116 protein-coding genes, 3 tRNA genes and 2 riboswitches (1 of these 121 only partly in view) are annotated in these 113461 nt (G+C 56.3%); of the genes, 57 read left to right on the plus strand and 62 right to left on the minus strand.

Translation table 11 applies throughout. The features are described from left to right. The first annotated feature begins 16 nt into the window (after positions 1 to 16). The 10 genes from GS630_RS22570 (at position 17) to GS630_RS03545 (ending at position 5214) form a co-directional block, all read left to right on the plus strand. Positions 17 to 1321 carry an integrase family protein gene (locus tag GS630_RS22570; protein WP_171620288.1) on the plus strand — a complete coding sequence of 435 codons (1305 nt, stop codon included), beginning with the start codon at positions 17 to 19 and terminating at the stop codon, positions 1319 to 1321. Continuing rightward, positions 1318 to 2025, plus strand: coding sequence for a hypothetical protein (locus GS630_RS03505; protein WP_171620290.1), 708 nt, complete (start codon positions 1318 to 1320; stop codon positions 2023 to 2025). The genes GS630_RS22570 and GS630_RS03505 overlap by 4 nt, the downstream gene beginning before the upstream one ends. A 99-nt stretch (positions 2026 to 2124) precedes the next feature. Then, positions 2125 to 2325 carry an AlpA family transcriptional regulator gene (locus GS630_RS03510; protein ID WP_171620292.1) on the plus strand — a complete coding sequence of 67 codons (201 nt, stop codon included), beginning with the start codon at positions 2125 to 2127 and terminating at the stop codon, positions 2323 to 2325. 104 nt (positions 2326 to 2429) lie between these two features. After that, positions 2430 to 2804: a hypothetical protein gene (locus GS630_RS03515; protein ID WP_171620294.1), complete on the plus strand. Its 375-nt coding sequence runs from the start codon at positions 2430 to 2432 to the stop codon at positions 2802 to 2804. Positions 2805 to 2904: 100 nt separating this feature from the next. Beyond that, positions 2905 to 3111: a transcriptional coactivator p15/PC4 family protein gene (locus tag GS630_RS03520; protein WP_171620296.1), complete on the plus strand. Its 207-nt coding sequence runs from the start codon at positions 2905 to 2907 to the stop codon at positions 3109 to 3111. Then, positions 3112 to 3636, plus strand: a complete 525-nt coding sequence (locus tag GS630_RS03525; RefSeq protein WP_171620297.1) for a hypothetical protein — start codon at positions 3112 to 3114, stop codon at positions 3634 to 3636. A 149-nt stretch (positions 3637 to 3785) separates the two neighbouring features. Beyond that, positions 3786 to 4232: a DUF5681 domain-containing protein gene (locus GS630_RS03530; RefSeq protein WP_253285893.1), complete on the plus strand. Its 447-nt coding sequence runs from the start codon at positions 3786 to 3788 to the stop codon at positions 4230 to 4232. Then, positions 4229 to 4546 carry a hypothetical protein gene (locus GS630_RS03535; RefSeq protein WP_171620299.1) on the plus strand — a complete coding sequence of 106 codons (318 nt, stop codon included), beginning with the start codon at positions 4229 to 4231 and terminating at the stop codon, positions 4544 to 4546. The genes GS630_RS03530 and GS630_RS03535 overlap by 4 nt, the downstream gene beginning before the upstream one ends. 1 nt (position 4547) lies before the next feature. Further along, a complete protein-coding gene (locus GS630_RS03540) occupies positions 4548 to 4877 on the plus strand; it encodes a hypothetical protein (RefSeq protein WP_171620301.1) in 330 nt (109 codons plus the stop codon). Next, positions 4867 to 5214 carry a hypothetical protein gene (locus tag GS630_RS03545; protein ID WP_171620303.1) on the plus strand — a complete coding sequence of 116 codons (348 nt, stop codon included), beginning with the start codon at positions 4867 to 4869 and terminating at the stop codon, positions 5212 to 5214. The genes GS630_RS03540 and GS630_RS03545 overlap by 11 nt, the downstream gene beginning before the upstream one ends. 887 nt (positions 5215 to 6101) lie before the next feature. Here the strand turns inward: GS630_RS03545 and GS630_RS03550 are convergent. After that, complete coding sequence (locus GS630_RS03550; protein WP_171620305.1) at positions 6102 to 6452, minus strand: hypothetical protein; 351 nt, start codon at positions 6450 to 6452, stop codon at positions 6102 to 6104. 234 nt (positions 6453 to 6686) lie between these two features. Next, the gene (locus tag GS630_RS03555; protein ID WP_171620307.1) at positions 6687 to 8114 is read right to left on the minus strand and encodes a site-specific integrase; all 1428 of its coding nucleotides are present in this window, start codon (positions 8112 to 8114) and stop codon (positions 6687 to 6689) included. A gap of 882 nt (positions 8115 to 8996) precedes the next feature. Here GS630_RS03555 and GS630_RS03560 point away from each other — a divergent pair. Further along, entirely contained in the window at positions 8997 to 9674 is a 678-nt protein-coding gene (locus tag GS630_RS03560; RefSeq protein ID WP_171620309.1) for an SOS response-associated peptidase, read from the plus strand. Between the two features lie 2 nt (positions 9675 to 9676). Continuing rightward, complete coding sequence (locus GS630_RS03565; protein ID WP_171620311.1) at positions 9677 to 10147, plus strand: putative molybdenum carrier protein; 471 nt, start codon at positions 9677 to 9679, stop codon at positions 10145 to 10147. A gap of 2 nt (positions 10148 to 10149) precedes the next feature. On the opposite strand, the gene GS630_RS03570 is transcribed toward GS630_RS03565, so the two are convergent. From GS630_RS03570 to GS630_RS03580, 4 genes are all read right to left on the minus strand, one after another. Then, positions 10150 to 10440 carry a thermonuclease family protein gene (locus tag GS630_RS03570; protein ID WP_371809134.1) on the minus strand — a complete coding sequence of 97 codons (291 nt, stop codon included), beginning with the start codon at positions 10438 to 10440 and terminating at the stop codon, positions 10150 to 10152. A gap of 1214 nt (positions 10441 to 11654) precedes the next feature. Then, positions 11655 to 12206, minus strand: a complete 552-nt coding sequence (locus GS630_RS22575) for an SH3 domain-containing protein (protein WP_171620313.1) — start codon at positions 12204 to 12206, stop codon at positions 11655 to 11657. A gap of 83 nt (positions 12207 to 12289) precedes the next feature. Continuing rightward, a complete protein-coding gene (locus GS630_RS22495; RefSeq protein ID WP_256368699.1) occupies positions 12290 to 12412 on the minus strand; it encodes a hypothetical protein in 123 nt (40 codons plus the stop codon). 50 nt (positions 12413 to 12462) lie between these two features. After that, positions 12463 to 12636: a hypothetical protein gene (locus tag GS630_RS03580; RefSeq protein ID WP_171620315.1), complete on the minus strand. Its 174-nt coding sequence runs from the start codon at positions 12634 to 12636 to the stop codon at positions 12463 to 12465. Positions 12637 to 13313: 677 nt separating this feature from the next. On the opposite strand from GS630_RS03580, the gene GS630_RS03585 reads away from it, so the two are divergent. Both GS630_RS03585 and GS630_RS03590 read left to right on the plus strand, forming a co-directional pair. Continuing rightward, positions 13314 to 13664 carry a hypothetical protein gene (locus GS630_RS03585; protein ID WP_171620317.1) on the plus strand — a complete coding sequence of 117 codons (351 nt, stop codon included), beginning with the start codon at positions 13314 to 13316 and terminating at the stop codon, positions 13662 to 13664. Between the two features lie 146 nt (positions 13665 to 13810). Further along, entirely contained in the window at positions 13811 to 14950 is a 1140-nt protein-coding gene (locus tag GS630_RS03590) for a Fic family protein (protein ID WP_171620319.1), read from the plus strand. 153 nt (positions 14951 to 15103) lie between these two features. Here GS630_RS03590 and GS630_RS03595 read toward each other — a convergent pair. Further along, positions 15104 to 15179: transfer RNA gene (locus GS630_RS03595), tRNA-Lys, on the minus strand. Between the two features lie 220 nt (positions 15180 to 15399). Here GS630_RS03595 and dapF point away from each other — a divergent pair. Continuing rightward, entirely contained in the window at positions 15400 to 16233 is an 834-nt protein-coding gene (gene dapF / locus GS630_RS03600; RefSeq protein WP_171620321.1) for a diaminopimelate epimerase, read from the plus strand. After that, the gene (gene mtaB / locus GS630_RS03605) at positions 16230 to 17486 is read left to right on the plus strand and encodes a tRNA (N(6)-L-threonylcarbamoyladenosine(37)-C(2))-methylthiotransferase MtaB (RefSeq protein WP_171620323.1); all 1257 of its coding nucleotides are present in this window, start codon (positions 16230 to 16232) and stop codon (positions 17484 to 17486) included. Before dapF ends, mtaB begins: the two co-directional genes overlap by 4 nt. 144 nt (positions 17487 to 17630) lie before the next feature. On the opposite strand, the gene GS630_RS03610 is transcribed toward mtaB, so the two are convergent. The 3 genes from GS630_RS03610 to petA are packed head-to-tail and all read right to left on the minus strand — an operon-like array spanning position 17631 to position 20371. Beyond that, positions 17631 to 18422, minus strand: a complete 792-nt coding sequence (locus GS630_RS03610; RefSeq protein WP_171178435.1) for a cytochrome c1 — start codon at positions 18420 to 18422, stop codon at positions 17631 to 17633. A gap of 18 nt (positions 18423 to 18440) precedes the next feature. Next, positions 18441 to 19772 carry a cytochrome b gene (petB, locus tag GS630_RS03615; RefSeq protein ID WP_171093028.1) on the minus strand — a complete coding sequence of 444 codons (1332 nt, stop codon included), beginning with the start codon at positions 19770 to 19772 and terminating at the stop codon, positions 18441 to 18443. Between the two features lie 14 nt (positions 19773 to 19786). Continuing rightward, on the minus strand, positions 19787 to 20371 hold the full coding sequence (gene petA, locus GS630_RS03620) for a ubiquinol-cytochrome c reductase iron-sulfur subunit (RefSeq protein ID WP_171178437.1): 585 nt from the start codon (positions 20369 to 20371) through the stop codon (positions 19787 to 19789). Positions 20372 to 20835: 464 nt separating this feature from the next. Here petA and GS630_RS03625 point away from each other — a divergent pair, with 464 nt between their 5' ends. Next, complete coding sequence (locus GS630_RS03625) at positions 20836 to 21279, plus strand: cytochrome c family protein (RefSeq protein ID WP_171178439.1); 444 nt, start codon at positions 20836 to 20838, stop codon at positions 21277 to 21279. Between the two features lie 22 nt (positions 21280 to 21301). Here the strand turns inward: GS630_RS03625 and GS630_RS03630 are convergent, their stop codons facing one another. Further along, positions 21302 to 21910, minus strand: a complete 609-nt coding sequence (locus GS630_RS03630; protein ID WP_171178441.1) for a glutathione S-transferase — start codon at positions 21908 to 21910, stop codon at positions 21302 to 21304. Positions 21911 to 21980: 70 nt separating this feature from the next. Beyond that, positions 21981 to 22592 (minus strand): FMN-binding negative transcriptional regulator, encoded by a 612-nt coding sequence (locus tag GS630_RS03635; protein WP_171178443.1) that lies wholly within the window; start codon positions 22590 to 22592, stop codon positions 21981 to 21983. Positions 22593 to 22646: 54 nt separating this feature from the next. Further along, positions 22647 to 22847, plus strand: a riboswitch (FMN riboswitch). Between the two features lie 71 nt (positions 22848 to 22918). On the opposite strand from GS630_RS03635, the gene GS630_RS03640 reads away from it, so the two are divergent. From GS630_RS03640 to cobO, 5 genes are all read left to right on the plus strand, one after another. Next, the gene (locus GS630_RS03640) at positions 22919 to 23359 is read left to right on the plus strand and encodes a 6,7-dimethyl-8-ribityllumazine synthase (RefSeq protein ID WP_171178444.1); all 441 of its coding nucleotides are present in this window, start codon (positions 22919 to 22921) and stop codon (positions 23357 to 23359) included. A 148-nt stretch (positions 23360 to 23507) separates the two neighbouring features. Next, complete coding sequence (gene aroC, locus GS630_RS03645) at positions 23508 to 24608, plus strand: chorismate synthase (RefSeq protein ID WP_171234711.1); 1101 nt, start codon at positions 23508 to 23510, stop codon at positions 24606 to 24608. After that, positions 24592 to 25254 (plus strand): HD domain-containing protein, encoded by a 663-nt coding sequence (locus tag GS630_RS03650; RefSeq protein WP_171620327.1) that lies wholly within the window; start codon positions 24592 to 24594, stop codon positions 25252 to 25254. The genes aroC and GS630_RS03650 overlap by 17 nt, the downstream gene beginning before the upstream one ends. Before the next feature lie 45 nt (positions 25255 to 25299). Then, positions 25300 to 26235, plus strand: a complete 936-nt coding sequence (locus GS630_RS03655) for a DMT family transporter (protein ID WP_171178450.1) — start codon at positions 25300 to 25302, stop codon at positions 26233 to 26235. A 56-nt stretch (positions 26236 to 26291) separates the two neighbouring features. After that, positions 26292 to 26891: a cob(I)yrinic acid a,c-diamide adenosyltransferase gene (cobO, locus tag GS630_RS03660; protein WP_171620331.1), complete on the plus strand. Its 600-nt coding sequence runs from the start codon at positions 26292 to 26294 to the stop codon at positions 26889 to 26891. 35 nt (positions 26892 to 26926) lie between these two features. On the opposite strand, the gene GS630_RS03665 is transcribed toward cobO, so the two are convergent. From GS630_RS03665 to GS630_RS03685, 5 genes are all read right to left on the minus strand, one after another. Next, positions 26927 to 27145: a hypothetical protein gene (locus GS630_RS03665; RefSeq protein WP_171178454.1), complete on the minus strand. Its 219-nt coding sequence runs from the start codon at positions 27143 to 27145 to the stop codon at positions 26927 to 26929. Positions 27146 to 27353: 208 nt separating this feature from the next. Then, a complete protein-coding gene (locus GS630_RS03670; protein ID WP_171620333.1) occupies positions 27354 to 28922 on the minus strand; it encodes an alkaline phosphatase in 1569 nt (522 codons plus the stop codon). Positions 28923 to 29059: 137 nt separating this feature from the next. Beyond that, positions 29060 to 29425 (minus strand): hypothetical protein, encoded by a 366-nt coding sequence (locus GS630_RS03675; RefSeq protein ID WP_171620335.1) that lies wholly within the window; start codon positions 29423 to 29425, stop codon positions 29060 to 29062. Between the two features lie 111 nt (positions 29426 to 29536). Then, positions 29537 to 30487 (minus strand): AraC family transcriptional regulator, encoded by a 951-nt coding sequence (locus GS630_RS03680; RefSeq protein WP_171178460.1) that lies wholly within the window; start codon positions 30485 to 30487, stop codon positions 29537 to 29539. Positions 30488 to 30595: 108 nt separating this feature from the next. Continuing rightward, complete coding sequence (locus GS630_RS03685; RefSeq protein ID WP_171178461.1) at positions 30596 to 31462, minus strand: branched-chain amino acid aminotransferase; 867 nt, start codon at positions 31460 to 31462, stop codon at positions 30596 to 30598. A gap of 158 nt (positions 31463 to 31620) precedes the next feature. On the opposite strand from GS630_RS03685, the gene GS630_RS03690 reads away from it, so the two are divergent. From GS630_RS03690 to dxs, 6 genes are all read left to right on the plus strand, one after another. Beyond that, positions 31621 to 32133 carry a MarR family winged helix-turn-helix transcriptional regulator gene (locus GS630_RS03690; protein WP_171178463.1) on the plus strand — a complete coding sequence of 171 codons (513 nt, stop codon included), beginning with the start codon at positions 31621 to 31623 and terminating at the stop codon, positions 32131 to 32133. Then, a complete protein-coding gene (locus GS630_RS03695; protein WP_171178465.1) occupies positions 32130 to 32831 on the plus strand; it encodes a response regulator in 702 nt (233 codons plus the stop codon). Before GS630_RS03690 ends, GS630_RS03695 begins: the two co-directional genes overlap by 4 nt. Positions 32832 to 32900: 69 nt before the next feature. After that, positions 32901 to 33827 carry a histone deacetylase family protein gene (locus GS630_RS03700; protein WP_171620337.1) on the plus strand — a complete coding sequence of 309 codons (927 nt, stop codon included), beginning with the start codon at positions 32901 to 32903 and terminating at the stop codon, positions 33825 to 33827. After that, a complete protein-coding gene (locus GS630_RS03705) occupies positions 33824 to 34066 on the plus strand; it encodes an exodeoxyribonuclease VII small subunit (protein WP_171620339.1) in 243 nt (80 codons plus the stop codon). The genes GS630_RS03700 and GS630_RS03705 overlap by 4 nt, the downstream gene beginning before the upstream one ends. Further along, positions 34067 to 34933 carry a polyprenyl synthetase family protein gene (locus GS630_RS03710; protein WP_171234702.1) on the plus strand — a complete coding sequence of 289 codons (867 nt, stop codon included), beginning with the start codon at positions 34067 to 34069 and terminating at the stop codon, positions 34931 to 34933. A 13-nt stretch (positions 34934 to 34946) separates the two neighbouring features. Then, positions 34947 to 36875: a 1-deoxy-D-xylulose-5-phosphate synthase gene (gene dxs, locus GS630_RS03715; protein WP_171620341.1), complete on the plus strand. Its 1929-nt coding sequence runs from the start codon at positions 34947 to 34949 to the stop codon at positions 36873 to 36875. Between the two features lie 257 nt (positions 36876 to 37132). On the opposite strand, the gene GS630_RS03720 is transcribed toward dxs, so the two are convergent. Both GS630_RS03720 and GS630_RS03725 read right to left on the minus strand, forming a co-directional pair. After that, a complete protein-coding gene (locus GS630_RS03720; protein ID WP_171178477.1) occupies positions 37133 to 37951 on the minus strand; it encodes a DUF2189 domain-containing protein in 819 nt (272 codons plus the stop codon). A gap of 274 nt (positions 37952 to 38225) precedes the next feature. Continuing rightward, positions 38226 to 38301, minus strand: a tRNA-Thr gene (locus tag GS630_RS03725). A gap of 226 nt (positions 38302 to 38527) precedes the next feature. Between GS630_RS03725 and GS630_RS03730 the strand changes: the two genes are divergently transcribed. The 4 genes from GS630_RS03730 to arsB are packed head-to-tail and all read left to right on the plus strand — an operon-like array spanning position 38528 to position 42637. Continuing rightward, positions 38528 to 39361: a MarR family transcriptional regulator gene (locus GS630_RS03730; RefSeq protein ID WP_171620343.1), complete on the plus strand. Its 834-nt coding sequence runs from the start codon at positions 38528 to 38530 to the stop codon at positions 39359 to 39361. Beyond that, a complete protein-coding gene (locus tag GS630_RS03735; RefSeq protein WP_171178481.1) occupies positions 39358 to 40356 on the plus strand; it encodes an ArsJ-associated glyceraldehyde-3-phosphate dehydrogenase in 999 nt (332 codons plus the stop codon). Before GS630_RS03730 ends, GS630_RS03735 begins: the two co-directional genes overlap by 4 nt. Then, complete coding sequence (gene arsJ / locus GS630_RS03740; RefSeq protein ID WP_171178483.1) at positions 40353 to 41618, plus strand: organoarsenical effux MFS transporter ArsJ; 1266 nt, start codon at positions 40353 to 40355, stop codon at positions 41616 to 41618. The genes GS630_RS03735 and arsJ overlap by 4 nt, the downstream gene beginning before the upstream one ends. Continuing rightward, the gene (gene arsB, locus GS630_RS03745) at positions 41615 to 42637 is read left to right on the plus strand and encodes an ACR3 family arsenite efflux transporter (protein ID WP_171178485.1); all 1023 of its coding nucleotides are present in this window, start codon (positions 41615 to 41617) and stop codon (positions 42635 to 42637) included. The genes arsJ and arsB overlap by 4 nt, the downstream gene beginning before the upstream one ends. Before the next feature lie 28 nt (positions 42638 to 42665). Here the strand turns inward: arsB and GS630_RS03750 are convergent, their stop codons facing one another. From GS630_RS03750 to GS630_RS03765, 4 genes are all read right to left on the minus strand, one after another. Then, positions 42666 to 43175 (minus strand): nuclear transport factor 2 family protein, encoded by a 510-nt coding sequence (locus tag GS630_RS03750; RefSeq protein ID WP_171178487.1) that lies wholly within the window; start codon positions 43173 to 43175, stop codon positions 42666 to 42668. 59 nt (positions 43176 to 43234) lie between these two features. Further along, positions 43235 to 44188, minus strand: coding sequence for an alpha/beta hydrolase (locus GS630_RS03755; RefSeq protein WP_171234694.1), 954 nt, complete (start codon positions 44186 to 44188; stop codon positions 43235 to 43237). 113 nt (positions 44189 to 44301) lie between these two features. After that, a complete protein-coding gene (locus tag GS630_RS03760) occupies positions 44302 to 45105 on the minus strand; it encodes an AraC family transcriptional regulator (RefSeq protein ID WP_245222878.1) in 804 nt (267 codons plus the stop codon). Between the two features lie 216 nt (positions 45106 to 45321). After that, positions 45322 to 45398: transfer RNA gene (locus GS630_RS03765), tRNA-Arg, on the minus strand. A 115-nt stretch (positions 45399 to 45513) separates the two neighbouring features. Here GS630_RS03765 and GS630_RS03770 point away from each other — a divergent pair. Together GS630_RS03770 and GS630_RS03775 are read left to right on the plus strand one after the other, a co-directional pair. Continuing rightward, positions 45514 to 46539 (plus strand): LacI family DNA-binding transcriptional regulator, encoded by a 1026-nt coding sequence (locus GS630_RS03770; protein WP_171092978.1) that lies wholly within the window; start codon positions 45514 to 45516, stop codon positions 46537 to 46539. Beyond that, a complete protein-coding gene (locus tag GS630_RS03775; RefSeq protein WP_171620345.1) occupies positions 46536 to 47756 on the plus strand; it encodes a winged helix-turn-helix domain-containing protein in 1221 nt (406 codons plus the stop codon). The genes GS630_RS03770 and GS630_RS03775 overlap by 4 nt, the downstream gene beginning before the upstream one ends. 3 nt (positions 47757 to 47759) lie before the next feature. Here GS630_RS03775 and GS630_RS03780 read toward each other — a convergent pair whose 3' ends face one another. Together GS630_RS03780 and hpaR are read right to left on the minus strand one after the other, a co-directional pair. Continuing rightward, the gene (locus GS630_RS03780; RefSeq protein WP_171237910.1) at positions 47760 to 48458 is read right to left on the minus strand and encodes a fumarylacetoacetate hydrolase family protein; all 699 of its coding nucleotides are present in this window, start codon (positions 48456 to 48458) and stop codon (positions 47760 to 47762) included. Between the two features lie 589 nt (positions 48459 to 49047). Then, the gene (gene hpaR, locus GS630_RS03785) at positions 49048 to 49482 is read right to left on the minus strand and encodes a homoprotocatechuate degradation operon regulator HpaR (protein WP_171178497.1); all 435 of its coding nucleotides are present in this window, start codon (positions 49480 to 49482) and stop codon (positions 49048 to 49050) included. A 222-nt stretch (positions 49483 to 49704) separates the two neighbouring features. Here hpaR and GS630_RS03790 point away from each other — a divergent pair, with 222 nt between their 5' ends. Then, entirely contained in the window at positions 49705 to 50475 is a 771-nt protein-coding gene (locus GS630_RS03790; RefSeq protein ID WP_171178499.1) for an HpcH/HpaI aldolase/citrate lyase family protein, read from the plus strand. A 4-nt stretch (positions 50476 to 50479) separates the two neighbouring features. Here the strand turns inward: GS630_RS03790 and GS630_RS03795 are convergent, their stop codons facing one another. Next, positions 50480 to 51622 (minus strand): DUF3095 domain-containing protein, encoded by a 1143-nt coding sequence (locus tag GS630_RS03795; RefSeq protein ID WP_171620347.1) that lies wholly within the window; start codon positions 51620 to 51622, stop codon positions 50480 to 50482. A 141-nt stretch (positions 51623 to 51763) separates the two neighbouring features. Between GS630_RS03795 and GS630_RS03800 the strand changes: the two genes are divergently transcribed. The 5 genes from GS630_RS03800 (at position 51764) to GS630_RS03820 (ending at position 57636) form a co-directional block, all read left to right on the plus strand. Continuing rightward, entirely contained in the window at positions 51764 to 52936 is a 1173-nt protein-coding gene (locus GS630_RS03800) for an MFS transporter (protein ID WP_171620349.1), read from the plus strand. A 21-nt stretch (positions 52937 to 52957) separates the two neighbouring features. Next, on the plus strand, positions 52958 to 53989 hold the full coding sequence (locus GS630_RS03805; RefSeq protein ID WP_171620351.1) for a glycosyltransferase family 4 protein: 1032 nt from the start codon (positions 52958 to 52960) through the stop codon (positions 53987 to 53989). A gap of 103 nt (positions 53990 to 54092) precedes the next feature. Next, positions 54093 to 55115 (plus strand): aspartate-semialdehyde dehydrogenase, encoded by a 1023-nt coding sequence (locus tag GS630_RS03810; RefSeq protein ID WP_171178515.1) that lies wholly within the window; start codon positions 54093 to 54095, stop codon positions 55113 to 55115. 397 nt (positions 55116 to 55512) lie between these two features. Continuing rightward, complete coding sequence (locus GS630_RS03815; RefSeq protein ID WP_171711871.1) at positions 55513 to 56454, plus strand: hypothetical protein; 942 nt, start codon at positions 55513 to 55515, stop codon at positions 56452 to 56454. A 264-nt stretch (positions 56455 to 56718) separates the two neighbouring features. Continuing rightward, entirely contained in the window at positions 56719 to 57636 is a 918-nt protein-coding gene (locus GS630_RS03820; RefSeq protein ID WP_171620353.1) for an endonuclease/exonuclease/phosphatase family protein, read from the plus strand. A 92-nt stretch (positions 57637 to 57728) separates the two neighbouring features. Here the strand turns inward: GS630_RS03820 and GS630_RS03825 are convergent, their stop codons facing one another. Further along, a complete protein-coding gene (locus tag GS630_RS03825; protein ID WP_171620355.1) occupies positions 57729 to 58379 on the minus strand; it encodes a carbonic anhydrase in 651 nt (216 codons plus the stop codon). Positions 58380 to 58524: 145 nt separating this feature from the next. On the opposite strand from GS630_RS03825, the gene GS630_RS03830 reads away from it, so the two are divergent. The 3 genes from GS630_RS03830 to GS630_RS03840 all read left to right on the plus strand — a co-directional run bounded on the left by GS630_RS03830 (position 58525) and on the right by GS630_RS03840 (position 61094). After that, positions 58525 to 58914 (plus strand): hypothetical protein, encoded by a 390-nt coding sequence (locus GS630_RS03830; RefSeq protein WP_171178855.1) that lies wholly within the window; start codon positions 58525 to 58527, stop codon positions 58912 to 58914. 63 nt (positions 58915 to 58977) lie between these two features. Then, entirely contained in the window at positions 58978 to 60360 is a 1383-nt protein-coding gene (locus tag GS630_RS03835; protein WP_171620357.1) for a M17 family metallopeptidase, read from the plus strand. Beyond that, entirely contained in the window at positions 60357 to 61094 is a 738-nt protein-coding gene (locus tag GS630_RS03840) for a C40 family peptidase (protein WP_171178525.1), read from the plus strand. Before GS630_RS03835 ends, GS630_RS03840 begins: the two co-directional genes overlap by 4 nt. Here GS630_RS03840 and GS630_RS03845 read toward each other — a convergent pair. The 10 genes from GS630_RS03845 to GS630_RS03890 all read right to left on the minus strand — a co-directional run bounded on the left by GS630_RS03845 (position 61091) and on the right by GS630_RS03890 (position 72015). Next, positions 61091 to 61441, minus strand: coding sequence for a DUF2794 domain-containing protein (locus GS630_RS03845; RefSeq protein ID WP_171178528.1), 351 nt, complete (start codon positions 61439 to 61441; stop codon positions 61091 to 61093). The two genes, GS630_RS03840 and GS630_RS03845, sit on opposite strands and share 4 nt — an antisense overlap. A gap of 73 nt (positions 61442 to 61514) precedes the next feature. After that, a complete protein-coding gene (locus tag GS630_RS03850; RefSeq protein ID WP_171620359.1) occupies positions 61515 to 63179 on the minus strand; it encodes an iron ABC transporter permease in 1665 nt (554 codons plus the stop codon). Positions 63180 to 63301: 122 nt separating this feature from the next. Next, a complete protein-coding gene (locus GS630_RS03855; RefSeq protein ID WP_171237904.1) occupies positions 63302 to 64519 on the minus strand; it encodes a phenylacetate--CoA ligase family protein in 1218 nt (405 codons plus the stop codon). A gap of 19 nt (positions 64520 to 64538) precedes the next feature. Beyond that, positions 64539 to 65372: an ABC transporter ATP-binding protein gene (locus tag GS630_RS03860; protein WP_171620361.1), complete on the minus strand. Its 834-nt coding sequence runs from the start codon at positions 65370 to 65372 to the stop codon at positions 64539 to 64541. Positions 65373 to 65483: 111 nt separating this feature from the next. Further along, positions 65484 to 66767 (minus strand): ABC transporter substrate-binding protein, encoded by a 1284-nt coding sequence (locus GS630_RS03865; RefSeq protein WP_171178534.1) that lies wholly within the window; start codon positions 66765 to 66767, stop codon positions 65484 to 65486. Positions 66768 to 66843: 76 nt separating this feature from the next. Continuing rightward, positions 66844 to 67920 (minus strand): branched-chain amino acid ABC transporter permease, encoded by a 1077-nt coding sequence (locus GS630_RS03870; protein ID WP_171178536.1) that lies wholly within the window; start codon positions 67918 to 67920, stop codon positions 66844 to 66846. 3 nt (positions 67921 to 67923) lie between these two features. Then, complete coding sequence (locus GS630_RS03875; RefSeq protein ID WP_171178538.1) at positions 67924 to 68181, minus strand: hypothetical protein; 258 nt, start codon at positions 68179 to 68181, stop codon at positions 67924 to 67926. A 3-nt stretch (positions 68182 to 68184) separates the two neighbouring features. Continuing rightward, positions 68185 to 69171 carry a branched-chain amino acid ABC transporter permease gene (locus GS630_RS03880; RefSeq protein WP_171092928.1) on the minus strand — a complete coding sequence of 329 codons (987 nt, stop codon included), beginning with the start codon at positions 69169 to 69171 and terminating at the stop codon, positions 68185 to 68187. A 29-nt stretch (positions 69172 to 69200) separates the two neighbouring features. Continuing rightward, a complete protein-coding gene (locus tag GS630_RS03885) occupies positions 69201 to 70019 on the minus strand; it encodes an ABC transporter ATP-binding protein (protein WP_171620363.1) in 819 nt (272 codons plus the stop codon). 52 nt (positions 70020 to 70071) lie between these two features. After that, positions 70072 to 72015 carry an AMP-binding protein gene (locus GS630_RS03890; RefSeq protein WP_171178860.1) on the minus strand — a complete coding sequence of 648 codons (1944 nt, stop codon included), beginning with the start codon at positions 72013 to 72015 and terminating at the stop codon, positions 70072 to 70074. Positions 72016 to 72309: 294 nt separating this feature from the next. On the opposite strand from GS630_RS03890, the gene GS630_RS03895 reads away from it, so the two are divergent. After that, a complete protein-coding gene (locus GS630_RS03895; protein ID WP_171178542.1) occupies positions 72310 to 72708 on the plus strand; it encodes a hypothetical protein in 399 nt (132 codons plus the stop codon). A gap of 21 nt (positions 72709 to 72729) precedes the next feature. Here GS630_RS03895 and mutT read toward each other — a convergent pair whose 3' ends face one another. Genes mutT through GS630_RS03910 form a run of 3 tightly spaced genes read right to left on the minus strand, consistent with a single transcriptional unit; the run spans position 72730 to position 75206 of the window. Beyond that, the gene (mutT, locus tag GS630_RS03900; RefSeq protein WP_171620365.1) at positions 72730 to 73128 is read right to left on the minus strand and encodes an 8-oxo-dGTP diphosphatase MutT; all 399 of its coding nucleotides are present in this window, start codon (positions 73126 to 73128) and stop codon (positions 72730 to 72732) included. After that, on the minus strand, positions 73125 to 74351 hold the full coding sequence (argJ, locus tag GS630_RS03905) for a bifunctional glutamate N-acetyltransferase/amino-acid acetyltransferase ArgJ (protein ID WP_171620367.1): 1227 nt from the start codon (positions 74349 to 74351) through the stop codon (positions 73125 to 73127). Before argJ ends, mutT begins: the two co-directional genes overlap by 4 nt. Before the next feature lie 6 nt (positions 74352 to 74357). After that, the gene (locus GS630_RS03910) at positions 74358 to 75206 is read right to left on the minus strand and encodes a peptidylprolyl isomerase (RefSeq protein ID WP_171711874.1); all 849 of its coding nucleotides are present in this window, start codon (positions 75204 to 75206) and stop codon (positions 74358 to 74360) included. Between the two features lie 176 nt (positions 75207 to 75382). Between GS630_RS03910 and secA the strand changes: the two genes are divergently transcribed. The 3 genes from secA (at position 75383) to GS630_RS03925 (ending at position 80693) form a co-directional block, all read left to right on the plus strand. After that, a complete protein-coding gene (secA, locus tag GS630_RS03915; RefSeq protein WP_171620369.1) occupies positions 75383 to 78100 on the plus strand; it encodes a preprotein translocase subunit SecA in 2718 nt (905 codons plus the stop codon). Between the two features lie 100 nt (positions 78101 to 78200). Then, positions 78201 to 79118: a hypothetical protein gene (locus tag GS630_RS03920; RefSeq protein WP_171620371.1), complete on the plus strand. Its 918-nt coding sequence runs from the start codon at positions 78201 to 78203 to the stop codon at positions 79116 to 79118. Positions 79119 to 79142: 24 nt separating this feature from the next. Next, positions 79143 to 80693: a phosphate ABC transporter substrate-binding/OmpA family protein gene (locus tag GS630_RS03925; protein WP_171620373.1), complete on the plus strand. Its 1551-nt coding sequence runs from the start codon at positions 79143 to 79145 to the stop codon at positions 80691 to 80693. 3 nt (positions 80694 to 80696) lie between these two features. Here the strand turns inward: GS630_RS03925 and radC are convergent, their stop codons facing one another. From radC to GS630_RS03995, 14 genes are all read right to left on the minus strand, one after another. Then, on the minus strand, positions 80697 to 81452 hold the full coding sequence (gene radC / locus GS630_RS03930; protein WP_171620375.1) for a DNA repair protein RadC: 756 nt from the start codon (positions 81450 to 81452) through the stop codon (positions 80697 to 80699). A gap of 35 nt (positions 81453 to 81487) precedes the next feature. Further along, the gene (locus GS630_RS03935) at positions 81488 to 82222 is read right to left on the minus strand and encodes an ABC transporter permease (protein WP_171620377.1); all 735 of its coding nucleotides are present in this window, start codon (positions 82220 to 82222) and stop codon (positions 81488 to 81490) included. Next, on the minus strand, positions 82219 to 82947 hold the full coding sequence (locus tag GS630_RS03940; RefSeq protein ID WP_171620379.1) for an ABC transporter ATP-binding protein: 729 nt from the start codon (positions 82945 to 82947) through the stop codon (positions 82219 to 82221). Before GS630_RS03940 ends, GS630_RS03935 begins: the two co-directional genes overlap by 4 nt. Continuing rightward, complete coding sequence (gene tenA / locus GS630_RS03945; RefSeq protein ID WP_171620381.1) at positions 82944 to 83618, minus strand: thiaminase II; 675 nt, start codon at positions 83616 to 83618, stop codon at positions 82944 to 82946. The genes GS630_RS03940 and tenA overlap by 4 nt, the downstream gene beginning before the upstream one ends. Continuing rightward, positions 83615 to 84550: an ABC transporter substrate-binding protein gene (locus GS630_RS03950; protein ID WP_171620383.1), complete on the minus strand. Its 936-nt coding sequence runs from the start codon at positions 84548 to 84550 to the stop codon at positions 83615 to 83617. Before GS630_RS03950 ends, tenA begins: the two co-directional genes overlap by 4 nt. Positions 84551 to 84570: 20 nt before the next feature. Further along, a complete protein-coding gene (locus GS630_RS03955; RefSeq protein ID WP_171620385.1) occupies positions 84571 to 85536 on the minus strand; it encodes a HesA/MoeB/ThiF family protein in 966 nt (321 codons plus the stop codon). Further along, a complete protein-coding gene (locus tag GS630_RS03960; RefSeq protein WP_171620387.1) occupies positions 85533 to 86129 on the minus strand; it encodes a thiamine phosphate synthase in 597 nt (198 codons plus the stop codon). The genes GS630_RS03955 and GS630_RS03960 overlap by 4 nt, the downstream gene beginning before the upstream one ends. Next, positions 86126 to 86890 carry a thiazole synthase gene (locus GS630_RS03965; protein WP_171178575.1) on the minus strand — a complete coding sequence of 255 codons (765 nt, stop codon included), beginning with the start codon at positions 86888 to 86890 and terminating at the stop codon, positions 86126 to 86128. The genes GS630_RS03960 and GS630_RS03965 overlap by 4 nt, the downstream gene beginning before the upstream one ends. 2 nt (positions 86891 to 86892) lie before the next feature. Further along, positions 86893 to 87087 carry a sulfur carrier protein ThiS gene (gene thiS, locus GS630_RS03970; protein WP_171178577.1) on the minus strand — a complete coding sequence of 65 codons (195 nt, stop codon included), beginning with the start codon at positions 87085 to 87087 and terminating at the stop codon, positions 86893 to 86895. Beyond that, positions 87071 to 88048: a glycine oxidase ThiO gene (thiO, locus tag GS630_RS03975; RefSeq protein ID WP_171178579.1), complete on the minus strand. Its 978-nt coding sequence runs from the start codon at positions 88046 to 88048 to the stop codon at positions 87071 to 87073. The genes thiS and thiO overlap by 17 nt, the downstream gene beginning before the upstream one ends. Further along, the gene (gene thiD / locus GS630_RS03980; RefSeq protein WP_171178581.1) at positions 88045 to 88848 is read right to left on the minus strand and encodes a bifunctional hydroxymethylpyrimidine kinase/phosphomethylpyrimidine kinase; all 804 of its coding nucleotides are present in this window, start codon (positions 88846 to 88848) and stop codon (positions 88045 to 88047) included. Before thiD ends, thiO begins: the two co-directional genes overlap by 4 nt. Positions 88849 to 88892: 44 nt before the next feature. Continuing rightward, a riboswitch (TPP riboswitch) is annotated at positions 88893 to 88999 on the minus strand. 208 nt (positions 89000 to 89207) lie between these two features. After that, entirely contained in the window at positions 89208 to 90476 is a 1269-nt protein-coding gene (locus GS630_RS03985) for an ABC transporter permease subunit (protein ID WP_171178583.1), read from the minus strand. After that, positions 90473 to 91279, minus strand: a complete 807-nt coding sequence (locus GS630_RS03990; RefSeq protein WP_171092888.1) for a taurine ABC transporter ATP-binding protein — start codon at positions 91277 to 91279, stop codon at positions 90473 to 90475. The genes GS630_RS03985 and GS630_RS03990 overlap by 4 nt, the downstream gene beginning before the upstream one ends. A 102-nt stretch (positions 91280 to 91381) precedes the next feature. After that, entirely contained in the window at positions 91382 to 92383 is a 1002-nt protein-coding gene (locus GS630_RS03995) for an ABC transporter substrate-binding protein (RefSeq protein WP_171178586.1), read from the minus strand. A gap of 293 nt (positions 92384 to 92676) precedes the next feature. Here GS630_RS03995 and GS630_RS04000 point away from each other — a divergent pair, with 293 nt between their 5' ends. Next, the gene (locus GS630_RS04000; protein WP_245222876.1) at positions 92677 to 93465 is read left to right on the plus strand and encodes an IclR family transcriptional regulator; all 789 of its coding nucleotides are present in this window, start codon (positions 92677 to 92679) and stop codon (positions 93463 to 93465) included. Positions 93466 to 93513: 48 nt separating this feature from the next. Next, positions 93514 to 94818 (plus strand): FAD-binding oxidoreductase, encoded by a 1305-nt coding sequence (locus tag GS630_RS04005; RefSeq protein ID WP_171711876.1) that lies wholly within the window; start codon positions 93514 to 93516, stop codon positions 94816 to 94818. A gap of 75 nt (positions 94819 to 94893) precedes the next feature. Here the strand turns inward: GS630_RS04005 and dnaJ are convergent, their stop codons facing one another. Both dnaJ and dnaK read right to left on the minus strand, forming a co-directional pair. Continuing rightward, positions 94894 to 96042 carry a molecular chaperone DnaJ gene (dnaJ, locus tag GS630_RS04010; RefSeq protein ID WP_171178591.1) on the minus strand — a complete coding sequence of 383 codons (1149 nt, stop codon included), beginning with the start codon at positions 96040 to 96042 and terminating at the stop codon, positions 94894 to 94896. Between the two features lie 74 nt (positions 96043 to 96116). Next, entirely contained in the window at positions 96117 to 98024 is a 1908-nt protein-coding gene (dnaK, locus tag GS630_RS04015) for a molecular chaperone DnaK (protein ID WP_171178593.1), read from the minus strand. A gap of 212 nt (positions 98025 to 98236) precedes the next feature. Here dnaK and GS630_RS04020 point away from each other — a divergent pair, with 212 nt between their 5' ends. Next, positions 98237 to 98839 carry an alpha-ketoglutarate-dependent dioxygenase AlkB gene (locus GS630_RS04020; RefSeq protein WP_171178596.1) on the plus strand — a complete coding sequence of 201 codons (603 nt, stop codon included), beginning with the start codon at positions 98237 to 98239 and terminating at the stop codon, positions 98837 to 98839. Here GS630_RS04020 and GS630_RS04025 read toward each other — a convergent pair. Next, the gene (locus GS630_RS04025; RefSeq protein WP_171620389.1) at positions 98836 to 99660 is read right to left on the minus strand and encodes an ABC transporter permease; all 825 of its coding nucleotides are present in this window, start codon (positions 99658 to 99660) and stop codon (positions 98836 to 98838) included. The two genes, GS630_RS04020 and GS630_RS04025, sit on opposite strands and share 4 nt — an antisense overlap. Before the next feature lie 121 nt (positions 99661 to 99781). On the opposite strand from GS630_RS04025, the gene cysQ reads away from it, so the two are divergent. The 7 genes from cysQ (at position 99782) to GS630_RS04060 (ending at position 107810) form a co-directional block, all read left to right on the plus strand. After that, positions 99782 to 100579, plus strand: coding sequence for a 3'(2'),5'-bisphosphate nucleotidase CysQ (gene cysQ / locus GS630_RS04030; protein ID WP_171234663.1), 798 nt, complete (start codon positions 99782 to 99784; stop codon positions 100577 to 100579). Next, positions 100579 to 101379, plus strand: coding sequence for a manno-octulosonate cytidylyltransferase (locus GS630_RS04035; RefSeq protein ID WP_171178601.1), 801 nt, complete (start codon positions 100579 to 100581; stop codon positions 101377 to 101379). Before cysQ ends, GS630_RS04035 begins: the two co-directional genes overlap by 1 nt. Before the next feature lie 70 nt (positions 101380 to 101449). Next, a complete protein-coding gene (gene galE, locus GS630_RS04040; protein WP_171178603.1) occupies positions 101450 to 102433 on the plus strand; it encodes a UDP-glucose 4-epimerase GalE in 984 nt (327 codons plus the stop codon). Between the two features lie 7 nt (positions 102434 to 102440). After that, a complete protein-coding gene (locus GS630_RS04045) occupies positions 102441 to 103490 on the plus strand; it encodes a glycosyltransferase family 2 protein (protein ID WP_253285894.1) in 1050 nt (349 codons plus the stop codon). A gap of 178 nt (positions 103491 to 103668) precedes the next feature. Continuing rightward, a complete protein-coding gene (locus GS630_RS04050) occupies positions 103669 to 104655 on the plus strand; it encodes a glycosyltransferase family 2 protein (RefSeq protein WP_171620481.1) in 987 nt (328 codons plus the stop codon). Beyond that, positions 104652 to 106352, plus strand: a complete 1701-nt coding sequence (locus tag GS630_RS04055; protein ID WP_171620393.1) for a beta-1,6-N-acetylglucosaminyltransferase — start codon at positions 104652 to 104654, stop codon at positions 106350 to 106352. Before GS630_RS04050 ends, GS630_RS04055 begins: the two co-directional genes overlap by 4 nt. Positions 106353 to 106358: 6 nt before the next feature. Beyond that, entirely contained in the window at positions 106359 to 107810 is a 1452-nt protein-coding gene (locus GS630_RS04060) for a sulfotransferase family 2 domain-containing protein (RefSeq protein WP_171620395.1), read from the plus strand. Here the strand turns inward: GS630_RS04060 and GS630_RS04065 are convergent. The 5 genes in view from GS630_RS04065 to GS630_RS04085 are tightly spaced (at most 60 nt apart) and all read right to left on the minus strand, a layout consistent with a single transcriptional unit that may run on beyond the window. Then, the gene (locus GS630_RS04065; RefSeq protein WP_171178610.1) at positions 107794 to 108312 is read right to left on the minus strand and encodes a murein L,D-transpeptidase family protein; all 519 of its coding nucleotides are present in this window, start codon (positions 108310 to 108312) and stop codon (positions 107794 to 107796) included. The two genes, GS630_RS04060 and GS630_RS04065, sit on opposite strands and share 17 nt — an antisense overlap. Before the next feature lie 60 nt (positions 108313 to 108372). Next, on the minus strand, positions 108373 to 109158 hold the full coding sequence (locus GS630_RS04070) for an ion transporter (protein WP_171178613.1): 786 nt from the start codon (positions 109156 to 109158) through the stop codon (positions 108373 to 108375). Between the two features lie 21 nt (positions 109159 to 109179). Further along, the gene (locus tag GS630_RS04075) at positions 109180 to 110409 is read right to left on the minus strand and encodes a class I SAM-dependent RNA methyltransferase (protein ID WP_171620397.1); all 1230 of its coding nucleotides are present in this window, start codon (positions 110407 to 110409) and stop codon (positions 109180 to 109182) included. A gap of 39 nt (positions 110410 to 110448) precedes the next feature. After that, entirely contained in the window at positions 110449 to 112281 is a 1833-nt protein-coding gene (locus GS630_RS04080) for an ABC transporter ATP-binding protein (protein WP_171620399.1), read from the minus strand. Then, positions 112278 to 113461, minus strand: the 3' portion of a protein-coding gene (locus GS630_RS04085; protein ID WP_171620401.1) for an ABC transporter ATP-binding protein. The gene runs 655 nt beyond the window's last position; 1184 of the gene's 1839 nt are visible here — the last part of the coding sequence; the start codon falls outside the window, past its right edge; the stop codon is at positions 112278 to 112280. The genes GS630_RS04080 and GS630_RS04085 overlap by 4 nt, the downstream gene beginning before the upstream one ends.

Here is a 113461-nt window from a genome sequence, read left to right on the forward strand (position 1 = left end):
CCCCAAAGGCGATACTGTGAAGAAAGAGCTTACCAACGCATACCTTATGAAGCTCAAGCCCCCGACCGATGGGCGAGAAGAGATATCGGACACCAAGCGCACCGGGTTGCGGCTGAGAGTTTATCCCGCTCGAGCTGTCTGGATGTATGAAAAGCGCGTAAAGGGCGGGGCCAAGCGCAAACACACTTTCGGCACCTATTGCACATGGTCCTCCACAGGTAGGCGCGAGGATGGGGCGCTTGGGTTGGCTGAGGCGCGTGCGCTGGCTCTTGAGATAGAGGCTGAGGCCGCGCGGGGCTTTGACCGCGTGTTGGAGGCAAAGCAGACGCGCAGGGAACAAGAGAGAGCCGCCGCAACGGCGCAAACGCTGCAAGACGTGCTGGATGCCTACGACGAACTGCACCTATCCAATTTAAAGCGCCAAGGCGAGAGAAAGCGCCAGCTTGAGGATGCATTGGGAAAGCACCTTGCCCTGCCTATCGGGGATCTGACGCGCGCCAGCCTGCAAAGGCCGATAGATGACAAGGCCAAAGAGGGTAAGCTGTTCATGGCTAACCGGATCAGGGCGGCACTTAAACATTTCGCGCGGTGGGCGTGGCGTCGTGAATATCTGGATCAGGATATCGGGGACCGCCTTGAGCGCGCGACCAAAGAGCAAATCCGGGAGCGTGTTCTCAGCTTGGATGAAATCCGAGCCATTTGGAGGAAAACCCACGAACTTGGTGATTTGTGGGGTCCGCCAGTTCGACTCTTGATCCTGACGGTTCAACGGCGCACGTCGATCAACAACTTGCGCAAAAGCGAACTGGAACTTTCAAACGCCCGCTTCAAAAAGGCAATTTCACAAGAAAAGAACGACCGGGGTCACATTACCCACCTTTCACCCCGTGCGCTGTCTGAGATTGAGGCCGTTCTGTCCCGTCAGGAACAAGCAAAGACCGAGGCCAGAAAAAGCAAGGAATTGGGTAGCACCCCTGTTAAAGCCGCTACATCCGACCTCTTGTTCACGACTACGGGACGCACCCCAATTTCCGGGTGGAGCAAGATGAAAGCACGCCTTGATGAACTTCTTGGCGAAGACTTTGAGCCGTGGCGGCTTCACGATTTCAGGACTGCATTCGCAACCCACATGGCCGAGCGCGGTATATCGGAATCTGTAGTGGATCGAGTTCTAAACCACGCCGCCTCAGCGTCAAAAGCCAGCGCTGTTGCCCGTGTTTACAATCAAGCTGAGTTGCTGTCACAGCGCGCTAAAGCGCTAGATCAGTGGGCGGATTTGGTAACGGAAACATCCAGTTCCAAGAGGGTTTCAAGGACATGACTTCTGATTTCAAAGCAGCGGTCAAGTGGCTAGATAAGCAACTTGACCATGTCGTAGTTGATGGTCGGTTAGACTTCCCGTCTACCACCTTTGCTGACATAGCTGTTTCTTGGGTTACTAACGCGAAAACAGCGACAGGCCCTGGCGGCGCTATCCGCTACGAGATTTCCGAGGAGGTCGCAGAAGTACTCCTTTCGCTGTCCAGAGAACACTATCAGTTTTTCGACACATGCATTCAAATCTGCGCCTTGCACGTTTCAAAGGGCTACCCGCTTCCCCATGCGTTACGCTTATTCGCTGGAGCAGCTTTGGCTGGCAAAACTCTCCGTCCTACGCCACCTCATCGAGAGCGGAAACGGAATTGGCTGGAACAAAAGTACCTTCACACTCTGTGCCACCAAACTTCCAAGGATTTTGGCCTATTTTTAACCAACAATGATTTCACAGCCAGAGAGGGAGCCTGTGATGCTGTAGTGTTGGCCTTGCGTCAAAAAGGGGTGAAAAAAAACTCCAAAGAACTGAGAGATTTACTGACCCACAAAAGCAAAGAACGACTACGTTCTGAATTTGAGGCTGCAGATAGATTATTTTCTCTGTCATCGCCCAAAATTTTGAATGCCCTCAATCCAGGATTTTTGGATGAGCAAGAGCGCTACGCTGACAAGGTCGAAGCACTTATTCTAAGTACAATTCCAAACGGATGAAAACAAAAGGTGGGGACTTCTTACGAACCACATTTCTTGGAACTTATTGTTTTCGAGGGGTAATATCAACACGTCGCAACCAAACGCGAGGTGTTGAAAATGAACGCTGCCACAGTAGACCGCCTACTTTCGGTGAAAGATACCGCAGCCATTCTTGGTTGCAGCGTAGCCACCGTTTGGCGCAGGGCCGCAGCAGGCAAAGTCCCACAGCCGGTCAAGATGGAAGGGACCACACGTTGGTCCGAATCTGAAATCAACAGTTTTGTTGAGGAAGCCAAGGCGAAACGCTTCACCGCCTAAAAGAAACCCCCACCCGAGGCACGGGCGGAGGCAATTTCTTTAGGTTAGCAACTTGAGAATAGCCAGAAACCCGATGCCTTTCAACAATAGAAAGGTAATACAGGATGATTTTCGAGCAACCCCGAACAATCGATGCGGATCTTCCACCAGCAAACGCATTGCGCGTGTACCGCTGGGCAGACCTACCCAACCTAACGGCCCCTGCCCTCTACCGGGTTACTGATCCAGGTCAGGAACCCCGTGAAGTCTATGCCTCCAAGCACAAGCGCCAAGTCCTTGAGGGGCTGATGCGGTCGCCTCTCTACGCGGCCAGCTACTGCCGTCTTTCGGACCAGGTGCTACCACTGCGCCGAGATGACGGCGTGAACATCGAATGCAAGATGTACCGAGGCGATGCAGACACCGGGCGCCAGAAGTACGGCATCTATGTCTTGGTTTCACAGGTTGAGCTGATTGAAGAGCGCGGAGTTGCTGCATGAGAACCCGCGACCTCCAGATTCATGCCCTTCGTCGCAAGCACGGCCTCTCAGAGGCCGCTGCTCGCATTGTCGCAACGCTGTACTACGGGGAGGGCCGCTAATGGCCCTCATCACCCAGATCCCCAAGAACAACCGCGAGGAATTCCGTGTCAGCCGGGATGACTTTCAAGGGCATGACCTCATCAATATCCGCGTGTTCTTCATCTCGAAAGACGGAGAGATGCTACCGGGCAAGCAAGGTGTCGCCTTCAAGGCTGAATTGCTGCCTGAGTTCATAGACGCGCTCAACAAAGCGGAGGCTGCGTAGATGGGGCGCGACAAGAAAAACGAGAAGCGCGTTGAGCATTGGACCAAGCTTGTTCGCAACATGATGGAGGAGCCCGCTTGGCGGGCCCTCTCATCAACCGCGCAGGCACTGTATCCATGGCTAAGGCTAGAATGGCGCGGGGCGGGCAACAACAACAACGGCAAGATTAGCTTGAGCGTCAGACAAGCCGCTGACCGGTTAGGCGTGTCGTACAACACAGCCGCCAAAGGGTTTCGCGAGTTACAGGCAAAGGGCTTCATTGCTGTGACACGCCCGCCCAAACTTGGCACCAGTGGCGTCGCATCATCTCCGATGTTCGAACTAACCGAAATTTCGTTGCCTACCGCGCACGGAGAGGCTGGCCGCAGGCTCTACAAGCAGTGGTCAAAAGGTTCAGATTTCCCGGTTGTGAAAGCCCCGGTTCACAACCCGACTGGCAAAAGCGGAAAAACAAAACCCTGTCTGAAAAACTGCGACGAGACAGTCGTAGATTTTGCGACGAGAATGACGGAGGCGACGCAATAAATGCGACGGGCCGTATCAATTTTTGCGACGAATACACCCGATTCCGGCAAGTCCCCCGTCGCAATATTTAAGACATCCTTAATCTACCAGGGGGTCTGGGGGAAACCGACCCCTTCTGCACCAACAATCCAGCAAGCGAGGCAAGAACAATGATGGATGAACCTAGCCGTAATAACGGCACGACAACGGACGAACGGAACCCGGATGGCACTTTTGCGCCCGGAAATTCAGGCAGGCCCAGAGGCGCACGGCACCGTATCACAAGGGCAGTTGAGGAACTGCTGGAAGGCCAATCTGAGCAAATAACCCAAAAGGCTGTTGAGCTGGCGCTCGAAGGCGACAGCACGGCCCTGCGTCTATGCTTGGAACGACTGGCGCCCACCAGAAAGGACGCACCAGTCAGTTTCGACCTTCCAACTATCAAATCCGCCGAGGACGCCTCAGAGGCCGCACAGGCGGTGCTACAGGCAGTTTCTCAGGGTGAAGTAACGCCACTGGAAGGTGCAACTGTCATGGGTCTGGTGGAGCAGTACAGGCGTGTCCTTGAAACCACCGAATTGGAGCGCAGGATCACTGCACTGGAGGCCGCGAAATGAGCATTAGGAATAGACTGGCGGCTTTGGAAAGCAGGAAAGCTGTAAGCGCCATATCGAACTCGGGCGCGCCGGATCAATTAACCAGGCAACTGCAAAACACCGCAGAGCGGATGCGAGACATTCCACTGGACCAATTGACGGCCAAGGCGTCACCTGTCGAGGTAGCCGCCCTTATTCTGGATGGCCGCGTGGATGAGAAAGTAGCTCGTAACTGCATCGAGCTTTCTAAGCAATCAGCCCCGAGCGCAAATCTGTTCCAATGCTTCTTGGACGCAGCCGGGTGCACCCAAGCAAGCCTGGCGGAGGAAGGTTGATATGAGCATCAAAAGCCGATTGACCAAACTGGAAGCGAGTTCGCCAAACGCGCTCGAACTTCCCATCGTGTTTTATCAAATCTACGGGATCAAGAAAGGTACTGAGGGAACCAGTCGAGTAGTCGAAAGAGAGCATGGCCCAGCGACAATTCCGGGCCTCGGTCTTGGCCGGATCTTTCCACATGAAAGTGAAAGCCAAAGCGAATTCGAACGGCGTGTTTTTGCCATCAAGGCAGGTGGAAAGCACATTGAGGACATGACCAAAGAAGAACGAGAGACGGCATTTGCCGTTGCAGACCGAGTAATGGGGGGCAGAAACAATGACGATTAAGAACCGGCTGAAGAAGCTTGAAACTGCAAGTTCAACTGACTGTCTTGTTTTGCCGCCGAAATTTGTTGTCTTTGAAGGTATGGATACGCAATGGGCGATTGTCCCCGGGCTTGACGGCGGGTTTCAAAGGGAAGAAGGCGAAAACCTTGGCGAGTTCTGTCAAAGAGTGTTCAAGGCTTACGTGACTTCCAAAGGTTTAGAAAAATGCCGCTCCAACGAGCTAAGCGACAAGGATCTTCAATTCATAATCGCAGCTGATAAGCCGGAATTGGCACTCAAGCTTTATCGTGGAGAGGAATTATCGGACGCTGACGCTAAGTCACTTGCCAGAAAGTAAGACTTCGATGTGGGGTACGACGCGCCGAACTCGTACCCCCTCATTGAAAATCGTTAACCCCCTCAAGGCGCGCCGCGTGTTATGTCTAGCTTGGCGACATGAAGCAAATGAGACCCTCTGGAGGAAAATTACATCGGATTTGGGCGCACAAAACGCGCATTTTGCCAACTCTAAGTGACTGGTGTGGGTGACACACCCAACTCGTGACCCCCTCTTTTAAAAGGTCAAAAACCAGTACGTGCTAAAATAAAGACGTGCCACCCACGATGAAAAATATCGCATTGAGACAATTTTGTGTCCACGATTCTCCCGGAACTAACCGTTCAGACATTGGAAACAGACTGTTTCGCCTCTTTTTCGTTCATTACGGGGTTTCCCGAATACCCGCATTCTGGTTTGTGTGGCACGCTCAAATCACTGACACATACTACCACTTGCTCTTCGTTAAGGGACTGGCGTCTACCCCCTCTGCCAGTCCCTTATTGCTTTACGAGCCTTGTTCAGGCCACCACGGCAAATCGTCAGGCACCGGAACGTCGTTGCGCTCTAGCCATTCCTTAATTGCGGCCCCGTCTAAGTCACTAGGCAAGTTTGAATTGATGCAGTTAATATCTCTCGCTAGTTCTCGAATTGCCTTGGCGGTAGCAATCATGCCTTCTGCCTCAAGCCGCAATCTAGTGCCCTCAGCTCGCTGCAAAAATTCTTCATCCATATCAACAGGTCTAATCAAGTTACGTTGATGCTAACTAAGCCGATTTTCTTAACGAAGAGTAAACAGCCTCTTGGGTGATTGTTCACAGTCGCATGGTGGGGAGGAGCAATTAGTTTTTTGCGAGCCGCCCATTGCGCAAGCGCGACCCACGTTTGTCAGATATCTGGCCGGATCGTTAACCCCAAGCCACTTGTGCGGGAGACGAGCCGCACGTCTCCAATTTTCCTGCTAGAGCAATCAGTTTACCCTTTGTAGCCGCAATCTCACCCTCCAAATCGCCTCCGGATAGGCTAGACATCGGAACGCCAATCAAAAATACGCCAATAGCGTCACCGGTAACGGCTTGCTTTTGAGCCGCCACGAGGCTTGGCACTTTTGCTGCTTCTTGCTTGTATAGCTCGGCGGCCTTTGTACAAGATATGTTGCTGTACGTATTACCCATAGAAACGGGAGAAATAGACGCAGGTTGTTGCGCGCAAGCCGACACAATCGACAGCGCACAAAAGGTGGCACAGATTTTCTTCATTCACTCTTCCTGTAGTTCAAGAAGCCAACTAACAAGTTGACCTTAAATGGCCGATGCTTTGGTCATTGCTTAAGGAAACGACTTTAGTTAGTGGCAACGGTGTTGTGTTGCAGGCTGTTTGTGTCCCAAATTTGGTGTCATTTTGATACTTTTTGGGCAGCTTGAGGAGCCTCACAATCCTATGAGATTTAAACCGAAACTGCGAAACCTCGCCACGACCGCACCAATTTCGGTCTACCTAAGCCGCAATTCTTCCTCTTTTGCCCTAAGTCTGCTGACGACATCACCAGAAGCCTTACTTCGGTTTTTTCGAGGCCAGGACCAAATAGGCTCTGCTTTTCCCTGAAGTGTCTTTCTTAGGTCTAGGAGGCGCGGGTCGCTACCAGTCTTCTGCAAAGGTGAAAACCTGCGAGAAATCTCAGCTTCAATTGTATCGCAGCAAAGGTGTCCATAGGTCCTGCTGACGGTATCTGTATTGGTGTGGCCCAGCTGTTTCGCCACAACTGCTAGAGGCGTCCCTGCTTGAACCAATTGACTGGCATAGGTGTGCCTGAGGCCGTGAAAAACAAAAGGGGCAGGCAGGCCCGCACGTCGAACGGCCTCTTTAAACAGGTGCTTGTGGCATCCAGACCAAGCCTTTCCAGAAGACATCCTGAAGACCAATTCTTCGTCATCCAACTCGCTAATTTGATCCAAAAAGAAGGACATCCCCTCGTCAGGTAGAACCACATATCGGCCTCGGTAGCTTTTTAGAGGCGCAACAAAAATGCCGAACACATGCCCGCCGACGTCACGCGCCTTGAGTTGTGCAAGCTCCGAAACTCTGCATCCAGTGTAAAGTGCACCCTGAACCAGCAAAGCCAAATCTGGCCGACAAGAGGCAATCAATCGTTTGGCTTGTGCCCGTGTCAAAAAGAACTGCCGAGGCGTATCGGCGTGGGGTATTCGCCGTAATCGTCGCCATAAACGCTCGCTTTCGACGTCGCCATTTTCCCAAGACATCTCGATTGCAGTTCGAAGAATGCCAATAACAGTGTTGAGTGTCTTTTTCCGCTTTCGAAGTTGTTCATGATCCAGGTCTTCGATCCGGGTTCTGTCACCTTGGGTTTGATTTCCTCGTTTGGGTGCTGTCTCCAGAACATCAGTGCAAAACTCAAGGAAAACGGATTGACTGAGCTCTCTTACAGGAAGGTCGCCCAATCTCGGAATTATGTGGTGATTTATGAGCGAAAGCGTTGTTTCGAAGTAGGTTTTTGCTGCAGCAATACGTTTCCATTCTACAAACCCGTTCATTGCGTCACCGACCGTAAAAGACTTGCTGGTCTTTTCATACTTCAGCACTGAATTCACGCCCACCGCATAGGGTTGCGAAGCGATTGCCTTGATATCAGGCTGGTCAAACCAAGCCTTGGCAAGGGTTAGCGCTTGGCCGTAGTCAAGCCCGTTCCTATGAATCTGGGCGACTTCTCCAATTCGCTTTTCGCTGTATTTACCGTCAATTCGACGAATACGGGCCATCCAATGACACTTTGCCGAGGAGAGTTTTTTAACGCCGATATGGCGGCAGTATTCTAGAATGTTCCAGTATGGACTGCGTCGAACCGGTAATTCGAAGATGCTCTCTAAGCATGATAAATCGGGGGTGTGGATTGCTTTGGTCATGACCAATCTCCTTAGGAAATCAATTTTGGAGATACTGGATGCCACACAACTATTTCAGCGAGTTGAAATGATGTCTGAGAGTGTTCCGCTTTCTAGCGACTGAGCCCTAACACCCCGTCAGTCCGGATAGGATGAGTGCGACGCGCCAAACTCATCCCCCTAATGGGAATCGTTACGCCCCCTCAAAACGCACCGCACATACCGACTACAAAGGACGCGTGTTCGAAATGTGTCCGTTTGACTAAGTATGCACGTATTGCGGGGAACCCCAATTTCCACAGCATGATAGTTTGAGCACGCAATTAAACGGACCACCAAACCAATCCGCAGCACCCCCTCCAAATGAGGGGCTGGTTAAGACCCCCTCGCCCAGCCCCTCACACCACCCATCACTTTCTATTCATTTGGGACAGGCAGTTTAGTTATTTGGAGCGGTATTGTGACAGTTCACTCCAGCAACTGTTCCACGTACACTCGCTAAATATGGGGAGGTCCGACTAGACAGGAAGACCGGTGCTTGGTTGAGCTAGGGAACTGTCGTCACTTTTGTTCCGGCCACACCGGAAGCCTTTCAGGGGCTGGCACGTCATACTCTTCCAGCCATTCTTTAACGGCTGCCCAATGGTCTTGCGGCCCGGGTATGTATCGCCGTGAATTTAGGTCGACCATCTGACGTTCAAGCCGAGACCACCATTGTAGTTTGAGCTTTAGCCCGTGTGCCTTCGCCCAGACACGCAACGCCGTCTTCCAGTCTCCAGTCTGTCGAGCTTCAAATTCTTCATACAGGTCAAAAGGGATTCTATTCGGCCATTCACTCATGTGGAACAAGTAGCGAACATCGAGTGCTTGTCCAAATGAAATTTCGTACTTACCGTAAGTCGCATGTGTAATCTCTACTCCAACACAATACCTGCCGACGCGATGCGCCAGTTATTCGATGTGGCTGTCGAGCGCGATAGGCTTGGAAATGCTGAGCCACTGCCCGCCATTTTTCCAAAGCAGAAGGCACCGGTTGTTAGGAAGGCTGAGGATGGCGAGCGAGAGTTGGTTTCGCTGAGCTGGGGTTTTCGCACCACCAAAAAATCAAAGAAGACCGGCGCCATCATCCAGCCCAATGCTTGGAACAATGCCCGAGACGACAAGGTGCGGATTAACGGGCTATGGAAGGGCAGTTTTGAGCATCGGCGCTGCCTAGTGCCTGCCAGCTCGTTCTGCGAAGCAAAAGGACGAAATCCTGCCACCTACTACTGGTTTGCGTTGACGGGTGATGAAGACCGCCCACCGTTTGCGTTTGCTGGCATGTGGCAGGAGTCACGATACGAGGGCAAGGAAGGCACCGAGTCCGTCGAGGCATACACCGTGATTACGACAACCGCGAATGAGATTGTGAAGCCGATACACCCTCAGAGAATGCCGGTGATCCTTGAGCCCGAAGACTACGAGCAGTGGATAAACGGCAGCGCAGATGACGCGTTCGAACTGCTGAAGCCGTTCGATTCAGAACAAATGCGCATTGTCCAAGAAGGTGAGCTCAAGAAATCGGACCCGGCAGGACGGTGATAATGAAAATCATTTCGGGTGGGCAAACAGGTGTAGACTTGGCAGCACTTGAATTCGCTATGCAACTTGGATTGATCTATGGTGGCTGGATCCCAAAAGGGCGTACTAACGAAGCAGGCGGCATTCCGGAACATTACTCGGGGTTGGTTGAAGCTTTTTCTTCTGAACCAGACGTAAGAACGCGACTGAATGTCAGTTCGAGTGATGCAACGCTCATTATCACCGACGGATCAGAAAGCCCCGGTACGAACTACACTCAGCAAGTCGCATTGGAATCGGCAAAGCCCCTAATGCTGGTTAATCTTTCAGGTGGCACCCAGTCTCAAATTGAACAGGTTCAGCGGTGGATCGCGTCCAATAAGCCGTTAGCTTTGAACATCGCAGGACCACGGGAATCTGAGGCACCTGGGATAAACGTAAAGGCACTAACTTTTCTTATTGAGGTACTTCCTTGGCCTGATTGCGAAACATAGGGTCAGCGGCAATATCCTGCCCGTTTTAGACGTGACTTAGCTGCTGGGGTCTCTAAATGCCTGTATCGGCCCCCCGAATACCTCGCACAGTCCAAGGCGTGTCCGGCAGCGATTACGGCAGCGCCAATGTCTTGCCCGTCTGCATAGCAAACGCCAACCCATCGGTCGTGGGTTCGTTCGCCGTTCAAGTCACAAGATATGGATTTGCCGCGCAGATAGTTAACCATCCAGCGCTTAGCGTCCTGACCGGATCGCGTTCCAAGCTCTGGAGCATCCACGCCGTTCAAGCGCACAGGCGTTCCATCGACAACTATTGTGTCGGCATCTCTTACATGAAGGGTGCCAGCATAAGCGGGTATGGTGGTAAGCAAGGCAGTTACAACAAGGCGTTTTATCAATCTGGAAGTCTCTCAAAAATAAGTGCTGCTATATCCCTTAGCCCGTCTTAGGTCTGACTTTGCTGCTGGTGTCTTCAGATGTCCATATCGGTCACATCAACCGCAATAGGCCTAGAACGCGTTGCAGTCCTCCTGATTGATCCGCCTTGGGTTGGAGGGCGAATAGCTGGCAGTGAGCTTTCTTGCTTTTTCGCCTACCCAAAAGAGCAGTTCAAATGACCGAAATCAATACGCTTGCCGCTCCTACAAACCCCGCCGCCGCAACTGAGCTGGCAAGTAGTATGCAAAAGATTTCCAATCCGCTGAGTTTCATTTTGTTTAACGCTCCCAGATTGGCTCGACATAGAGCAATTTAGGTCGCTCGCAAATCGGGTGCAGATTTGGGCGCAAAAACCCGCTGTGTCGGCAGCACAAACCCGCTGAAGTAAAGCACCAAACATCTTACCCCGTGTTTGCCGATAGCACTTGGAACTTGACCTGTAGCCAAGCTGCATCACTCTAATGGGCTTTTACCTTGGCAAGTTACAAAGGAGGCTTCGGCAGTTCTCTGCCCTTCTCCACAAACTCATTGTGAAACAGAGACTGTATCGCTTCTTTCTTCAGTCTTGAGCTATCCTTTTCTCCGTCCGGGCGCTGCTTGCGTTCACCATCGTTGAGATGAGCAATACGACTTTCTTCGGAGTGAATCCTCCGAAGGGCAGTTAATAAATTCAGCACCAAATTCTTCCGCTCCCAATAGACATTCAAATCTTGTCGCTGCGGGCCCGATCCGAGCCATGCAGGTGGCTAGGCTCAAGGATCACCTTCCGTGAGTGCCAACCCGCAGCGACACGGCGGATGTAAGAGTTTCGTTTTGAGACGTAAGGGGGAACAAAGTGGGGTTTTCCGTCATCGTTTTGACTAGCTGGTCAAAAAATCTTTACGTCACTAACCTTTGCGTCGACTTCTTAATGGCTGTGATTTCTAAAGTGACGCCACGTCGCAGTAGGTGCACCCATGTGTCGGGATTAGAAAACGGACCTGCACTAATGGAAGCACGATGACAAGTGAGCGGATACCGAACACATCAGCCCCAAGGCGGGGCTTGCCAGGACGCCGTAGCGTTACAGTTAGTTTGATGCTCCCCTTCGCCTTGCAAGGTAGGACTTCAACCTTTGTTCTGACACGTCACTGTCGTAGCATATCGGACTGTATCCACCCGGCTTAGACCAAGCGCTTCGCTTGCCACAACGTCGACCTGCCCTGTCTATGTTGTAGGGACATGGGCAAGAACCGGGATAAGCAGCGATGCTCTGGCTAATGATTGCCTTGCGGGCGGCTTGAATCTCACGTGTTGTCGGCGCTGCTATAGTCCTGCTTGTTGCCTTTGAGGGCTTCTTCTCTACCGGTGGGCTGCTTCGAGACAGATACTCGGATGACATCCAACCGCTTCCCAAAGACGACACAATCTCAGTCCAACCGCTTGCGTCAGAAACGTGACGAACACGAGCGCCCCGGTTCAATTGTCCAAGCTTTCGATGGTTGGTGCCGGGGCCAGCCCGTTGATTGACCCGATTACCGGTGACATAAAGGTAAACCGCTTGGTCGGCCTGTACAGATGCAGAGGGTTGCGAGCGTGGCGGCGAACTTTCCTTTTGGGAATTCCCAAGCCATGCAATCAAGCCTACGGCGGCAACGATCCAAATGAAGTGTTTGATTTGTCGACCCTCTTACGGCGAGCGATGTGGGGCGCGTCCAGATTTGACTAATCCGTGGCTGTGGTGGGGGCAAGTCCACCGGTTCCAGCAACATCGCCTGACCGCATCAAGGACAGAGCCAGCACAACAATAAGCGCAACAGCCGCAATGATGATAAGCGTCCTATTCATCTCTATCCACCCTTGCAGAGAGGTGTCCTATAGCCATCGCCGCGCGGGGTTTAAGCAACCCCCTGCGTATCTGATGTTGAGTTGGGTAGCTGTTCGAATTGCTCCACTGCCGACAGGTACTCCGCCAGTTGCCGACCTTCTTCGGTATCCGGTTCAGAACCCCACAGGTACTCGATTTCCCGGAGCGCGGCGCGGTACTCGGTCGGGGTGCGAACGATTGGCATAGTAGAACCTCAAGGCATAAATCAATGTGAGACTTCATACCTGAACGAGCGCGATTCTGACAGGCTTTTCGCAGTCAATTAGCCATCTGCGCTACCAACAGTGCAGGTAGTCGTTTTGCCACACGGTGTAGAAAACCGCCAGATGTAGTCGGCCAACCACAAATTGAGGACGACCTATATGTGGGTGCGCTAATAGTATCCAGCTTTGGAGGGACCCTTGTATAGCAGGTGTAGCAGATGTAGCAGGGGGTTTCGCTCAAAATTGAGATTTTCGGATCGATCCGACAATTCATGCCTGAATGCATGCATCAAAAGCGCCGGATTCATGCCAACCCCCAAAGGCCGATGAATACGACGCTGCGCAGGAGCGGGGTGACGTGCAAAAGGCTGGTCGGGACCGAATGAGTATCAAATCGGTATCTTTCCATAGAGCGCATTGGACCTGTGCGTCCCCTCGGAGGGAAACTAAATTTTCTCAGAACCCACCAGGCAGATGAAAAGGACGCGCTTACCACAAGCGCGCCCAGTCCACAGGGAGGAAAATAAAAAACCGCGCTCTAAACCGAACATGTGCGCTGTCTCATCTAACTGTATGTATCTACAGATTTGGCGTGCGTGTCAGTGAACTCGGTCACAACTCTGTATGGTATGGCCGTCATGTTCAGGAGGTAAAACAGATGACCAAGCTTCTGACCATCGAAGGGGCTGGCGAAGTGCTGAATGCCCCCTACCCGAACCAATTCACCATCCGGGCCAAGCTGCCTACAGGTGCAGAGACTGAGCTATCCAAGATTGTGAATGGCCACGGAGACTGGATGGTCTACGGCCATGCATGTCCAGACGGGCAGGTAATAGATAGTTGGTGGCTGATTGACTTACGGGCGTTCAGAGCGGCGCTGATAAGGCACAGGACGACCGGCACACACCTGCTCATGGGCAACAAGCGCAACGCTGATGGCACGTGCTTCAAATGGTTCGATATTAGGTCGTTTCCGACCGATCCGCCGTTGGTGGTGGCACGGAGGTAAAGCACCACATTCTTATTTCAGTTGAGATTCACATGGCACCAATCTGCGCTCCATACTCAAGTGGCACTTGATTATAGGCATCAATGCTGGCAGCTAGTGAATCCAAACTTGATTAAAACAATCTTGCTAAGAAAGAACCGTCGAAGATGTCGCGACAATCTGGGCGTTATATACAACAAATTGAAGGTTACTCAGCATTTGTACCATTTGACCTACCTCCTGAACCACCAGTTGAATTCGATGATGAGATGCAGGGGCTGCTCTCTCGAGCAGATAGGGCGTTAGGAAGACTTGACGGTTCAATTCAATCACTGCCGAATCCAGATTTGTTTGTTTTTATGTATGTCCGAAAGGAGGCTGTGCTTTCATCCCAGATTGAAGGCACCCAGGCGTCCTTGGGGGACATTCTAGAAGTAGAAGCAGAAATTTTTGACCCTACTAGGCCCAACGATACGGAGGAGATTCTAAACTACGTAAAGGCAATGAATTACGGTCTAAAGCGCCTTGACGAACTGCCAATGTCTCTCCGTCTCATACGAGAAATCCACGCGCGATTAATGCAAGGAGTGCGAGGGCAGCACGCTACGCCAGGGGACTTCAGAAAGACGCAGAATTGGATCGGCCCTGAAGGAGCGACGCTCAAAAACGCAACGTTTGTTCCTCCACCCCCCTCAGAACTCTCCCGACTACTCGGCAACTTGGAGACTTACTTCCACGAAAAAAGCTCTACTCCACTTCTAATCCGTGTTGGATTGATCCACGCTCATTTCGAAACTCTTCACCCCTTTCTCGACGGCAACGGAAGGATGGGGCGGTTGCTAATTGCTTTCACTCTGTGCGAGCAGGAAGTTCTCTTACGTCCTGTACTGTATTTGTCTCACTACTTGAAAAGGAACAGAGCCGAGTATTACGACCGGTTACAAGCCGTTCGAACTGCAGGTGATTGGGAGGGTTGGCTAAAGTTCTTTTTGAAAGGCGTGGCTCAAGTAGCGAATGAAGCTACCGAAACAGCTCGTGACATTGTTCAAATGCGAGAAGCTCATCGACAGATGATTATCGACGACCTTGGACGCGGTGCTGCTAACGGTCTAAAGCTTTTGGAGTCCCTTTATCTCCGCCCAATTTTCAAAGTCAACAATGTCGCCGAACTCCTAGAGATATCGCCGCAGGCGGCAAACAGCATTACGGACCGTTTCCTTGGAATGGGATTAGTTACAGAGACAACAGGCCAAAAAAGAAATCGCGTTTTCAGGTACGATCCCTACGTGGCTCTCTTTGCGGATTAGAACGTAACTCAAAAACTAGTAAGGTAGGCCGCATTTGGTGTAAACGCTTACCATTTGTCCCCCATTTGTCCCCCAACAGCACGACGTGGCGCAGTGTAGACCGAGCTGATCGAGCGACGCGCCCGATAACACATTGGTTTTTATCAGAAAAAGTGGTGAGCCGTGCAGGATTCGAACCTGCGACCCACTGATTAAAAGTCAGTTGCTCTACCAACTGAGCTAACGGCCCACTCTTTTGCTGGATCTTCCTGATCCGTGGCGCTCTTTAAGACAAATCCCTGATCGGGTTCAAGCCCTTATTTTGCGCCTCGTTTCACCGATACATCTTATGTTTCCGGCGACCCGATAGGCGGCCTAATTAGGCAGGTGTCGCAGGGGGGTCAACCCCTTTTTTCACGATTCTGCGCAACAGGGTGGATTCATGTTCGGACCGGGGTTATATCGCCGCCATGCAACAGAGACTCGATACCGGTTTGCCCTTCATGAAGATGCACGGGCTGGGAAATGACTTTGTCATCGTGGATGCGCGCGGGTGCGATTCCCAGATTACACCGGCTCTCGCAAAGGGAATCGGCCATCGGCAGTTTGGGGTGGGTTTCGACCAATTGGCTGTAATCGAAAACGGCCAGGCGGACGCACATCTGGTCTTCTACAATTCAGACGGATCTACCTCGGCCGCATGTGGCAATGCAACACGCTGCATCGCGCGGTTTCTGATGGATGAGACCGGAAAGTCCGAATTGGCCCTGACAACCGAACGCGGTGCCCTCTTTGCAAAAGATGTCGGCAATGGTCTGACCTCGGTGAATATGGGACAGCCTCAACTGGACTGGCAGGACATACCGCTGGCGGAGGAGATGGACACGCTGGAGTTGCCGATCGAAGGTGCGCCTACGGCAACTGGTATGGGCAATCCGCATTGCACCTTCTTTGTCGAAGACGCCGAGGCAATTCCGCTGAACGAGTTTGGCGCGCGTTACGAACACCATCCACTCTACCCAGAGCGCACCAACGTTCAGGTCGCACAGGTGACTGGCCCGGACAATATCCGTATGCGCGTCTGGGAGCGTGGCGTGGGGATCACATTGGCATCTGGCTCATCCTCCTGCGCGACGGCGGTTGCAGCCGCAAGACGCGGTCTCACGGGGCGCAAAGTTCAGATCGAGCTGGATGGCGGCACGATCTGGATCGACTGGCGCGAGGATGGAGTCTGGATGACCGGCCCGACAGCGCATGTCTTCTCGGGCACGCTCACCCCTGAGTTCTTGGGGACTTTGGGATGAACCTGCCCAAGTTCACCACTTTGGGCTGCCGCCTGAACGCCTATGAGACCGAGGCAATGAAAGAGCTGTCACAGCAGGCAGGTCTGACCGATGCTGTGGTGGTGAACACATGCGCGGTGACGGCTGAGGCTGTCCGCAAAGCCCGGCAAGAGATCCGCAAATTGCGGCGCGAAAACCCCAACGCCCGTCTGATCGTCACCGGATGCGCCGCCCAAACTGAACCCGAGACCTTTGCCCAAATGGAAGAGGTCGATGCGGTCATCGGCAATACCGAGAAAATGCAGCCCGCAACCTGGAAAGGCATGGCCGCCGATTTCATTGGCGAGACCGAGGCCGTTCAGGTTGATGACATCATGTCCGTGACCGAAACGGCGGGCCACCTGATCGACGGCTTTGGCACACGCTCACGCGCCTATGTGCAGGTTCAAAACGGCTGTGATCACCGCTGCACCTTCTGCATCATCCCCTATGGCCGCGGCAACTCTCGCAGCGTCCCTGCGGGCGTTGTTGTGGATCAGATCAAGCGGCTTGTGGACAAGGGCTACAACGAAGTGGTTCTGACTGGGGTCGATCTGACCTCGTGGGGGGCCGACCTGCCCGCAGAACCCAGGCTTGGCGATCTAGTGATGCGCATCCTCACACTGGTGCCAGACCTGCCGCGCCTTCGGATCAGTTCAATCGATTCGATCGAGGTCGACGAAAACCTGATGCAAGCCATCGCGACCGAGCCGCGCCTGATGCCGCACCTGCACCTGTCGCTTCAGCACGGGGACGACCTGATTCTGAAACGGATGAAACGCCGCCACCTGCGTGACGACGCGATCCGATTTACCGAAGACGCCCGAAGGCTGCGTCCTGACATGACGTTTGGTGCCGATATTATCGCGGGGTTTCCTACAGAATCCGAAGAGCATTTCGAAAACTCGCTCAGGCTGGTCAAAGACTGCAATCTCACGTGGCTGCACGTCTTCCCATACTCCAAGCGTGACGGCACGCCTGCCGCACGAATCCCGCAGCAAATCAATGGAACGGTGATTAAAGACCGCGCGGCCCGACTGCGCGCGGCCGGGGATGCTCAGGTCTCAAAGCACCTATCGGAACAGATCGGCAAAACCCATCACATCCTGATGGAAAACCCCCATATGGGCCGGACCGAGCAGTTCACCGAAGTGTCCTTCACCACGCCTCAGTCCGAAGGTCAGATCGTAACGGCTGCGATCACTGGACAAACTGCAGATCAACTCATCGTCTGATCCGCCCTTCATCTGGCTCAAAATACCTCGGGGATGAATTGGCCAAAGGCCAAGAAGGGGCTGGCCCCTTTTTAGCTAGTTCGCAAAGAAAACCCCCGCAACCGGGTGGGCGCGGGGGTTTCGATTTCTAATTCCGAAAAAGGATCAATCCTCTGGACGGAGCTTGCCCTTGTGTGGTGCCCAGAGGCGCTTGTTCACCAGATACAGCAGGACTGACAGAATAGACAGGAAGATTACGCCAACAAAACCGGCGTTCTTGCGATCCATCAGCTTGGGCTCAGCCGCCCACATCAGGAAGGCCGCAACGTCTTCCGACATATGCTCGACCGAGTTCGAGTGACCATCAGCAAACTCAACCTGTTCATCTGCCAGTGGCGGGCCCATCGAAATCCAGCCGCCCGGGAAAGCGGTGTTTTCGTACAGGATGGTGCCTGCCTCTTCCTTTTCCTTGCCGGTGTAGCCATCCAGCAGCGAGGCGATGTATTCCGCGCCGCCCATGCCTTTGACCAGCTGGTTGATGCCCAACCCGTAAGGGCCGTGGAAACCCGCGCGGGCTTTGGCCATCAGGCTTAGGTCCGGTGCGCCGACGGCAGTATTGGCCGGGAAGTGATCGGTCGGGATCGCCGGGCGGAAATCGTCCAACTCAGGATCGAAAACTTCAAAATTGTCCGCCGCATAGGTGATGACCTGCTCTTCGTTGTAGCCCAGCGCTTCCAGATCACGCAGGGGAACATATTGCAGGCCGTGGCAGGCTGCGCAAACCTCGGTATAGATTTGCAGACCGCGTTGCAGCTGGTTTTGATCCCAGGTGCCAAACGGACCTTCGAACGAAAAGGCGAAATCTTCGATATGCTGATCGCCACCACCTGCCGCAAAAGATGCAGCAGGGGTCAGGGCCAGAGCAAACGCAGCGCCGATTGCAAGTTTCTTGAACATGGTATCCGGTCCCTCTTCTTACTCGGCCGGCGTGGCTTCGGCGTCAGCCTTGCCATAATGCGCGTTGAAGTCTTCTTCGATGGTCTCCGGTGGAGTCAGCGGTTTTTCGATAACACCCAGGATCGGCAGGATCACGAAGAAATAGGCGAACCAGTAGGCAGACGCGATCAGCGAGAAGGTCGCATAGGGCTCTTCCGCGGGCATCGCACCCAGCCACATCAGGGCAAAGAAGTCGATGATCAGCAGGTAGAACCACCATTTGAACATCGGACGGTATTTACCCGAACGCACGCTCGATGTGTCCAGCCAGGGCGCCAGCGCCATGGCCAGGATCGCACCAAACATCGCAATCACACCGAAGAACTTGGCGTCGATGATGCCACCGGTGATAAAGCTGGCGAACTGAACAACCCAGACCTCACCGGTGAAGGCACGCAGGATCGCGTAGAACGGTAGGAAATACCATTCCGGAACGATGTGCGCAGGTGTGACCAGCGGGTTGGCTTCGATGTAGTTGTCCGGGTGGCCCAGGTAGTTCGGCATAAAGCCGACGATTGCCCAGAACACGACCAGGATTACGGCCAGCGCAAACAGGTCCTTGATCACGAAGTAGGGCCAGAACGGCAATGTGTCTTTCTCGGCCTCGGCTTTTGAACCACGGCGCACTTCAACGCCCGTGGGGTTGTTGTTGCCGGTGGTGTGGAAAGCCCAGATATGCACGATGACCAGCGCCGCGATGATGAACGGCAGCAGGTAGTGCAGCGAGAAGAAGCGGTTCAGCGTGGCGTTGTCCACGGCGGGTCCGCCCAACAGCCAAGTCTGGATCGCTTCACCCACAAACGGGATCGCACCAAACAGGCCGGTAATCACTGTCGCGCCCCAGAAGGACATCTGGCCCCAAGGCAGAACGTAGCCCATGAACGCGGTACCCATCATCATCAGGTAGATGAGCATACCGATGATCCACGTGATTTCACGCGGGGCTTTGTACGAGCCGTAATACAGGCCGCGGAACATGTGAATGTAGACCGCAACAAAGAACAGCGATGCGCCGTTCATATGCAGATAACGGATGAAGTAGCCGCCATTCACGTTACGCATGATGTGCTCGACGCTGGCAAAGGCCAGATCGACATGCGGGGTGTAGTGCATCACCAGGATGATGCCGGTAACGATTTGCAGCGCCAGGCAGAACGCCAGGACGATGCCCCAGATCCACCACCAGTTCAGGTTCTTGGGGGTCGGGATCATCAGGGTGTCATACAGCAGGCCGACGATGGGAAGGCGGCTGTTCAGCCACTTTTCGCCGTCTGACTTCGGCTCGTAATGATCGTGGGGAATTCCGGACATAAACTGGGTCTCCCTTAGCCGAGTTTGATGGTTGTTGCGTCGACCCACTCTGCGGGTGGAACAGGCAGGTTCTCAGGAGCGGGGCCTTTGCGGATCCGGCCAGCAAGGTCGTAGTGCGAACCGTGGCAGGGGCAGAACCAACCGCCGAAATCGCCAGCGTCGCCCAAGGGGACACAGCCCAAGTGGGTGCAAACGCCCATCTGAACAATCCACGCGCCCTCTGCCTCGCCTTCGGGCGACGGCATAACACGGTTTGCATCAGTCGCGGGCGCATCCGCGTTCAGGTTGAAGTTCCGTGCCAACGGATCAGGCAGGCTGCCAATGGCTTCCTCATCCTGCTGCTGCGCTTCGGCAATCTCAGCACCAGTGCGGTGACGGATAAAGACGGGTTTTCCCAGCCACTTGACGGTCAGCTGTGTACCCGGCTCGACCCCGCTCACATCCGTGCGGATCGACGAAAGCGCCTGCACGTCTGCTGACGGGTTCATTTGGTTGATCAGGGGCCATACGGCTGCACCCGTCGCAACGACACCTGCGCCGCCAGCGACGTAATACAGGAAATCTCTGCGGGTGCCTTCGTGGTCTTCTGCGTGGGACACGAGGTTATCTCCGATTGTCTGGCGCCCGCGGACGGGCAAAAAGCTCGCGCACCGCGTGAAAGCGGCGTCTTAAACGCGCTTACTATCGGGGAGAATAGTGTTCGTCCAGCGTTCATAAACGCGCAATACGCCGCATGTGCCGCTTCATTTAGGGAACGAGGCCGTTTTTTTGGTGAATCTTGCGCTCAACTTTGTTGATCAGGTCGAATCAGGCTGCTTTGATTCGATTGCCAGCAGACACCAAAGACGACGCCCAGCAGGCGCGGGGCGTTCCAGCCATGTAACGCTGAATTGCGCCTTGAATGTTCACAATCCAACCGGCGGGAACGGGATTGTTTTCTGCAAAATCATATTCCCCAAATAGATGATTTAAATTGCAAATTGTGCAGGTTTACCCCGTTGCACTTTTTGCGCGAATACAGGACAGCGGGCAAAACGCGCGAACTCCTGTCAGGAGACCCCCTATGTCAAAAACCCTGTTGACCACAGCTTTACTTACACTGGCGCTGTCCACTCAGACCCTTGCCGCAGGTGACCCCGAAAAGGGAAAGGCGATCTATAACCGCTGCTCGTCATGCCACGCGATCATCAAAGACGGAAAAGTTCTGGTCAAAGGCGGAATCACCGGACCGAATCTTTATGGTGTCATCGGACGAGTCGCCGGGTCCGAGAACGATTACCGTTATGGCAGCGAGCGCCTACCCATCGGAATGTTCACCGACGACATGATCCGCGCCGGTGAAGAAGGTCTGGTCTGGACCGAAGAAAACATCGCCGCCTATTCCAAAGACCCCATCGGGTTCATCAAGGATTATCTCGACGATGACACCGCCCGCCCGAACATGAGCGTCAAGCTCAAGAAAGGTGCGGAAGATATCGCTGCTTATCTGGCGACGTTCAGCCAGTAACGCAGATGCGGCTGAGGATGCCTTAGCCCTGAGGGCGGGTGGCCACCATGCTGGGTCGCTCGCCAAACTCCGCAAACCACTTGGCAAGTGCGTCATTACCCTTGCGCCACCCCCGCGCGTCATGGCGCAGATCCAGATAACCCAGCGCACAGCCGACGGCGACCTGCCCCATATCCAACGGGCCGGACAAATGCGCCATCCACCGTTGGTTCAGTACAGCACAGGCCCGGTCAATCTTGACCCACTGCGATTCAATCCAGGCATCCCACTTTTTGTCGTCGGGACGCAGGCGGTCTTCGTAAGTCATCAAAAGGGCTGCATCCAGAATGCCGTCAGCAAGCGCTTCGAGTGTCAGAACATCCCAGCGACCTGCGCCCTCGGGATAAAGCTTTCCACCGGCACGGGCATCCAGAAACGCACAGATTACCCGACTGTCGAACAAGGTAGGCCCATCCGGGCGCTCCAGCGCCGGAACTTTTGTTAACGGTGCTTTGCTAACCAGTGGCTCAGCCGGTGAGATCGGTGTTCCGGCCACGGTCTCCAGCTCAACATCTTCAAGCTGTTCTGTTTCATGCAGCAATACCATGACTTTGCGTACATAAGGCGAGGTCAGACTGTGGTAGAGTTTCATCGGCGGGCTCCCTGTTTGAGCCGACCTTACAGAAGGCCTGCAAAAACAAAAGCCCACACTTTGCCGAGGGCTAGGCGTTGCGCATTAGCTCTTGCAGAACATTCAATTCGGACCCGATCCCTGACGCAATCTGTTCAGACGCCCGCAAGCGCACATCATCAGGCTTGTTCTGGCTCAACTTCCATGTGCCCTGAACATCCTCGACCTGCATTCGACACGGCACGATCATCCGCATCATTTTGGTCAGAGCCTCATCTGACATCTTTCCTGTGGCCCATGGAGGTTTAGGTTGCAGGCGCTCTTCATAGAAGGCCGACTGCCGGTTCAACAGATCCAACAGCTCTTCCTGCGGGCGCAACTCCAGCTCCCCGGTCAGATGCACAGCCACGTAGTTCCAGGTTGGAACCTGATCCTCAACCTCATACCAATCCGGAGAGATATACCCATCCGGCCCCTGTACCGCGATCTTCGCCGCTTTCGGCTTTTCCAAGGCGCGCACGATGGGATTGGAGCGGACAAGATGCAGTTCAGCCACCCTGCCGTCGTCCGACAGAAGAATCGGCACATGGCTCAACAGCGGGGCACCATCTGTCGACAAGACCAATACACCGAATCCTCGGTCACGGGCGAACTCAATATGGCGCGCGCGCTCCTCGGCGCAAAAGGCGGGGTTCGGGTGCATGGTGATCCTCCTGCCAAATCTCTTGCAGACGAGGCCCAAGATATGCAAGGACCGTCTTGTTCTCAGGGCGGGGCGAAATTCCCCACCGGCGGTATGCGGGCGACGACCCGTAAGCCCGCGAGCGGCCCAAAAGTGTCCACGATCCGAAAAGTGGGAACCGGTTTTCGGACAAAGTGTAGAAGCGCCAGAGGGTGACAAGCAGATCTGGTGAGAAGCCAGAGCCGACGGTTACAGTCCGGATGAAAGAGAACGTGCAACACGCCGGCAATCGGTGTGCTTGTTCGTGATCGCCTTGGGTGACGTGTCTGTTACGAAAGGAGATCACGATGACACACACCCGCTATGCTTTTGTCAAAGCCAACTGGCATTCCGATATCGTCGACCGCGCACTTGACGGCTTCCTCGAACTCATCCCCGCCAAGCAGGTCGATGTCTTCGACGTCCCCGGCGCGTTCGAAATGCCCTTGTTGGCCCGCGACCTGGCCCAAACCGGCAACTACACCGTCGTAGCGTGCGCCGCCTTTGTGGTGGACGGTGGAATTTACCGGCACGACTTCGTCGCGCAGGCAGTGGTCGATGGCCTAATGCGAGCAGGAATGGATACCGGCGTTCCTGTCCTGTCTGTTTCGCTGACGCCGCACCAGTATCAAGAGACCGAGCACCACAACGCCATCTACCGCGACCACTTCGTGCAAAAGGGCCGCGAAGCCGCTCAAGCCGCGCTCGGCATCACCCAGATCCGCACAAAAATCGCAAGCGCAGCTTGATCGCTTCTTCTTGTCCCAAATACGGCAGGGGTGAATTGAGCCGCAGGCTCAAGAGGGGACGACGTCCCCTCCACCACCTCCAAAACGCAATTCCGCTTGAGGCCAGGACCCGCGCCCGCTAATCACGACCCGCAAAGGAGCACGCCCCATGTCGATGAACAGTTTTGGACACCTCTTCCGCGTCACCACCTGGGGCGAGAGCCATGGTCCCGCTTTGGGCGCTACGGTCGACGGCTGCCCTCCGGGTGTTCAAATCGACGAAGCCATGATCCAGCACTGGCTGGACAAGCGCAAACCGGGTCAGAACAAGTTCACCACGCAGCGGCGCGAACCGGACCAGGTAAAAATCCTCTCGGGAGTATTCGAAGGCCAGACCACCGGCACTCCGGTGCAATTGATGATCGAGAATACCGATCAGCGTTCAAAAGACTACGGCGATATCATGGACAAGTTCCGTCCGGGCCACGCCGATATCACCTATTGGCAGAAATACGGCATCCGCGACTATCGCGGAGGCGGGCGCAGCTCGGCGCGGGAAACCGCATCACGTGTCGCCGCCGGAGGGCTCGCGCGTGAGGCGATCAAACAGATCGCGCCGAATGTGCAGATCACAGGCTACATGACGCAAATTGGACCGCACAAAATCGACCGTGCAAATTTCGACTGGTCCCAGATCGAACAGAACCCGTTCTGGACACCCGATGCACAAGCTGCCGAGGACTGGGCCGCGTATCTGGACGATCTGCGCAAGTCCGGCAACTCGGTCGGCGCTGTGGTCGAGGTCGTCGCGCGCGGTGTTCCAGCAGGAATCGGAGCGCCCGTATACGCCAAATTAGATACTGATCTGGCCGCTGCGATGATGTCGATCAACGCCGTCAAAGGTGTAGAAATTGGCGAAGGCATGGCGGCCGCGGAACTGACCGGCGAAGCCAATGCGGATGAGATCTTCATGGGCCAGAACGGCCCGCAATACAGCTCGAATCACGCCGGTGGCATTCTGGGCGGTATCTCAACCGGACAGGACATTGTGGTACGCTTTGCCGTGAAGCCTACGTCATCGATCTTGACCACACGCAAAACGATCACCAAGTCGGGTGAAGAGACCGAGATCATCACCAAAGGCCGCCACGACCCCTGCGTCGGCATCCGCGCGGTTCCGGTTGGCGAAGCGATGATGGCCTGCGTGATCCTCGACCACCTGCTTCTGCATCGCGGTCAGATCGGAGAGAACCGTGGACGGATCGGCTGATCTGCGCACGCGCCTACGTGCGGTGGTCGCGCATCGCATGGAAACGGATCCAGCCCATGATCTGGCCCATCTGGATCGGGTCTGGACCAACGCTCAGGCCATCGCAGATGATCAAACCGATATGTCCGTGCTGCTGGCCGCAAGTTATCTGCATGATCTGGTAAATCTACCCAAGGATGATCCTGATCGGTATCTGGCATCTCGCAAATCCGCAATGGAATCAGAGCCTATTCTGCAGGATTTGGGGTATAACTCGAACCAGATCCGAGCCATCCAGCATGCGATCGAAGCCCATAGCTTCTCGGCCGACATTACTCCGAAAACAGCCGAGGCGCGTGTCCTACGCGATGCAGATCGGCTTGATGCTTTGGGTGCCATTGGTATTGCGCGCAACTTTTCTGTTTCCGGAGCACTGGGGCGTACTCTTTATGACGCGGCAGATCCCTTTGCCCAAAACCGGCCATTGGACGACCTGCATTTCTCGCTCGACCATTGGAAAGTCAAACTGCTGGGGCTGCCGGGCGACATGCTGACCCAGACCGGCAGACAGATTGCGGAACAACGCACCACGCGTATGATCCGCTTTCTTGAAGAATTCGGCGAGGAAATCGGCAATTCTCTGCCTCAATCCTGGGTGAATGACTAAACCCACCCGTTGATCTTTGTCCTCCAAAGGCGCAGGTTCGCGCCGATGACAAAACCCTTAACATCGCATCGACCTATGCTGGCAGTGACGCTGAAACTGGGCGCGCTGTTCCTGTTCACGTCGATGTCCGCCTTGGTCAAAGCTTTATCGGATGAATTCCCGCCGGGCCAATTGGTTTTCTTCCGGTCCCTGTTCGCGATTCCCGTCATCATTCTTTGGCTCATCGCGCGCGGGGAATTATCCAAGGGCTTTGTGGTCAAAAAACCCATGGGCCATTTCTGGCGCGGCGTCCTGGGCACCAGCGCCATGGGGCTTACCTTTACCGGCCTCAGCTTGCTGCCCCTGCCCGAGGTGACGGCAATTGGCTACGCCACACCGATCTTCACCCTGATTCTGGCCGCCGTGATGCTGGGCGAACGCATTCGTCTGATCCGTATCGGCGCGGTGGCTCTTGGTCTGTTGGGGGTCCTGATCATGATTTGGCCACGCTTGGGCAGCACCCAGATGGAGGTCGCCGCAACCATCGGCGCTCTGTGCGTTTTGGGGGCCACCATCGCGCGCGCCTTTGTGCAGATTCATATCCGGCAGCTTGTCAAAGTCGATCACCCGGCTGCGATCGTCTTCTATTTCTCGATGACCGCAACCTTACTGTCGGCGCTGACCGCGTCCTGGGGATGGACGATGCCGACGTGGAATCAGGCTCTAATACTGATCATGATGGGCCTGATCGGCGGGGTTGCGCAGATATTGGTGACGTCTTCTTATCGCTTTGGTCAGGCTTCGATGCTTGCACCTTATGATTACGCGACCATGCTGTTTGCGATTGTGATTGGCTATGTCTGGTTCGACGAACTGCCAACGCTTGCAATCCTGATTGGGGCCGCTTTGGTCATCGCAGGCAATGTTGTTGTGATCTGGCGCGAACACCAGTTGGGGCTCGAGCGTGGCAAAGCCCGGTCAGTCACAGACCCCAAAGCGTGACTTTACCTTTTGTAATCTTCCCCTAGGTTGGGCCGGACAATCAAAGAGGTTCCCCCATGAGCGACGCGCAGGATCACAAGGAAAAGATGCAGCAGGTGCAAGCCAAGCACCGCAAGAAAGTGTCCGAGGCGGTGGACCCCGGTCGCGGTCTGGTTCTAATCAACACCGGCAAGGGCAAAGGCAAGTCATCCGCCGCTTTTGGCGTGGTTATCCGCGCGCTGGGCTGGGGCCAGAAAGTCGCCGTGGTTCAGTTCATCAAGGGCAAGTGGAAAACAGGCGAGCGCCGTTTTTTTGAAGAACGTGATCTGGTGACATGGCACACGATGGGCGAAGGTTTCACCTGGAACACGCAGGATCGCGAACGCGACATCGCTGCCGCAAACGCCGCCTTCGACAAGGCGCGCGCCCTGATGTCCAGCGGCGAGTACGATCTGGTCGTGCTGGACGAGATCAACATCGCGCTGCGGTACGAGTATCTGTCTGTTGAGCAGGTCATCGACGGCCTGAACGCGCGTTCGGACAAGACCAGCGTGTTCCTGACCGGCCGCGACGCGCCCCAAGCGCTGCGTGATTACGCCGACTTGGTTACTGAGATGACTGAGGAAAAGCACCCGTTCCAAGCGGGGATCAAGGCGCAGCGCGGCGTGGATTTTTGACAATTGGCTGACGTAGGCCTCACGGCCTACGTCACTCAGCCAAAACGGCTCAGGGTCGCTTCAACAATCTCTCGAAGCGAGGCGCGTGGGGTAAGATCGTCAGGTTTTGATCTTACAGGCGGCATCGCTTCGGTTTGTTTGCGGCGCGGCTTTTGGCAATCGACATAGGCGCAATAGTCACTGTCGCAACAGGTGCATCCACACACAGCCAGCGCGTCATGGCGTGCCATAATTTCATCTAGCGACTCGCTCATTTCGGCCTCGTTCTGTTTAGACAGGTTCGTTTCCGGAGCGGCGGCAAGCTATCACCAAAGTCATGCCAAACCTGCAAACCGCCCCGAAACCATGAGCTTGATGGTACAACATCTGGCGTTGCGAATAATCTGACTATTTAAGTCGGGATTTTCAAGCCCTAAAACACCCCGAGGATTGCTCGGGGTGCAAACACGTCGTTACAAGAAATCAGAGCGCGCGATCCTGCGGGTCCAACGTAACCGACCAGAGTTCGGTATCTGCCCGATCCATCAGCCGAACCGTCATCTGTTCGGTCACTCCGTCAATGTCCACCAGACCAAAGAACTGCAGCCCTTCACTTGGAGGCAAGTTCACCCCTTGCCCCTCGGCGGGTGCTTTGACGAACTTGACCTCAGGACCAAAGGTCCCATCCAACGCGTTTGGACCAAATGTCCCTGCGTGCAGCGGACCCGAAACAAACTCCCAAAACGGTTCAAAATCCTGGAATTGTGCTTTGTTAGGGTCGTAGTAGTGCGCGGCAGTGTAGTGGACATCTGCTGTGAACCAGACCGTGTTGGTGATGCCAGCCGTTTTGATGAAACGCAGCAGGTCCGCGATCTCCAACTCACGCCCCTTGGCCGAACCACTATCGCCGTTCGAGATCGCCTCTGCTCCGGCCTGTTCCTTCCAGTTGTCCCAGACGATCAATCCGATCGGCATGTCCGAGGCAATCACTTTCCAGGTCGCTTGAGATCCTGCCAGCTCTTGCTTGAGCCATGCCAGTTGTTCCGCGCCCAGAATGCGGGATTGATCCGTGATTTCATCCTCCATCGACGGGCCGTTCGGTCCACGATAACTGCGCAGGTCCAGGAAGAAGACGTCCAGCATCGGACCATAGGAAATCTTGCGATACACACGCCCTGGCTCTGCCGGCGTAATGCGCAACGGTGTCATCTCATGGAAAGCACGTCCGGCGCGTGACTGAAGAACATGCACCGACTTCTCGGTATACCGGTCGTCTGAAATCAGGTCTTTTGCGTCGGACCAGTTGTTCACAACCTCATGGTCATCCCACTGGAAAAAGGTCGGACAAACGGCGTTCATGGCCCGCACATGCTCGTCCATCATGTTGTATTTCCACTGGGCGCGGAACTCGTCCAGTGTTTCGGCCACCTTGCGTTTCTCGTCGATCAGGGTTGTGTTCTTCCAGATCAATTGGCCGTCTTTCTCGACCTCATCCTGCATAGGACCGTCGGCATAGACGGTGTCACCGGAATGTATGAAGAAGTCAGGCTTGTGCTGCGCCATGGTCGCGTAGGTGCGCATACCTTCGTCATCAATACCCCATCCCTGACCGGCCGTATCACCTGACCAGGCAAACCGAATGTTACGACGCGAGGTCGGTGCGGTGCGAAATTGCCCAGTAATAGGCTCTGATACGGTGTTGATGTCACTCAGATCAGCGGCGACGAATCGGTAGAAGATGTCTTGATCCGATGGCAGCCCCTCGACCAGACGTTTCACTGCAAAATCGCTGTTGGGGATGGCATCCATCGGCGGGAGTGTGCGGGCGTCTGCGAAGCTTTCTGTGGTCGATACTTCCATCATCACGCGAGAGGGACGATCCGTGCGCGTCCAGATCATGCCCGATGTCGTATCGACGTCACCGGACTGAACGCCATGTGTGAACACGGGGCGGGATCCGGCGCGGCTGATGGCTGGCATGGCCAGCGAAGCGGCAAAGGCAGTGCTGCCTGCCAGAAACGAACGACGGTTTGGGCGTAAGATCTTGGTCATAGTGAGGCTCTCCTGTCTGGTGATCGATTCTCCGACCACGCGATTGGTGCGCCGATATGAGCCGCCAGTTTGTAAAACCCGCGGCTCAGTTTCTTGACAGTATCATGATGATACCATGACAGATGTGGGTAACGCCGTCAGGCTGCGACTTCCTGCTCGGGCGCGCTGAGCGAGATGACCAGCACCACAGCCGCGCCATTCAGCCAGTAGAACGCCGCATCCAACCCCGAGAACCCCAGAATGCTGGGTGCAAACAGAAAGGTGATGCCAACCAGCAAGTCTACGGCCAAGTGAACCTTGTAGGGCAAAACCCGCCAGATCCCCAGATGGTGATCGGTCAGAACCGTCAGAACAAAGGCGGCCACCCCGGTCGCAACAGACAACCACAGGGCCAGCGGATTGGACTGACCCAGCCCCAGAAGGAACGGCAAGGTCATCAGGGCAACGGCGACCGGGTAATCCAGATAGGCGTGGACAGAACGTGTAACAAAACGAAGGGACATAAGGTTTTCCTTTCCTCAACCAGTGATGAAAGGAAGTTAATCTGGTGATCCCGGACGCTGAATTCCTGAGCGTTTACGATATAATGCAGATCGTTCAAAATTAGCGGAGTATCAGTGCATCGCCCTGTACGCAGCCGGTGACAGGCCAACCTGTTTTTTGAATACACGCGAGAACGCGGCTTCCGAGGCGTATCCGACTTCGGCTGCCGCGTCCGCCACGTTCCAGCGCGCCTCGGTCAGACCATGGCAGGCGATCTGCATCCTCCAGTCTGTGAGGTATTGCATCGGCGTCGTTCCCATTTTCTCGGCAAAAAGCTGAGCAAAGGCAGTGCGAGACATACCGGCCTCTCGCGCCAAAGATGCGACGCTCCAATCCTCAGCCGGGGCTTGATGGAACGCGGTCAGCGCCCGCGAAATGCGCAAATCGGCAAACCCGGCCAAAGCCGAATCCTGCGGACTCTGGCGTTCCAGATAGGCCCGGATTGCCTGCGCGAACAGAACTTCGGACAATTTCATCGCGATCAGGTCGCCGCCAATTTTCGCGCCAGAAACCTCGGAACCAATCATACGCAGAGTCGATTCCATCCAGGCCCCGGCTTCTTCGCCGTAGTTTTCGATAAGGATGTAGGGCGGCAGACGGTCGATCAGCATGTGCCCAGTGCCCTTCCGCCCGGCAGGACCTGTGAAAGAAAAGTGACCGCAGATCAGCTGCGTATCTCGGTCTTCGTCAGAGCCACCGTATACCAGCACACCGTCGCCTGTGTAGCCAGCCACCTCAAGCACCTCTTCCAAAGGCAACGCATCCAAAGGCTTGACCTCGGCACAGAGCAACGCGTGCGGCGCACCGTGGGGAATCAGGATCAAGTCACCCTGTCGCAGCCTCAGTGTCTCGCCAGTCGTTGAGACATGCACCTTAAGCTCACCACGCTGCACAAAATGAAACCGCGCGACGTTTTCATAGCCCGGCACCTGAATGCCGAAGGGCGGTGTGAACGATGTGCGAAAGTAGAATGTGCCACGCAGGGACAGGCGCGTGAGAATATCGCTGAGAAGATCTAACATGCGCCAAAAATACGCTTTCCATACAAGCCGTCCAGATTGCTGGACGCATTGCATGGATATTTGCACTTTCTGCAATGAAAAACCCCCGCCGGAGCGGGGGGCTGAAGCTTACGAGCGGACCAGCTTTTCGTAGTCTTCCGCAATCTCGCGGGTCAGGTCGCCCACCTCGAATGTGTACTCCCCAATCTGCCCGACCGGAGTAACCTCAGCTGCGGTACCGGTCAGCCAGCATTGTTCGAAATCGGCCATTTCCTCGGGCTTAATACGGCGCTCATGCACGGTGATGCCTTTGTCTTTCAACATCTGGATCACCGTCTGGCGCGTGATGCCGTTCAAAAAGCAATCGGCCAGCGGCGTGTGAACCTCTCCATCTTTGACGAAAAAGACATTCGCGCCGGTCGCTTCAGCCACATATCCACGCCAGTCCATGAACAAGGCATCCGAGCAGCCTTTGGCTTCGGCTTTGTGTTTCGAGATGGTGCAGATCATGTAAAGGCCTGCGGCCTTGGCGTGAACCGGGATGGTTTCAGGGCTGGGGCGTTTCCATTCGGCAATGTCCAGCTTAGCGCCCTGCATTTTCGCGTCGCCGTAATAAGCACCCCAGGGCCAGACCGCGACGGCCATGCGCACCGGATTCTTGGCGGACGCCACGCCCATATCTTCGCCCGAGCCGCGCCAGACCAGAGCACGCACATAGGCGTCTTGCAGGCCGCTGGCTTTCAGCGCCTCTTCCTTCGCAGCTTCAATTTCGTCGACCGAATAGGGCATCGGCATATCCAGCGCCTCGGCCGATGCGATCAGTCGCTCGGAGTGCTCCCGGCTTTTGAAGATCTTGCCGTTATATGCGCGCTCGCCTTCAAACACGGACGAGGCATAGTGCATGGCGTGGGTCAGAATATGGACATTGGCCTCACGCCAGGGCACCAGCTTGCCATCCATCCAAATGGTACCATCACGATCATCATACCCCGCCATGCGAAACCTCCTGAACCGGGTGAATTTTCGATTATTGCGCCAATTAAGTCCGATACGGACATATTATTGCGCAAAAACTGCGATTCGATACCGCTCTACCCTTGGAATGTCAATAACGCTGACATAAACTCGGCCCCGAGTAACGAATGAGGCGCACCATGTCCGACATCCGCCCGGCCCCGCGTTATGGGGGCGAAAGCCTGTTGTTTTTGACCGATGAGCAATTACGGCAGGGGATTGAGGCCATGTTTTTCGCCTATCGCGGCTTTACTGCGGACCCTGATCGCATCCTAACCGAAATGGCATATGGCCGCGCCCACCATCGGGCAATCCATTTCATCAACCGTGCACCGGGGACTACGGTCAACAACTTGTTAGCGATCCTTGGTGTCACAAAACAGTCTCTAAACAGGGTTTTACGAACCTTGATCGAGGATGGGCTGGTGGAAAGCCGTGTCGGCACGGTGGACAAACGCGAACGCCACCTATTTCTGACTGAGAAGGGGCAAGCTCTGGAGACGACGTTGTCAGATGCGCAACGCTCTAGGATGCGCGCCGCTTACAAGGATGCCGGTCCCGAAGCTGTGGCCGGATTTCGCAAAGTGCTTGAAGCAATGATGGATGCTGATATGCGTCATGCTTATACGAAACTTCGGGATACGACCTCATGAGCGATATGGACGCCCATCTGCTGATTGTTGACGATGACGAACGCATTCGCGATCTGCTCAAGAAATTCCTGATGCGAAACGGGTTCTTGGTCACTGCAGCTCGGGATGCTGCCCATGCGCGGCGGGTCTTGTCAGGGCTGGATTTCGACATGATTGTCATGGATGTCATGATGCCGGGCGAAGATGGTGTCAGTCTGACAAAATCGCTGCGTGAGACGCACAGCACTCCCATCCTGCTTCTAACCGCCAAAGGGGAAACCGAACACCGGATTGCAGGGCTTGAGGCCGGGGCAGATGACTATCTGGCGAAACCCTTCGAGCCAAAAGAGCTGCTGCTGCGGATCAACGCAATTCTACGCAGGATGCCGGAAACGCCAGCCGAGGAAACAGCCGCGAAGATCCTGTACCTCGGCCCGATCCGATATGACATCGAGCGGGGAGAGATGTGGCAGGGCGAAGATCCCGTGCGCCTGACCGCAACGGAAAGCCAGTTGATGAAGATCTTCTCGGCCCAGCCCGGCGAACCGATCAGCCGCGCAAAACTGGTAGAGGATCTTGGGCGCGACAAAGGCCAAGCGCAGGAACGTGCAGTGGACGTGCAGATCACGCGCCTGCGGCGCAAGATCGAGCAAGACCCGAAACAGCCCAGATATCTGCAAACCGTCCGCGGCGCAGGCTATATGCTGGCACCGGATTAAGCGTGCCGCTGTGCGGCGGTTTTGTGCCTTCGGCGAAGGTATTTGTAGCCAGATGAACAGGGGACCCCGATGACAACTGCCCTTTTGACCCATGCTGATTGCCTGGGCCATATCACGCCTGAGGGTCACCCCGAACGGGTGGCGCGGTTGGAGCATGTTCTGCACGCCCTGGAAGGGTTGGAACTGAAACGGATGACCGCTCCGTTGGCGGCTGATGACGATCTGCTTCGGGTGCATCCGGAAGGTTACATTCGCGATATTCGATCCACGCGCCCGTCAGATGGGTTTGCGCAGATTGACGGGGATACGTTCATGTCGCCGGGCTCGGTGGACGCAGCCTATCGAGCCGCAGGCGCAGTGGTGCGAGCGGTCGATCTGGTACTGAGCGGAGACGTAACGAATGCGTTCTGCGCCATTCGCCCGCCGGGGCATCATGCGGAAACAGACACTGCAATGGGGTTTTGCCTGTTTGGCAATGCGGCCTTGGCGGCGAAACATGCGCTGGACCATCACGGGCTTAGCCGCGTTGCCGTTGTTGATTTTGACGTTCATCACGGCAATGGAACACAGGATTTGCTGTGGGACGAAGCGCGTGCCCTGGTGATCACCAGCCAGCAGATGCCCCTTTGGCCCGGTTCGGGACGCCCGGATGAGACAGGGGTTCACGACACGGTTCTTAATATCCCGCTGGCTCCGGGCAGCGGTGGGGCTGACATGCGCGCAGCGTACGAGTCCCAGGCGTTTCCGCGCCTGCGGGCGTTCAACCCCGATCTGATCATCATTTCCGCCGGGTTTGACGCCCATCAGGACGACCCGCTGGCCAATCTGAACTGGTCCACTGGCGACTTTGCCTGGATCACAGCCGAGCTGTGCAAAATCGCCGATGAGGTTTGTGACGGTCGTATCGTCTCGACTCTGGAAGGCGGGTATGATCTGAACGCATTGGCCGCGGCCACACGCGCCCATGTGGAAGAATTGATGAAGGCAGCACCATGACCGATACCCCAGTTGAGCAGATGACATTCGAGCTGGCCATGAAAGAGCTTGAAGCCGTTGTGGGCCAGCTTGAACGCGGCGACGTGGCATTGGATCAATCGATCGCGCTGTATGAACGCGGTGCGGCCCTGAAGAAACGGTGCGAGGACGAGTTGAAGCGGGCTGAAGAGAAAGTGGCCGCGATCACTCTGGATGCCACAGGGCAACCCACCGGGACCACATCTGTCGACGGTCAGTAAATGTTTCGCGAAAGACTGGCGCAGGATGCAGCGCGCATTCAGGCGCATTTTGACCTGGTTCTAGGCGCACTGGACGATGTCGACGTAACGCGGGCCATGGCCTATGCCACGCAAGGTGGTAAACGGTTGCGCGGGTTTTTGGTGCGGGAAAGCGCGCGCTTGCATGACGTGGATGAGGCCCGCTCGATCTGGCCCGCAACGGGGATCGAAGCGCTGCACGCTTATTCTTTGGTCCATGATGACCTGCCCTGCATGGATGATGATGATTTGCGCCGAGGGCGGCCCACCGTTCATGTGAAATGGAACGAAGGGACCGGGGTGTTGGCCGGTGATGCGTTGCAGACCTTAGCATTTGAACTGTGCACTCGGCCCGAAGTTGGCGATGCCCAAACGCGTGCAGAATTGGCTCTGACTCTGGCCCAAGCCAGCGGGGCGCAAGGCATGGTTCTGGGTCAGGCGCTGGATATCGCAGCCGAAACAGCGGCCACGCCTTTGACACTGGAACAAATCACCCGGTTGCAGGCGGGCAAGACAGGTGCGTTGATCGAATGGTCTGCTTGTGCGGGTGCGCGGCTGGCGCAAGCCGATCCGACCCCTCTGCGCGATTATGCGCAGGCTCTTGGGCTTGCCTTTCAAATTGCTGATGACATCTTGGATGTAGAAGGCGATGTGGAAAAGGCAGGAAAACGGCTGCAGAAAGACGCAGATGCGGGCAAGGCAACCTTTGTTTCGCTTTTGGGTCTTGAGGCGGCCAAAACCCGCGCGACAGATCTGGTTGAAACGGCCTGTGCTGCGTTGGACGGGTACGGTGCGTCAGCAGAAACCTTGAAGGACGCCGCCCGCTTCGTTATTGCCCGGGACAGCTAAGCCAGGAATTCCAATGTCTGACCGCCCGAACACGCCCCTGCTGGACCTTGTGAACCGCCCTGCGGATCTCAAGCAGTTTTCGGACGCGCAGCTGCATCAGGTGGCACAGGAATTGCGTTCCGAGACAATATCGGCCGTGTCCGTGACGGGCGGGCACCTTGGGGCTGGTCTGGGTGTGGTCGAGCTGACCACGGCGCTGCATGCCGTGTTTGACACGCCACGCGACAAGATCATCTGGGACGTGGGTCATCAGTGCTATCCGCACAAGATCCTGACCGAGCGGCGCGATCGTATTCGCACATTGCGGATGAAGGATGGTTTGAGTGGTTTTACGAAACGCAGCGAAAGCCCCTATGATCCGTTCGGCGCAGCTCATTCCAGTACCTCGATCAGTGCAGCACTTGGTTTTGCCGTGGCGCGCGATCTGGGTGGTGTCACACCCGAGGGTTTGGGCGATGCGATTGCTGTGATCGGCGATGGCTCAATGTCTGCAGGCATGGCATTTGAAGCGATGAACAATGCGGGCCATCTGGGCAAGCGATTGATCGTCATTCTGAACGACAACGAGATGAGCATTGCGCCACCGGTGGGCGCCTTGTCCAACTATCTGTCCCGTATCTATGCGGAAGAGCCGTTCCACGATCTTAAAGCCGCCGCAAAAGGCGCGGTTTCGCTGCTGCCCGAGCCCTTCCGCGAAGGGGCCAAACGCGCCAAGGAAATGCTGAAAGGTATGGCCGTCGGCGGCACGCTGTTCGAAGAGCTTGGTTTTTCTTACCTAGGCCCCATAGACGGACATGATCTGGACCAGTTGCTGCCGGTGTTGCGGACCGTCAAGGCACGAGCGACCGGCCCGATCCTGATTCACGTTCTGACCAAGAAGGGCAAAGGCTATGCACCCGCAGAGCAAGCCCGAGACAAAGGACACGCAACAGCCAAGTTCGACGTCGTGACAGGCGAACAGAAGAAAGCACCTTCCAACGCGCCCTCTTACACGTCCGTCTTTGGCAAAACCTTGGTGGATGAAGCTGCGCGAGACGACAAGATCGTTGCCGTGACCGCCGCCATGCCGGACGGTACCGGCCTGAACCTGTTTGCCGAACGCTACCCGTCGCGCTGTTTCGATGTTGCGATCGCCGAGCAGCACGGGGTGACGTTTTCTGCCGCGCTTGCTGCGGGTGGGATGAAACCGTTCTGCGCCATGTATTCAACCTTCCTTCAGCGCGGGTATGATCAGGTGGTGCACGATGTCGCGATCCAGCGTCTGCCCGTCCGCTTCGCGATTGACCGCGCAGGTCTGGTGGGTGCCGACGGAGCCACCCATGCCGGATCGTTCGATATTGCGTATTTGGCCAACCTGCCGGGCATGGTTGTCATGGCCGCCGCAGACGAAGCTGAACTGATGCACATGGTGGCAACCGCTGTTGCACATGACGAAGGGCCGATTGCGTTCCGCTACCCGCGTGGTGAAGGCGTTGGCGTCGACTTGCCGGAACGCGGTGAGGTGCTTGAGATCGGCAAAGGCCGCGTGATCCAGAAGGGCGCGCGCGTGGCACTACTTTCGTTCGGTACCCGATTGTCTGAGGTGCAGAAAGCCGCCGAATCCCTTGCGGGCAAAGGCATCAATCCAACCATTGCCGACGCCCGCTTTGCCAAACCTTTGGACCGCGACCTGATCCTGGACCTGGCAGCAAACCACGAGGCTCTGATCACCATCGAAGAAGGCGCGATTGGCGGTTTTGGCAGCCATGTCGCACAGTTTTTGGCCGAGGAAGGCGTTTTTGATCAAGGGCTGAAATACCGTTCGATGGTCTTGCCCGATACGTTCATCGATCAGGCCAGCCCAACGGACATGTATGCCGTGGCCGGCATGAACGCCGAACAGATCGAAGCCAAAGTTTTGGACGTTCTGGGCGTTGCATCAATAGGGGAAAAGCGCGCCTGAGCTGCGCGCATCGGTCTGGTGACTTCCTCCGGCGCACTTGGGATGCCTGTGATGAGGATTTTGTTCGCTTTAAATGTTCTTAGTGGAAGGAGTATGGGCGTTCCCGTTTCGGCAGCCGAAATTGCTTTGCTGCACAAAAACAAACCTAAGCCGTACCATATCGGATACAGGCGCTAGAAAAGCAGCTTTATCCTCTTCGTTGTCAGTACAAAAAATGTGTGCCGCCGTTCGACTATCGCAGACGCCTTACCGTTAAATCACACCTCGTCCGGCGGCACCGCCCGCTGGTAAAGATGCCACGTGGTGTGACCAAGGATCGGTAGAGTAAAGATCAGGCCCAAAAATGCGGGAACCAGCGATATCAGCATGGTAAACGAGATGATTGCCGCCCAAGTGAGCATGACCACAGGGCTTTCCCTGACAACGTGGACAGAGGTGAGCATCGCGGAAACGAAATTGGTTTCCCGGTCCAGCAACATAGGCATGGCGACAACGGTTACTGTGAACAGGGCTGCTGACAGAAAAGCGCCGACGCACGTGCCAATAGCCAGGAACGTCCAGCCTTGGGGCGTAAATAGCACGGTGTTCAAGAACCCGTCGAAATCGGAAAAGGATGCATTCTGCAGGATGATCGCCAGCCAAAGCCGCACCTGATAAACCCACACCCAGAAAATGAACAAGGTCACAAAGGCCATCCAGCCCATTTCCCGCTTGCGTTGGTTGGCCATGACGGTGAGGATCTCGGACCACCCAAAACTCTCCCCTTTTTGCAAGCGACGCGACATTTCATAAAGCCCGGCGGCGGCAAAAGGCGCGACCAGCGGAAATCCTACAATTGCAGGAATGATCATCCAGATCTTGCCGAGCCAAACCAAGGCCCAAACCAACAGTATTCCGAAAACCGCATAGAACAGGCCGAAAAAACCGCTCATGACGGGGCGCGCCAGAAAATCGGAAAACCCAGCCTTTAGTGCGGCGGTGATATCATCCGCTGTCACTTTGTTGACCTCGGGCACGGCCTGTTGTGGCGGTGTCAGGTTGTCTGGTGGTGTGGAACCTGCGGTCTTGGATGTCATGACAAACTCCTCCCAAAGCATGGCGCCGCGCTGATCCGTTGACCGACAAACCCGACGGTGAACAGATACTCTTCCTGCGGAAGCAAGCATGCCTCAGGCAAGGCATTGGGGCAAGGTCGGGATACGGTCGACACTCGCGCGCAGACCGCCTTTGGGCATTGCGAAATGTGTCTTGTTGGAAAGAACGTCAAGTCGACGCCTGTGCAACGGGCACACTTAAAATTTGAAAGTACATTCGAATTCAACGCGAATTTTTTCAGAAAAGCGAGATGTGTGGTGCCTCAAGAGGGACTCGAACCCCCGACCTTGTCCTTACGAAGGACCTGCTCTACCAGCTGAGCTATTGAGGCAACTTATGGCAGCCAGAACTGGTTCTATCTGGGTGCGATGGATCGTTTAAACTGTCGGTCTGTTGCCTGCAAGCCCAGTTGAGCTTTTTGCGGCCGACCTGCCTGAATGGGGTCTTCTTTTGAGCCGGCAACCGACTCTGCCTGCGGCAGCTTCCGTATGTGAATTTTTTGTAACGCCAACGGGTTGAAATTGACTCCCGGTCATTAATTCAATATTTCATGAAATATGATAGAAAAAGTAATCGACCAGCTGGCCATTCTGGGTCACCCGCAACGCATCACCGTGTTTCGCATGTTAATGCGACGGTTTCCTGACACTGTTCCCGCAGGCGAGCTGGCGGCAGAGTTAGGTATCAAACCCAGCACAATGTCGAACTATCTGAATGCGTTGCAGCGGTCAGGGCTGGTCAAGCAGGAGCGATCCGGGACGTCTCTTCTCTATTCGATTGAAATGAAAAACGTGCAGCAAATGCTCGATTTCCTTATTGTGGACTGCTGCCGTGGCCGACCTGATCTTTGCATGCCTTCAACCAAAGGAAGTGACACCATGACTGACCGGAAGTTCAATGTGTTGTTCATTTGCGTGGGCAATTCCGCCCGCTCGATCTTTGCTGAATCTCTGCTGCGCGAGATAGGCGGCGATCGGTTCAATGTCTATTCGGCAGGAACATGGCCGTTTTCCGAACTGAACCCGTTTGCGATGCAGGTTTTGCAAGACAAGGGCCATGACACGTCAGTCCTACGGTCAAAGAATGTGTCCGAGTTTTCGGGGCCGGATGCGCCTGACCTGGATTTTGTTTTTACGGTCTGCAACCAGGCTGCGAACGAAGAATGCCCGGCCTGGGAAGGTCAACCGATCAGTGGTCACTGGGGTATGGTTGACCCGGTCAAGACAGAAGGCACCGACGCAGAAAAAAGCCTTGCGTTTCAAAACGCTTACGGCGCGCTGAAGCGTCGGATCCAAGCCTTTACGTCGCTGCCGGTCGAAAGTCTTGACCGGATCGCACTGCAATCCGCTGTCGATGACATCGGGCGAGCATCTTTTGAGGACACGAAATGACGACCTACGCTCTGAACGGCCTTGGCCGGATGGGAAAACTTGCGCTGAAACCCTTGCTGGAACGGGGCGCAAAAATTGCATGGATCAACGACGCTGTTGGTAATCCCGAAATGCACGCGCATCTGCTGGAATTTGACACAGTGCACGGACGTTGGGATGCAAAGTTCAGCCACGATGCCGACAGCATCACTGTGAGTGGCACGCGCCTCCCCTTTGTTGGGACAAAAGACCTTTCAGCTCTGCCGTTGGACGGTGTCGATGTAGTGATCGACTGTACTGGCGTCTTCAAGACCGAAGCCAAGCTGGCACCCTATTTCGATGCAGGCGTGAAAAAGGTTGTTGTCTCCGCCCCCGTCAAAGACGGCCCGACAGCCAACATTGTTGTGGGTGTGAACGATGATACTTATGACCCTGCGACCCATAACATCGTGACAGCGGCCTCCTGCACCACCAACTGTCTGGCACCGGTTGTCAAAGTCATTCACGAAAATCTGGGCATTCGCCACGGGTCGATGACCACAATCCATGATGTGACCAACACCCAGACCATCGTGGACCGCCCCGCCAAGGATCTGCGCCGCGCGCGTTCGGCCCTGAATTCCTTGATCCCGACCACCACTGGCTCGGCTACGGCGATCACTTTGATCTATCCCGAACTTAAGGGACGTCTGAATGGTCATGCGGTGCGGGTGCCTCTGCTGAACGCATCGCTGACTGACTGCGTATTCGAGGTTCAGCGCGAAACCTCCGCCGAAGAGGTCAACGGCTTTTTCAAAGCTGCTGCCGAGGGTGAGTTGAAGGGCATTCTTGGCTATGAGACGCGCCCGCTGGTTTCGACCGATTACACCAATGACGAACGCTCTTCGATTGTCGATGCGCCGTCGACCATGGTGGTGAACGGGACGCAGGTTAAAATCTATGCCTGGTATGATAACGAGATGGGCTATGCGCATCGGTTGGTGGATGTGGCTTTGATGGTCGGATCGTCGCTGTGACCCAACGGCCCGAAGGATTGTCGGCCTATATCGCGGTTACGGCGGCCTATTGGGCCTTCATGCTGACCGACGGGGCGCTCAGGATGTTGGTGCTGTTGCACTTTCACACCATGGGCTTCTCGCCGGTTCAGTTAGCTTATCTTTTTGTGCTCTATGAGATCGCCGGGATTGTCACCAACCTGACCGCAGGCTGGATCGCAGCGCGGTTCGGATTGACCTCGACCCTTTATGCAGGGCTGGGGCTGCAAGTTATTGCGTTGCTTGCCATGACGCAGCTTGACCCGAACTGGACCGTCGCAGCGTCGGTCACATTCGTGATGATGGTGCAAGGCGCCAGCGGAGTGGCCAAGGATCTGGCCAAAATGTCTTCGAAATCGTCGGTCAAACTTCTGGCCCCTGCCGAGGGCGGCGGGTTGTTTCGTTGGGTGGCCCTGCTAACGGGGTCGAAAAACGCAGTCAAAGGTCTGGGCTTTTTGCTGGGCGCGACCATGCTGGCCACAATGGGCTTTATGACAGCAATTCTGGTCATGGCAGCCGTACTGGCGGTGATCCTGTTTGCAGTTATCCTGTTCATGCCAGCAGGCTTGCCGAAGGGACGCAAAGGGGCGAAGTTCTCCGAAGTTTTTTCGAAGTCCGCCAATGTAAACTGGCTGTCAGCAGCGCGTGTCTTTCTGTTCGGCGCCCGTGATGTCTGGTTTGTGGTCGGCATCCCAATCTATTTCTACGCCGTGCTCTCAGACGGTACCGAGGCGGGCAACCGATCTGCGTTCTTCATGATAGGAACTTTCATGGCGGTGTGGATCATCCTCTATGGTGTGGTGCAAGCCAACGCGCCAAGGATACTTCGCGCCTCGGATCGAACCGAAGGTGATCTGATCCGTGCTGCGCGCAGCTGGGCAGTGATCCTTTTCTGCATTCCTGCGGCTCTAACATTGGCCACTTGGCTGTCAAACGAGCCTGAGACCTGGCTGACCACGACACTCGTTGCTGGCTTGCTGGTCTTTGGAGCGGTCTTTGCCGTCAATTCGGCACTGCATTCCTATCTTATCCTGGCCTTCACCAAGTCCGAGCGTGTGACGATGGATGTCGGGTTTTACTACATGGCGAATGCAGCAGGTCGGCTGGTCGGCACCGTTTTGTCTGGCCTCACCTATCAGGTCGGGGGATTGCCGATGGTCCTCGGTACCGCGTCCGCTATGGTTGCCCTCGCCGCACTGACCTCTGGTAAACTCACAGATCAGACTTCCGAGGCGCTTTCATGAGCATTTTCGAACGATATCTCACAATTTGGATCGCGCTCGCCATGATTGGCGGTGTTCTGATCGGACAAGCCGCGCCAGGACTGGTTCAACTGGTTGCAGGGGCCGAAATCGCCAGCGTCAATCTGGTTGTAGCCGTACTGATCTGGGCGATGGTCTATCCGATGATGGTCAACGTCGATTTCCGCGCAGTCGCCGGGGTTGCCCGCCAGCCACGCGGTCTGATCGTGACGCTGGTGGTGAATTGGTTGATCAAGCCCTTCACCATGGCGCTGCTCGCCGTATTATTCTTTGACTATATCTTTGCACCCTGGATTGCACCCGAAGACGCTGCCCAATACACAGCTGGGCTAATTTTGTTGGGGGCAGCCCCCTGCACCGCCATGGTGTTTGTGTGGTCGCAACTCACCAAAGGCGACGCGACCTATACGCTAGTTCAAGTCTCGGTCAACGATCTGATCATGGTCGTGGCATTTGCCCCGATCGTCGCCTTTTTGCTGGGTGTCACCGATATTGAAGTGCCCTGGCAGACGCTGGTTCTGGCCACGGTTCTTTACGTGGTGTTGCCGCTGATTGCCGGGTTGATCACCCGTAACAAACTAGGCTCTAAACAGGCAGTTGAGGCGTTTTCTACCCGCGTAAAACCTTGGTCGGTTATGGGGTTGATTTCAACTGTGGTTATTCTGTTCGGACTGCAGGGTCAGACCATTCTGTCCAAGCCAATGGTTATCGTGCTGATCGCGGTGCCTATCCTCATCCAAAGCTACGGAATTTTTGCTATAGCGTATGGCGCTGCCTATGCACTGAAAGTACCCCATCGGATCGCAGCCCCGTGTGCCATGATCGGAACATCAAACTTCTTCGAACTGGCTGTGGCCGTTGCTATCAGCTTGTTTGGTCTGAACTCCGGCGCGGCGTTGGCGACCGTTGTAGGCGTTCTGGTCGAAGTCCCAGTGATGCTGTCCCTTGTTGCTTTCGCCAACCGCACACGCACGCGTTTTCCAGAACCAGGAACAAGGTAGACTTGGCGACCTCGGCTCACCACTTGGTTCAATTGGACTGTTGCGCGCGCTCGGCCGCGATTGCCACAAGACCACGATCACCGGTTTCCCAAAGCGCTGTCATGGTCAGTGATGTTACAACCCAACTATCCTCGGATTTCTCAAGGATATAGTCATATCGGCCGCCCAGCACCCACAAGCCATCCGCGATACGGTGGGTAGCAGTGAAATCAGCCTGCGCTGTGGCCTGGGTTTCGGACAGCGATCTGACGGTATGGTTGGTGACCATGTGATGTGTGCTTTCAAACCCAGGCAGGAATGCGGACCAACCTGCTATCAGGTCGTCAGCCGGTTGCGTTACTGGGTCACCGCCCCAAAGGCTGGTGTAATCGGTTGTCACCGTATCGGCAAAAGCGCCGCGCACACGAGTCCAGTCATGGCGGTCAGCTCCCGCTGCGATATCGGTGATTGCTGTCGAGATATTAGTGTGTTGCTCGGCAAACGCCGCGCTGCCAATCATTGTGACGGCTGCAAGTGTGGCGGTAAGGTTCTTGGGCATCGGTTTACTCCAGGGTAAGGGGCAGGCGCTGAAGACAACTTCGACGCCTGATCGAGAATTCAGCTGTCTAGGCCAGCACTGAAATGGTCAGCCACGGTATCCGCTGCTCGGGTCACGTCTTCGGGATTGTCGTAGAAATCGAACTGCGTGACATCTTCCAGCCATTGGGCTGTCGCTTCGCCTGCAAACCCTGCGAGAAAGGTCTGCACACCCTGAGGTATGGCCGCACTTTCCGAGTGAACAATGGCGAGCGGCTTGTCCAAACGCTGCGGGTTGTCCGCAGGGTGATAGGTCAGCCAGCCTTCCCAGCCCGCATTGTTCCACTTGTCGTCATACTCGGGGATCGCGCCACGGTCGGCCTCGTAATAGTACCCACCGATCGGCATCAGAACGCCTTCGGCACCTTCCGGCCCTGCCGCAGGGATGATTTGCCCACCCGCGGCTTCGGCAGCATGGGACACTTCGATCAGCCCGGCAACGCCATCCTTGCCGCCATAAACGGCCTCGACGATCTCTTCATTTTGAAGCCAGGGGGCGACAAGCCCAACACGTTGCACCAGCGGATTTCCGGAAACAGCGTCGACCATGTAACCGGCCGAAGCGCAGATACCCAGCCCGTTGATGTGATCGGCATCCACTTCAGGCAGGGTTGCGACATATTCGAACGCGGCTTTGATGTCCGACGTCTTGGCCTTTGGGCTTTCGACAAAACGTACATTGTCAGGCAAATCGCCCGACTTGCCCCAACCGCGAAAATCGAAGGTGAATGCAGCAAATCCGCGTGCCGCCATTTCATGTGCATAGTTAGCGGGCATCTGTTCCTGCACCGAGGTCCAGGCACCGGTGACAACAACCGTGGGCAAAGGCGCGTCACCGCGTTCTTCCGGCAAATACAGCGTGCCGGACATGATGGTGCCTTCATTTTCAAAGGTCACGGTGCGGGTTTCGACCTGAGCTATCGCGGCAGTCGATGCCATTAGCGCAGCGGCGGTGTTCAAAGCGAGGGTTTTCATGGAGGTATCTCCCAAAATCTGTCAGTTTGGGCACAGGCCCGATGACATGAAAGATACGAAGTCAGCGCCTGCGATAATTGCACCATGCTGCCCGGTTTTTGAAAGATTCTGCTTCAACCGTTCAGCGCAACGCGAAAAGCACGTGGGGTCTGACCGGTCACTTGCTTGAAGCTGCGGGTGAAATGCGCCTGATCGGAAAACCCGCAAGCCAAAGCAATGTCCCCTAAGGGCCGCCTTGGATCTTCGATCATCTTCATCGCCTGCTCGATCCGAAACGACATGACATATTGCATAGGCGTTGAACCAAGCGTTTCCTTGAAGACACGGGCAAAATGCGACGCGCTCATTCCAGCCTCGGACGCCAGTTGGTCAACGGTGATCGTGCGATCCAGGCGCTTTTGTACATAGGCCAGGACACGTTGGTAATGGCGAGAGGTGAACCGCGATGACAATTCAGCATCTTCGGCGCGCCGCTTTCCGTATTTCTGCAGCAGCTTGACCAGAAAAACCCGACTCATGGCCTCGAACATAACGGCCGAGGACATGTCTTCAGTCTCCAGCGCATCCCGCAAGATGACACCGGCCGCGCAAAGGTCAGGGTCGGAAAACTGCGGCAAGTCCTTAAATTGTTGGGGATCGAGTAACATCCCAAGCTCAGACTGCGCGAAACGGTCCACCTTGTGCGGTTCTAGGGTAATGACGATCACGTCAGACGGCGCGAACCACCGCCAACCTGACCGCACGCCAGCGGGCGTTACAATGACCTCGTCCTTGCAGAAGGTGAAATCCCGCAATGTGCCGTCACGCCAATTTTGAACGCGATGCGGACTGTCCTGCAAATTTAGCAATACGTGGTGTTCCGCGAACACGTCCTCGGGCATTTCGTCCGGTTCCGCCTGAAAATATCGTACAGACATCAGTGCCGCTGCCGAAGGACGCTCCATCGAGTCGCTGTTGAGCAGTGGTTCAGAGGGGTAAATGTCTGCGTATCTGAGCGGCACTCGGATGGTCCCATGGAAAGTTTGCCCAATTTTTGCAGGTAAATGTGGATCGAACAACGTATTTGATGCGCATTCAGGGACCAATCTTGCCGCGTTTCAGCGCGCGTCGATTGACGGAAGACCATGAGAAATTGGCGACCCCGGCAGGATTCGAACCTGCAACCTGCCCCTTAGGAGGGGGCTGCTCTATCCAGTTGAGCCACGGGGCCGTGTGTGGCCTTCTGTAACCGGGATTTTCCGGGTTGTCATCGGCTTTGCACAATTGTTGTACACGCAGACTTGTTCACGCTACCATCGGGCAAAACAACAACACAGGTGCCTCCCGTGAACAGTGAATCCAAACGCCCGCTTACCCTTCGCGATGTGTCCGAGGCTTCTGGAGTATCCGAGATGACGGTAAGCCGGGTTTTGCGGAACCGGGGGGACGTGTCAGACGCCACCCGCACCCGCGTTCTGGCCGCCGCAAAAGAGCTTGGCTATGTGCCCAACAAGATCGCGGGCGCTCTGGCGTCCAGCCGGGTCAATCTGGTCGCGGTCATTATCCCGTCGCTATCGAACATGGTTTTTCCTGAGGTTCTGACAGGTATCAATCAGGTGCTGGAAGACACGGAATTGCAGCCAGTTGTGGGCGTGACCGACTACCTGCCCGAAAAAGAAGAAAAGGTGCTGTACGAGATGCTCTCGTGGCGGCCTTCAGGCGTGATCATTGCAGGGCTGGAACATACTGAAGCCGCACGCGCCATGCTGGATTCAGCGGGCATTCCTGTGGTCGAGATCATGGATACCGACGGCAAGCCTGTGGATGCGATGGTCGGCATCTCGCACCGCCGCGCCGGGCGCGAGATGGCGCAGGCGATCCTGAAGGCTGGGTATCAGCATATTGGCTTCATGGGCACCAAGATGCCTCTGGATCACCGCGCCCGGAAGCGTTTCGAAGGCTTCACCGAGGTATTGGGCAAGCACGGGATCGAAATCGAAGACCGCGAGTTTTATTCCGGCGGCTCGGCCCTTGCGAAGGGGCGCGAGATGACGCAGGCGATGCTGGAACGTTCTCCCGATCTGGATTTTCTGTATTACTCCAATGACATGATCGGTGCGGGTGGCTTGTTGTACCTGCTGGAGCAAGGCATCGACATTCCAGGGCAAATCGGGTTGGCCGGCTTCAACAATGTCGAACTGTTGCAGGGTCTGCCGCGCAAACTTGCGACGATGGATGCCTGTCGGCTTGAGATTGGTCGTCATGCCGCCCAAATCATCGCCGAGCGTTTGAAAGATCCCGACTCCGAGATTGAAACGCGCGCGACACTGACTCCCAAGATCAGCTTTGGCGACACCCTGAAGCGGCGATGACGGCACCCCTCAAACGGCTCGACAACCAAACAGCGCGGGCCGTTTTCATGGATCGCCACGCGCTGGCGGAACTGCCATCGGGTGAGGCCAAGGGCGGTGCGCTTCTGAATCTGATCCAGCGGTTGGGGTTTGTGCAGCTCGACAGTATCAACACAGTTGCACGCGCCCATGACTTAATCCTGTTTTCGCGCAGGCCCAGTTATCGCGGCGCGCACCTGAAAAGGCTCTATGAAAGGGAAAAAGAGCTGTTCGAACATTGGACGCATGATGCGGCCGTGATCCCGATGGAGTTCTACCCCCACTGGCATCTGCGCTTTCAGCGCGACGCTGATTTGCTGAAAGCGCGGTGGAAGAACTGGCGACGGGATGGGTTCGAACAACAGTTTGAAACGGTGTTGAAGCACATCCGTGACCATGGGCCGGTGTCGTCCTCGGACGTGGGCAAGGACGAAAAGAAAGGCTCGGGCGGATGGTGGGATTGGCACCCGTCAAAAACCGCCTTGGAGTTTTTGTGGCGGTCTGGCGCGCTTACAGTTGTTGGCCGCGAGGGGTTTCAGAAACGCTATGACCTGACAGAGCGAGTTATTGAAACCCAACTTTGTCCGGGAAACATGCATTGCGATGCAGAAGCGACTGTGGATTGGCTGTGCAACGCAGCACTGGACCGACTTGGATTTGCAACATCGGGCGAATTGGCTGCGTTCTGGGACACGGTCAGCGCAGCAGAAGCCAAAAGCTGGTGCGCAAGGGCGCTGGCCAAAGGCGATATAGAAGAGATCGAGATCACCTGCGCTGATGGGCGGCACCGCAAGGTCTTTGCCCGCTCAAACCTGGCGGACCAGAGTTTGGACCTGCCCCAGCCACCCGGGCGCATCCGCGTGCTCAGCCCGTTTGATCCAATGCTGCGTGACCGCAATCGCGCAGAACGGTTGTTCGGCTTTCACTATCGGATCGAGGTCTTCGTGCCGGAACCCAAGCGCAATTATGGTTACTACGTGTTTCCACTGCTGGAAGGTAACCGTTTAGTTGGCCGGATTGACATGAAAGCGCATCGCGACCGCGACATGTTACGCGTCAAAGCCCTTTGGCCCGAGCGCGGAGTGCGCTGGTCTGACGCCCGCACCCGACGCCTGAACGCCGAGCTGGATCGCGTGCGACGACTGGCGGGAGTCACACAAATCGAATTTGCCAACGATTGGCTAAAAGACCCTAAATAGGGTCTACTTTGCATCCGTCAGGGTCAATTCAATCGGCGCGAGCCCGTCTATCTCACCGCTCAGAACATCACCTGCCACAACCGGTCCAACACCCGCTGGTGTGCCGGTCAGAATCAGATCCCCGGGACGCAGGTGATAGAAGCCGGACAAGTGGCAGATGATTTCGTCGATTTTCCAGATCAGCTCCTCAAGCGTCGCGTCTTGTCGCAGTTCATCATTGACGCGCAGACGGATATGCTTGTCTGCGTCCGGCGACCATTTGCCTGCCGGTGTCAGCGGGGCAAATACCGCACCGTTTTCGACATCCTTGCCCAGATCCCAGGGCCGTTGCTTGTTTCGTTCGCGAATCTGCAGGTCGCGACGGGTCATGTCGAGGGCGCAGCCATAAGCATAAACTGCATCCCAAGCCTGCGCAGAGGTGGCACGGAATACAGGTTTTCCGATCGCCAGCACCAACTCCATTTCATGATGATAATTCTCGGTCCCTGCCGGGTACGGAACCATAGCCCCGGACAGAACCGCGTTGGCTGCAGATTTGGTGAAATAGAACGGTGCTTCGCGATCGACCTCATTCCCCATTTCGGCCGCATGGGCCGCGTAATTCCGACCGACGCAGAAAATACGCCCCACAGGATACTCTGCTGAGGCCCCAACAACAGGGATAGTAACCGGGTCGGGAAGGGAAAACAGACTATTTGACATGGTGCTCTCGGACTATTGTGCTGGTTCATCTTACGACCGCCAGTCCGATCAGCAATACAAGAAAACACGCCGAATTTCGCCAAAGCTTTGTTGGTGTTTCAGCGCAAACCCGCCCAATTCCGGTATGCAGTGCAATGACCGTTTCACAGCAATGTCACTTCCGCCTTTATGACCTTGTCAAAGGAAGAACAAACGTGACTTGGCTCGGGCTTAAGTTGAGTTATGTCCTCAATTACAGATGTTGCAGCCGACAATATGGCCGAACTGAAGCCAGATGCACACACTTGGCAAATTACCTAGCCGATGCGACTTCAGAGGTCCCATTTGCAAGACAATCCATCGGTTGGCAGTTACCAACATCTATTTCGGAGAGCAAAGGCATGTGCCCGTCCCCGGGAGCAACGCTTTAATTAGAGTCTGTTTTGACTCGGCGCACACTCCGAATTGCAGGTCGGACCGTCAGACTACACATGACGCAACCGGCCTCGGGCCAGGCAATGATCCAGTACGAGTCTGGCCGCCCCGCTGGAGAATACCCCCTAAACTCTCCGGCGGGGTTTCTAAGAAGCGTCTTCGCTTTAGCCACTTGTCAGGCTTCGAGATTTTTCAGGTCATTGAGAAGATCCAGCAACAACTCGTGCTTTTCCTGCCCCAGCTGAGACCGAATGCGTTCTGCTTGGGCGATACTTACGGGCAAATTGGCGCGAATGATCTGGGTACCGTTTGTGGTGATCTCAATGATCTGGCGACGGCGATCTGCCGGATGAGAGCGCCGCGAGATCAAACCGCTTTGTTCCAGCTTCTGCAAAATCCGCGTCAGGCTGGGCAACAACAGGCAGGCGCGATCAGCGATGTGTGTCGGTTCCTGTGGGCCTTCTTCGTTCAAAACCCGCAAAACCCGCCACTGCTGTTCGGTGACACCAGCGTCAGCCAGCATTGCACGGATGGGTCCCATAACCTTTTCCCGCGCCCGCAACAGCGCTATGGGCAAAGATCGCGACGTCAGAGGCAGGTCGTCAGTCATAGGAAAATTATCACCGAATTTCAGCTTTTTCGCAAGCAATCCTCCCAGTTCTGGCAAGGCGCTAGTTATCATCATGCGGAGGCAAGGCGCCGCCAGCGTCGATTATGCCCCGTCAGAAAGGCTGCATTCAGACTGGACAATTCACTGTCATAAGAGAAGATGCAGAAAGGACCCGGCACCGGGTCTTTGATAATCATGGTTTGCAAAAGCAAGAGAGATCTGATGGCTGCCCCGGAAAACCCCTTCAAAAAGGCTCTAAATGAGGGAAAAACCCAGATTGGGTGCTGGATGAGCTTTGCTGAATCTGTCACCGCCGAGGTCATGGGCACAGCGGGTTTCGATTGGTTGGTAATTGACGGGGAACACGCCCCAAATGACATCCGTTCGATCCGGGATCAACTCATGGCTTTGGCCGCCAGCCCATCGCATCCGGTGGTGCGCGTTCCAATTGGCGAAACCTGGTTGATCAAAATGGTTCTGGATGCAGGGGCGCAGACCGTGCTGGTCCCAATCGTCGAAAGCGCCGAGCAAGCGCGCGAACTGGTTCGTGCGTGTCGCTATCCTCCGACCGGAGCGCGCGGCGTGGGTGCTATGGCGGCACGGGCGACTATGTATGGGGCTGTCGACGCGTATATTCAAACAGCGGATCAGGAAATCTGCCTGTTGCTGCAAGTTGAAACCCGCGCTGGATTGGATGCCCTGGATGATATTTTACAGGTCGAGGGCGTTGATGGAGTTTTCATCGGCCCCGCCGACCTGTCGACCGACATGGGCTATCAGGGCAACAGCGCCGCCCCTGAGATGCGCGAGGTGATCGCAGACGCGCTGGCGCGGATCAAGGCGTCTGGCAAAGCGCCGGGCATCCTTGCGACCAATGACGAGGCCCGGCAAGCCTATAAAGACATGGGCGCGCAGTTTTTGGCCGTAGGTATCGACGTGATGCTATTGGCGCAGACGGCCCGTTCGCTTTCGGAGCAGTGGAAGGTGTCTTGACCTTTCACGCGCGCATGGCCGCAGCGGCCTGAGCATACCCGCCCGACGCGCCATCAACAAAATGCACATGATCATCCCGGGTGGCCGACGGGACAATGCATGTCATCATCGCTTCGTTTTGTGCGTGCAAACCATAGCGTATCTTTCCACGCGACCGCGCTTGCTCCAGCATGTGTTCGATCCGTTTCAACGTGGACGCATCACAATCCAGCGTCATCTTCAAACCGTCATCAAACTTGCGAAAGTCTGCGTTGCCGCTGACCATCTTCTTGTAGTGGTCCGGCTCGAACTGACCCAGGCGTTTGCCCAATTTAAACAGGGCCGCGATCAACAGATTCTGGAACAGCAGAACAGTCTTTTGCAATACCATGTTCCGCCCATTGCGTGACACATGCGCGTCAATGTCCAAGCCAGGCGGCGGCCATTTCATAGGCGGGCCGTTCTCGGGCACGGGGTGCCCCGCACGCTCCAGCTTTTCCGACATGGACAGAACGGATTGCACCAGATCGGCAAAATCACCCTCTGACGCTGATGCAGTGGGCTCAACAACCAGCGAGACGATCTGGCCATGCCGAGCCGTACTGTTGGACCATCTGCACGACAGGCCTGTCAGATTCGGCTGTGCGCCCGGATCTGCTTGATCAACCATGTTGCGGCCAGCCTTCATCTCGGCTTCGGCCCAGGCCAGCCCACCCCCCGAGAACATGGCATAGTCCACGCCGGTAGATGGTGCATAGCGGGCCACGCGCACATCCCGACCGGCGGCTCGGACTTCGGCCATCGATACCATGGCCGCACGCAGAGGCATGGAAAACTCTTCTTCTGCCCAGCGTCGCAAAGCAGCCAATGCATGACGCGCGGCTTCGGCCTGACTGGGCGGAACGGCAAATCCAGCACCGTCGCCACCAAAAACATAGGGAAATAACTTGCCGTTCATGGCGTTGATCATGGCTGAAATCACAGCCGCCCCAACCGTGTTGACGGTTTTGTATCGGCCCCGGGCGATTTCTCCGGTTGAATCAACTATGTCGGCAACGCCGACGACCCATTCATCCGGCACAGCTGAAAACTGCGTCGGGTCCGCCACCAAAGTAAACTCCCGCAAAAGAGGGAGGTTTTCATAAAACTCGGAATGGAGGTCTTTCATGGTCCCCCTCAAATCAATGTTGAGCTTAAATTAGGCGGGCGTAAGTCCAAGTCCCGTTTCTGAAATATACTACACACGCTTGTGCGTTGCATCATGACATGCCAAGCCTTTCCCTAAAGCGCGCAAAATAAGGGGCAAGTTATGCAGGCAGGTTTGGTGGTTTTATGCCTGGGCTACGTACTCAGCCAGTTTTTCCGCGCGTTTCTGGCTGTTCTCAGCCTCGACCTGGAACAGGATATTGGCGCAACACCCGAGGATCTGGCGTTTGCCTCGGGCCTTTGGTTCCTGGTTTTTGCTGCGATGCAAATCCCGGTCGGCTGGGCGCTGGATCGGGTTGGCCCCCGCCTGACCGCAGCGGTGCTGCTGCTGATTGGTGGTGCAGGAGGGGCGGCGCTTTTTGCCGCTGCGTCTACGCCAATGCATATCAGCATTGCAATGGGGCTGATTGGCGTTGGCTGCTCGCCGGTCCTGATGGCCTCATATTTTATCTTTGCCCGAGAATATCCTCCGGCGCGGTTTGCCACTTTGGCGGCTGTGATGCTTGGCGTGGGGTCTGTTGGCAACCTCGTGGCATCCTACCCCACCGCACTCGCGGTCGAGTGGATGGGATGGCGCGCAACGATGGTTGGGCTGGCCGTGATTTCGGCTGCAATTTCTCTTGGCATTTTGCTGACTGTGCATGATCCGAAAAAGGTTGAGACGGACCAAAAGGGGTCATTGTTGGACCTTGTGAAGGAGCCCGCCCTCTGGTTGATCCTGCCGCTGATGTTGGTCGCATACGCGCCTTCTGGCGCTTTGCGGGGCCTTTGGGCGGGGCCATATTTGAACGATGTTTTCGGGTTAAGCACGACGCAAATCGGCACCGCGACCCTGATCATGGGGGCCGCAATGATCGCTGGCACTTTTGTCTACGGGCCATTGGATCGCGTTTTTGGTACCCGAAAGTGGGTTGTTTTTGCGGGCAATGCGCTGGGGGCAGTGGCGCTGACCTTGCTGTGCCTGTGGATTGACAACGCAATCTGGCTGTCTGTTCTGCTGCTGGCCGTCATAGGCTTTGCCGGGGCCAGCTTTCCGGTCATCATGGCCCATGGTCGGGCCTTTGTACCACCGCACCTGGTTGGCCGCGGCGTCACCCTTTTGAACCTGTTCGGCATCGGTGGCGTCGGCGTTGCCCAGTTCGTCACCGGTCGGATTCATGCTGCCACCGTTCAGACTGGGTCAACCGCGCCTTACACGGCGATATTCGGGTTTTTTGCCATATCGCTTGCCATTGGTTGCGTGATCTATCTATTCAGCCGGGATAGTGTCGACTGAAGCAGCCATCAGGAGAGCCCGGTGAAAGACCCCGTCGTCATAGCCCCAAATCTGAAACGCAGGCTTTCGGGCGTGACCGCAACCATCGCAAGGCTGGTTCCGCTTCAGGCAAAATCAATCGACATCGCCGCCACGGGTCCGGGCCTGCCCGCCGACATCCCGCATATCCCGCTGGGCCGCCTACCCTTTCTTTCACGCCGTCCAATGCGCGTTTGGCATGCCCGTCGCAATACAGAGATGCTGCTGGGTCTGATCCTGCGGAACGTGTTCCGCCTGAAACTCAAACTGCTGTTCACCAGCGCATCCCAACGTCCTCATACTGGCTACACAAAATGGCTGATCGGCAAGATGGACGCGATCGTGGCAACGTCACAAAAAACCGCCGGGTACCTTGAGCGCGACGCGCAGGTTGTCATGCATGGTATCAACCTCGAGGACTTTACGCCCCCACAGGACAAGGCCGCCGTTCGGGAGAAACTGCGGCTGCCGGACGGATTGCTGTTGGGATGCTACGGCCGCATCCGGCACCAAAAAGGTACAGATGCCTTTGTTGACGCGATGATCGATCTGTGTGGGCGGTTCGACACCGTTTCAGGTATCGTCATGGGGCGGGCCACCGAAAAGCACACCGCATTTCTGGCCGAGCTGAAAGACAAGGTTGCAAAGGCAGGCTTGTCTGATCGCATCCTATTCATGCCCGAGGTCACGGTTGATCAGATTGCCGAATGGTATCAGGTTCTGGATCTGTTCATAGCACCGCAACGGTGGGAGGGGTTCGGGCTCACCCCGCTTGAAGCCATGGCGTGTGGCGTACCGGTTGTGGCCACAGATGTTGGTGCGTTTTCCGAGATCGTGACCGACCCGTCGCTGGGCAGGGTGGTAGCCCCGGACGACATTCCCGCGCTGGCCGACGCAGCGGCGGAGATGCTGGAAAACCGTGATTCCCTTGCACTGTCCGGTCAGGCCGCCCGCACCCATGTCGAACAGAATTTCGATATTCACGGTGAGGCAGAGACGTTGGTTGCGCTCTACCAGCGTCTTCTGAGCGCTTGAAGCGCCTCAATTCGACCTCAAACGTTCGATTCAGCGCCAAAAGCTCTTTTTTCTTTGCCGCAACGCAGCTATGAACGCGCGTCCTTAACTTTGGAGACATGAAATGGGCTATCGCGTCGTTGTCGCCGGCGCCACGGGTAACGTGGGCCGCGAAATGCTGAACATCCTGGCGGAACGCCAGTTCCCGGTCGATGAACTTGCTGCTCTGGCAAGCCGTCGTTCGCTGGGGACAGAGGTAAGCTTTGGCGACAAGACACTGACGACCCAGGACATCGACACGTTCGACTTCACCGGCTGGGACATGGCGTTGTTTGCCATCGGCTCGGACGCCACCAAGACCTATGCCCCTAAGGCCGCAGCTGCGGGCTGCGTGGTGATCGATAACTCGTCGCTTTATCGCTATGACCCGGACATTCCGCTGATCGTGCCGGAGTGTAACCCCGAGGCGATCCACGACTATAAGAACAAGAACATCATCGCCAACCCCAACTGCTCGACCGCGCAGATGGTTGTCGCGCTGAAACCGCTGCATGACCGTGCCAAGATCAAACGCGTTGTGGTGTCGACCTATCAGTCGGTGTCGGGTGCCGGTAAAGAAGGCATGGATGAACTTTGGGATCAGACCAAGGCGGTCTACAACCCCACCACTGAGGTTGAGCCGAAAAAATTCCAGAAGCAGATCGCCTTCAACGTCATTCCCCAAATCGACGTCTTCATGGAAGACGGTTCGACCAAGGAAGAGTGGAAGATGGTTGTCGAGACCAAGAAGATCGTCGATCCGTCGATCAAGGTTACAGCCACCTGTGTCCGCGTTCCGGTGTTCGTCGGCCATTCCGAGGCCGTGAATATCGAGTTCGAGGAATTCCTGGACGAAGACGAAGCCCGCGACATCCTGCGCGAGGCACCGGGCATCATGGTGATCGACAAGCGCGAAGCCGGTGGCTACGTCTCGCCCATCGAATGCGCGGGTGACTTTGCTACGTTCATCAGCCGTATCCGTCAGGATTCGACCGTGGAAAATGGCATCAACCTGTGGTGCGTCTCGGACAACCTGCGCAAGGGCGCGGCCCTGAACGCGGTACAGATCGCTGAACTGCTGGGCCGTGAGGTTCTGAAAAAGGGCTGACGTTCCGGCCCCAATAAAGACCAAGAAGAAACCCGCTGTTTGGTCAGCGGGTTTTTTTGTTTCAGTCAGCCTAGATTGCAAACCAAACGGGCTCTAGTCGCGCATACAGTTTCTTGGACAGGACATTGAGGCCACAGAACTTAGGCCACAGAACTGCCCTTCCAAATACTGCACCCCGACCTGATTAGTCATAAGCGGACGAAGCAGTCTTTCATACAGTGCCCAATTCCCCCGTCGCAGTTTACACAATCGGCGACGGTTCGAACCATTCGAAGTTCGAGATGCACAACCTTTCACTCCCATGTGTTCATTTTTATTGTTCGGCACCTCCCTCAACTTACTTTAGGGCAAATGACGTTCGCAGTAATACTTAAAAAATCGTGCTGGGGTTTCTGACATGCTCAAAGGCATCTCGAAGCGTACTACAATAGGCGTATTGGTTGCCGTGGCAGCCGTAATCGGCGTAGGCGTCACTTGGTTCATACTTTATGGACCTGGGACTTGGACTGGTAACATCTCCAATCGCAAACTTTCCGATACGACCGCCAATGCTAGCCTGCCGAGACAGGCAAACGGGCAATCTGCCAATCTTCTATCGGCCTTTCACGGGCTTGACGCTTTGCCGCGGCTTTCCAATGTGATTTGCAAAGGTTCAAAGGGCTATTCTGGGATGCCTGTTATCTTCTCGACCGAGATAGACGTCGCCACGATGCAGGCGGGTGACTTTCAGGTCAGGACTAGGTCTGGCGAAATTGGGATCATGCACTGCGTGTCTGTTCTTCCCGCCACTGATCCGGGAGAGCTGCGTACCGTACTCTTGATCGGGCGGTTGGGCCCTTCGGACACTGACCCACCAGTCAGCGTTGAAATCGTGGGTCATCTGCATTCGATCGACGGGTCGATGGATTTTCGCGGAGCCAGTACGCCAGTAATACCCCTTGAAGACGGGCCATCGATCGCATGGGCTGAGGTTGTGGAAGACTGGACACTTGTTGGCACGCTGGGCCCACCTCGGGTCAGGGGCAGCCTCTGCCAAACAGAGGGCATCGTTCAGGCGGTCCGTGTTGTGTGGGAGGGCGGCGTGACGCTGGAAGACGGTACCGAGCCCGGCGAGGCTGAGCGCGATCTCTACGCGATCACCGTCGAAGCGGCGGATTGGACCCGGCGCGAGGTGAAGCCAGCAGAGCTGGCAAACTTAGGCGATGGAGACAACAACCACATGCTCTGTATGGATACAAAAGACCAGCCCATCTCGGTATCCTTCCCAGAGGGAATCCTGACAGACCCAAATGGCGACCTTAACCCGGTCACAAAGGTGGCTATCACACCTCTACCTTGACCACTTGAATACCGAATTTTGGGGCTTGGGACTCGCCTCCTTAGTACACGCACCGGATAACGTTAAGATCTTAACCCATGACAATCCTTACGCAACGCGTGCAAGTAACCGCTGTGGGCGCGAGGCGGCCCTCAATGAGGTAAATTTGCCCGGTCTGTTGACAAAGACGGGCTGGCTTGCCACCTAAATAACAAACCTTGATCGCGGCAGATGTGACCAATCACACCTCAGGCGGTGTCCCGCGCAAGGCGGCTGAGGCAGAGCATGCAGGTTTCGACCAAACGCAGAATTGGCAGAACTCTGACCATCGGATGCGCGAGTGTTCTGATGGCGCTTGTCTTCATTGGCTTTACCGGGCAAATCTTTGCCGTTGGGGACTCGATTGCCCTTTTACGCCCGCAAGCTGGTATTTTGCTGGTACTCTATTCAGCGCTGTTGCTGTACCTGCGCGCCAGGTATCTCGCTTTGACAACTTTTGCCGTTGCCGGGATGGCCCTTGGTTCGATCGCCACGAGCTATGCTGCACCCTCTGCCGATTGCAACGGCACTTGCCTGACGCTTTATCAGAAAAACCTGATGAACAAAGCTTGGCCGCGCTATTCACTGGCGGACGACATTATCACATCCGACGCCCAGGTTGTTACATTGCAGGAAGTGTCCAGCCACAACCAGAAATACATGAGCAACTTGTTCGAACATTACCCGTCCAAGACTGTTTGCGGCTTTCGACCCGAACAAAGCGTTGCCATCCTGACAACCCTGCCCATCGTGGAAAACTCTGAGTTCTGTCTGAAAGGCTCGGGGCTGGTTGGCATTCAGGTCGAGGCCCCTGACGGTACTTCAGTCTGGATTGTATCGATTCACCTGAATTGGCCGTTTCCTTATGATCAAGCGCAGCAAAGTCAGGTTATCGCTGATCGCATTGCGGATTTGGACGGCCCTGTCCTGATTGCCGGCGATTTCAACATGGTACCATGGGGGGCAAGCGTTCAGCGGATCGCTGCGGCGGCGGACAATCAGAGCTTTGGAACCGCCCTGAATACGCATCATCTTGGCAGTTGGAAGGTGCCGCTGCCGATAGACAACCTACTCTTCCCCAAAGGCACAATCGGAACGGTCGAACTGCGCCCCTTCATGGGATCGGACCATCTGGGAAAGCTTGCCCGAATTCGAATAGAGTGACGTACGCGGGCTGGGCGCTCACATGCTAAACAGGTGTGGTTTTCGACAGAGATTGTGCCGTCCACCGCAGGCCCAGATCAAAAAGAGCCGCTTCAGACGGGAACAAACTTCTTCTGATAGGGATCAAAGCATTCCAGTCCGCCTGCGCCGATATCTGTCCACAAGCCATGCAGGCTCAGCGCGCCTTGCCCGACCGCCTCAGAGATGAACGGGAAGGTCATCAGGTTTTCCAGAGACGCCACAACCGCATGACGTTCGAACTGCCGCGCCTGATCGACACGGTCTTCGATATCGGCCACCAGTTCGTATTTGGGTTTGAGGATGTCCATCCACCGGCCCACAAAGCTTTCCTTGACCTCCAATTGGGGTGCTTCCCCTTTGCACATGTCGATGCACCCCTGAACACCGCCACATTGCGAATGACCCAACACGATCAGATGCGCGACCTTCAGCGCCGTGACGGCGTATTCGATTGCCGCGCTGGTGCCGTGATGATCACCGTCCGGCGCGTATGGCGGCACCAGATTGGCAATGTTGCGGTGAATAAAGAAATCGCCCTGATCGGCCCCGAACATGGAAGTCACATGCACCCGGCTGTCGCAGCAGGATATTACCATCGCACGAGGGCGCTGCCCCTCTTCTGCCAACCGTTTGTACCAAACCTGGTTCTCGGAATATGTCGTGGCTTTCCACCCGTGATAGCGCTTGACCAGATAGGTCGGCAAAGGCTTGGCAAAGTCCATTGTGTTGTCCCAGTTCTTCTCGCTTCAGGACGCTCTAAACCGAATTCAAGAAAAATTCGAGCCATTATCCAGATTCACTGCAAGGTTTTGCAAAGGAATTTCCCGCCAATATCAAAACAACGCCGTGGGGGCGTCAAAATTAAGGGTGAATGTGGTGGAAAAGATAATCGCGCTTGAACACAAGGAATCCGTCCGGCTGGACCCGGATCAACTCGGCGGGCTGTATAGCCAATTGGGGGACAAGAACGCGTTGGACGTGCTGTGCCGCACGGTTGAGGAACTGGCCGTGCGTCTTTCAAACTGTGAACGGTTTTGGCGGCACCGCGAATGGGCCGATCTGCGCAAATGTGCCAAATCGCTGGTTGCAATCTCTGAACAGGTCGGGATGACGGCGCTGGCGCGCGTAGCCGCTGATGTGGCCCAAACCGTCGATGCCGGTGATGCGGTGGCGGCTGCTGCGACCTTGGGGCGGCTGATCAGAGTGGGCGAACGTTCATTGACCGCCGTATGGGACCAGCAGGATCTTTCCGTCTGACGGGGGTTGCAGGTGGATCAGGCGCAGCTAGTCTGTGCGTGGAATTCTAACGCCGAGACGCCCATGACCCTGTCCTTCGCTCTACCCTCTGACACCTCTTTTCCGTTGCATGTGATTGCTCAGCCGGACCTGGAAAGCTGGTTGCAAAAGCAATCGCAGCACGTGCAATCTTGGGTCGCTGTGAACGGGTTTTCGGCGGCCCTGGGTCAGACTTTGTTGGTACCAAGCGCGAGTGGCGCAGCAGAGATGACGCTGGCAGGCTACGGAACCGAAGAAAAACGCACGCGCAAACGGTTCCCGCTGGCCGCTGCCGCTCTGTCTTTGCCAGAAGGAACCTATCATATCGCATCCGGCGTGCCCGCGGACCAGTTAGAGGTTGAATGCCTCGGCTGGCTGTTGGCCGGTTATGCGTTTGATCACTATGCCTCCCAAACCGGTGGGTCAGCGGAACTGGTCGCACCGGATGGGGTGGATGCAGCTCGTATCGAAGCAATGGCGCAGGCCGAGGCTTTGACACGCGATCTGGTCAACACACCCGCGTCGGATATGGGACCAGCACAGCTGCATCAGGCGGTCGAGGCTTTGGCCGCAGAGTTTGGGGCCACTTGCGACGCAATCCTTGGTGATGCGCTGCTGGATCAGAACTTCCCGATGATCCATACGGTTGGGCGGGCTGCTGAACAGGCCCCGCGATTGATCGAGCTGACCTGGGGCAACAGCGGCCCAAAACTGACGCTCGTGGGCAAAGGTGTATGCTTCGACACAGGCGGGCTGAACCTGAAACCGGGTGCCTCGATGGGGCTGATGAAAAAAGACATGGGCGGGGCCGCCAATGTGCTTGGATTGGCTCGCATGATCATGGCGCTGGATTTGCCGGTGCAGCTGCGTGTCCTGATCCCCGCTGTTGAAAACGCGGTTGCGGGCAACGCGTTCCGGCCCGGTGACATTTTGACCTCACGCAAGGGCCTGACGGTTGAGATCAACAACACCGACGCCGAAGGGCGTTTGGTTCTGGCCGACGCTCTGACTCTGGCGGATGAGGGTGAGCCCGATCTGGTGATTTCGATGGCCACGCTCACAGGCGCGGCGCGCGTCGCCGTGGGCCCCGACTTGGCCCCGTTCTATACGGATGATGAAACTTGCGCGTCGGCTCTGTCCAACGCCGCAATTGTTTCGGCTGATCCGGTCTGGCGTATGCCGTTTCACACACCTTACGAGGCGATGATCGAACCCGGCATCGCCGATCTGGACAATGCGCCTTCGGGCGGGTTCGCAGGTTCGATCACCGCTGCGCTTTTTCTACGCAGGTTCATGGGATCGCGCCGCTATATCCATTTCGACATCTACGCGTGGCAACCCAGCAAGGAACCCGGGCGCAGCAAGGGTGGGCTGGGTCAAGGGCCGCGCGCGATTCTGAACGCTTTGCCCGAGATGTTGGGCCTATGACTCGCCTGCGCATATCCAAACCTGTGGTCGATCTTTTGCGCGACCCTGAAGGGCCTCGCGACAGGCAGGTGCTTTTCGGTGATACGGTTCAAGTCGCAGAAGAAAAGGACGGCTGGAGCCGGGTCATCGCCGACAAAGACGGGTACACTGGCTGGCTGCAAACGGATCAATTGACCCATGATATCCCCGCCACCCGTTGGATCAAAGCACCGGCGACGCATGCATATGAAAGCGCAAACTTCAAAAGCCGCGATCTGGTATCGCTCAGCTTTGGAAGCAAGATCCATGTTTTGGCGGAAACAGATCGCTATCTGGAAACCGAGTGGGGCTTTGTTCCAAAGGTACACACCGCACCAATCTCAGATACGCCACACGACCCGGTTGCTGTGGCCGAATTGTTCCTGGGGACGCCTTATTTGTGGGGTGGAAACAGCCGGTTTGGTATCGATTGCTCTGGGCTTGTCCAAGCTGCGTTGCTGGCCTGCGGCATTCCCTGTCCCGGAGACAGCGGTGATCAGGAACGTGCTTTGGGCACGACACTCGCCGACGGGTCAGCCGCACAAAGGGGCGATTTGTTGTTTTGGAAAGGTCATGTGGCCTGGGTATCCGGAGAAAACATGATTTTGCATGCCAACGCCAGCCATATGGCGGTTGTGTTTGAACCTATGGATCAGGCCATTGAGCGTATTCAGGCGCAGGGCGATGGTCCGATCACAGCTCACAAAAGGCTCTAATCAAGGTTGACCGCCCGGATCAACTTGCGTTCCAACACTCTAAGCACCGCGCGCAAATCGTGGCCGCGTTTCAGGATGCGACCGTCCATTCCGACCACAGAATACATCCCCTGCCGGGACCTAAGCCGCGGGTGCTTTTCGACACGATAGATCGGATGTTCAGCAGTGCGCCGGAAGATCGAGAACACTGCCATGTCGCGCAGGTTCGAGATACCATAGTCCCGCCATTCTCCGGCGGCGACCATCCGGCCATATACGGACAGGATTTGGGACATCTCATGCCGGTCAAAGGCGACGGGCATCTGCGCTGCACTTGCCGAAAACCGGCTGGGAGGCTGCATATTCATACCTCCAGCCTTGCCGGAAATCGCGTTTGAATCAAGCCTGATGCGTTATGACCCAAGAATTCAGGCGGAAGTGTTACCGGCGACCAACCTGACGGCAAATCAGGATCACAGGCAGCAGACCAACGGCTAGAATGACCAGAGATGGCACGGCTGCGCCCTCCAACCTCTCGTCCGAGGCCAGTCTGTAGGCTTGCACCGCCAATGTGTCGAAGTTGAACGGACGCATGATCAGCGTGGCGGGCAATTCTTTCATCACGTCCACGAATACGATCAACAGCGCCGTCAACAGGGAAGGCGTCAGAATAGGCAAATGAACACGCCGCAAGGTCCCCAGCGGTGACTGACCCAGTGACCGCGCAGCGGCATCCATATTGGCGTGCACCGTACTTTGCCCACCTTCATAGGCGCTGAGAGCAGCTGCCAGGAACCGCACCATATAGGCAGCGACAAGCAACCAGATCGAACCTGTGACCAGCAATCCGGTGGACACATCGAAGGTCTTACGCATCCAGGCATCCAGCGCGTTGTCGAACCCGGCGAATGGTACGATCAGACCCACCGCAATCACGCCCCCAGGCACAGCATATCCCAACCGCGCCAGATAAGCCGTCGCTGAGGATGCCCGCCCGGGCCTGAGACGTTGGAAGAACCCGATGCTGATCGCCGCAAAGACGGTGATGACCGCTGCCGTCCCGGCCAGAGTCAGCGAGTTCTGGATGAAACCGATATAGCGCCGCGACAGCAGGTTTTGTTCCGACTCCAGCCCCATCTCAACCAGAATGATCACAGGCAACAAGAACCCGAACAGAACCGGTATCGCACATAGCAGAAAGGCCCCTAAGGCGCGCAGGCCCGTCAGGTCGGCTGCCGGTTGCGCGACATGTTGTTTACCGGCCTGATAATATTTCGCCTTGCCGCGTTGCGTGCGCTCGGCCACGGCCATCACCAGAGCAAAAACCAGCAGGCACAGCGCCAATTGCGCCGCCGCCGCACGGTCCGCCATGGAAAACCAACTGGTGTAGATACCGGTCGCAAAGGTCTGCACGCCGAAATACGAAACGGTGCCAAAATCCGCGATGGTCTCCATCACCGCCAGCAGAACGCCGCCCGCAATTGCCGGCCGTGCCATTGGCAGCGAAACGCGCCGAAACGCCAGCCACGGGTTGTTGCCCAACGCCCGGGCCGCCAAAAACGCCGTTGCGCTTTGCTGCAGAAAGGCCGCCCGTGCCAGCAGATAGACATAGGGGTAAAGCACAAGGATCAGCATCACCGCCGCGCCCTCGGTCGAGCGTATTTCCGGGAACCAATAGTCGCGCGGCCCCCAGCCTGTCACGTCCCGCAATGTGCTTTGAACGATCCCCGGGTGGTCCAGAATGAACGTGTAGGCATAAGCCAAAACATAGGCGGGAAAGGCCAGTGGAAGCACAAGTGCGATTTCCAGAAACCGTACGCCGGGGAAGCGGGTCATCGTCACCAGCCAAGCGGCTCCGGTGCCGATACTAAAGGTACCTGCTGCAACCAGTACAACAAGGATCAGGGTCGTGACCGTATAACTCGGCAACACCGTTTGCATCAGATGCGAGATCGTATCCGTCCCACCCGTCACTGCTGCCAATACCACGGCAAGCATGGGCAACAGGCAAGTCCCCGCCACGATATACGCGATCCCCGCCAACAGCCGGGTTCCGCGTACGCCACGATTGCGCGATCCGTTTTGTGAGTATTCGATTTCGGCCATCATCCCGGCTGTTGACTGACAAAGGCGAAGGGTTCGCCTTTAATCGACCAAAAAGCTCGGAAACACCAGTACGTAGGCCAATAAATCTGCGGCATTAAATGCCGCAGACCCATTTTCTAAGGCTATTCGTAAACCCGCTGGTCCTCGATGACCAAGCCATCTTTGGGAAGCGAACCCGGGGCCACGACCTCGATCGCGCCTTTCAGCTTCAGCACTTCGGCAACTGACTTGGCGTAGGCGGGGTTTTCGCCGCCCGCGCTTTCGATTTGGACGGTCATCGTATCCATCTCACCCTGACGCATCGCGATGACGCGGGCTTTGACAATCTCGTCATGCTTGTCGACCAGCGCCGCCACCTGCTCTGGGCGAACGAACATGCCCTTGATCTTGGTGGTCTGGTCCGCGCGGCCCATCCAGCCCTTGATCCTTGTGTTGGTGCGGCCGCAAGGCGAAACGCCCGGCATCACCGCCGACAAATCACCTGTTGCAAAGCGGATCAACGGGTAATCGGGGTTCAAAGAGGTCACAACAACCTCGCCCACTTCACCCGGAGCGACCGGAGTACCAGTTCCGGGGGTAACAATCTCGACGATCACATGTTCGTCGATGATCATTCCCTCCATCGCTGGGCTTTCATATGCAATGTTGCCCAGATCGGCTGTCGCATAACATTGCAGGCACGAAATCCCGCGATCAGCATATTCCTGACGCAGTGACGGAAACAGCGCCCCGCCACCAACGGCGGCCTTTGAGAAGTTCAGCGAAACGCCCATCTCATCGGCTTTGTCCAGAATGACTTTCAGATAATCCGGCGTTCCTGCGTAGGCCGTACAACCGACATCCCGCGCCGCTGTCACCTGCAATTCCGTCTGTCCAGTGCCCGCAGGCAAAACGGCTGCGCCAACCGCGCGTGCACCATTTTCAAAGATCATGCCCGCCGGGGTCAGGTGATAGCCAAAGCAGTTCTGCACGATATCTCCAACGCCCACACCTGCAGCATTCAGGAAGCGACCCATGCGCCACCAGTCGTGATCCGTGCTGCCCGGTTCATAAATTGGGCCCGGCGACTGGAATACATGATGAAAATGCCGCGCGGGCTTCACCGTAAACCCACCAAAGGGCGGCCGTTCGGCTTGCGCGCGGGTCAGGTCCGACTTTCGCAACACCGGCAAAAGCGGCAAATCTTCCGTTGAAACTACTTTATTAGTGTCTGAATCCGACAGGTGCGCCGCGAACCCGGGCGCGGATGACACGCGCTTGATCTGTTCCACAAGCGCTGCCGCCTGATCTGAGGCGCGTTGGTCTGCCGAGCGCGTTTCGAGTGCATCGAAATAGGTCATCGCCATATCCTCCATCCGCTCACAGCCACCTCTTGCGGCGGCGATAAGATCGCACGTCGCGGAAGCTTTTGCGGCCTTCATCTGACATGCCGAGGTAGAATTCTTTCACATCTGGGTTTTCGCGCAGCTCGGAAGCAGGGCCATCCATCACCACGCGCCCGGATTCCAAAATGTATCCGTAATGTGCAAACCGCAGAGCCACGTTTGTATTCTGTTCTGCCAAAAGGAAGGACACGCCTTCTTTTTCGTTCAGGTCCTTCACAATGCCGAAAATCTCTTCGACCAGCTGCGGCGCAAGACCCATCGAGGGCTCGTCCAGCAGGATCGTTTCAGGTCGCGACATCAAGGCCCGACCCATCGCGACCATCTGTTGCTCACCGCCCGAGGTATAGCCCGCTTGCGACTTGCGACGTTCTTTGAGGCGCGGGAAATAATTATAGACCAGTTCCAGATCCTGCTGAACCGCTGCGGACCCATCTTTGCGGGTATAGGCCCCCGTCAGCAGGTTTTCTTCAACAGTCAGGTGTTCAAAACAGTGGCGGCCTTCCATCACCTGGATGACGCCTTTTTCCACCAGATCAGCCGGATCGCTTTCATGCACGCTTACACCGCGATACTTGATCGACCCTTTCGTGACCTCTCCGCGTTCCGAATGCAGCAGGTTCGACACAGCCTTGAGCGTTGTCGTTTTGCCAGCGCCATTGCCGCCCAGCAATGCCGTGATGCCCCCTTTTGGAACAGTCAGGCTGACGCCCTTCAGCACGAGGATTACGTGATTGTAGATCACCTCGATATTGTTGACTTCAAGCAGGGTTTCCGCCTGCACGTCAGTGGTATTTGCCGCATCCAGCATCAGCGCGTGTCCTCATGCCTGCCCAGCTTGGGGCGTCTGTAAGGAACGGCAGCGAAACCGCCACTCCGAATGTTAGGGTGCCCCGGATAGGTTCCGGGACACTGGGTTGGCTTACTCGCAGCGCTGCGAGATGTTGTTTTCAGCCGCATAGGCTGCCGAGTCTTCCTCGATCAGCGCGTTGATGACCTCGACGTCAGTTGGCTTGAAATCCTGAACAGGGTTCCATGTTCCAGCGGCTGCATCCCACTGAACAACACCAACAAGACCCGGACCGCCATGATTGTCACATGAGACCGAGAACTCGGGCCCGAACCCTGCCATGCCCAGCGCTTCCATCTTGGCGTTGGTGATTTCAAGCGCTTCCATGCCATCGCGCATCATCGACGCGTCGATATCTGCTGTGCCATGCATCTCTTGTGCAGTTTTGACCGCCTCGGCTGCCAGCATCGCCGCATAGAGACCGCGATTATACTGCACCGTGCCCAGCTGATCGCCTGCACCTGCGGCCTTACCAGAATCGACAACGTATTTCTGCAGGTCCTCATAAACCGGGTAGTCGTCACCCAGACCGGTGAAGGTCAGCGCCTTGTAGCCGGTGGCCTTTTCACCTGCGGGTTGCACGTCGAATTCAGCACCAGACCACCAGACACCGATGAAGTTTTCCATCGGGAAACGGATGTTGGCAGCTTCCTGAACCGCAACTTGGTTCATGACACCCCAGCCCCACATGATGACAAAGTCAGGCTTTTCACGACGAATTTGCAGCCACTGCGACTTCTGCTCCTGACCGGGGTGGTCGACAGGAAGCAGTGTAAGGTCATAGCCATGCTTTTCGGCCAGTGTCTCGAGCGTGCGGATCGGCTCTTTGCCGTAGGCCGAGTTGTGATAGACCAGCGCAATCTTCTTGCCGCTCAGGTCTCCGCCATTGCTGTCCAACAGATAGTTGATCGCGCCGGATGCACCGTTCCAGTAGTTGGCAGGATAGTTGAACACATGGCTGAACACTTTACCGTTCGCCGCTGAGGTTCGGCCATATCCCATCGTGTGCAGAGGAATGCCATCAGCCGTCACTTTTGGGATCAGCTGATACGTGATGCCGGTCGACAACGGCTGATACACCAGCGCGCCTTCGCCCTTGGTCGATTCATAGCATTCCACACCTTTTTCGGTGTTGTACCCGGTTTCGCATTCCAGCACGCGGGCAGGAACGCCACCGATGCCGCCATCGCGTTCGTTCAGCAGGGTGAAATAGTCGGCATAACCGTCAGCAAACGGGATACCGCCTGCAGCATAAGGGCCAGTCCGGTAGCTGAGCGACGGGAACACAAGGTCGGCCATGACCGGACCTGCGGCCATCACGGCGCCCAGCGCCAGGGTTGCCAGTTTCTTGTTCATCGGGTGTCTCCTCCCTTGATTAATCCGATGTTGGTTTTCGGGCTTGTTGCACCCGTCTTTTCGTTGGACCGGCCCCTCAATGCGGGAACGGCCAGAGTCTGAGTTTCTCTTTGGCCACGCGCCACAATTGGGCCAGCCCGTGTGGTTCGAGGATCAGGAACATGATGATCAGTGCACCCACAATCACGAGGTTAAGGTGCGCCACGATATCTGTCGGCCAGCCAAGCAGGTCGACGCCAAGCAGTTTTAGAACCACAGGCAGCAAAACCAGGAAGGCCGCCCCGGCGAATGACCCAAAGATCGAGCCTAACCCGCCAATAATCACCATGAACAGCACCAGGAATGATTTCTGGATACCAAAGACCTCACCCACTTCGACCGCACCCAGGTAAACCGCAAAGAACAGCGCGCCCGAGATGCCGACAAAGAACGAACTGACGGCAAATGCAGTGAGCTTGGCCTTGAGCGGGTTCACTCCAATGATTTCGGCTGCGATGTCCATGTCGCGGATCGCCATCCAGGTCCGACCCGTTGTTCCACGGGTCAGGTTACGCGCAATTATGGCGCAGACTGTCAGGAAGATCAGGCAGAACAGGTATGTGGCCCAGGCCGGCGCATTCGGACCGGTGATGATGATGCCGAACACGTCCCGCTCGGGCGCGTTGATCTGACCTGATGCCGAATAGTTGTAGAACCACGGCACCCGGTTGAAGAGCCAAACCAGAAAGAACTGTGCCGCCAACGTGGCCACGGCCAGATAAAACCCTTTGATTCGCAGTGACGGTAAGCCGAACAAAACGCCCACAAAGGCTGTTATGCCCCCGGCAAGGATCACGTGGATGAACATGCTCACATCGGGGAAAGCGGTCATCAGCTTGTAGCAGGCATAGGCCCCGACCGCCATGAAACCACCGGTGCCCAGGCTGACCTGTCCGCAATAGCCCACCAGAATGTTCAGCCCGATCGCGGCAATCGCATAGATCAGGAACGGCAGCAGCAGCGCGTTGGCCCAATAGTCGTTGATGATGAAGGGAATAATACCAAAAGCCACCGCCAGGACGACGTAATACCGGTACCGGTCGAACTTGATCGGGAAGGTCTGGCTGTCATCAATGTACGAGGTTTTGAAATCCCCGGCTTCACGATAGAACATGTCTTACTTTCCCCATTCTTCCTGTGCCCGGTTACGGGCTGCGGCATCCAATTGGTTGGATCCTTTGGCATATCCGCTCGCCTCTGAGGCGCGCACCAGTTTCAAGTAGGCCAGAACCCCCATGATCAGGCCCGCAAAGGCTAGGATCGCGGCGATGGTCAGCTGGCCTTCTGTCAGGTCGTCCGATGTGAGGGCGATGTACCCGAAGGCCCAGAACCCGGCCCATGCGATCACGTTGATGATGGCGATCAGCTTGGTCATGCCCTACACCCTCTCAATGATCTTCTCGCCGAACAGGCCTTGCGGTCGAAACACCAGGAAGATCAGTGCAAGAACATAGGCGAACCAGTTCTCGGTCGCGCCGCCCAGCGCCGGGCCAAGCGCGAATTCGAACAGTTTTTCGCCCACACCGATGATCAGCCCGCCCACAATGGCACCGGGGATCGAGGTGAAACCGCCCAGCATCAGCACCGGCAGGGCCTTGAGCGCGATGAGCGAAAGCGAGAACTGAACGCCTGATTTGGTGCCCCACATGATCCCTGCGACCAGAGCGACGAAGCCTGCCACCGACCAGACCATGATCCAGATGAAGTTCAGTGAGATCCCGACCGACAGTGCCGCCTGGTGGTCATCCGCCACCGCGCGCATCGCACGGCCCTGTTTGGTGTACTGGCTGAACGCCACCAGCGCAGCCACCAACAGTGCGGCAATCACTGTGGCTACAATGTCCAGATTGTCGATGAAGAAGCCGTAATCGAATATGTTAAAGGTCGTCTCGTCGATCCACAGGTTGATCCCTTGTGGCAGACCAACATCAAGTGTCTTGATCTCGGACCCCCACATCAGGTCGGCCACGCCCTCAAGGAAATAGGCCAGACCGATGGTCGCCATGAACAGAATGATCGGCTCTTGCCCGACCAGATGGCGCATCACGAAGCGCTGCACCGCCCAGGCCAACAGCACCATGACCGCCATCGTCAGAATGATCGCCACCAGCGCAGGCACGTTCCAGCCGAAGTAATGAATATGAGTGCCGAATATAGCGTTGATCAGATGCGCAAACGGCACCTGACCTTTCATGATCCCAACCAGCGTCATCGCAGCGAACAGGGCCATAACCCCCTGCGCATAATTGAAAATCCCCGAAGCCTTGTAGATCAGCACAAAGCCCAGCGCGACCAGAGCATAGAGCACCCCGGCCATGAGACCGTTGAGGATGACCTCCATCGCAAATACGAGTTGTTCAGGCATTTGCGCCTCCCCAAATTTCTGTCTGGATATCAATCATGGCTGACCCCCAGATAGGCGTCGATGACCTCTTGATTGTTGCGCACCTCGTCCGGTGTGCCGTCCCCGATCTTCTTGCCATAATCCATCACGACCACCCGATCGCTCAGGTCCATCACAACGCCCATGTCATGTTCGATCAGGGCAATCGTTGTGCCAAACTCATCATTCACGTCGAGGATAAAGCGGCTCATGTCCTCTTTCTCTTCAACGTTCATGCCTGCCATGGGTTCATCCAGCAGCAGCAGCTTGGGTTCCGCAGCCAGCGCTCGCGCCAGTTCGACGCGTTTTTTCAAACCATAAGGCAGTCGGGACACCGGTGTTTTGCGGATGTGCTGAACCTCAAGGAAATCGATAATCTTCTCGACCGCCTCACGGTTCTCCGTCTCTTCCGCCTCGGCCTTGCCCTTCCACCAAGCCTGCTGAAACATGTTGGTTTTCATAAAGCTCAGCCGCCCGGTCATGACATTGTCCAGAACGCTCATACCTTCGAACAGAGCAATGTTCTGAAAAGTCCGTGCGATGCCTTGTTGCGCAACCTCATAAGGCCGCATTGGCGGGCGCTTTGATCCGTGGAACCAAACTTCGCCCTCTTGCGGGACGTAAAAGCCCGAGATCACGTTCAGCATCGAGGACTTACCCGCCCCGTTCGGCCCAATGATCGCGCGGATCTCACCTTCGCGAATGTCGAACGAGATATCCTTGATCGCCACCACACCACCAAAACGCAGCGTGATGTTCTTCATTTCCATCACCACACCGCCAATCTGGCGGCCGTCTTCGGTGACATATCCTTCGGAATTATCCAGCATCAGTTACTCCCTGACACAAAAACGAGAAGATGGGCGGCAGGTCGAGCGGCGCTCATTCCGCCGCAACCTTGTGCTGCGCGACCGGCACAACCGGTGCGTCTACAATCTCCAGAGTTGCAGAAATCGAGCCCTTGCGGCCATCCTCATAGGTCACTTCGGTGGTGGTCGAAACGCTCTCGGACCCATCATATAGCGCGGCAATGATGTCGTGGAACTTGTCCTCGACAAAGCCGCGGCGCACTTTGCGGGTCCGGGTCATCTCGCCATCATCGGCATCCAGTTCCTTGTGCAGAACCACAAAGCGATGCACCTGGCAGCCCGACAGCATTTCATCTGCCGCGACCGATTTGTTGACCTCTTCCACATGGCCACGAATCGTCTCTAACACGCGGGGATGACCCGCCAGTTCTTGATAGGACGCATAGGCCACGTTGTTACGCTCGGCCCAGTTCCCCACTGCCGTCAGGTCGATATTGATAAAGGCGACACAGCGATCCTTGCCGTTGCCAAACAGGACAACTTCAAGGATATCGGGATAGAATTTCAGTTTGTTCTCGACATATTTCGGCGCAAACATCGACCCGTCGGCCATTTTGCCCACATCCTTTGCACGATCGATGATCCGCAAGTGACCCGAGGTCTCTTCAATGAACCCCGCATCCCCGGTGGCCACCCACCCCTCGGCATCCTTTGTCGAGGCAGTCGAATCGGGATTGTTGTAGTACTCAACAAACACGCCAGGCGAGCGATAGTGAATCTCACCCTTATCGTCGATCTTCAACTCCACATCCGGCGCGGGAACGCCAACTGTATCGGCACGCACCTCGCCATCCGGCTGTACGGTGATGAAGACGGTTGCCTCGGTCTGACCGTAAAGCTGTTTCAGGTTGATGCCCAAAGAGCGATAGAAATCAAAGATTTCCGGCCCAATCGCCTCACCCGCCGTATATCCAACGCGGAAGCGGCCATAGCCCAGCGTATCCTTGAGCGGCCCATAAACCAGCAGATTGCCCAACGCGTATTTCAGCTTGTCGCCAAAGCCCACCGGCTTGCCGTCTAACAACAAACCACCAACCTTCTTGGCATGCGCCATGAAGTGGTGGAACATGCGCTGCTTCAGCTTGCCCGCATCCTCCATCCGGATCATCACATTGGTCAGCTGCGTTTCGAACACGCGCGGCGGTGCGAAGAAATAGGTCGGCCCGATCTCGCGCAGGTCGGTCATCATGGTATCGGCGCTTTCTGGGCAGTTCACGCAGAAGCCGCACCAATAGGCCTGACCGATCGAGAAAATGAAGTCACCCACCCAAGCCATTGGCAGATAAGACAGAATGTCCTCGTTCCGTGTCAGGTGATCAAATTCAGCAGAATTCTTTGCGCTTTCAATGACATTGCGGTTCGACAGCACCACACCCTTGGGTTTGCCTGTGGTGCCCGAGGTATAAAGCATCACGCAGGTATCGTCATAGGTGATCGCTGCGATGCGCTTGTCCAGTTCCGCGTCAAACCGTGCATGACCGGCACTGCCCTCGGCCATAATGTCATCAAGCGCGTTCATCTGGGAATGGTCATACTTCCGCATCCCGCGCTTGTCGGTATAGAGGATGTGTTTGACCTGATGAAGGTTTTCCTGAATTTCGATGACCTTGTCGACCTGCTCCTGATCGCCGCAGACCACGTATTTCGCGCCGCAATGTTCCAGCACATAGGCCATCTCTTCGGCGACTGAGTCCTGATACAGAGGCACAGGCACCGCGCCCACCATCTGCGCGGCAACCATCGACCAATAATGCGCAGGACGGTTGCGGCCTATGACGGCGATATGGTCGCCTTTCTCAACGCCCAATTCCAGAAACCCAAGCGCAATCGCTCGAATCTCTTTGGCGGCTTCCGCCCAGGACCAGCATTGCCAGATTCCGAATTCTTTTTCCCGATAGGCCGGGGCATCCCCGAACTGGGTCACATTGCGATGTAGCAGCGCCGGAAGAGACTGCATCCCTTCAGCGCCCGACTGCGTCTGAGCCAATCTTTCTCTCCTCCCCATCCGGCCCCTCCTCCGAGCCGGAAACGACAGATCGGGAACACGCCCCGGGTGTCGATGTCCCGATAAGGGACGCAGGAAAGATCAACGTCAAGTTTTGCCTGATGTTTTCTCAATTCTTACGAATTGTAACAGGGGTGAAAGGGTGTTCCTGAGAATTGAACGGTTTACAAGATCTCGCTTGGCGAGGCAGGCGATATGTGCGACCTCTAATGCATATGTGTTTTAGGCTATTTTTTAGGTAAGTTGATGACCAACACCATCTATCGGCTTTTCTTCATATTAAGCTTGCTCACGGGATCAGGGGCAGTTGCAGAGCAACCCTCGGAGGTACTGATCCAGGGGCATATTAAAGTTGAAGACGATGAAGTTGTTTTTCGGTTTACGTGTGAAGAGTCTGCGGATTGCAAGGTTGCTATGGGAGATTTTGAAAGCACTCTAAGGCCAGGGCTCAATATCGTTTTCTTCCAGATCGCAAAAAGTACAGGCAAGTTGCAGTTCATCGATGAACACGGTCACGCAATCATCCAATATGGAAAAGACGTCAAAACCTTCTCAATATTTGATGCAGCAGACGATGACTTTGTCAGAAATGGCGCAAATACTCCGGTCGGGTATCTCAAACTGTCAGCGACGCGCGTTGAATAAGTCCGGAACCAGCATGTGCGGCTACAACCAATCCCGCAAAATTGGGATCAGCGGTATGTCCGCCGCAGGCATCGGATAATTCCGCAAATCGTTCGCGCGCACCCATTTCAGCGCCTGACCCTCCTTGGACTGCGGTATCCCCTCCCACTTGCGACAAGCAAACAAAGGCATCAACAAGTGGAAATCATCATAGCTGTGGCTGGCAAAGGTCAGCGGCGCGAGGCACGAGGCCCAGGTGTCGATGCCCAGTTCCTCGTGCAATTCGCGGATCAGCGCGGCTTCGGGGGTTTCGCCGGGTTCGATCTTGCCGCCGGGAAATTCCCAGAGACCGGCCATGGATTTGCCCTCGGGACGTTGAGCCAGCAGGACACGGCCCTCGATGTCGATCAGGGCAACAGCAGACACTAACACTGTCTTCATGAACGGTAATCCGCGTTGATCTCGATGTAGCCATGGGTCAGGTCGCAGGTCCAAACGGTGGATTTGCCTTCGCCAAGTCCCAGATCGACCGCGATCACAAGGTCTTGACCCTTCATATATTCGGCCGCATCGTCCTCACGGTAGTCAGGGCTGACCCAACCTTTTTCCGCCACCAGAATGTCACCGAAAGAGATGCTCAGCAGGTCACGATCCGCCGCCGCGCCAGATTTGCCAATGGCCATGACGATACGACCCCAGTTGGGGTCCTCGCCCGCGATGGCGGTTTTGACCAGCGGAGAGTTGGCGATGGCCAGCCCGTGGGTTTTGGCGTCGGCGTCCTTGGCGGCTCCGGTCACACGAATTTCCACAAATTTTGTGGCCCCTTCCCCGTCACGCACGACCTGTTGCGCGAGGTCCAGCATCACGGTTTCCAGCGCTTCGGCAAAGGCGGCATTGCCAGTGGCGTTCACGCCAGATGCCCCGGTGGCGCACAGAAGCAGGCTGTCCGAGGTCGACGTATCGCTGTCCACGGTAATGCAGTTGAAGGTCCGTTCAGTCTGCGCGCTCAGCATGGACTGCAGCGCGGATTGTTCAACCTGCGCGTCTGTGAAGATATAGACCAGCATTGTCGCCATATCGGGCGCGATCATGCCGGACCCCTTCGCAATCCCAACAATAGAGACTGTTTTCCCGTCAATCTCGACCTGAGCAGACGCCCCTTTCGGGAAGGTGTCGGTGGTCATGATGGCCCGTGCTGCATCCTCGATAGCATGGCGGCTCAGGCCGGATTTCAACGTCTCAAGCTGCGAAACGATACGGTCATGGGGCAACGGTTCACCAATCACCCCGGTGGACGAGGTAAAGACGCGTTCTATCGGAACGCCGGTGGCCTTGGACACGGCTTGCGTCACCTCGGCCACCGAGGTCTGGCCATAGTGGCCTGTAAAGGCATTGGCATTGCCCGAGTTCACCAGGATCGCCGCAGGCCCTTCGCTGGACCCACCGATCTTGTCCTGACAGTCCAGCACCGGCGCAGCCCGTGTGGCCGAGCGGGTAAAGACCCCGGCGACCGAAGTGCCTGGGTCCAAAACGGCCAGCATGACGTCGGTACGGCCCTGATAACGCACCCCGGCCTCGACAGTTGCGAAGCGCACACCGTCAATCGCGGGCAGGTCAGGGAATGACGCTGGGGCCAGCGGTGAAACCTTGGTAATCTTGGCCACGGGTCTTTACTCCTGAATCAGGTCCAGTTGGCGCATCATTTCGTGGCCTGCACCATCCAGCGCGGGACGTTCGATCTGTGACTGTTGCGTAAGCTCATCAATACGGGCCTGAATGACGTCCTGCTGGATCGTCTGCACAAGTTCTTCGCGCACAATGTCCAATTCAGGCGCTTCGGTCTTGCGCTTGTCATTCAGCTTGACCAGATGCCAGCCAAATTGGGTCTGAACCGGATCCGAGACCTGCCCTTTTTCAAGCGCGATCACGGCGCCTTCGAACTCGGGCACCATTTGGCCCTTGCCAAACCAACCCAGCGCGCCCCCATTGGGGCCGGACGGCCCAGTCGAGTTTTCGCGCGCAAGCTCGGCAAAGTCGGCACCTTCATCCAGCTGCAGCTTAAGCTCTTTTGCTTTTTCCTCGGTCTCGACAAGGATGTGGTTGGCATCAAATTCGTCTTCGCCTGCGAAATCTTTGAATTGCGCATCGTAGGCCGCTTGAATGGCATCATCCGTGACCGCAGCCTCTGTCAACGCGGCGACCGTCTGTACCGCACGCAGCGATCGCTCTTCATTCTCTAAACGCAGGGCGTTTTCAGTGTTCAGGTCATCTTGCTGCTGACCTAGCAATTGTTGCTGGATCAATTGTTCCAGAACAAAGTCGAACAAAACGTCGTCTTCTGCCTGCTGATACTGCGGGGGCAAAACGGCAACGGTCGCTATCACGTGACCAAGTGTGATCTCGTCACCGTTCACACGCGCAACAACTGTGGACGCATCGGGTTGGGTTTCGGCGGCCAGCGGCAGCGCCATCATGGCAGTCAGAGCCAGCGATGGCAGAAAAGTGAGGCCTTTGGGCATTGAATCATCCTATTTCCTTGCCGCGACAGGGCGCAGCGTTGACACTCTGGAACCTGCCGCTTACATCGCTTTGAAGCCTTGGACAGGGCCGCCTTTCACCCCCCGTATCTATGGGTTGCGCGCAAGGTGGGCAAGCCTGTCGCAACCAAGACAAGAACAGATCCGCTGGAGTGAACATGCTGGGACTCGGAACGCTCGCCAAAAAGGTGTTCGGAACACCGAACGACCGCAAGATCAAGGCGACCCGCCCCCTGATCGAAAAGATCAACGCATTGGAACCCGAATTTGAGAAACTGTCGGATCAGGGTCTGATCGAAAAAACGGAAGAACTGCGCAAACGGGCGCTGGATGGCGAAAGCCTAGACAGTCTGCTGCCCGAAGCCTTTGCCAACGTGCGCGAAGGTGCAAAGCGCGCGCTTGGTTTGCGGGCCTTTGACGTGCAGTTGATGGGCGGAACCTTCCTGCATCAGGGCAATATCTCGGAAATGAAAACGGGTGAGGGCAAGACACTGGTCGCGACCTTCCCTGCCTATCTGAACGCTTTGACCGGCAAGGGCGTGCATGTGGTCACGGTGAACGAATACCTGGCCAAGCGCGACTCGGAATGGATGGGCAAGGTGTTTGCCGCCGTGGGCATGACCACCGGTGTGATCTGGTCGGGCCAGCCCGATGATGAAAAGATGGCCGCTTATAAGTGCGACATCACCTATGCCACCAATAATGAGCTGGGTTTCGATTATTTGCGCGACAACATGAAGGCAGATCTGGAACAGGTTTATCAGAAACACCACAACTTCGCGATTGTGGACGAGGTCGACTCGATCCTAATCGACGAGGCGCGGACGCCGCTGATCATCTCGGGGCCTGCACAGGACCGCTCGGATCTGTACACAGCGATTGACGCGCTGATCCCAACGCTAAGCGATGACCATTTCAGTTTGGATGAAAAGTCGCGCAACGTGACCTTCACGGACGAGGGCAACGAGTTTCTGGAAGCTCAGTTGTTACAGGCAGGCCTGATTCCCGAAGGCCATTCCTTGTATGACCCCGAAAGCACCACGGTCGTGCACCACGTGAACCAGGGTCTGCGCGCGCACAAGCTTTTCCAACGGGACAAGGATTACATTGTCCGGGACGGCAACGTTGTTCTGATCGACGAGTTCACTGGCCGTATGATGCCGGGTCGCCGCCTGTCGGAAGGCCTGCATCAGGCGATTGAGGCCAAGGAAGGTGTGCAGATCCAGCCCGAAAACGTGACGCTGGCCAGCGTGACCTTCCAGAACTATTTCCGCTTGTATGACAAGCTGGGTGGTATGACCGGGACTGCGTTGACCGAGGCTGAGGAATTTCAGGAAATCTACGGTCTGGGCGTGGTCGAGGTTCCAACCAACAAGCCAATTGCCCGTATCGACGAGGATGATCAGGTTTATCGCACCGCAATGGAAAAATATGGCGCGATGATCAGCGAAACCCAAAAGGCGCAGGAAAAAGGTCAGCCGGTTCTGCTGGGTACCACTTCGATCGAGAAGTCCGAGCTGCTGAGCCAAATGCTGACCAAAGAAGGCATCGAGCACAACGTTCTGAATGCCCGTCAGCACGAGCAAGAGGCGCAGATCGTTGCAGATGCAGGCTGTTTGGGTGCCGTGACAATTGCCACAAACATGGCCGGTCGCGGCACCGACATTCAGCTGGGCGGCAATGTCGAAATGAAAGTGCTGAAGGCGCTGGCCGAAAACCCCGAGGCTGATCCATCGGAATTGCGAGCCGCAGAAGAAGCGCGCCACGCTGAGGAAAAAGAAAAGGTTCTGGCTGCTGGTGGTCTGTATGTCATGGCGTCTGAACGCCACGAAAGCCGCCGCATCGACAACCAGCTGCGCGGTCGTTCAGGCCGTCAGGGCGATCCGGGCCGCACTGTGTTCTACCTGAGCCTCGAAGACGATTTGATGCGCATCTTTGGCTCGGAACGTCTGGACAAGGTGCTGACCACGCTGGGCATGAAAGAAGGCGAGGCGATCGTCCACCCTTGGGTGAACAAGTCGCTGGAACGCGCGCAGTCCAAGGTTGAAGGCCGCAACTTCGACATGCGGAAAAACGTTCTCAAATTTGACGACGTGATGAACGATCAGCGTAAGGTGATCTTTAGCCAACGCCGCGAAATCATGTCGGCCAATGACCTGTCCGAAATCGTCTCGGATATGCGCGAGCAGGTGATCGACGATCTGATCGATGAGTACATGCCGCCGAAATCCTATGCCGATCAATGGGATACCGATGGTCTGCACGAGTCGATCAAGGATAAGCTGACCATCGACGCCCCGGTTCAGGACTGGGCCGCCGAGGAAGGCGTGGATGACGAGCAAGTACGCGAACGTCTGATCAAAGCCGCTGATGAGATGATGGCCCAGAAAGCCGTCGCCTTTGGTCCGGAAAACATGCGCAATATCGAAAAACAGGTATTGCTACAAACTATCGACAGCAAATGGCGCGAGCATTTGCTGACGTTGGAACATTTGCGTTCGGTCGTCGGTTTTCGCGGTTACGCACAGCGCGACCCACTGAACGAATACAAGAACGAAAGCTTCCAACTTTTCGAAAGTATGCTGGACAGCTTGCGCGAAACCGTGACTCAGCAATTGTCGCGCGTGCGTCCGCTGACCGAGGAAGAGCAGAAAGAAATGCTCGCCCAGATGGCTGCGCAACAAGCGCAGGCGCAACAGGCGGTGGACAAGGCCGCTGGTCAGGCCGAAGCCAAAGCCGAAGCTACAGCATCCGGTGATGCGCTGCCGGGGTTTGATGAGAATGACCCGTCAACCTGGGGTAACCCGTCGCGAAACGACCCCTGCCCCTGCGGCTCTGGCAAAAAGTTCAAACACTGCCACGGCCGATTGACCTGACGTCAACACACACTGATCACAATGAGTCCGTCTCGCGGCCACAAATTGGCCGCGATTCGTAACGAGAGTGCAAGCTGCTCCTTCAACTGGGGAGGGTGTCTTGTTTGTAGTTCGCAACTACGTGACCATGTGCGGTACCGTCGCCTGTGCTTTGGGCATCGGCTACCTGATGCAAAACGGATCATCTGCGCAGCCCAACGGCGCGCAGGCTGGAATTGATGTCGCTTCGGCATCCGAACAGTCTTCGGTTCTGTCGGGACTGGAAGATATTGTTTTGACGTCTGCCACGCCCTCTGATGCAAATCCCGGCAATGCAGCTTCGGCACCTCGCGGGGTTCCTTCCGCGCTCAAACCGTCGGATTGTAATATCAGTGCCCGTGCAATTGCGGTTTCGGGCGCGATGGCGCGTGTTTCGCTCAAAGCGCCCTGCAACGCGGAAGAACGAGTTGAGGTCCATCACAGTGGCTTGACGGTCAGTCAAATGACCGATGCCTCTGGCGGGTTGCAAATGACCATCCCGGCCTTGTCGGAATACGCGATTTTCCTGATTTCGTTCGAAGATGAAACCGGCACTGTCGCCACCACTCACGTCACCGACATTGCTCAATACAATCGCGTTGCCCTGCAATGGCAGGGTGAGACCGAATTGCAGATCCATGCTCTGGAGTTCGGTGCCAGCTATGGCGGCGATGGCCATGTATGGGATGACGCATCGGCCAAAGGCGCCGGAAAGGTTTCGCGCCTGGGTCAGATCGGTCACGAAAAGGCACAGAATATCGAAGTGTATTCTTTTCCTGCAGGCGCATCGGATCAGTCCGGTACAATTGACCTGACGGTCGAGGCCGAAGTGACAGAAGCAAATTGTGGGCGCACGCTGAACGTGCAAGCTTTAGAGCTTCTGTCAGACCGTCGCTTGCGGTCACGCGACATGTCGCTGACCCTGCCTGATTGTTCACAGGCTGGTGAGTTTCTGGTGTTGAAAAATCTGCTCTCAGACCTGACAATTGCGGCAAAGTAATCCGCAGGCAGGTTCGGCTCTCTTATGACATTATTCCGTGTAGCGGCAGCTGCGCTGATTTCATTTGCCACTGGCGCTCTGGCGCAGGACATCACGCTGACGTCGCATGACGGCAAGGTCGAAGTGACCGGCAATCTGCTGGGCTTTGACGGCGAGTTTTATCGCGTAGAGACGCAGTTTGGCACACTCACGGTGGATGGATCGGGCGTTACATGTGACGGTCCAGCCTGCCCGAACCTGACCGATTTTGTGGCCGAGCTGTGGTTTTCCGGCTCATCCGTTATGGCTGAAACGGTACTGCCCGCGCTGATCATTGGCTTCGCGCAACAAGAAAGCCTGACCGCAACCCCGGCGCGTGTGGATTCGGACAGCTTTGTCTACGAACTAAGACAGGCTGAGCGCTCGGCACCGCTGGCACGGTTTTATTTTGATGTGGGCACGACGGCGCGTGGATTCAGTGATCTTGTTGCGGATCAGACAGATATTGTGATGGCCCAGCGGGAAGTGCGTGAGTCAGAACGAGAGGAAGCCGAAGCTGCCGGTTTGGGTGATCTGAAACGGGCGCGGCGCTCGCGCGTCATTGCGTTGGACGCAATGGTCCCGGTGGTCGCTGCCGACAACATGATGCAGCAAATCTCGATGGCGGATTTGGCCCGCATCCTGTCCGGGGAAGTGACCAATTGGGCGGATTTGGGCGGCCCAGACGCGCCGATTGCTTTGCATGTCCCGGAAATAGGATCCGGACTTTCGCAAGCTGTTGAAGACCAGGTTTTGAAAACCGTGGATGCAGAATTGTCACCGACAGCGACCCCGCACAGCCGAATCCGCGATCTGACAGACTCTGTCGCAAAAGATCCCTTTTCAATTGGGATAGCCAGCAAAGCTACAGCTAATACCACCCGCATCCTGCCACTGACCGGAGGATGCGGACATCCTCTTGCCGCGACCCGACAATCTATCAAGACCGAGGATTATCCGCTGACTCTGCCGATGTTCCTTTACCTCCCGGACCGACGCCTGCCACGGATCGCGCGACAGTTTCTGGCATACACCCAAAGCCCAGAGGCTCAGATGGCGATACGGGGCGCGGGGTATGTGGATCAATCGCCCGAAAACCTGCCGGTTGACGTGCAGGGCGACCGGCTGGCAAATGCCATCTTAACAGGCGGCTCCGAGGTCGGGTTGGAGGAGTTGCAGCGCATGATCGACACGCTGCGCCCACTTTCGCGCCTATCCTTGTCTGTTCGATTCGAACCCGGCTCTTCGCGCCCCGACGCACAGTCTCGTTCAAACATTCAACAACTGGCCCAGATGCTTGAGACCGGAACGCTGAAGGCGCGCAAGCTGGTGTTTGCGGGCTTCAGCGACGGTGACGGCGGGGCCGCCACCAATGCCCGCATCGCCTTGCGGCGCGCGCAAACCGTGCGCAACGCTGTGCTGTCGGCTGTGGAATCGTCACTGCCCGAAGGTATCGAGGTTTCAGCCGAAGGGTTTGGCGAGTCGATGCCAATGGCCTGCGATGACACGGAATGGGGCCGCAAAGTTAACCGTCGGGTCGAAATCTGGGTTCAGTAAGCGCTACAGGAATCCTTCCGACCGAAAGCTCAACTCGGTCGATTTTCCTATGATCAGGTGATCGTGCAGGGTTAGCCCCAAGGCCGAACAGGCATCCTGAATACGGTTGGTCATGTCGATGTCCGACTGCGAGGGCGTCGGGTCACCAGACGGGTGGTTATGGACCAATATCAAGGCCGAAGCATTCAGCTCCAGCGCCCGTTTTGCAACCTCGCGCGGATAGACCGGTACGTGATCAACGGTTCCTTTGGCCTGTTCTTCATCAGCGATCAGAACGTTTTTTCTGTCCAGATAAAACACCCGAAACTGCTCGGTTTCGCGATGGGCCATGGTGGTGTGACAATAATCCAGCAGCGCATCCCAACCCGAGATCACATGCCGCTGCATCACACGTGCACGCGCCATCCGATGGGCGCAGGCCTCGAGGATCTTGAGATCCGTGATCACGGTATCGCCCACGCCTTTGATCTGCCGCAGACGTTCTTCCGGCGCGGTCAACACGCGGTTGAAATCGCCAAACGCATCCATCAACGCACGCGCCAACGGCTTGACGTCCTGCCGGGGTATCGACCGGAACAACACCAGTTCCAGCAACTCGTAATCCGGCATCGCTGCTGATCCGCCTGCCATGAACCGTTCGCGCAGCCGCTTGCGGTGGTCTTTTATGTAGGAGGGTAACCGACCTGACGGCAGCGGCTGCGCGGGCGCTTCGTCCGTGTCAAACAGCATAGGGGCTTCGGCAAAGGCGTTCTGGGTCATAGCTTCACCCTGACGCAGAATCAGTTTCTGATTGGTTAACGCCCATCTCCTGCCATACGCGCGGTGGCGCGGCGGACAATCATGTGCAGAAGGATCGAGAACACACCCAGCGTCAGCATCGCCGCGAACATCAGGTCGGTCTTGGCGCGACCATTGGCCAGCAGCATCAGATAGCCCAAACCTTGCGACGAGCCGACCCATTCGCCAATCACCGCCCCAATCGGAGCATAAACCGCCGCCAGACGCATACCCGAAGCCAACGATGGCAGCGCCGCCGGAATGCGAATGTACCACAGGACCGAACGTTTGCTGGCCTGCATCGTGCGCGCCAAGTCTAGAAAGCCCGCAGGTGTTCGCATCAAACCATCAAAAAACGACGAGGTGATCGGGAAATAGATGATCAGAACCGCCATCGCGACCTTGGACCATAGACCATAACCAAGCCACAAGGTCAGCAACGGCGCCAACGCAAAAACCGGCAGCGCCTGAGTGAACACCAGCATGGGCTGCACCAAAACTCGCGCAGCGCGCGAATTCGCCAATTGCAGTGCTGTGATGACGCCAAGCACCGTACCGACAGCTAAGCCTATGACAACTTCAACTGCGGTGATCCACGCATGCTCGGCGATTAACCACCTGTTCTGCCACCAGGTTTCAGCCACCACGGCTGGTCCGGGCAGGATGAATTTTGGCAATCCGGTCAAGGTTACGATCCCTTGCCAGATGAGCAGAGCAAACAGAGTGGCTGCTAGCGCCGACAGATACCTCATGCTGCGTCCTCCCGCAGAAGCCGCAGCAACGCACCCTGAGTTTCCAGCGTTTCCAGATCATCCACGCTGCGTGGGGCCGGAGCATGAGGCGGGTCGCATGGGGTCAGGCCGTGTTCGGTCATGACAACAATGGACTGCCCCAAGCGCGCGGCTTCACCTGGGTCATGCGTGACCAAAAGGACAGTTCGCCCCACCAGCGCTTCGGCCGCCAAATCCTGCATATCGGCGCGTGTCCGGGCGTCGAGCGCTGAAAACGGCTCATCCAACAGCACGATAGGCCGATCTTCCATCAATGTACGGGCCAGCGCGACGCGCTGTCTTTGTCCCCCCGACAACTCGGACGGTTTCTTGGTCATGTGATCCTGGAGGCGCATCCGTTTGATCAGGCGGTCACGCCGATCCAAATCAGGCTTTTCGCCCCGTAACCGTGCGCCAAGCGAAACGTTCTGCGCCACTGTCGCCCAGGGCAACAGAAGATCATCCTGCGCCATGTAAGCTACCCGATCCGAGACCGGCAAACCGTCGCTTGCTGTGATCTGGCCCAAGAACTTGGCCCCGGTTTCCAGCCCGGCAATCAACCGCAAAACGGTGGTTTTTCCCACGCCCGATCCGCCCAGCAAACAGGTCCAAGCACCCGCGTCCAGGTTCAAGGTCAACGGAGCAAACAGGGTCGCATCGTCGATTTTGGCTGATCCGCTGATTGTCAGACCGGGCGCACGGGTCATGGTGTTAGGCCCATTTGCCAGAAGTTCACTTCCAGCTCAGTCGCCGTCCGGAAGGTTTGACACAGACGATGCCAGCGGGGTGAAGATTCAAAATCCGCCCCAAGTCGCCTTGTTAGAGCCGAATCCAGCAACTCACCTACCGCTTGGCACGCGCCTTGATACTCTTCACCAGCATAGGTGTTGATCCAGTCGCGATAGGTCTCGGACGTCGCTTCCTCCGCCAGCCGGGTACCGATCTCACCATAGCCCATAACGCAGGGGGCCAACGCTGCCAGCAGGTCCAGCAGATCACCGCTGTATCCCGCTTCGAGGACGAACCGCGTATATGCAAGATTTTCGGCGCGTTCGGGGGTGGCGAACAATTCATCCTGTGAGATTCCAGCAGCCTCACAGATATCGATGTGCAGCTGCATTTCTTCCGCGACCAAAGCGTTCACGGTGCCGACCGCTGTCAGCATTTCGGAATGCGTTTCCGATTTCACAACTGCCAAAGCCCACGCACGAGAAAAATGGATCAGAAACACGTAATCCTGACGCAGATAGTGAAGAAACGCCTCACGCGGCAGCGTTCCATCCTTCATTCCTTCGACAAAGGCGTGGCGGGTATAGTCCCGCCACGGCCCCTGCGCCGCATCACGCATCAGCGTGAAGGCTTTGCCATACCCGTTCATTGCGCGGTAACATCGATGGTCAGATCACTGACCGGAAGGATGCTATCGATCATGCCGCTTTCGTTCAGGAACGCCTCGAACCGGGCATACCGACCGGCATCATAACCTGCAGGGCGCAGTGCAAAACGTGGCAACGTATCGACCCAAGCGCGGGCGTTCAGCTCATCTTGCAGTTCAGGCGACGTGCTTGCGAAGATCTCCCAGCTTTTTTCCGGGTTGTTGACGATATACTGGGTCGCCTTTTCGGTCGCGGCCAAAAAGCGGGCGATCTTGTCTTTGTCCATCGTCTCGGGGTTGGCGACATAAATCAGTTCGTCGTAGGATGGCACGCCTTCTTCCTCGATATAAAAACAAGTGCCCGGACGACCTTCGATATCCATCTGGTTGAGTTCAAAGTTACGGTAAGCCCCGATAACCGCATCGACCTGGCCAGTCATCAGCGAGGGCGAGAGTGAGAAGTTGACGTTGATCAGCTCCACATCGTCCAATGCAACGTCATATTTGCCCAGAACGGTGCCAAGGATGGCCTCTTCGACACCTGCGACAGAGAAACCGATCTTCTTGCCCTTGAGGTCGGCGGGCGATTTGATCGGGCCGTCTTCCAGCACCAAAAGGCAGTTCAAGGGTGTTGCAACCAGTGTGCCAACGCGTTTCAGGGGCAGGCCCTCGTGGATTTGCAGATGTAGCTGGGGCTGATACGACACGGCCAGGTCCGCCTGCCCAGCAGCAACCAGACGCGGCGGGGCGGACGGATCCGCGGGCGGGACGATTTCGACCTCAAGGCCCTGCTCGGCAAAATAGCCGTTTTCCTGAGCCACAATAATAGGGCCATGGTCAGGGTTGATGAACCAATCCAGCAGGACTGTCATCTTGTCTTCGGCCCAGGCTGGCGCGGCGGCCAAAAGGGCTATGGCTGTCATCAGCTTCTTCATGTCTCGCGTTTCCTTTTCATTCACGAGGTTGAGGCCGCGACGAGGACAATCTCGCCTGGCCAATTCGGTTGCATGTGTTCCGCCGCACGCCACGAGCGCAGGCCTGTCGCACAGCAAAGAGCAAGCCGTTTCCCTTTATTAGGGTCTATCTGTTGCAAGTTTTCAGGTGATATACGGATGGCGTCAGGGTGTGCTGGAACTGGTGCTTCTTCTATACCGCGCAACTCCACGATTTGGTCGGCATCCGTCAGTTGATTAACAGATAGGAAGCGGAAGCACGTATTCGGCTCGGGCGCATCGTCAAAGCGGAACCCCGTACTGCGCAGGGTTTGCGCGTCATACTGCACAATCTGGCCCAAGGGCGAAGGCTCCAGCCCAAGGATCAGGTTGAGCGCCATCTGCGCCTGCATCGCCCCGATCACACCAACCACAGGACCCAGAACGCCCGCCGTAGCGCAGCTGGCCCCACTATCGGGCGCGTCCGGGAACACAGCGCGCAGAGATGGGGCTCCGCCGCAGAATCCACCGACATAGCCCGAAAGCCCCAGAACCGAAGCGCTGATTAACGGTTTGCCTTGCGCGAGGCACGTGTCCGACAGGATATAGCTGGCCGCGTAACTGTCGGCGCAATCCAGAACGACATCGGCTTGCGCCACCAGGGAAGCCGCGTTTTCGCTTGTAAGGGCGTGATTGAGGGCGACAACTTCAACTTCGGCATTCAATGCACGGCACCGGTCAGCAGCGCGTTCGGCTTTTGGATGTCCACAGTCTGCCTCAGCAAACAAGGTTTGCCGATGCAGATTCGACAGATCCACAGTGTCACCATCTACAATCGTGATCCGCCCAACGCCGGCCCCGGCCAAAAGCGGCAGGACCGGCGCGGCCAACCCGCCTGCTCCCACCACCAGAACATGAGCTGAAGACAAGCGGCCCTGCCCTTCGGCGCCCACTTCGGGCAGAAGCGTCTGACGGGTATAGCGGCTCATCGCGTCGCCTCGATCCACGCGCGCACCCGCGCTTCGGGATCCGCGTTTAGGGTGATGTCCGTCACGGCCGAGACAATATCGGCCCCGGCCTCCAGCACCCCCGCTGCGCGCTCGACGCTCATGCCGCCGATACCAACCAAGGGAATGTCGCCAACACGTGCCTTCCATTCGGTCACGCGGGGCAGGCCCTGTTGATGCCATTTCATCTTTTTCAGGATGGTTGGATAGACCGGTCCCAGTGCCACATAGTCGGGATCCATTGCCAACACGCGCTCAAGCTCATCATCGTCATGAGTTGAAACACCCAGCTTTAGACCCGCTTTTCGGATGGCTTTCAGGTCAGCATCATCCAGATCCTCTTGCCCAAGGTGAATCCAGTCGCATCCCAGATCGATGGCATGTTGCCAATAATCATTGATCACCAGAACTGCCCCATGATCGCGGCACAAATCGCGCGAGGCCGCTATCTGGTCGCGAACCTCATCATCAGGCTGATCCTTTACGCGCAATTGCACCAGTTTGACACCCAACGGCAACATCCGGCGCAGCCAATCCGAGTGATCAAAGATCGGATAAAAACGGTCCAGCGTCATGACAGAAATGCCTTTCCAACAACGGGGGTCGAGGGTTCAGCCATATCGCGCGCCTCAATCGGGTCCGCCTGATGGGCCAATTGCCCGGCCAGTGTCGCCTGCGCCATCGCTTTGGCCATCAGAACAGGATCCCCGGCGCGAGCCACGGCAGTGTTCAAAAGGACGGCGTCATAGCCAAGTTCGATTGCGTGGGCCGCATGGCTGGGCAGACCGATACCGGCATCGACCACCAACGGAACATCCGGAAACTCGGCCCGCATAGCGCGCAAGGCGTATTCGTTGTTCAGACCACGCCCAGACCCAATGGGCGCACCCCAAGGCATAAGCACCTCGCACCCTGCTTCTAACAAGCGTTCGCCCACGATCAGATCGTCAGTGGTATAGGGGAACACCTGAAACCCGTCTTCGGTCAGGATACGGGCGGCTTCGACCAACTGGAACACATCCGGTTGCAGGCTGTCGGTGTGCCCAATCAGTTCCAGTTTGATCCACGGGGTCTCAAACACCTCGCGGGCCATATGGGCTGTGGTCACGGCCTCTTTTACTGTATGACAGCCAGCTGTGTTAGGCAGGATCAGGACGCCAAGCTCCCGGATCATCTGCCAAAAGGTCTGCCCCGCACCGGATTCACGGCGCAGGGATACGGTTGCAACACCCGCACCGCTGTCACGGAAAGCCTGCTCCAGAATGGCAGGGCTGGGGTATTGGGCCGTGCCGAGCATCAGCGGGTTGGGCAGTTCCGTTCCATAAAAGGTTTTCATCCTTATCCCCCCTGCATCGGCGCAACGACTTCGACCCGGTCGCCATCGGCCAGTTTGTGCGCGACGCGCAGGCTGGAAGGAACGAAGTCTTCGTTCACTGCGGTGGCAACGCGGCCAGTGAAGCCGCATTCCTCTAGCAGCTCGGCCAGGGTTTCGGCGCGCACATCCCGCGTCTCGCCATTAAGCACGATCTTCATCGACCATCTCCGTATGTGTGTTGTCCAGCGCCAAATCCGCCACACCCTGCGCCAGAGCCGGGGCGAGCAGATAGCCGTGCCGATAAAGTCCGTTGGCATAGATTGTCCGACCCAAGCGACGGATGCGGGGCAAATTGTCGGGAAAGGCGGGACGCAGATCGACGCCGATTTCCAACACCTCGGCCTCACCAAAGGCCGGGTTCAGGGCATAGGCTGCGCTGAGCAGTTCCAGCATGGATCGGGCCGTGATGCGGCTGCTGTCTTCGCTTTCGATCATGGTCGCGCCCAGCATGTAGATGCCATCGCCCCGGGGCACGATATAAAGCGGCATTCGGGGGTGCAAAAGACGCACGGGGCGTGTCAACTCAACGTCCGGGCAACGCACGACCAGCATCTCACCCTTCACACCCCGAAGATCATGCAGGTATTCGCGTGCGTGCAGTCCGCGACAGTCGATCGCGTGCTCAATTTGTGCAGGGGCCAATTTGCGATGGAATTCCACCCCTTGTTCCTTCAAGCCTCGGTGTAGGTCCTGCAATGCCTGGCGGGGATCAAGGTGGGCTTCCTGGTCAAAGAACAGGCCCTTCCCAAACCCGTGCAAATCAGGCTCTAATTCAGCAATTTTTGCGCGATCGGCTTCCACAAACGCTTCGGTCCGACGCGCAAATCTGCGTAGGTCCGGCAGGTCTCGTGTATTGGCGACAACCAGCGTACCGCACCGCTGTACCTTTGTGCGACCAGCCCACCAATCGATTGCCCGCTGACCCAGTCTCAGCACCGGTTCTTCCGCGTTTTCGTATTCGCACCAGGGTGCCAGCATACCCCCGGCCCACCATGAACACCCGTGCGGGCCTGGCGGGCCGCCGGGATCAAACACCTGCACCTTCGCGCCGCGCGACACCAGTTCGCTGGCGACGGCCAGACCGGCCACCCCGGCTCCTATGACAGACCAGACGGTCACTTGGGCCAGACCTGATGGAAATGATGCACCGGACCGTGCCCAGAACCCACGTTCAGCTCATCTGCGCGTCCAATCGCGCCTTGCAGGTATTCATGCGCCTGCGCAACGGCATCCTGCATCGTCAGACCCTTTGCCAAACCCGCGGCAATCGAGGACGATAAAGTGCATCCAGTCCCATGCGTATTTTTGGTGTTCCGGCGCGGGGCCTGAAACTCTGCCACGATACCCGTCGGATCGATCAGCAAGTCATGGCATACCTCACCCGCACTATGACCGCCTTTCATCAACACAGCGCGCGCACCCAAAGCGCAAAGAGCCTGACCCTGGGCGGCCATCTCATCGGGTGTTTCGGCCTCTTTTGCATCCAACAGGCAAGCAGCTTCGGGCAGATTTGGGGTCAAAACCGCCGCCATCGGCAACAGCACATCGCGCAAGGTCTGGATTGCCTCTTGCGCCAGCAAGGCGTCACCAGACTTGGCGATCATCACCGGGTCCAGAACAATGGGTCGCTGAAAGTCGGCCAACCCGTTTGCGACGGTTTGAATGATCTCAGGTGTTGCCAGCATACCGATCTTGACAGCTTTGACATCCAGATCGCCCAGCACCGCTTGAATTTGCGCCTCGATCACGTCCAGAGGAATACCATGCACCGCTGTGACGGCCTGCGTGTTCTGTGCGGTGACGGCGGTGATCACGCTTGCACCAAAAACACCAAGTGCTGACATGGCCTTCATGTCAGCCTGTATTCCGGCACCGCCGCCGCTGTCAGATCCCGCAATGGTCAAGGCAATTGCAGCCATATCGTCGCTCCATCTTCTTTGGGCAACGATGTAGGAAAACTGTCTGCATTCAAAAGACCGTTCCCTACGCCGGAATTGCCCGGATCAGGTTCGATGGGTTAACGCAGCCACGCCTCTCAGCCCTGCAAATAGGGCACCCCAACGGTTGGGGCAGACAATCTCAGCCACCGACACCGAACGCAAGAGCCAAATGGGCGTTATCGGTCAGCAAACTGGATATATCGCTGGTCCGTTTTGCAACACGCGTAGTGGCGCGGCAGGCGCAAAACACATAAGGCGCGGCACCCTGACTGGGAAACCGCGCCTCATGATCTTTATGGGTGCACCCAGACGGTATTGACGTCTGGTGCAAGTCTATATCAGCTTTTGCCTTTCCAGGGCACCAGAATACGTTCGGCCCAGCGCATCAGCATGTCGATGCCGAAGCCGATGACACCAATCAGGATGATGCCCATGATCACGATGTCGGTATTCTGGAATTTGGAGGCAACCATAATCATCATGCCGGCCCCTTTTTCAGCGGCGACCAGTTCAGCAGCAACAACCGTGCCCCAGCAGACGCCCATCGCAACCCGCGCACCGGTGAAGATCTCGGGCAACGAATTGGGGATGATCACATGGCGCATCACCTGCCACTTTGACGCCCCAAGGGAATAGGCCGCGTGTACCTTCGAGATGTTCACGCCGGACACACCAGAACGGGCCGCAATCGCCATGATCCAGAGCGCAGCCAGGAACAGCAAGATGATCTTGCCTCCCTCACCGATCCCTGCCCAAATGATCACCAGCGGGATCAAAGCCAGCGGCGGAACCGGGCGCATAAACTCGACAATCGGGTCGAACCAGCCACGGAACCAGTTGGACAGACCCATGGCATAGCCCAAGGGAATGCCCACAAGCGATCCCAGTAGGAAGCCCACGATCACGCGGAACAGCGAGTAACCCAGATGCTCCCAAAGGGTGAAATTCCGGAAGCCTTCGCTGGCAATCTCGCCCAAGCGCTCGAAAACGTTTTCCGGTGCGGGCAGCCAGATCGGCTCCATCTGCCAGCCCTTGTCCGGGTCGATGTTGAGCGTGCCGCGCTGCGACATGACCACACGACCGAAATCAGTGTTCACAGAACCACCCGGCTCAATCGACTGACCATTCACGGCAACGATCTTTGCACCTTCGTCACGACCGATCTCATCATTTCGGTCAAGGCGGGCCAACTTACTGCGATAGGCCTGCACCACAACGGCATCGTCCTTGGCGAATCCATCGCCGGGCGCGACCTCGGGTTCATCCACCGGTGCGTCCGCAGGGTGCACGATCACCGTCACTGAGGCGTCATCGGTCTGACCATCAGCCGTTTCAACAGTGTAGGTGAATGAGCCCTCTCCGACATAAGGACCGGGCGCGTGCAAGAAGGACGGCAACAAGGCCGACCCGGTGAATGCGCCCCAAAGCACGAAGATGGCGATGATCGAGATGATTGATGCCTTACGATCCGAGACAACGGCGCTTTCATCGCCGAAAGTGACCGTCTTAAGTGAGGTGAAATCATGGCGGTCTGTGCCTGCAGTCACCAGTTTGACCACAAAGAAAGCGCCGATAAATATCGCGATATAGATCAGAATGGGGATCATTGCGCTGCCTCCGTCCGACCCATGATTTCTTCTTCCATGTCCCAGATCATGCCCAGGATCTCTTCGCGGTTGGTGGCGAAGTCAGGGTGTTTTTTGACCTCACGCAGATCCTGGTCGACGCCCATATCTGCGAAGGGGAGGCGATATTCCTTGTGAATGCGCCCCGGTCTGGGTGCCATCACGAGCAGACGCTCGCCCAATAGCAGCGCTTCTTCCACCGAGTGGGTGATCAGGATGATTGTCTTGCCGGTCTCTTTCCACAGCTTCAAAACCAGCGATTGCATTTTTTCACGGGTCAGCGCGTCCAGCGCGCCCAGCGGTTCGTCCATCAGGATGACATCGGGGTCATTTGCGAGACACCGCGCCAGCGCCACACGCTGCTGCATCCCGCCAGACAATTCGTAGATAGCCTTTTCCTTGAAGTCCTGAAGCCCCACGACCTCAAGTAGATGATCGACCTCGGCCGCGTATTGCGCTTCCTTCTGCCCCTTCATCCGAGGGCCAAAGCTTACATTATCACGCACGCTCATCCATTCGAACAAAGCGCCCTTCTGAAACACCATGCCACGTTCGGCATCAGGGCCAGTGACCGTGTGGCCATTCATCACGATCTGCCCTTCGGTCGGGGCCAGAAAACCCGCGACGATGTTCAAAAGTGTTGTCTTGCCGCAGCCTGAGGGGCCCAGCACGCTCATCAACTCGCCTTCGTTCAGATGCAACGTGACATCCTTCAACGCCTGCACGGCCGTTCCGTTAGGCAGGTCGAAGCGCATGGAGATGTTTTCGATGGATAAACCTGTCATATCCCGCTTTCTGTAGATGAGGGCGCCGCCACAAGCAGGCGGCACGCCCGATTGCCGGGGGAGGATCCGCGGGCGCATGGAAATGCGCCACGCCAAACCTTGTTACTTGCCGTCGGCAATCGTCATCGGCTCGGTGTTGACCGAGTTGGCATAGCTGTCCAGCGCACCGTCGATGCTGCCGGCCTCGACAAACACGTCGGCTACGCCCTTCATGAAGGTCTGCACATTGCCGCCCAGCCATTTCTGCGACAGCTGATCATCCATACTGGGGAAACCCATCGTCCCGATGGCCGCGCGCGCGCCTTCAAGATCCATGCCGGATTCTTTGGCAACAACTTCAAGCATCGCATCACCGCCCGCACCCGAGTTCCAACGCTCATTTGCATCCGCAGTTACCTGAAGGAACTGGGCGACCAGCTCAGGGTTTTCCGAGATAAAGCTTTCCGGGGCCGAGGTCACATCGAACACCAGAATACCCAGTTCTTCCTTCTCGGCACCGGTCAACAGAACGTTGCCGTGCTCTTTCATCCGGGACAGACCGCCGCCATAGCCACACGCGAAATCAACTGCGCCCTGGCTTAGGGCCGCAGCGCCTTCAGGCGGGGCCATGTCGACAACTTCAAGGCTGGCCAAGTCGATACCGAAGTGATCCATCTGGCGAAGGAAGCCATAGTGCGCGGCGGTACCCAGTGGCACAGCCACCTTTTTACCTGCCAGCTCGCTGGCGTTTTCCTTATCGATCTCCAGCGCTTCCGACACGACACAGTTGTCGTTCTCAGAATACGTCACAGCGACATCGACCACCTGAATCGCCTGACCAGCGGATGCGGCAACAACGAAAGGCGGAATGCCCTGGCTGACCGCGATCTGCACGTCGCCCGAGGCCATGGCCGCGCTCATCGCAGTGCCGGTTTCAAAGCTCACCCAATTCACCTTGAGGCCAAGTGCCTCGTCATAGGTTCCGTTGGCCTTGGCTTCTAGCATGGGCAGCGGCCATTCCAGGAAGTATGCAACGGTGATTTCGTCCAGGTCCTGCGCAAGCACTGCATGGCTTGTCAACGCAAGCACACTGGTCGCAGCGAGAGTGGCGAGTGTTTTTTTCATGGTATCCTCCGGTTGGGTCACTTTTTTACAGCGCGTTCCGCTGTTTTACTGTGAGAGAGCATTGGGTGCGCCTTACGGTACTGTGCCGTGTATTTTTCTTTTTTGCACGCCGCCAATCAAGAAGCCTCTCATTCTATCGTTGTGCAGAACAGGTGTTCTGAAATAGAACACTAGTGAGTACGCATTCTTTTCGTCAACTGTTTATTCTTCAAGTTTTGCTGTGAGCGTATTCAAAAGTTGAAAAGGTTAAAAACTCGTCGTAGTTCTGCAATGCAGTAGATATGGGAGTGGGCATGGCAAGATCGACAGACAGCTCTATCGTCGCAAAGTGCGCTATGATCATGGATGCCCTGACCCACGCAAAAAGACCTATGGGTTTTTCGGATATCGTTGCGCGGACAGGTTTGGTCAAAAGCTCGTGCCACCGCGTACTTGCCGTTCTTCAAAGTGAGCGGATGGTCGAATACGACAAAAGCGGCAGAACCTACAAACCTGGCTCGCGATTTCAGGAATGGGCACGCGCCGGATTTCGACACCCGGATCTTCAGCAGGTTGTCGCAGAACCTGTTGACCGCCTCAGCGAAGCGACAGGATTGAACATTGCGCTGTCTGTTTTGGATGGCGATACCATTTTGTACCTGCGGACAACCAATAATGTTTCGGTTCGGTACGCAGCGCGTGCAGGCGACCACGCACCGCTGCACTGCACAGCCGCAGGCAAAGTTTTCCTTGCGTTTATGCCCGAAAAACAGCGCAATTCCGTGCTCGACTCGGCCGGATTGGAAAAGTTCACCGAATACACAAAGACCAACCTGCCAGAGCTTGAGACCGACTTGGGTGTCGTTCGGAATCAGGGCTATGCGGTTGTCGTGAAAGAGGAATTTCTCCAGGTCATGGGCATGTCCGCTCCTATTTGGAATGATCAGGGCAAAGTCGCCGCCTGTCTTTCTGTTTGGACTTTGACGGCAGACGACACGCCAGAGGAATTGCTTGCCAGCCTTGACTTGCTGAAACAAACCGCTGCCGAGATCTGTAGTCGGATCGGCGGCGAAGCACCCGAAAACTTCCACTTGACGACCTGACGGATGCTATCGAATATTGGAATTATTGTTCCGATATACGAGATTTTTATGTTCGCAACACCACCTGCCATGGCCACGCGGCCGAACTCGCTTTGGGCCAGCACTGCGCCGTCAATGCCCGACAGCCCACAATTGACCGGCGATCTGCATGCGGACGTGTCCATTCTGGGCGCTGGCTTCACCGGTCTGCGCGCAGCATTGGCCTTGGCCGAGGCAGGTACGTCAGCCGTCGTACTCGATGCCGGTGATGTAGGCTGGGGCGCATCGGGGCGCACTGGCGGGCAGGTCAATCCTATGCTGCCTTTCAACTCACCCAAAGACTTACAGCTTATGCTGGGACAGACTTATTTTGAGCGTCTGACCGAAGTGTCTCTGAATTCCGCCGACGAATTGTTCTCGTTGATCGACACCCATCAAATCCCGTGCCAAGCCCGGCAGAAGGGCTGGCTGAGGGTACTGCACAACGACCGGGCCTTGCAAAAGGCCGAGGCGGACGTGAAAGCCTGGAACGAATTTGGCGCAGGAATGGAGCTTCTGCGTGGGGATGATCTGCGAATCACCTCGGGCACTGCTGCCTATTCCAGTGGTGTCGTGACCCCACGCGGTGGCGCCGTACAGCCAATGATGCTGGCGCGCGGCGTAGCAGGTGCCGCCCAACAACGCGGCGTTTCGATTTTTGGAAACAGCGCTGTCACCTCGATGAACAAGGTCGGCGGTAAGTGGCAACTGCGCACAGATCAGGGTTCGGTCACCTCTGACACTGTGATCGTTGCAACCAACGGCTATACCGGCCCACTGGTGCCGAAACTACCCAACAGCATCATGCCTCTGACCCCGATCCAGATTGCAACAGACCCGTTGCCGGAAGACGTCATTGCTTCGATCCTGCCACAGGGACACACAATCTCGGACAGCCGACGGATCATCATGTATGCACGGCGAGAGCCAGACAATCGGTTGGTCTACGGTGGGTTGGGCCGCATGGACCGCGCGGGCAACCTGGGCGGTTTCGATTGGCTTCAACGAGACGCCGAACGCGTTTTTCCTCAGGTGAAAGGAGCCAACTGGTCCCATCATTGGGGCGGGCGCATCGCGGTTACCGACGACCACCTGCCTCACCTGCATGAACCGCAGCCGGGCCTTTTAATCGGGCTAGGCTACAACGGGCGCGGCGTTGCAATGTCACATGTGATGGGCCGCGTTCTAGCCGAGCGTGCCCTGGGCGCTGACTCTGAATCTCTGACCTTTCCAACAACACCGGTGCGGGCCATGTCCTATCGCCCGTTCAAGATTGCAGGTCTGGGAACGGCGATCTGGTCGATGCGTTTCATGGATTGGCTGGAAACCAGATAGTGCCAAACGAAGCCATGTCGTTTTGATTTTTACAACGGTCAAAACGTAAAAGAGGCGGCAATCGCCGCCTCAGTCTTAGCCTTTCATTCCGTCCCAGAAGGATTTGACGGAAGAGAAAAAGCTTTTGGATTCCGGGTGGTTGTCTTCACCCAGGTCCTCAAACTCGCGCAGCAGCTCTTTCTGACGACTGGTCAGGTTGACCGGAGTTTCCACCGCCAGTTCGATGAACATATCACCAACGCCACCACCACGCAGGGCGGGCATGCCTTTGCCACGCAGGCGCATCTGGCGACCTGACTGACTACCGGCTGGAATCTGGACACGGCCCCGTCCACCATCAATGGTCGGAACTTCGATCGAACCGCCCAGCGCGGCCTTGGCCATGCTAACCGGAACCCGGCAATAAAGGTTTACGCTGTCGCGTTCGAACAGTTTGTGGTCGGAGACCTCGACAAAGATATAGAGATCGCCCGGAGGACCGCCGCGCATCCCAGCTTCGCCCTCGCCAGCCAGCCGAATCCGTGTTCCGGTTTCAACACCAGCTGGGATATTGACGGACAAAGCACGATCTTTTTCGACACGGCCGGAACCCTGGCAGGATTTGCAGGGGTTCTTGATGATCTGACCCAGCCCAGAACAGGTCGGGCAGGTGCGTTCAACCGTAAAGAAGCCCTGTTGCGCCCGCACTTTGCCCATGCCCGAACAAGTGGGGCAGGTTGTGGGTTCAACGCCACCTTCAGCGCCGGTTCCGTCACAGGACGAACAGGCCACGGCGGTGGGGACGTTAATGGTTTTCTGCAGGCCCGAGAACGCCTCTTCCAGCGACACGCGCAGGTTATAGCGCAGGTCCGAGCCGCGCGCGGCGCGACGGCCGCCGCCTCCTCCGCGTTGACCGCCCATGAAGTCGCCGAACAGGTCATCGAACACATCCGAGAACGCGCTGGAGAAATCGCCCTGACCAAAGCCGCCGCCAGGACGCCCGCCGCCACCCATACCGTTTTCAAAGGCTGCGTGGCCAAAACGGTCGTAGGCCGCCTTGCGTTCGGCGTCTTTCAGAACGTCATAGGCTTCGTTCGCTTCCTTGAACTGCGCCTCGGCATCCGGGTTGTCCTTGTTACGGTCGGGATGCAATTCTTTGGCTTTCTTGCGAAAACCCTTTTTGATCTCGTCCGCCGATGCACCTTTGGCTACGCCGAGCACATCGTAATAGTCGCGTTTTGACATCAGTGTTTCCTTCTGCCTCAACGTAATCGGGCCGGCCCGGCAACCGGACCGGCCCGAATTGGCCCGGTTACCCGTTAGTTACGCTTGTCGTTGTCCAGATCTTCGAACTCGGCATCGACAATGTCATCGTCACCCGGTGCGGCGTCGGCTGCTGCGGGCTCTTCTTCGCCTTCTTCGGCTTGCGCCTTATAGATGGCTTCGCCCAGCTTCATGGCCGCTTCGGTGACGTTCTGGATGCCCGACTTGATCTTGTCGGCATTCTCGGTCTCCAGCTCGTCCTTCAAAGCGGCGATCGCCAGCTCGATGGCTTCGATGGTGGTCGGGTCGACCTTGTCGGAATGCTCTTCCATCGACTTCTCGGTCGAGTGGATAAGGCTTTCCGCCTGGTTCTTGGCGTCGACCAGTTCGCGGCGTTCCTTGTCGGCTTCCGCGTTCTCTTCGGCGTCCTTGACCATCTTTTCGATGTCCTCGTCGGACAGACCGCCCGAAGCCTGGATGGTGATCTTCTGCTCTTTGCCGGTGCCTTTGTCTTTGGCCGAAACCGAGACAATGCCGTTGGCGTCGATGTCAAACGTCACCTCGATCTGAGGCATACCGCGCGGTGCGGGCGGGATGTCTTCAAGGTTGAACTGACCCAGGATCTTGTTGTCCGCAGCCATTTCACGCTCACCCTGGAACACGCGGATGGTCACGGCATTCTGGTTGTCCTCGGCGGTCGAGAAGACCTGAGACTTCTTGGTCGGGATCGTGGTGTTGCGGTCGATCAGACGGGTGAACACGCCACCCAGAGTCTCGATGCCCAGCGACAGCGGGGTCACGTCAAGCAGAACAACGTCTTTAACGTCGCCTTGCAGAACACCGGCCTGAATGGCGGCGCCCATAGCAACCACTTCGTCCGGGTTCACACCCTTGTGCGGCTCTTTCCCGAAGAATTTGGTGACCTCTTCGATCACTTTCGGCATCCGGGTCATACCACCAACCAGAACAACTTCGTCCACGTCAGCAGCCGACAGACCGGCGTCTTTCAGAGCGGCAGCGCAAGGCTTCATCGACTTTTTGATCAGGTCCGACACCAGCGATTCCAGCTTGGCACGGGTCAGTTTCATGACCATGTGCAGCGGCTGACCGTTCGAACCCATCGAGATGAACGGCTGGTTGATTTCGGTCTGCGAGGTCGAAGACAGCTCGATCTTGGCTTTTTCAGCGGCCTCTTTCAGACGCTGCAGGGCCATCTTGTCTTGGGACAGATCGACGCCGTGTTCCTTTTTGAACTCATCCGCCAGGTAGTTGACGATGCGCATGTCAAAGTCTTCACCACCCAGGAAGGTGTCACCGTTGGTCGATTTGACCTCGAACAGGCCGTCATCGATTTCCAGGATGGTCACGTCGAAGGTACCACCACCAAGGTCATAAACCGCGATGGTTTGGGTTTCTTCCTTGTCCAGACCATAGGCCAGAGCAGCCGCTGTCGGTTCGTTGATGATCCGCAGCACTTCCAGACCGGCGATTTTACCGGCGTCTTTGGTGGCCTGACGCTGTGCGTCGTTGAAGTAGGCCGGTACGGTGATGACTGCTTGTGTGACTTCTTCACCCAGATAGCTCTCGGCGGTTTCCTTCATCTTGCCCAGAGTGAAGGCCGAGATCTGGCTTGGGGAGTACTTTTCACCGCGGGCCTCGACCCACGCGTCACCATTGCCGCCATCAACGATGGCGTACGGCACCATTTTCTTGTCTTTTTCGACTTCTGCATCATCCACACGACGGCCGATCAGACGCTTGACGCCAAAGATCGTGTTGTCGGGGTTGGTGACCGCCTGACGCTTTGCAGGCTGACCGACCAGTCGCTCATCTTCGGTGAAGGCGACGATCGAGGGCGTGGTCCGCGCCCCTTCTGCGTTTTCGATGACCTTCGGCTGCGAGCCGTCCATGATGGCCACACACGAGTTGGTGGTTCCGAGGTCAATCCCGATGACTTTTCCCATTTTTGCAATCCCTTTCTCTTCAAGGCGATGTCCCGAGAACCGGACCCGTTACGGCATCCCGTCCCCGATCTGATGTGCGCGACAGCACTACCATCGCGCGTCCCGGCGTATATAAGGGCGAGACCAAGGGCCTGCAAGCACCGTAAAAGGCAGGTTTTCGGGAATCTGTGGCCTTTTTTGGCAAGGATTTGGAAAGGATTGGGGTTTCCGGAATGGCGCGGCTGATTTTGCGGGGGTTCGACATCAGAAAAGGCCATCTGGATCCTGCCACCCAGACGCAGGTCATCGCTGATCTGCGGCCGATTCTGAAATCCGCGCCCTTGTTTCGCCCCGTCACGCCTTCGGGCAAAGAGATGTCGGTGCGTATGACCTCGGCCGGGGATTTGGGTTGGGTGACAGACAAGGCAGGCTACCGTTATCAGGAACAGCATCCCAAGGGCGGAGTTTGGCCCGGCATTCCCAACAGTATTTTGGGTATCTGGCATGACTTGGTCAGCACGGAACATGAGCCGGATTGCTGTTTGGTCAATTATTATGGCGAAGGCGCAAAGATGGGCCTGCATCAGGACAAGGACGAGGCTGATTTTTCCTGGCCCGTGTTGTCAATTTCTCTGGGCGATGACGCCCTGTTTCGCATTGGCAACACCACCCGTGGCGGCAAGACCGAGTCGATCTGGCTCAGCTCGGGGGATGTGGTCGTTATGGGTGGGTCCGCACGGTTGGCATATCACGGGGTGGACCGGATCAGATTCGGATCGTCGCGCCTGTTGCCTAAGGGCGGGCGGATCAATCTGACACTGCGGGTGGCGCGTTAACGGCGGGCATTCCAGCTTTGCGAAACATGCTGGCGCGTAAAGAACTCACCCATCAATCCGATCATCAACAAGGCGATCCCGACCCAAAGCGCGTATTCCCAACTGGTGTTGCGGGGGAAATAGTTCTGAAAAATGAAACCGCGGCACTGATCAATGATGTGAAAAAGCGGATTCCAGGCGAACATCATCAACAACCATCCGCCCATCGTGTTTGCGACAAACATTTTACCGGAAAACACCATGTTCATTCGGCGGTAAATGTTTGACAGCATAGTAACGGTTGTCGGGAACCAGGGCTTGATCGCCATGAACACAAGCCCGATCGCGCATCCGGTGAACCAGGCCAGTAAAACCATCCCAAAGGCACCACCGGGATTCTCAATATCCAAAGGGGCGACTGCAACATTGTAAATGAACAGAAGGACGCACATGGCCATCACCTGTTTGTACAGCGTGCCGAAAGCCGCCGCCAGGATAAGGACCATCGCATTCATTGGTGAATGCAGCGTCATTGGGTTGTTGGCCGAACCAACCCCGGAAATCGACCCAATCGACTGGATATGCATCATAAACGGAAGGACGCCGGACAGGATATACAGCAGGAATTCACCCCTGATCTTGGCTATGCCACCCCGACCCAGCAATGTCATCAGCAGGTAGAACACCATGCACATCACCACCAGTTGTATGACGTTAATCAAAATGGCGATAACCGCATTCGGGTGCTGTGCCCGCACATTTCTGACAACAGCATGGAACACAAGCTCAGCTGTTGTGAACGCGCCGCCCAGCAGCGATTGATTGCGCTTGAAGTAAAACACTCGAAGGTCTTTCCTGCCTCGTCGCCCTCAATCTGGCATGAATATCTTGCCGTTCCGTAACCGCCACATCATAAGTCGGTCATGAGTTTGGATCAACAAACCACAGGAACGGAGCATTTTTGTGACCTATGACGCGCTTATCCCAGTCATCCGACGTCTTGCCCTCGAGGCAGGCGATAAGATCATGGAGATTTATGAGGCAGATGATTTCGATGTCAAAGTCAAATCTGACTCCAGCCCAGTAACCGAGGCAGATGAGGCTGCAGACGCATTGATTTCCGCCGGTTTGCGCGCAGCTTTCCCGGATATTCTGCTGGTCACTGAAGAACAGGCGGCTTCGCATTCGGAAAAAGGTGATACGTTCCTGATAGTTGATCCGCTGGACGGCACCAAAGAATTCATCAACCGCCGTGGCGACTTTACCGTCAACATTGCGCTGGTCGAAAACGGAACACCAACGCGAGGTGTTGTTTATGCCCCAGCTCGCGGTCGTATGTTCTACACACAAGCAGATGGCCGTTCGGTCGAGGAAACCGGCGCGTTTGACAAGGACACACCTGGTGATTTGACGAATATTTCAGTCTCTAAACCAGACAATTCGGCGCTTTTGGTCGTGGCTTCGAAATCCCACAGGGATCAGGCGACCGAGGATTACATCAGCAAGTACCAAGCCAAAGACAGCAAAAGCGCAGGGTCTTCCCTCAAGTTCTGTCTGGTGGCCACCGGTGAAGCGGATATCTACCCTCGTGTCGGTCGCACAATGGAATGGGATACAGCGGCAGGTCACGCGGTTCTGGCCGGGGCCGGTGGCCAGGTGGTGCGTTTTGACGACCATTCGCCGCTGCTCTATGGCAAAGAAGGCTATGCCAACCCGTTTTTTATCGCCTACGCTCCGGGTGTTGAACTAAAGGAAGCCTGATGTCTGTTCTGATTGCCATCCCCGCCCGCTATGCCTCGACCCGCTATCCGGGCAAGCCGTTGGTGCCGCTATCTGGTGCCACAGGCACTGCGATGACGCTGATCGAACGGTCCTGGCGCGCAGCCAAGTCTGTCTCGGGCGTTGATCGGGTGGTCGTTGCAACGGATGACGATCGTATCCGCGAGGTCTCGGAAGGGTTTGGGGCCGAAGTGGTGATGACTTCGGAAAGCTGTCAGAACGGCACCGAACGCTGCGCCGAAGCGCATGAGGTTCTGGGGGCTGGGTATGATATGGTGGTCAACCTTCAGGGCGACGCGCCACTGACGCCACACTGGTTTGTAGAAGACCTGATCGCGGGCCTGCGCGCGGCGCCGGATGCTGGTGTGGCCACGCCTGTGCTGCGCTGTGACGGCGACGCGCTGAACAGTTTGCTGAACGACCGAAAGCATGACCGTGTCGGAGGAACCACCGCTGTGTTCGGTCGCGATCACAGCGCGATGTATTTCTCCAAAGAGGTCGTGCCGTTTACCTCGCAGACCTATGCAGGCGACGAGCCGACCCCGGTGTTTCATCACGTGGGTGTATATGCTTATCGGCCCGATGCGCTTGCCGCATATCCAGGCTGGCCCACCGGCCCGCTGGAGCAATTGGAAGGCCTGGAGCAGCTTCGGTTCATGGAGAACGGCCGCAAGGTACTGTGCGTCGAAGTCGAGGCCAAGGGCCGCCAGTTCTGGGAACTGAACAACCCGCAGGATGTCCCAAAAATCGAAGAGATGATGGCGGCGATGGGGTTGGAATAACCGATTTTCCCCATGACATCCGGCGGTGCTCAAATTTTAAGTATAGTTAACTCGTTTTAAAGGACGCATCATGACAACTATCCTTGTTACTGGCGGTGCAGGGTATATCGGCTCGCACGCGTGCAAAGCGCTGGCGCAAGCGGGTTATGTGCCTGTGACATATGACAATCTGGTCACGGGTTGGCAGGATGCGGTGAAATACGGCCCTTTCGAGCAGGGCGACCTGCTGGACCGCGCGCGTCTGGACGAGGTGTTTGCCAAACACCAACCGGCAGCCGTGATGCATTTTGCGGCCCTAAGCCAGGTGGGCGACGCGATGAAGCAGCCCGGATTGTACTGGTCAAACAACGTCACCGGTTCGTTGACCTTGATCGAAGCTGCGGTTGCAGCCGGGTGTTTGAATTTTGTGTTCTCGTCCACATGCGCCACCTATGGTGAACATGACAACGTGGTTCTGGATGAATCCACCGCGCAGTATCCACTGAATGCCTATGGTGCATCGAAACGTGCAATCGAAGATATCCTGAAAGATTTCGAAGCGGCCCACGGCCTTCGCCACGTCATTTTCCGCTATTTCAACGTTGCCGGGGCAGACCCTGACGGAGACGTTGGTGAATTCCACCAGCCCGAAACGCACCTGATCCCTCTGATGCTGGATGCGATCGACGGCAAACGCGAAGGCCTGACCGTCTTTGGGACCGACTATGACACCCCCGACGGCACATGTATCCGCGACTATGTACATGTCTGCGATCTGGTCGACGCGCATGTTCTGGGGCTGGAATGGCTGGAACAAGGCAAGGAAAGCCGTGTTTTCAATCTGGGCACCGGATCAGGATTTTCCGTGTTGGAGGTAATCGAGCAATCCAAATCCGTTACCAACCGCCCTGTGCCTTATTCAACCGGGCCTCGTCGGGCAGGCGATTGTACCAAGCTGGTCTCGGGCTCTGTTCGGGCTGAAACTGAACTGGGATGGATGCCAAAACGCTCCACGTTAGAGACAATGATAGCGGATGCCTGGCGCTGGCATCAGAACGGCCACTACGAGAAATGAGGCTAAATTGACCTTCAGCGCGTTACAAAAGCTGCCCAAGATCGGCTGGCGGCAAAAGTATCAGCTGCGCTGGAAACGTCGGCGGCTTCTGTGGCGATCCTTTCGCAGCCGGAACCAGTTGACCTGCCTGAACGATCGGACCGGCAAGATCCGCGCTGGTGACGTGCTGGCTTTTACCACTCTGCGCAACGAAATGACCCGCCTTTCCTGGTTTCTTCGCCACTACCGCCAGTTGGGTGTGCGCCACTTTCTGGTCGTCGACAATGGCAGCGATGACGGCTCGGCAGAGTATCTCTTGGATCAACCAGATGTTTCTGTCTGGCAAACCTATTCAAGCTATCGGGGATCACGATTTGGTCTGGATTGGCTGACTTGGCTCCAGATGCGGCATGGACACGCGCACTGGTGTCTTATGGTCGATGCGGATGAGCTGTTGGTTTATTCCCATTGCGATACCCGGCCCCTTCAGGACCTGACACATTGGCTGGAGCAGAAAGGGCGGGTTGGTTTTGGCGCGTTGATGCTGGACCTCTATCCCAAAGGTCCGTTGGGCCGCGACACCTATGACCCGGATACCGACCCAACAGATCTGCTGTGTTGGTTCGATGCGGGGCCATATCGCGCAGAGCGACAAAGCCCGATTGGCAATCTGTGGGTTCAAGGCGGCGCAAGGGAACGGATGTTCTTCACCCAGACGCGGCAGCGCTCTCCCACTCTGAACAAGATTCCACTGATCCGCTGGTCGCGGCGGTATGCGTATGTGAACTCATGCCACTCGGCCCTGCCGCGCCACCTGAACGCAGCTTATGATGGGCCCGGTGGAGCGGCGCCTTCGGGAGTATTGCTGCACACAAAATTCCTGCCGGAGATTGTTGAAAAGTCCAAATCGGAAAAAGAACGATGCCAGCACTTTCATGATCCAAGCCAATTTGCGGCGTATTATGACGGGATCATTAATCAGCCGGTCATGTGGACTCCACAATCAGTCCGTTATACCGGCTGGAAACAGTTGCAACAAATGGGGTTGATGCCTGGCGGGGATTGGGGCCTGCAATGAAAATACGACAGTCAACCGCACGTTTACACTTTGTCGGTTTAAAAAAGTTGCCTCAGAAGATGCATAGGTGGCATAAACCGGTAATGCCTTGTCCTGCCAACTGGAAAGACGAGGTCGGGGAAAGCTCGCGTAATAATAAAGGTTGGGCAGTCACGTGAGCCTGTTCGAATCCTACAAAATGCGATTGCGGCGCAAGCGCCGTATTCTGCGCTGCCTCAGACGACGCCATGAACTGAAACCCGCCAGCGTCAACACATCGGCCATCCGACACGACGACATTCTTCTAATGAGCGTTGTCCGGAACGAAAAAATCCGCCTGCCGTTTTTCCTAGAATACTACCGCAAACTGGGCATCAACCACTTTTTGTTCATCGACAACAATAGCGATGATGGAAGTTTCGAGTTCCTGAAAGAACAGGCCGACGTGTCAGTTTGGCGAACGACAACCAGCTACAAACGCGCAGGTTATGGCCTGGACTGGTCGAACTACATTCTGCGAAAATACGCACATAGTCATTGGGTTCTGACCGTCGATCCGGATGAATTCTTCATCTATCCGTTTTGCGACACCCGCCCTATACGCGCATTGACGGATTGGCTGGATGGCAGCGCCGTGCGCAGTTTTGGAACCATGCTGATCGACATGTACCCCGAAGGTCCGGTAGATGCAGAACCCTACCACGAGGGGCAGAACCCGTTCGAAATCGCACGCTGGTTCGATCCCGGGAACTACATGATCACCAAGAACCCGGATTATAAGAACCTGTGGATTCAAGGCGGTCCTAGAGCGCGCGTGTTTTTTCGCGAAAACCCCTCCAAAGCGCCTGCGTTGAACAAGATTCCCTTGGTGAAGTGGGATCGGCGCTATGTCTATGTCAGCTCGACCCATTCGCTTTTGCCGCGGGGTTTGAACCAAGTTTATGACGAGTGGGGCGGGGAAAAAGCCAGCGGGTCACTGCTTCATGCCAAACTGATCGACACGCTTGGCGACAAAGCGCGCGAGGAACTGCAGCGCGGTCAACATTACCGCGGATCAGGCGAATACAAAGCCTATGCCGCGCAGCTTGAGGAAAAACCCGTTTTCTGGTGCCAATGGTCCGAGGCTTACATCAATTGGCGACAGCTTGAGATTCTGGGCCTTATGTCCAAGGGGAATTGGGCATGAGTAGCCTGGGCGTCGTCATGCTGGTCCATACTTCGCTGGACCGAGCCGAGCAGGTGGCGCGCCATTGGACGGCTGCGGGATGTCCGGTTGTGGTGCACGTGGATCGCAAAGTCCCGGATGGCACTTACGCCCGTTTTGTCGCATCCTGCTCGAACGACCCCAGTATCGTTTTTTCTGAACGTCACCGGTGCGATTGGGGCGGCTGGGGCATCGTCGCTGCCTCGCAAAGCGCATCCGAATTGATGCTTGAGCAATTTCCCGACGTTCGGCACGTGTTTCTGTCTTCAGGAGCATGCCTGCCCCTGCGTCCGGTTGAGGAGCTAATCGATTACCTGGCTGAACGGCCCCGCGTGGATTTTATCGAAAGCGCAACGACATCCGATGTCAGCTGGACCATTGGAGGTCTGGATCATGAACGGTTTACCCTGCGGTTCCCATTCTCGTGGCGCAAACAGCGCAAGCTGTTTGACACCTATGTCAGGCTGCAGCGTGCCGTGGGGTACCGCAGACAAATTCCAGATGGTTTGGTGCCTCATATGGGCAGCCAGTGGTGGTGCCTGACCCGCCAGACACTCTCAGCCATCCTTCAAGATCCCAAACGCAAACAATACGACAAGTATTTTCGCCATGTTTGGATTCCGGATGAAAGCTATTTCCAGACCCTTGCACGACAATATTCGACGCATATCGAAAGCCGATCCCTGACTCTGTCCAAATTCGATTACCAGGGCCGTCCGCATATTTTCTATGACGATCACCTGCAATTGCTGCGACGCTCGGATTGCTTTGTTGCCCGTAAGATCTGGCCTCAGGCCGAACGGCTGTATCAGGCATTTCTGACGGACCAGACTAGTGCCATGAAACCGGCTGAGCCCAATCCCGGCAAGATCGACCGTATCTTCTCGAAAGCGGTGGAACGGCGGACGCGAGGACGCGACGGGCTTTATATGCAAAGCCGCTTTCCGCGGCACGGCAGCGAAAACGGCCTGACATCTTCGCCATATTCTGTATTCCAGGGATTTTCCGAGCTGTTTGAGGATTTTGAATCCTGGCTTGTGACCACCACGGGAGCAAAAGTCCATGGGCACTTGTTCGGACCTGATCGCGCCGAATTTGCACAAGGGGAAACCATCACAAACGGCGCCCTTAGCGACAGTGCAACTTTACGGGACTACAACCCCACAGCATTCCTGTCGAACCTGATCTGGAACACGCGGGGGGAACGGCAGTGTTTTCAGTTCAGCCCAAGAGACACGCAAGAGATCAACTGGTTTTTGGCGCGCGACAAGAACGCCCAGATTTCGGTCATCACCGGGGCCTGGGCAATTCCGCTGTTCCGTTCAAACCTCAACTTCTCGGAGATCCGGTGCGAAGCGGCACGGTTGCAGCAGATTGAAACCAAGCAGCTCGAGGTTTTGACCTCGGTCTGGACCAAAGCCCGTATGCGCAGTTGGACCTTGGCCGATTTCATTGAATCGCCGATGGATCCGTTACAGACGATTCTGGATGAGATCGGCGCACATCAGGCCAGCCACTTGACCGAAGTGCCCACCATGGTTGATCTGACCGGTTTCGGGAAGTTCCTGCAAAATCTGAAGAATCAAGGTATGCACCCATATCTGATGGGTGATTTCCCGTCTGACGATGTGTTTGGTCGGCAGACAAAACCTTTCCGAAAACCCTATCTGGTGCAGTGACGGCCAATGGCAGCCAAATATGATTACTTTGTTGTACTGGCGGCCATGCGCACAGGGTCTAACCTGCTGGAGGCAAACCTGAACGCGCTTGACAGCGTGACCTGCCATGGCGAGGCGTTTAATCCCCATTTTGCCGGGAATCTGCAGTCAGATACACTGCTGGGCCTGACGCTGGAAGACCGTGACGCAGATCCGATGAAGCTGCTGAAAGCAATTCGTACAGCACCCGGTGACATCAACGGGTTCCGGTATTTCGAAGAACACGATCCGCGCATTCTGAAGCCCGTTTTGAATGACCATCGCTGCGCAAAGATCATTCTGACCCGCAATCCACTGGACAGCTACCTGTCCTTGAAGATCGCGCGGACCACACAGCAATGGCTGCTGAAGAATGTTAAACGCCGCGTCGATGCCCAAGTCACCTTTGATGCACAGGAATTCTTGGATTATCTGGAACAGGTCCAGAGCCATCAGCACATGCTGCGGCGACATTTGCAAAAGACAGGTCAGAGCGCTTTTTTCATCTCCTATGAAGACCTGACTGAAATGGACGTCCTGAACGGCCTAGCCGAATGGCTGGGGGTCAAAGCGCGACTGACCCGGCTGGACGACACGCTGAAACCGCAAAACCCAGCGCCCGCAGTGTCAAAAGTCACAAATCCTGACGACATGGCGCGTGCGCTGGCGGATGTCGACCAGTTTGGGCTGCATCACACCTCTCGATTTGAGCCGCAGCGCGGTGCCGCCGTCCCGCAATACGTCGCGGCACCAAAGTCGGCCTTGATGTATTTGCCCATTCGTAACGGATTAGAGCCTGTTTTAAACCAATGGCTGGCCGATCTGGACGGCGGTAAGACTGGTGATTTAATCACCGATCGCAACCGCAAACAGATCCGCGCTTGGTTGAGGAACCACACCGGTCACCGAAAATTCACAGTCCTGCGCCATCCGTTGGCGCGGGCGCATACCGCGTTTTGCCAACACATTCTAAGTACTGGACCTGGCAGCTACAAAATGGTGCGTAACTATCTGCGGAACCGACTAAAGGTGCCGATTCCAGGGCAGGTGCGGGACACCAATTATTCTGTCGCGCAGCACCGTGATGCGTTTTCCGCTTTTCTCGGCTTCCTACGTCTTAACCTCAACAATCAAACCCCAATCCGCGTTGACGGGACATGGTGCAGCCAATCCCGGGTTCTGGACGGGATTTCCGGTTTCCTTTTGCCAGACCTGATCCTGCGGGAAGAAGACCTGACCACAGCGCTTCCAGCGCTTGCACGAGATATCGGTCATTCAAACCCGCCAAAGCCCAGCACACGCGCGCCTGATGAACCGTTTACGCTGGACCAGATCTATGATGCTGAGCTAGAGGCGCTGGCAGAGGACGTCTACCAGCATGACTATGAGGTGTTCGGGTTTGGAGCCTGGGCCCCGGTGCCGCCTAAGGACGCAAAGTGATTAGCGTGCCTTTGTTGACCATCGCATAAATCTCTTCAATCTCGTCATTCTTGACAGCGATGCATCCTGCGGTCCAATCGGGTGTTTTCCGCGCGCGCTTGAGCTCTGACCGAAGATTCGGCTGGCCGTGAATAAAGATATCACCGCCCGGATTAACGCCTGCTGCCTTGGCCTGAGCGATATCCTGAGAGTTGGGGTAGGAAATACCTAACGATAGGTGATAGCGGCTTCGCGGGTTTCTGCGATCAATCAGATAGCTGCCCTCTGGCGTGCGACCATCCCCTTTTTTGGTTTTGGTGCCTCGTGGCGCAAATCCCAAATCCACATCGTATTCTCGCAAAACCTGCTCATGATGCAGCAGATAGAGTTTGCGTGCGCCTTTGTTGACCACCAAAGAGGTCACTTCGGGCCCATCATAAGTCAGAAATCTTGGGCCAGCTTTGGCACAAGCCGTAAGGCTCAGCGTTGCCATAGCCCCCAATCCGAATGCTCGACGATCCATTTTTCACTGCCTGCTCTGTTTTTTGGAGATTAATATGCCAAAAACCTTGCGAAACGGAAATCACTTTTTGCTGTTCATCTGCTCGGCCAGACGGCGTTCGATGCTTTCCAGCCGTTCCAGCACTTCGTCGCGATAGGCATCGGTTTTAACCTCGTCCTCGGCATGGTGTGCGTCCTGCATCGAGTTCACAATCAAACCCACCAACAGGTTCACCACGGCAAAAGTCGTGACCATGATAAATGGCACAAAGAACAGCCAGGCGTAGGGGTATACCTCCATCACAGGTCGGACGATGCCCATGGACCAGCTTTCCAACGTCATGATTTGGAACAAGGTATAGGCCGACAGGCCCAGATCACCGAACCAGGCGGGAAATGACACCGAGAACAGTTTGGTCGAGATTACCGCGCCGATGTAGAACAGGATTGCCATCAACAAGAAGACACTGGCCATCCCGGGCAGGGCCGAAATAAAGCCTTCGACCACGCGGCGCAGGCGGGGCGCCACGGAAATCACGCGCAACACCCGCAGGATCCGCAGGGCACGCAGCACGGAAAGACCACCAGCACTGGGGACAAGTGCGACACCCACGATCAGGAAATCGAATATATTCCAACCGCTTGTAAAGAATCTGCGCCCGGTCGCGATCAGCTTTATTGTGATCTCAGCCACGAAGATGGCAAGGCACAGCTTGTCCAGCGTGACAATCAGCGGTCCTGCTGCGTTCATCAAAGTGGGTGATGTCTCCATCCCCAAAAGAATTGCGTTGAAAATGATGACTGCCGTGATGAAACGCCCGAAAGCCGGGGCTTCGATGATGGTCAGCAAACGCTGTTTGACACTCATGTGTCGCGATCTCCTGTCTGGTCAAGATGCGGCGTTCAGGACAAAGCGCGCAGCAAGTTCCGTGTGTGACGACCACCGAAATTGGTCAACGACCTGTACCCATTCAAGGGTGTAGCCTGCGTTAACAAGGATTTTTGCGTCCCGCGCAAAGCTCACCGGGTTGCAGGAAACATAGGCAATCACTGGTCGACTGGCTTGAGCCAACTCCTCCACCTGCGCCTCGGCTCCGGCGCGGGGCGGGTCTAAAACAATCGCGTCAAAGGCCTTTAGTTCATCAGGCATCAATGGACGACGGAACAGGTCGCGGGCCTCAGTTGTTACGCGTTTCAAACCCTGCGCTCTGCGCCAGCCCTGATCCAGCGCCTGAACCATTGCGGCCTCGCCTTCCACAGCATGAACTTCAGCAGTTTGGGCCAAGGGAAGGGAAAACGTACCGCTACCTGCAAACAGGTCGACGGCGCGCTTTGCACCCTCTGTTGCCTCCAAAACCGCCTGCAATAGAGCCTGTTCTCCGTCCTTGGTCGCTTGCAAGAACGCACCGGATGGCGGAGTGACGGCGGCTGTTCCAAACCGCTGAACCGGCGCCTGTCGCATAGCGATCACTTCACCGTCCCAACTCAGCCGCGCCAACCCGTGTTTCTCGGTCGCTTGAGCCAGCGCCAGTTCCAGCGGACCGTCCAAGGGTTTGCCGCCTTTAACAGCCACATCCAATCCGCCTTCGGAGAGTGTCAGTGTCACCGCCAGAACACCCTTACGACTGCCGCCCAGAACGGCCAGCGCTTCGGTCACAGGAATGGCCGCGATCAACTCGGGGTCCAACAACCGGCAGTCGGGGATTTCCGTGATCGTGTCCGACGCGCGACCATGAAACCCGGCCAATGTGCCTTTCTTTGTACGCCTTACGGCGACCGTTGCGCGTCGGCGCGACTGTTCTTGTGATGTGTGTATCGGGCGCATCGGCGCATCCAGACCTTGCGCTGCCAAGGCAGTGCGCACAATTTCAAGCTTCCAATCGGCAACAAAGGCGTCAGACGCGTGCTGCAGCTGGCACCCGCCGCAGGCTTTGTAATGGCGACACGGCGCCTTGACCCGATCTTCGGACGGCGTTTCCACCCGGATATCGGTCAGCACCTGACCTACCAGAGTACCGCCAACAACCTCGCCGGGCAGAGTGCGCGGGGCATAGACGGGGCCATCGGCAATACCATCCCCCTGATGACCGAGCCGTGTGATTGTGAATTGCTGCGTCATGAAGGGCCTGATAGCCGGGCTTTGAAGCCAACAAAACCCTTATTCCGCAGCTTCCGCCTGAATAAAGCCGCCTGATTGACGATGCCAGAACCGCGCATAAAGCCCGCCCTGATCCAGCAGCGCCTGATGTGTTCCGCTTTCGACGATCCGCCCCTGGTCCAGGACAACGATCCGATCCATCTCGCTGAGGGTGGACAGCCGGTGTGCAATGGCCAGAACGGTCTTACCCTCCATTACCCGATGCAGCGCGGTCTGAATCGAGGCTTCGACCTCGGAATCCAATGCCGATGTTGCTTCGTCCAGAACCAAAATCGGCGCGTCCTTCAGAATGGCACGGGCCAAAGCGATCCGCTGACGCTGTCCGCCGCTGAGTTTTACACCCCTTTCGCCCAGATGAGCGTCATAGCCTTGGCGACCGTTAGCATCCTCAAGGCTGAGGATGAATTCATGCGCCTCTGCCTTTTTCGCAGCGGTTATCATCTCATCCTCGGACGCATCCGGGCGACCGTACAGAATGTTTTCGCGCGCTGAACGGTTGAACATCGCCGTTTCCTGCGTAACCATACCGATCTGGCGGCGCAGGCTGTCTTGCGTCACGTGCGACACGTCCTGCCCGTCAATACGAATAGCGCCACTTTCCCTGTCATAGAGTCGAAGCAGCAAGGACACGAGCGTCGATTTACCCGCGCCCGAGGCGCCGACAATACCCAGCTTTTCGCCGGGTTTTATAGTCAGGGTCAGATCTGTAACACCGCCTACGTCCCGACCATAAGCAAAGCTGGCATTTTCGAATGAGATTGATCCGTCGTGCACAACCAGGTCTTTTGCGTCCCCCGCATCCTCGACCCGGTCACGCTTGGCCAGCGTTTTCATCCCGTTTTCGATTTCACCCACATTGGCGTAGAGGCCCATTAGAGTGAAACTGACCCAACCCGTCATTTGCGCAATCCGGATTGAGACGGCACCTGCTGCCACTATATCCCCTGCGGTCGCAATGCCGATTTGCCACAACCAAAGCGTCGCACCCAGCAGCAGAACCGGCAAAACACCAGCCAACGTCATCAGGATAAATCGAAAACTGGCCGAAAGCTTACCGAAATCCAGCGACCGTTCGCGCAGTTCCACCATCGAGTCGCGCGCAGCCCGATCTTCAAAAGCGGAATGTGCAAACAACTTAACCGTCTTGATGTTGGTGATCGTGTCAACGACCTGCCCCGAAACCATCGCCCGCGCCCCGGCCCGCGCGGCAGAGCGTTGACGGATGCGCGGCAAATACCAGCGCACAAGCAGGAAGTAGACCACGAGCCAAGCGGCAAAAGGCAGCATCGCAAGCGGGTGAATAGACCCTAACAAAAGCAAAGACCCCACAAGAGACGCCAGGGCAAATACAATGGCGCTGATCGTTTCTGACACGACCGAAGCCATCGCGTTCGACGTTTGCATCTGCTTCTGTGCGATGCGTCCAGCGAAATCATCGTCGAAATACGTCACCGACTGGCCCAGCGTCCAACGGTTCAACTTGGCCAACACCAAGGGTGTGATGTTGGGCATGACGATGTAATTGTTCGAAACCGAAGACAGGCCAAACAGGATCGGACGCACCAGCATAAAGAAAGCGATCGAGCCGAAGATCATCCACATGTTTTGCACGGTCAGAAAGTTTTCCGGACCGCTAGACGTTGCCACGTCGATCACACGGCCCAAAATCCAAGCCGTGCCCGCCTCCATCGCGCCGGCTGTGGCCGAAAAGAACGCTGCAACAAACAACATCGGCCAAGCACCGGACAGGCTCCAGCGAATGAACGCTCCCAACGTCTGCGGCGGGGGCGTTTCGATGTTTTTGAACGGTTGGATGAGGTCAGCGACCCTCATTCCGCGGCCTCCGGATTCATGAAGCCGCCAGATTGCCGCGCCCAGAACTGCGCGTAAAGACCACGCTGCGTCAACAGGTCGGAATGGGCGCCTTCTTCGACGATACGGCCATCATCCATGACCAGAATACGGTCCATCTGCGCGATCGTGCTGAGCCTGTGCGCAATGGCGATCACGGTTTTGCCTTGCATCATGCCGTATAGGGTTTCCTGAATTGACGCTTCAACCTCGGAATCTAGGGCGGATGTCGCCTCATCCAACAACAATATCGGCGCATCTTTAAGGATTACCCGTGCCAGCGTCACACGCTGCCGCTGCCCGCCGGACAGCTTTACACCACGCTCGCCCACATGCGCGTCGTACCCCGTGCGTCCTTGCGGGTCTTGCAGGTCAAGGATGAACTCATGCGCTTCGGCCTGCTTGGCGGCGGCGATCATCTGATCCTCGGTCGCATCAGGGCGGCCATAAAGGATATTGTCCCGCACCGACCGGTGCAGCAAAGCGCTGTCCTGCTGAACCATGCCGATATGACTGCGCAAGCTGTCCTGCGTGACATCTGCGATGTTCTGCCCGTCAATCAGGATCGCGCCCCGCTCGACATCATAAAACCGCAAAAGAAGCTTAACTAGGGTCGATTTTCCAGCACCGGACCGACCGATCAAACCGATCTTTTCGCCGGGTTGGATGGTTAGGTTGATGTGGTCCAAACCACCGGCTTCGCGACCGTAGTGGTGCGACAGGTCGCGGATATGGATCTCACCCTTGTTCAGTCGCAAGGGTTTCGCAGCGGGCGCATCCAACAGATCAATGGCTTGGGCAATCGTCTCCATCCCCTCGGCCACGATACCAAGCTGGCGGAAAAAGCTGGTCAGCGCCCACATGATCCATCCGGTCATGGCGTTCAGACGAAGAGTCAGTGCGGTGGCAGCCGCAACGACACCAACCGAGGCGGTGCCTTGCATCCACAACGCAATTGCCCAACCAACAACGCCCACAATCAGCATGCCGTTCAAGGTGACCAGAACCGCATCCATGATCGTAAAAATCCGCATCTCAATCTGGAAAGTTCGGCGGGTTTCTTCGATCGCCTCGCGGGCATAGTCCAACTCTTGCGGACCATGGGCGAACATCTTGACGGAATGGATGTTGGTATAGCTGTCCACAACCCGGCCGGTGACAG

This window comes from Ruegeria sp. HKCCD7303, from assembly GCF_013111185.1.
Classification (GTDB): domain Bacteria; phylum Pseudomonadota; class Alphaproteobacteria; order Rhodobacterales; family Rhodobacteraceae; genus Ruegeria.

Coding starts and splice junctions, on each gene's coding strand:
- GS630_RS03505 (WP_171620290.1), top strand. CDS start 1,318: ATGACTTCTGATTTCAAAGCAGCGGTCAAGTGGCTAGATAAGCAACTT.
- GS630_RS03510 (WP_171620292.1), top strand. CDS start 2,125: ATGAACGCTGCCACAGTAGACCGCCTACTTTCGGTGAAAGATACCGCA.
- GS630_RS03515 (WP_171620294.1), top strand. CDS start 2,430: ATGATTTTCGAGCAACCCCGAACAATCGATGCGGATCTTCCACCAGCA.
- GS630_RS03520 (WP_171620296.1), top strand. CDS start 2,905: ATGGCCCTCATCACCCAGATCCCCAAGAACAACCGCGAGGAATTCCGT.
- GS630_RS03525 (WP_171620297.1), top strand. CDS start 3,112: ATGGGGCGCGACAAGAAAAACGAGAAGCGCGTTGAGCATTGGACCAAG.
- GS630_RS03530 (WP_253285893.1), top strand. CDS start 3,786: ATGATGGATGAACCTAGCCGTAATAACGGCACGACAACGGACGAACGG.
- GS630_RS03535 (WP_171620299.1), top strand. CDS start 4,229: ATGAGCATTAGGAATAGACTGGCGGCTTTGGAAAGCAGGAAAGCTGTA.
- GS630_RS03540 (WP_171620301.1), top strand. CDS start 4,548: ATGAGCATCAAAAGCCGATTGACCAAACTGGAAGCGAGTTCGCCAAAC.
- GS630_RS03545 (WP_171620303.1), top strand. CDS start 4,867: ATGACGATTAAGAACCGGCTGAAGAAGCTTGAAACTGCAAGTTCAACT.
- GS630_RS03550 (WP_171620305.1), bottom strand. CDS start 6,452: ATGAAGAAAATCTGTGCCACCTTTTGTGCGCTGTCGATTGTGTCGGCT.
- GS630_RS03555 (WP_171620307.1), bottom strand. CDS start 8,114: ATGACCAAAGCAATCCACACCCCCGATTTATCATGCTTAGAGAGCATC.
- GS630_RS03560 (WP_171620309.1), top strand. CDS start 8,997: ATGTGTAATCTCTACTCCAACACAATACCTGCCGACGCGATGCGCCAG.
- GS630_RS03565 (WP_171620311.1), top strand. CDS start 9,677: ATGAAAATCATTTCGGGTGGGCAAACAGGTGTAGACTTGGCAGCACTT.
- GS630_RS22495 (WP_256368699.1), bottom strand. CDS start 12,412: ATGAATAGGACGCTTATCATCATTGCGGCTGTTGCGCTTATTGTTGTG.
- GS630_RS03580 (WP_171620315.1), bottom strand. CDS start 12,636: ATGCCAATCGTTCGCACCCCGACCGAGTACCGCGCCGCGCTCCGGGAA.
- GS630_RS03585 (WP_171620317.1), top strand. CDS start 13,314: ATGACCAAGCTTCTGACCATCGAAGGGGCTGGCGAAGTGCTGAATGCC.
- GS630_RS03590 (WP_171620319.1), top strand. CDS start 13,811: ATGTCGCGACAATCTGGGCGTTATATACAACAAATTGAAGGTTACTCA.
- dapF (WP_171620321.1), top strand. CDS start 15,400: ATGCAACAGAGACTCGATACCGGTTTGCCCTTCATGAAGATGCACGGG.
- mtaB (WP_171620323.1), top strand. CDS start 16,230: ATGAACCTGCCCAAGTTCACCACTTTGGGCTGCCGCCTGAACGCCTAT.
- GS630_RS03610 (WP_171178435.1), bottom strand. CDS start 18,422: ATGTTCAAGAAACTTGCAATCGGCGCTGCGTTTGCTCTGGCCCTGACC.
- petB (WP_171093028.1), bottom strand. CDS start 19,772: ATGTCCGGAATTCCCCACGATCATTACGAGCCGAAGTCAGACGGCGAA.
- GS630_RS03625 (WP_171178439.1), top strand. CDS start 20,836: ATGTCAAAAACCCTGTTGACCACAGCTTTACTTACACTGGCGCTGTCC.
- GS630_RS03630 (WP_171178441.1), bottom strand. CDS start 21,910: ATGAAACTCTACCACAGTCTGACCTCGCCTTATGTACGCAAAGTCATG.
- GS630_RS03635 (WP_171178443.1), bottom strand. CDS start 22,592: ATGCACCCGAACCCCGCCTTTTGCGCCGAGGAGCGCGCGCGCCATATT.
- GS630_RS03640 (WP_171178444.1), top strand. CDS start 22,919: ATGACACACACCCGCTATGCTTTTGTCAAAGCCAACTGGCATTCCGAT.
- aroC (WP_171234711.1), top strand. CDS start 23,508: ATGTCGATGAACAGTTTTGGACACCTCTTCCGCGTCACCACCTGGGGC.
- GS630_RS03655 (WP_171178450.1), top strand. CDS start 25,300: ATGACAAAACCCTTAACATCGCATCGACCTATGCTGGCAGTGACGCTG.
- cobO (WP_171620331.1), top strand. CDS start 26,292: ATGAGCGACGCGCAGGATCACAAGGAAAAGATGCAGCAGGTGCAAGCC.
- GS630_RS03665 (WP_171178454.1), bottom strand. CDS start 27,145: ATGAGCGAGTCGCTAGATGAAATTATGGCACGCCATGACGCGCTGGCT.
- GS630_RS03670 (WP_171620333.1), bottom strand. CDS start 28,922: ATGACCAAGATCTTACGCCCAAACCGTCGTTCGTTTCTGGCAGGCAGC.
- GS630_RS03675 (WP_171620335.1), bottom strand. CDS start 29,425: ATGTCCCTTCGTTTTGTTACACGTTCTGTCCACGCCTATCTGGATTAC.
- GS630_RS03680 (WP_171178460.1), bottom strand. CDS start 30,487: ATGTTAGATCTTCTCAGCGATATTCTCACGCGCCTGTCCCTGCGTGGC.
- GS630_RS03685 (WP_171178461.1), bottom strand. CDS start 31,462: ATGGCGGGGTATGATGATCGTGATGGTACCATTTGGATGGATGGCAAG.
- GS630_RS03690 (WP_171178463.1), top strand. CDS start 31,621: ATGTCCGACATCCGCCCGGCCCCGCGTTATGGGGGCGAAAGCCTGTTG.
- GS630_RS03695 (WP_171178465.1), top strand. CDS start 32,130: ATGAGCGATATGGACGCCCATCTGCTGATTGTTGACGATGACGAACGC.
- GS630_RS03700 (WP_171620337.1), top strand. CDS start 32,901: ATGACAACTGCCCTTTTGACCCATGCTGATTGCCTGGGCCATATCACG.
- GS630_RS03705 (WP_171620339.1), top strand. CDS start 33,824: ATGACCGATACCCCAGTTGAGCAGATGACATTCGAGCTGGCCATGAAA.
- GS630_RS03710 (WP_171234702.1), top strand. CDS start 34,067: ATGTTTCGCGAAAGACTGGCGCAGGATGCAGCGCGCATTCAGGCGCAT.
- dxs (WP_171620341.1), top strand. CDS start 34,947: ATGTCTGACCGCCCGAACACGCCCCTGCTGGACCTTGTGAACCGCCCT.
- GS630_RS03720 (WP_171178477.1), bottom strand. CDS start 37,951: ATGACATCCAAGACCGCAGGTTCCACACCACCAGACAACCTGACACCG.
- GS630_RS03730 (WP_171620343.1), top strand. CDS start 38,528: ATGATAGAAAAAGTAATCGACCAGCTGGCCATTCTGGGTCACCCGCAA.
- GS630_RS03735 (WP_171178481.1), top strand. CDS start 39,358: ATGACGACCTACGCTCTGAACGGCCTTGGCCGGATGGGAAAACTTGCG.
- arsB (WP_171178485.1), top strand. CDS start 41,615: ATGAGCATTTTCGAACGATATCTCACAATTTGGATCGCGCTCGCCATG.
- GS630_RS03750 (WP_171178487.1), bottom strand. CDS start 43,175: ATGCCCAAGAACCTTACCGCCACACTTGCAGCCGTCACAATGATTGGC.
- GS630_RS03755 (WP_171234694.1), bottom strand. CDS start 44,188: ATGAAAACCCTCGCTTTGAACACCGCCGCTGCGCTAATGGCATCGACT.
- GS630_RS03760 (WP_245222878.1), bottom strand. CDS start 45,105: ATGTCTGTACGATATTTTCAGGCGGAACCGGACGAAATGCCCGAGGAC.
- GS630_RS03775 (WP_171620345.1), top strand. CDS start 46,536: ATGACGGCACCCCTCAAACGGCTCGACAACCAAACAGCGCGGGCCGTT.
- GS630_RS03780 (WP_171237910.1), bottom strand. CDS start 48,458: ATGTCAAATAGTCTGTTTTCCCTTCCCGACCCGGTTACTATCCCTGTT.
- hpaR (WP_171178497.1), bottom strand. CDS start 49,482: ATGACTGACGACCTGCCTCTGACGTCGCGATCTTTGCCCATAGCGCTG.
- GS630_RS03790 (WP_171178499.1), top strand. CDS start 49,705: ATGGCTGCCCCGGAAAACCCCTTCAAAAAGGCTCTAAATGAGGGAAAA.
- GS630_RS03795 (WP_171620347.1), bottom strand. CDS start 51,622: ATGAAAGACCTCCATTCCGAGTTTTATGAAAACCTCCCTCTTTTGCGG.
- GS630_RS03800 (WP_171620349.1), top strand. CDS start 51,764: ATGCAGGCAGGTTTGGTGGTTTTATGCCTGGGCTACGTACTCAGCCAG.
- GS630_RS03810 (WP_171178515.1), top strand. CDS start 54,093: ATGGGCTATCGCGTCGTTGTCGCCGGCGCCACGGGTAACGTGGGCCGC.
- GS630_RS03815 (WP_171711871.1), top strand. CDS start 55,513: ATGCTCAAAGGCATCTCGAAGCGTACTACAATAGGCGTATTGGTTGCC.
- GS630_RS03820 (WP_171620353.1), top strand. CDS start 56,719: ATGCAGGTTTCGACCAAACGCAGAATTGGCAGAACTCTGACCATCGGA.
- GS630_RS03825 (WP_171620355.1), bottom strand. CDS start 58,379: ATGGACTTTGCCAAGCCTTTGCCGACCTATCTGGTCAAGCGCTATCAC.
- GS630_RS03835 (WP_171620357.1), top strand. CDS start 58,978: ATGACCCTGTCCTTCGCTCTACCCTCTGACACCTCTTTTCCGTTGCAT.
- GS630_RS03840 (WP_171178525.1), top strand. CDS start 60,357: ATGACTCGCCTGCGCATATCCAAACCTGTGGTCGATCTTTTGCGCGAC.
- GS630_RS03845 (WP_171178528.1), bottom strand. CDS start 61,441: ATGAATATGCAGCCTCCCAGCCGGTTTTCGGCAAGTGCAGCGCAGATG.
- GS630_RS03850 (WP_171620359.1), bottom strand. CDS start 63,179: ATGGCCGAAATCGAATACTCACAAAACGGATCGCGCAATCGTGGCGTA.
- GS630_RS03855 (WP_171237904.1), bottom strand. CDS start 64,519: ATGACCTATTTCGATGCACTCGAAACGCGCTCGGCAGACCAACGCGCC.
- GS630_RS03860 (WP_171620361.1), bottom strand. CDS start 65,372: ATGCTGGATGCGGCAAATACCACTGACGTGCAGGCGGAAACCCTGCTT.
- GS630_RS03865 (WP_171178534.1), bottom strand. CDS start 66,767: ATGAACAAGAAACTGGCAACCCTGGCGCTGGGCGCCGTGATGGCCGCA.
- GS630_RS03870 (WP_171178536.1), bottom strand. CDS start 67,920: ATGTTCTATCGTGAAGCCGGGGATTTCAAAACCTCGTACATTGATGAC.
- GS630_RS03875 (WP_171178538.1), bottom strand. CDS start 68,181: ATGACCAAGCTGATCGCCATCATCAACGTGATCGCATGGGCCGGGTTC.
- GS630_RS03880 (WP_171092928.1), bottom strand. CDS start 69,171: ATGCCTGAACAACTCGTATTTGCGATGGAGGTCATCCTCAACGGTCTC.
- GS630_RS03885 (WP_171620363.1), bottom strand. CDS start 70,019: ATGCTGGATAATTCCGAAGGATATGTCACCGAAGACGGCCGCCAGATT.
- GS630_RS03890 (WP_171178860.1), bottom strand. CDS start 72,015: ATGCAGTCTCTTCCGGCGCTGCTACATCGCAATGTGACCCAGTTCGGG.
- GS630_RS03895 (WP_171178542.1), top strand. CDS start 72,310: ATGACCAACACCATCTATCGGCTTTTCTTCATATTAAGCTTGCTCACG.
- mutT (WP_171620365.1), bottom strand. CDS start 73,128: ATGAAGACAGTGTTAGTGTCTGCTGTTGCCCTGATCGACATCGAGGGC.
- GS630_RS03910 (WP_171711874.1), bottom strand. CDS start 75,206: ATGCCCAAAGGCCTCACTTTTCTGCCATCGCTGGCTCTGACTGCCATG.
- secA (WP_171620369.1), top strand. CDS start 75,383: ATGCTGGGACTCGGAACGCTCGCCAAAAAGGTGTTCGGAACACCGAAC.
- GS630_RS03925 (WP_171620373.1), top strand. CDS start 79,143: ATGACATTATTCCGTGTAGCGGCAGCTGCGCTGATTTCATTTGCCACT.
- radC (WP_171620375.1), bottom strand. CDS start 81,452: ATGACCCAGAACGCCTTTGCCGAAGCCCCTATGCTGTTTGACACGGAC.
- GS630_RS03935 (WP_171620377.1), bottom strand. CDS start 82,222: ATGAGGTATCTGTCGGCGCTAGCAGCCACTCTGTTTGCTCTGCTCATC.
- GS630_RS03940 (WP_171620379.1), bottom strand. CDS start 82,947: ATGACCCGTGCGCCCGGTCTGACAATCAGCGGATCAGCCAAAATCGAC.
- tenA (WP_171620381.1), bottom strand. CDS start 83,618: ATGAACGGGTATGGCAAAGCCTTCACGCTGATGCGTGATGCGGCGCAG.
- GS630_RS03950 (WP_171620383.1), bottom strand. CDS start 84,550: ATGAAGAAGCTGATGACAGCCATAGCCCTTTTGGCCGCCGCGCCAGCC.
- GS630_RS03955 (WP_171620385.1), bottom strand. CDS start 85,536: ATGAGCCGCTATACCCGTCAGACGCTTCTGCCCGAAGTGGGCGCCGAA.
- GS630_RS03960 (WP_171620387.1), bottom strand. CDS start 86,129: ATGACGCTGGACCGTTTTTATCCGATCTTTGATCACTCGGATTGGCTG.
- GS630_RS03965 (WP_171178575.1), bottom strand. CDS start 86,890: ATGAAAACCTTTTATGGAACGGAACTGCCCAACCCGCTGATGCTCGGC.
- thiS (WP_171178577.1), bottom strand. CDS start 87,087: ATGAAGATCGTGCTTAATGGCGAGACGCGGGATGTGCGCGCCGAAACC.
- thiD (WP_171178581.1), bottom strand. CDS start 88,848: ATGGCTGCAATTGCCTTGACCATTGCGGGATCTGACAGCGGCGGCGGT.
- GS630_RS03985 (WP_171178583.1), bottom strand. CDS start 90,476: ATGATCCCCATTCTGATCTATATCGCGATATTTATCGGCGCTTTCTTT.
- GS630_RS03990 (WP_171092888.1), bottom strand. CDS start 91,279: ATGACAGGTTTATCCATCGAAAACATCTCCATGCGCTTCGACCTGCCT.
- GS630_RS03995 (WP_171178586.1), bottom strand. CDS start 92,383: ATGAAAAAAACACTCGCCACTCTCGCTGCGACCAGTGTGCTTGCGTTG.
- GS630_RS04000 (WP_245222876.1), top strand. CDS start 92,677: ATGGCAAGATCGACAGACAGCTCTATCGTCGCAAAGTGCGCTATGATC.
- GS630_RS04005 (WP_171711876.1), top strand. CDS start 93,514: ATGTTCGCAACACCACCTGCCATGGCCACGCGGCCGAACTCGCTTTGG.
- dnaJ (WP_171178591.1), bottom strand. CDS start 96,042: ATGTCAAAACGCGACTATTACGATGTGCTCGGCGTAGCCAAAGGTGCA.
- dnaK (WP_171178593.1), bottom strand. CDS start 98,024: ATGGGAAAAGTCATCGGGATTGACCTCGGAACCACCAACTCGTGTGTG.
- GS630_RS04020 (WP_171178596.1), top strand. CDS start 98,237: ATGGCGCGGCTGATTTTGCGGGGGTTCGACATCAGAAAAGGCCATCTG.
- GS630_RS04035 (WP_171178601.1), top strand. CDS start 100,579: ATGTCTGTTCTGATTGCCATCCCCGCCCGCTATGCCTCGACCCGCTAT.
- galE (WP_171178603.1), top strand. CDS start 101,450: ATGACAACTATCCTTGTTACTGGCGGTGCAGGGTATATCGGCTCGCAC.
- GS630_RS04050 (WP_171620481.1), top strand. CDS start 103,669: ATGCGATTGCGGCGCAAGCGCCGTATTCTGCGCTGCCTCAGACGACGC.
- GS630_RS04055 (WP_171620393.1), top strand. CDS start 104,652: ATGAGTAGCCTGGGCGTCGTCATGCTGGTCCATACTTCGCTGGACCGA.
- GS630_RS04060 (WP_171620395.1), top strand. CDS start 106,359: ATGGCAGCCAAATATGATTACTTTGTTGTACTGGCGGCCATGCGCACA.
- GS630_RS04065 (WP_171178610.1), bottom strand. CDS start 108,312: ATGGATCGTCGAGCATTCGGATTGGGGGCTATGGCAACGCTGAGCCTT.
- GS630_RS04070 (WP_171178613.1), bottom strand. CDS start 109,158: ATGAGTGTCAAACAGCGTTTGCTGACCATCATCGAAGCCCCGGCTTTC.
- GS630_RS04075 (WP_171620397.1), bottom strand. CDS start 110,409: ATGACGCAGCAATTCACAATCACACGGCTCGGTCATCAGGGGGATGGT.
- GS630_RS04080 (WP_171620399.1), bottom strand. CDS start 112,281: ATGAGGGTCGCTGACCTCATCCAACCGTTCAAAAACATCGAAACGCCC.